The organism is uncultured Fibrobacter sp., assembly GCF_900316465.1.
In the GTDB taxonomy this organism is placed as follows: domain Bacteria; phylum Fibrobacterota; class Fibrobacteria; order Fibrobacterales; family Fibrobacteraceae; genus Fibrobacter.
In genome coordinates this window covers 1-90,414 of sequence record NZ_ONDD01000020.1, presented here as the reverse complement: position 1 = coordinate 90,414, position 90,414 = coordinate 1, and the positions used below count along the sequence as shown (strand labels likewise).

Below are 90,414 nucleotides of genomic sequence, written 5' to 3'. Positions count from 1 at the left end.
CAAATTCAGTCCGCTCATTATTTGTAGCTCCTAGTAGCGAGGTGGACGTTATCAAAGGTAAGAGGTTCCTTGGAAAGTTCCGGTGCGACACCGTCGCCCTTGTATTCCCAGGCACCCACGTAGCAGAAGTTCTCGTCGTCGCGCTTGGCTTCGCCTTCCGGAGTCTGGCTTTCTTCGCGGAAGTGGCCGCCGCAAGATTCCTTGCGGTGCAGGGCGTCGAGAGTGAGGACTTCGGCGAATTCGAGGAAGTCAGCCACGCGGCCGGCACGTTCGAGGTTCTGGTTGAAGGAACCTTCGGAACCGAGCACGTTGACGTTTTCCCAGAATTCGGCACGGAGGGCCGGAATCTTCTCGAGGGCGGTCTTCAGGCCGGCCTCGTTACGGGCCATGCCCACGTATTCCCACATGATGTTACCGAGTTCACGATGGATATCGTTAACAGTGCGGTGACCCTTGATGGAGAGGAGCTTGTGGATGCGTTCTTCGGTCTGCTTCTTGCAGTCTTCGAACGCGGCATCGGATTCGGAAACCTTCTCGAGCTTGGTGCCCGCGAAGTAGCCGCCGATGGTGAACGGAATGACGAAGTAACCGTCGGAGAGACCCTGCATCAAAGCAGAAGCGCCGAGGCGGTTTGCACCGTGGTCGGAGAAGTTGGCTTCACCGAGAACGAAGCAGCCCGGAATCGTGGACATCAGATCGTAGTCCACCCAGAGGCCGCCCATGGTATAGTGGATGGCCGGGAAGATACGCATCGGGACCTTGTACGGGTCTTCGTCGGTAATCTTTTCGTACATCTGGAAGAGGTTGCCGTACTTGGCAGAGACACCGGCAACGCCCATGCGCTGGATAGCGTCGGCGAAGTCGAGGTACACGGCCTGCTTGGTGTTACCCACGCCGAGACCTGCGTCGCAGACCTGCTTGGCGTTACGGGATGCCACGTCACGAGGCACCAGGTTACCGAAGCTCGGGTACTTTTCTTCGAGGTAGTAGTAACGGTCTTCTTCGGGGATCTGGTCCGGGCTGCGGGTGTCGCCAGCCTTGCGCGGAACCCAAATACGACCGTCGTTACGGAGAGATTCGCTCATCAAGGTGAGCTTGGACTGCAGGTCGCCGTGGCGAGGAATGCAGGTCGGGTGAATCTGAGTGTAGCAGGGGTTGGCGAACAGAGCGCCGCGCTTGTAAGCACGGAAAGCAGCCGTCACGTTAGAGCCCTGAGCGTTGGTAGAAAGGTAATAGACGTTACCGTAACCGCCGGTGCAAAGGCAGACTGCATCGGCCACGTGGCTTTCGAGTTCGCCCGTGATGAGGTTACGCACGATGATACCGCGAGCCTTGCCGTCGATCACGACCAGGTCCATCATTTCGCGGCGGGGGAACATCTTGACCTTACCGGCAGCAACCTGGCGCATGAGAGCCTGGTAGGCACCGAGCAAGAGCTGCTGACCCGTCTGACCACGAGCGTAGAACGTACGGGAAACCTGCGTACCACCGAAGGAACGGTTGTCGAGGAGGCCACCGTATTCACGACCGAACGGAACACCCTGGGCGACGCACTGGTCGATGATGAGGTTGGAGTTTTCGGCCAAGCGGTGCACGTTGGCTTCGCGAGCGCGGAAGTCACCGCCCTTCACGGTATCGTAGAACAAACGGTAAACGGAGTCGCCGTCGTTCTTGTAGTTCTTAGCAGCGTTGATACCACCCTGAGCAGCAATGGAGTGTGCACGGCGGGGGCTATCCTGGATGCAGAAAGACTTGACGTTGTAACCAAGTTCGGCAAGAGATGCAGCAGCGGAAGAACCGGCAAGGCCAGTACCCACCACAATCACCGTGAACTTACGCTTGTTGGCGGGGTTCACGAGCTTGAGTTCGAACTTATGCTTGGTCCACTTTTCTTCGATGGAACCACCGGGGATTTTAGAATCAAGAATCATTAGTGGGCTCCTTAAATTTCAGCGTTAAAAGAAACTTCAACTTCGCCAACAGACGGAATCACGAAGGCAGCCTTCTTGGCTTCCTTTTCCTGCTTCTGCTGTTCATACTGCGGCTGGAGGCTGCGGGACTTTTCGATCAGGGCCTGGGTTTCGGGCTGGTTGCCGAGGTAGAAGGCGGCGACAGCGGTGATACCGAAGCCAAGGGCGATAACGATGCTGTAGACGATGCCAGCGATATCGATGATCGGGGTCCACTTCTGGTGAGCGATACCCATGGTCTGGAAAGCAGAAGAAATAGCGTGGAAAAGGTGCATACCGATCACGAACATGCTGACCACGTAGAATGCAGCCCAAGCCGGGTTAGCAAACATCTGGATGGTGGTGAGCCACATGTCGCGGACGATTTCGCCCTTGTCGTTCATGTAAAGGTAGTGTTCGCCGAACTTGAGCATCATGAGGTGCTGCACGAGGAAGGCAACAATGAAGAGGCCAGACCAGATCATGGTGAAGGTTGCGAAGGTCTTCTTACCCTTGCGAGCGTTGACTTCGTAATCGATGCCACCGCGAGCCTTCTTGTTTTCAATCTTCAGCGTAACGGCGAGGAAGATATGAATAGCGAAGGCGGCCACCAGCACCAGTTCAATGAGGTAAATCATCTTCACCGGGAAGTGGAGCGGGTTGAATCCGGTCAGGAATTCGGTGTAGGCATTGTAGGATGCCTGAGCCGCAGCCTGGTCGAAATTCAGAAGCTGGAAGTTGCCACACATGTGGCCCAAGATGAACAGAGCCAAAAAGGCACCCGTGCATCCCATGATCTGCTTCTTACCGATGGAGGAGGTAAGATACTTGACGATCCATTGCATTGAGTTGTGTCTCCTTGAGGGGGGTTATTTTTTGAAACTTAGAGGACGCAGCAAGCCTTGAGGGAAGGCATTTCGTAAGCGTAGCGTTCGTCTTCCTTGAACCAGAAGTCCAGTTCACGCTTGGCAGATTCGGGGCTGTCGGAGCTGTGCACGACGTTTTCGGTCATGGAAGGGGCAAAGTCGTAGCGGAGGGTACCGGGTTCCGCCTTAGCCGGATTGGTTGCACCGTTGATAGCGCGAACCTTGGCAATGGCATTTTCGCCGCCGAGGGCGAGCATCACGGACGGGCCCTTGGTCATGTAGGCTTCGAGTTCCGGGAAGAACGGCTTTTCTACGTGTTCAGCGTAGAAACCGCGAGCATCAGCAGAAGTCATCTGGTGCATCTTCACGGCGCAGACAGAGAGGCCTGCAGCGATGTAACGGTCGATAATGCGGCCCATGAGACCGGATTTCACGGCATTGGGCTTGATCATTGCAAATGTCATTTCCATAGTTGGTACCTTTTGATTTAAGATGTGGGAAATATAGGTTTTTTACTCTTCGGCTTCGATCTTTTTCATCAAATCATCGGCAAGTTTGCCGTTACTCTTGATGTTGTCGACAAGCCACTGGGCAGATTCCTTCAGTTCGCTGTTCGGATACTTCTGGAGGAACGCTTCCAGCACTTCGAGAGCCTTATCGTTCATACCCAAGTTTTCGTTGAGCATAAAGCCGCGGCTGAACATGGCCTTTTCAGCATTCGGGCTATTCGGCCACATGTTGTAGAAAGCGTTATAGTCGCCTTCTGCATCCAGGAAATTTTCGTTTTCGCTCTCGATCTGAGCCATTTCGTAAGCGACATGTTCGAACAGGCTATCATTTTCGGCGTAGGCGTACATGACCTTGCGGTATTCATTGTAGGCAGCCGACTTCTTGCCGGCCTGGTACAGAGAATCGGCACGAGCCATCAAAATGCTAGCAATCATGGTCGGCTTATATTCAGTAACGCCCGTATCATAAAGGTGAACCGTCGCCTTGGAATAGGCTTCTGCAGCAAGCCTATCGGACAAGAGTTTCTGGAATTCTTCAGCACGGCGGAAGTAGATCTTGGGAATGCTTTGTTCGTACGTCAAGTCCTTATAAAGCAAGCGGTATCCCATGTAATATTCGTACTTATACATGTTTGCCGGGAATGCGGCCACCTTACGCAGGTCATCCTTGGCCTTTTCGTAGTCGTAACCTGCATGAATCGGGCTACCGACATGATCGTACAAAGCCTTAAGCGTATCTTCGGGGATATTTTCTCCGCTGATCTTTTTCTGAACATAATGTTCACTCAGGTAATCCCTGCGAGACTGACGCACCAAGGCCCTGTATTCCCAGCTATGGTTCAGATGGGCTTCCTTGGCAGCTTCGGCGTACGCAAAATTTTCGGCAAGCATCGACACGATTCGATCATGCAGAGAACGATTCATTACACGGCGAACAAACGTTTCATTAAAGCGAACCATGTCCGCTTCCGTGAACACGGGCTCCCCTGCCCTGGTAATCAACACGACAGAGGTATCAACATCAAAAAAAGAGCCATCCTTGAGTCCATTTGCGATCCCTACATCGACGCGATCATACGGCTTCAAGCGAGCTACATCAATTCCTGCCAAGTAGAAAATATGGCAGATATTATCCGTAGACTTGAGCACAGGCGTCACAAAGCCCGGTTCCTTGCCTTCAAGCGCCGAAGCCAAATCAGGAACAATTCCAATGCCATAAGGCAAAGCAAAATCCTTCTTGACGTGTCCTACGTAACCGCTATCCTTGGCCGTTTTGGCATTCTTGCTATTTGCAACAGCCATCGACTTGAACTGTTCAAGCGTCGGCGTTGTAGAAAGCAACGTTGCAAGTTTTGCAGAATCCGCTTGCACATGGTAAAGTTCATAACCAGGAGCCGTCATGAACTGGTCCTGATGCCTATTGTAATAAGCCTTCGGATCAACCTGAGGAATTTCCTGAATCCCAATCTTGTACTTCTCAAGAATTCCCGTAGAGAATTCCTCTTGCAGTGCCCCACGACGAATTGCGGCAAAAGATTTTTTCGCCTTCATGGAATCTTCTGCTGTCGGATTTTCGAGCTTGAGAGTATCCTTGAGATAAGACGCAAATGCTTCGGCATTCTTGGAAGCGTAGTAGCAACTTGCCACCAAAGGACGCACCATCAAGAAATCACCGGTAGAATCTTCGGGGAACATGCTACGGTTGGCATCGTAGAACTGACGGAGTTCTGCATCGCTATACGTCATATTTTCGGAGATATAGTAACGCTGGTAAACCATCGTAAGTACGCGGATATCAAGGTCTGCGTAAAAGGCTTTCCATTCGTCTTCTAATTGCGGATATTCCTCGACAGCCTTAGCCGAAAGCGCAGCCTTCGAATAAAGGTTGTCATAAAGGAACTGATTCTTGAAGGTATTAAGTTGTCCACCCTCATTTTTCAACAGCAAAGCGTAATCTTCTTGATAGACTTTTTCGCCATCGATGCGAGCCAGGAGCGTATCCTTGTCGCCGATACCGTTACAGCCGTTCAATACAAACAGCGAAGCTAATGTAACGAGAGCCAGGAGTTTTGCCTTCATAATTCCTCTGGTTAAGATTTCAAGACAGCAATTTCGACACTAAGCTACAAAAATTAGCCGACGAAGATACGACCGTTGCGGAACAACTGCATCCACGGACCGTCATCGCCCCATTCTGCCGGGTGCCAGGAGTACTGGCAGGTACGGAACACACGTTCCGGGTGCGGCATCATGACGAGAGCGCGACCGTCTTCGGAGCAGAGGCCGTTGATGCCGAACGGGGAACCGTTGGGGTTCAGCGGGTAGCGTTCAGTGTATTCGTGCTTGCCGTCCACGTAACGGAGCAGCAGCTTCGCGACTAGCGAATTCTGCGCGGCCTTCGCCGTGTGCGACCGCAATCGGGAGCACGGAGCCTGCCATGCCCTTGAGGAGCACAGCCGGAGTATCTTCGACCTTCAAAGAGCAGTAACGGGCTTCGAAGCGTTCAGAAAGGTTCTGCACAAAGCGCGGCCAGTGCTTGGCGCCCGGAATCAAATCCTTGAGGTTAGAAACCATCTGGCAGCCGTTGCAAACACCGAGCGTGAAGGTGTCTTTGCGGTTGAAGTAAGCTTCGAATTCAGCGCGAGCCTTCGGGTTGAAGAGAATGCTCTTGGCCCAGCCTTCACCGGCACCGAGAACGTCACCATAGCTGAAGCCACCACAAGCCACGAGACCGTTGAAGTCCTTGAGGCTTACGCGGCCTTCGAGAATGTCGGTCATGTGAACGTCGATGGATTCGAAGCCGGCCTTCTGGAAGGCGGCAGCCATTTCGAGTTCGCCGTTGACGCCCTGTTCACGGAGGATTGCCATCTTCGGACGGCTTGCGAAGTCCTTCACAATCTTGGCAGACGCCGCGACGTCGAAGGTGACCTTCGGCGTGATACCCGGATCGTCCTGTTCCAGCTTGAGTTTGTATTCGCTTTCGGCACAATCCGGGTTATCGCGGAGAGCCGCGATGCGGCGGGTCGTGTCGCTCCAGATGGCGCGGAGATCCGAGAGGCCTTCGGCGTAATCACCGATGATTAAGTTGTAAGTATCGTTGAGCGTACCGATTTCAGAAACGGTATCGCCGAGGCCGACATCAGCAAATGCTTCGAACACGGCCTTCAAATCAGCCTTCTTCACCTGAAGCACAGCACCGAGTTCTTCGTTGAACAAGGCGTCAATCAGGTTACCCTTGAGGGCACCGGCATTGAGCGTGACACCCACGTGGCCAGCGAATGCCATTTCGGCAACCGTCGTGTAGAGACCGCCATCGCTCTTGTCGTGGTAGGCCATAATCTTGCCGGCAGCATTGAGCTTCTGGATGGTTTCGAAGAAGGCGCGGAGTTCCTGAGCGGAATCAACATCCGGAGCCTTGTCGCCGAGGTTGTTGTAAACCTGAGCGGCAATAGATGCGCCCATGCGGTTCTGACCGCGGGCCAAGTCAACGAGCACGAGCGTAGAATCCTTATCCTGCAACAGCTGCGGGGTAAGCGTCTTGCGCACATCGGCGCACGGAGCAAAGGCACTGATGACCAGAGAAATCGGAGCGGTCACGCGGTGGCTACCCTTGTCGTCCTGCCACACGGTGCTCATGCTCATGGAATCCTTACCCACCGGAATCGTAATGCCGAGATCCGGGCAAAGTTCCATACCGATGGACTTCACGGCTTCGTAAAGGTCGGCGCCGTCGCCCTCGTAGTTCGGCGTAGCCATCCAGTTTGCGGACAAGTTCACGCGGCCCATATCAGGCACGCAAGCGGCAGCCATGTTGGTGAGGGATTCAGCCACCGTCATACGAGCGGCAGCGGCCGGAGAAATCAAGGCGATCGGGGCGCGTTCGCCCATGCTCATGACTTCACCTTCGTAAGTATCGAGAGTTGCGCTGGTCACGGCACAGTCAGCAACCGGAACCTGCCACGGACCAACCATCTGATCGCGGCAAATCATACCCGTCACAGAACGGTCACCGATAGAAATGAGGAACGTCTTGTCGGCGACGGTCGGGTTAGCAAGCACGCGGTGAGCCACATCCTTGATGGAGGCATCAGCCGGAACCACCGTGGAAGAAAGCGGACGCTTCTGGCTCTTTTCGTTACGGATCATGCGAGGCGGCTTGCCGAGAAGTACGCCGAGCGGCATGTCAATCGGAGTCGTACCGAAGTGCTTGTCGGTCAGGGTCAGGTGCTTTTCAGGAATAGCCTCGCCCACCACAGCGTACGGGCAGCGTTCACGCTTACAGATAGCGTCGAACACATCGAGCTTGTCGCCTGCAATAGCAATCACATAACGTTCCTGGGATTCGTTACTCCAGATTTCGAACGGGCTCATACCCGGTTCGTCGTTCGGCACATTACGCAGTTCAAACTTACCACCGAGACCGCCATCGTTCACCAGTTCCGGGAAGGCGTTGGAAAGTCCACCTGCACCCACGTCGTGAATGAAGGTAATCGGGTTTTCATCGTTCATCGCCCAGCAGCGGTCGATGACTTCCTGGCAGCGGCGTTCCATTTCCGGGTTTTCACGCTGCACAGAAGCAAAGTCGAGAGATTCATTACCGGCACCGTTAGCCACAGAGCTAGCTGCACCACCACCAAGACCAATAAGCATGGCCGGACCGCCGAGCACGATCAGGTGGTCACCCGGATCGATGTGGCCCTTTTCGATATGTTCATGCTTGATGTTACCGAGACCACCGGCCAACATAATCGGCTTATGGTAACCGCGGACTTCCTTGCCGTTCTGGGCATCGACTTCCTGTTCGAAAGTACGGAAGTAACCGAGGATGTTCGGACGGCCGTATTCGTTGTTGAATGCAGCGCCACCCAGCGGACCTTCGATCATAATGTCGAGAGCAGAAGCGATACGGGACGGGCTACCAAAGTCCTTTTCCCAAGGTTGGACTGCACCCGGCAGTTTCAAGTTCGAAACGCTAAAGCCCGTGAGGCCGGCCTTCGGCTTGGAACCCTTACCCGTGGCACCTTCGTCACGAATTTCGCCACCACTACCGGTAGCAGCACCCGGGAACGGAGAAATAGCCGTCGGGTGGTTGTGGGTTTCGACCTTCATCAAGATGTCGACTTCTTCGTGGTGGAAGTCGTACTTGTTGTTGCGCGGGTCAGCGTAATAGCGGCCAGCGACAGCGCCCTTCATCACGGCGGCGTTGTCCTTGTAGGCGCTAAAGATGTTCGAGTTGTGGAGCTGGTAGGTGTTCTTGATCATCTGGAACAGGGACTTGTCCTGCTTGACACCATCAATCGTCCATTCGGCACCGAACACCTTGTGGCGGCAGTGTTCCGAGTTGGCCTGCGCGAACATGTAGAGTTCCACGTCGGTCGGGTTGCGCTTGAGCTCGGTGAAGTTCTTGACCAAGTAGTCGATTTCATCCGGAGAGAGAGCGAGGCCCATTTCCTTGTCGGCCTTCACGAGGGCGTCGCGGCCTTCGGTAAGCACCGGAATCACGTTCAGCGGACGCGGTTCTTCCTTGCTGAAGAGGACTTCGAGCGAGGCGGTGTCGGCGAAAACGGCCTGGGTCATGCGGTCGTGAATCTTGGCCGAAATCTTTTCGCGGGCACCGGCGGGAACAGCACCTTCAAACTTCACGTAGTAAGCGATGGCACGTTCGATGCGCTTGATAGCCGGGAGGCCGCAGATGTGAGCGATATCAGTAGCCTTGGAGCTCCACGGGCTGATGGTACCCGGACGCGGGCACACCACAAAGAGTTCGCCTTCGAGAGCCTTGGGTTCGCGGGCCGGACCGTAATGCAGCACCTTCTTCAAAGTTTCGGTTTCTGCATCGGATAGGCCCTCGGACAGGTCCACCACATGCAGGAATTCAGCGTAAACGGTAGCGACAGAAAGGCCTGCGCTCTTGAAATCGGAAGAAAGTTTCTGGAGACGGAAATCCGACAGAGCCGGCGTACCACGTAAAATGAGCATTATTAACCTCTATTTGTTTTTTACGCGCAAAATTTAGAAAAAACATGCGGGAGGGGACCCAGCTCGGAGTTGCGAAGGCCGCACGGTCCCCTCCCTGCACCCTCCCCTTCCTTGGCCAACGCTTTATTATCTTCCATAAAAAATAACACGACCCTTTTTAGAGTCGTGTTTCATTTTTCCGTATCTTATTAAGTGTCAAGCGATTAGCGCTTTTTGCCCTTCTTGCCTTTTTTGCCCTTGGCACCCTTGGCAGGCTTTGCAGCCTTCTTCGGAGCCGGAGCTTCTTCGACAGCTTCTTCAGCGCCTTCTTCGCCTTCTTCCTCTTCGGCGATTTCTTCGCCCGGATTACCGACGAGAGCATTCACGTTCACAGAGACGAGGCCAGCAAGAGACTTGACTTCGGTCTTCTTGTCGACTTCGACCTTCGAGAACTTCGAAATGATGTAGTAGGCACCCGTAGCTTCAAAGCGGCGAGTCATGTTCGCAATGCTCATGGAGCCCTTGGTAGCCGGGAAATACTTGGCTTCCAGGCGAGCCTGATCCTGAGAAGTCTTTACAGACTGCACGGTTTCGCAAGCCAAGGACCATACGCCCTTGTTCACATCGATAGAGTTGTTCACGTATTCGATGATCTTGGAGGCGCCCTTGTAAGAGTTAGTGGTGGTCTTGGTGTAGTGTTCCGTAGCCTGAGACACGTAACTACCCTTCTGCATCAAAAGCGTAGCAAGGAGAGCGATAACCAGAACGGTGAGTGCAATAGAAATATTCTTTACGTTCATTTTCACAACTCCTTATTCGAAATGGTAGGCCGCAGGGGCTTCGAGCTTAAAGTGATCGGCCATATTGTAGTTGGCAAGAGCGCTGTAGTCGCTGGACTTCAGCTTGCCCTTCGCAAACGTGAACGAAATGACGCAGTTCTTACCGCATGCCACTTCCTTGACGCCACCTTCGTTCTTCAAGAGGAACTTGTCGGCAAGGCCGGCCTTTTCGTAAATGGAATTCTGAGCCTGAGGAGGAATGCCAGCAGCTTCGTACATGTAAGAAAGCTGCTTAAAACGAGCATCCTTGTCGCCTTCGATAGCCTTGACCGCAGCATCAAAAGCGGCTTCGGTCTTTGCAGTGGTCAGAGTTGCATAGACAAGGCGCCAAGCCATACCGTACTGGTCCACGGCCTTCCACTGGTCCTGAACAGCACCGTTGGAAAGTTCAAGGTAAGCATCCACCTGTTCCTTCACAGTCTTCTGTGCCTGGTCGTTGTACTGACCCTTCAGAACCATCATCAAGGCAAACAAGCCGATAATGAGCACAATATCGACAATCATCAAAATTTTGAATTTCTTTTTGTCCATAAGTATCCTTTTGCAAGTTTTTTGCATATAGAATTTACTTCCAAAATAAAAAAAAACAAGCAAACTTTCGGAAAATTACGGCAATTTTACAGAAAACACCCCCTTTTTTAGTATATTGCAGGCCATGAGCGAACAAGAAAACAAAGAAATGCTCCCGTCGCAGGTCATTTTTGAAAACCTGAAGGAACTTATCAGGGCCAAAAATACGGCCCACGAATCCATGTTCAAATTCCACTGGAAAAAGATGTGGCCGTTCAGCCTGTTCTGGCCGCAAGTGGATTTCGAACGAATTGTTCGACTCATGAGTGAAATCCGCAAGAACGCCATCAACCAGAAGAACCTGGTCTTACAGGCAAAGTCCAAGGCAAAGCCATTCGAAAAGACTTTCCTTGACGCTATCCCCGCCTACCTGGACGCTCTCGATGTTTCTTGCCAGAAACTCTCTGCCGCAGCCCAGTGGAAACAGGACATGCTCTTAAAGCGCATTCACAAAGATGTCAAGTTCCGCCGCGATGTGTCGGAATGGAGTCAAATTCTAAAAGACTACGAAGAAGCGCAGGGCAATCTGGTTCGCGCCGGCGCCATTGTGCAAATGGGCTGGGGCGAAGTTATTCAGGCCATCAAATAATTGCCTTCAGCAAGTTCACTCGCCATTTAATCTTTTGAAGTACACCTGCGGGAGAATTCCCGATATGCGTTGCATTGGTAGAATGTTGACGGTATTCCACCAGCGGTTCGTCAATTGACTTCACCTTGAAATATTTCTCGGCCACAAGACCAAGCCATTGATCGTGCATCGGGAGATTCTTCGGAAACGGAAGAGCCTTGCCTAGAACACTTCGACGCAAAGCGATGCAGCAACCTGTAAAGGTATTCTTCCACCAGTTGGTAACTACCCCACTCTTGTAGGCTCGAATATCGCTCAACTTGCCGGAGCGAGTCCAAGAAGATTCCGACGGACGAAGCATCCACGCATCGTGCGTCACAAGGTCGGCCTCATTCAAAGCTGCAAGGACTTTTTCCACCTTTCCCGGAAGCCAGATATCATCTTGGTCTGCAAGGAAAATGATTTCGCCCTTAGACGCTTGTAAGGCGCGCTCATAGTTGTAGATTACCCCCAGGTGCTTTTCGGCAGGCAACACGCGAATGCGAGATTCTTTCAAGGATTCAACTACCTGCATGGTATCGTCGGTAGAACCGTCGTCGGCGATGACGATTTCGGCATCAGTAGGCAACTGCGAAAGAATGCTTTCGAGCTGTTCGCGGATAAACTTGCCGCCATTATATGTTGCCATGCAGACAGAAATCATCTTTACCTTTAATACTTTAAGAACATTCTCGGGATGAACAACTTGGGCAATCGCTTGAAGAAAGCCGAGCTAAAGGTCGCAAGCTGCGGCAATCGTTTTAACGCCTCGCCTTTTTGTGCATAAGCTAGAGCCGAGAACCAATTCGCCTTCCAGTTCTTGACCGCCTGCGGGTATAGCTTATGGTCTTTATACAATTCTATAATGCGCAAGAACTCGGCATACATGCGATTGTGATTGGCATGCATATTATTACCATGATCACGGTAATGGCAGCACACAATATCGGGCAACACCGGCTGTGGGCCATATTCGTAAAGTACTTTCAGGTATAGCGGATAGTCCTCGAAAAAGAACCGTGTATCGTAGCCACCCAAGCGACGGACTTTCTCGGTCACGAACATTTCAGCGCAACCGTGCAGCGGTTTTAAGCCCAAGAAAAATTCTTCAAACTTAATTTCAGGGACAGACTTCAAAAATGCCGGATCCAGGTTTTCCGAAACAATTCCATTTTCGCTCATCGGCTTCACCTGCCCAAAGCAGCCTGCCGCCTCCGGGTGAGCCATCAGACAATCGGACTGTTTCTTTAAACGGTCCGGCGGCATGATGTCGTCAGAAGAAAAAGTACAGAAATACTTGCCGCGCGCAAGTTCGAGCATTTCGTTCAACGTGGCGACAACGCCCTTATTTTCTCGATGAATATAGCGGAACTTGAGTTCTGCAGAAAGTTTTTTGAGAATCTCGGGAGACTTGTCTTTACTGCCGTCGTCAAGGACGATCAGTTCAAAGGCGACACCCTTCTGTTCCATGACAGAACGAACGGCGGCTTCGACATATTTTTCATGATTATAACTAGCCAACAGCACCGAAACAACAGGCGGAAGTTCGCGTTGTTCCGTTTCTTCACCCTGCGCAAACGCCTTCACATAAACGTTTTCGGTCATTTTTTGCGCAAACATGTTCGTTACGGAGTATTCCATTTAAGCCTCCATACCAAAACGTAGAGCACCACAAAGTAGCAGAAATTTTCAAAAGCGTACGCCGCCATCGGACCGTTAAATTCAAGGAATTTGATTCCGACAAAGGTTCCTGCAGCCAGCAAGAATTCTGAACCGATTTCAACCGAAAGGAAAGCCTTGGTCTCGGCACGGGCAATCAGCACTAGCGCAAGCGCAAAGCCGCCCGCCCTAAAGAAATCGCCTACCAGCTGAAGCGGCAAGTAATCGACGGCACCCATGTACGCCTGCGAAAACAGCACCTGCACCAAGATGCTACGGCCAAAGTACAGGGCCGCAATCATCGCAAGCGAGATTCCCATAATGCGAAGCAGCAACGGATTAAACATCTTGAAAAACTCGCCGCGGCTCATACTTGCCGAAACTCGCGGCAAGATTATAACCGTCAAAATGGCCGACATCGCCATGAACAAGAAGTCCGAAACCTTCCAGACGCTTTGCCAAATGCCCGCGGCATCGTTTCCGAAATGAGAAGCCACCGTCGTACGCATGATAGTCAGCACCACCGGCGCCAACACCATCGGAACAAGCCCCATGAGCACATACGAGAACCAGGGATAACGCGTATCGAGAGCGGTCTTCCAGACTTTCTTTACACTAAAACCGGCACGGCTTGCAATTTGGGCTGCAAAAATGCCTGCCACAATGGACTGAGTCGCAATAATCGAAAGCACCGAAAGGCGCCCCGTGTAAAGGAAGAACGCAACCCAAAGCACTTGCCATATTGAAGTCACAATATTGATGAGAGCCCACTTGCGATTTTCGCCAAGTCCATTCATGACGGCGGCACAAATCGTAATGATGTTCATCGCAAATACACCCGGCAAGGCAAAGAGGATTGCCGCCTGCGCAAGGCGCGTCGGAACGCCCGGCAAAAGCGATTCAAGAGGCGCCATAAAACAGAACAGAAGCGCCACAATAAAGGTGAACAGGCTTGCAAAAGTTGTCAGGCGAAGTCCACCACGCCAAATGCCAAGCAATTTTTCTTGGTCATTCTTGTTCTGCGCCGTCAGAGCAGTCCAGCCGTTCTGTAACGCAAGCGAAGACGTTGCCGAACCGATACTCATGAAATTCAGGAACTGCCCTACGCACGCAAACGCTGCCGGCGGCAGGAATATGGCGAGCAACTTGTTGATTGCAAATGCACGAAGCGCATTGAACAGCGTGACCGCTCCGGAGCCGGCAAAAAGCTTTGTGTAATTCTGGTTAGCGGGCATAGGCATTGATTGATTCAATGACGTAAGAAACTTGGTCGTCGGTCATGGACGGGCCCATGGGAATGCTAAGTTCCGTCTTCGCCAGTTTTTCTGCGATCGGAAGCGAGCCATGGCGGAGTTCACCACGTGAAAGCGCCCCGTTAAAAGCCTCTTGCAAATGCGGCGGAATCGGATAATGGATCAGCGTTTCCACGCCGCGGTCTTTCAGGAACTTTTGCAAATCGTCACGGGTTTCGCAGAAAACCGGAAAAACATGCCACACATGCGACTTCGGATTCGCAGGAACAGGCGTTACACGCACCAGCGGATTCTTGATTTCGGCACAGCAGCGGGCCGCAATTTGCTGACGGCGCGCATTCCAGGAATCCAGATGCGGAAGTTTTGCAAGCAGTACCGCAGCCTGAACTTCATCGAGGCGGGAATTCACGCCCACATACTGGTTCACATATTTTTCGACGGAGCCGTAATTGCCTAGAGACCTTACCACTTGAGCAAGTTCCAAGTCATCGGTAACGACCGCACCCCCATCGCCCATGGCGCCGAGATTTTTCGTCGGGTAAAAGCTATAGGCCGCTGCATTAGACGAATAGGACACGCCACTAGCTCCGTGGGCCTGGGCCGCATCTTCGAACACGAGCAAGCCTTTCGCCTTCGCAAATTCACAAACGGCAGGCATATCGGTCAATCGGCCATACAAGTGGACCACCAAAATGGCACGAGTCTTTGCAGAGCAAGCATCAGCCAATCGGGACGTATCCAACACGCAAGTTTCAGGATTCGGCTCCACAAGCACCGGCACAAGTCCTGCCGCACGCACCGCCAAAACAGTCGCCACAAACGTATTCGCCGGAACAATCACCTCATCGCCCTGTTGCATGCGACCCAGTTGAATAGACGCCCTCAACATCAAGGTCAGCGCATCAAGGCCATTGCCCACACCGACACAAGCCTTTTTCCCACAATAGGAGGCAAACGCTTCTTCAAACTCACGGCAACGATTTCCGCGAATAAACCACTTTGAATCAAGAACATCAGAAAAAGATTCGCGCAGGGCATCACCCAAGGCACGATTCACATAATCCAGCGAATAAAACGGGACATTCATCATTGTTTGTGAAAATAGCAAATTAACATTTTCTATTTTAAAGAACATGTACGAAATTTTGCCCTACAGCCCCGAACTAGACCAACGATTCGACCATTTTGTAATGCAAGAATCGGCGAACGGGACATTCCTGCAAACAAGGCGTTTTCTAAACTACCATCCGGCTGGACGTTTTAACGAAGCCAGTTTTGCGCTTCAAAAGAGCGGAACCATCGTCGCCTATTTTCCGGGAGTTGAAAAAGAGCAGACTTTCGTGTCGCATGCAGGGTCAACCTTTGGCGGTCCCATTATCGCAAAGCCATACTATACCGGGGCAAGACTTTTTGAAGTTCTTCAAGAGGCGGACCAATACCTGACTGCAAATTTCAAGCACAGCGTTCTTAAAATCACGCCCGCACTTTTTGCAGAAGAAACGCCAGACATGCTTGAATATGTTCTTGAGCACCTGGGCTATACCCGTCATACGGAACTGAGCAGCCAGACGCCCCTATCTACAGGCGTCGACCCTCTAGAAAACTGCAACCGAAATCAAAGAAGGCTTTGGGTTGCTGCAAACAAGTTTATTGAAGAATTGCCCGAAAAAGACCGCTGGGAATACAGAGCTTTGGAGTCGGAAGAAGAAATTGCCACCTTCCACAAGTTTCTGACCATTTCAAAAGAAAAGCACCATGTCAAGCCGGTCCACACGCTAGAAGACTTACTGGACCTGAAAAAAAGAATTCCTGAAAATCTTCGTTTCAGAGGTTTATTCTTTGGCGGTCGATACGTATGCGGGATGCTTCAATTTGTTTTTGGAAAGACAAAAGTCCTGCACGACCAGAACATTTCGCCCGACGAAAGCTTTACTGAATTCCACCACACGACGCCCATGAACCTTTTCGCCTTGCGCGAAGCGGTCCAGGAAGGATTCAGGCATTTCTCTTGGGGCATTTCTACCGAAAACGGTGGAAACTTTTTGAACGAAAACTTATTCCACTACAAGGAATCGTTCGGGGCGCTCCCCTGCGTGAACGTTAGATACGAGAAGTAACTTCTTTCTTGAAGTCTTCGTAATCGTAGATGTAGTCGGACTCATCGTAATGTTCCGACGCAAGCACCATACACACCGCACCCGACGAGAAATTTTCGATTTCACGCCAATGCATGGTCGGAATATAAAGACCATGGTAGGAGCGATTCAAAGAATACTTGGAACGCTTTTTGCCGTCATCCAGAATCACATCGAAACTGCCACTGGCAGCAATAATCAGCTGGCGGAGGTTCCTATGGGCATGACCGCCACGGGTCGTTCCGCCGGGAACGTCATACAGGTAGTACACGCGCTTGATATCAAAAGGTACCAGTTCGCCCCCCTCGACCACGCTCAGGTTACCCCGCTGGTCGTGGGCAATAGGGATATCAATCAAACGCGGTTCTTTTAGCTGATTTTCGTTCCAATCCATGGCCCTAATATAATAAAGTGGCGACCTAAAGGGGTGGTTCGGGCTGTTTTTGGGGTGATTCAGTTGAAAATCGGCAGATTTATTTCTATATATGTCGCACCAATGAGTGCATGTCGCGCCAAGCTCTGCCAACATGCATGTTAACCAAAGAGCTTCCTTTAACGAGGTAAAAATGTCCTCTTTCCGTGGACCAAAAGGTAAGGTAGCCCGTTCTCTCGGACTCGCCGTCTCTCAGAAGACTCAGAAGGCTCTCGATCGCCGTAACTTTGCACCCGGCCAGCATGGCCAGACCCGCAAGAAGTCTTCTTCCGTGTACAAGCAGCAGCTCGTCGAAAAGCAGCGTCTGCGTTTCACCTACAACATTTCCGAAGCTCAGTTGGCCAAGGCTTATGACGAAGCCAACCGTCGCGCCGGTTCTGCTGGTGACAACCTGATGATTTTGCTCGAAACCCGTCTTGACGCCCTTGTCTACCGCATGGGTTTTGCTCGCACGATTTTTGCAGCTCGCCAGTATGTCGCTCACGGCCACTTCACCGTGAACGGTGTCCGCAGCTACTCTCCGTCTCGCCAGATCAAGGCCGGTGACGTGATTGCAGTTCGCGAAGGCTCTAAGGAACACGTGCAGATCAAGGAAGCCATTGCTAACGCTCCGGCTGTCCCTGAATACGTGACTGTCGACGCCGGCAAGATGGAAGGCACGCTCGTGAAGCTCCCGCTCCGCGAACAGATTCCGGTCAAGCTGGAAGAACAGCTCGTCGTGGAATACTACTCCAGGTAGTAACCACTCAAACCAAGAGTTTGGACACCCTGCTTCGGCAGGGTGTTTTTTTTGTCTTGTACTACTTTACAAATTCAACATTAACAATATCGTCGTTGTTAGAACTGCCTAGCAAGACAACATTCTGTTTAAGCTTTTGCACCGTCATTGTCGGCTTAGAATAGTTCTTTTTACGCTTAATTTCTTTTTTCATAGTAAACACCTTTAGCCTTTATTTTTCCATGCATGTTACGACCTTTTAAATCGTAGCTACGCGGCATTAGGTTATTGCCAATTACAGCCTTCGCCGGGCCGACAAATTTAGTGGTGCCAAATTCATTTTTAACAAATTCTGTTTCGATAGACTCGGGAATAAATTCCACACATATCTCCATATCTTAGCGAAGTTAAAATTAGGAAAAAACACGCATAATCTGGCATAAAAGGCCCTTCAAGAACCCTTGACGAAACATTTTTACATATATTTATCTTACAGAAGAGAGAAAATATAATGCGGTCGTTTAAATCCAGACAGAATATCATGGTAATCGAAGATAATCAAGATTGCCAGGAAATTTTGCAAAATGTTTTAGAGGAATCCTACAACATTACTGTTGTCAGCAACACACAAGAAGCGTTGCTTTTGTTAATGGATGCCCCCACGACTTATTCCCTTATTCTGCTGGAGCTGGACCTCCCCGACAGCGCCTGTATCAATTTTTTAAAGCAAAGAAATAACCAGACTTTCTTGCAGAGCATTCCCGTCATCGTCATTACTGGGGACGGCAATGACAACGGATGTTACAAACTGGGCGCAGACGAGTTCATACGAAAGCCCCTAAACACCCCCGACATCATTCTCGCCCGCTGCGTGCGCACCATGGCCCTGTTCGAAAACAAGAACCTGGTGCAACAGACCGAAAGGGACAAGCTCTCGGGGCTTTATACCATTGATTATTTCTTTGAATACCTGAAGCAGATTATCCCGCTAGACATGGGGTCTGACCGCGACGCTATCGTTATTGACATCGAGCATTTCCGCCTGATTAACGAAATTTACGGGCGCAGTGTCGGCGACCAGATTCTTGCAGATATCGGTAATTACCTACAACAGATTCTGACGACCCTGAATGCCATTGCCTGCCGTGCGGGCGCAGACGTTTTCTACGTCTACTGCATTCACCAGGAAAGCTACCAAGAACTTCAAGAGGATCTTCAAGACATTCTTGCCCACCATGTCAAGGTCAACAATATCCGAGCCCGAGTGGGCGTATGGCAATTCGTGGAACGAGGCGTAACCGACCCCGAAACATGGTTTGACCGAGCCAAGAGCGCTTGCGACCGCATTAGCGGAAACTTTACGGTTTCAGTAGCCACATACAACAGCGGCCTGCATACCAAGCACCTCCGCGAAGAACGTTTGATCAGGGATATTTACGAAGCCATCGAACACAAGGACCTGAAGGTCTACTACCAGCCCAAGTACGCCATTCAGGGCGACAAGCCGCACCTACGCAGCGCCGAAGCTCTTATCCGCTGGATTCACCCGACTCTTGGCTTTATCAGCCCGGCCGACTTTATTCCGCTGTTTGAATCAAACGGTCTGATTCAGATGGTAGACTACTACGTATGGAAAGAGGCTGCCGCCCAAATCCGCCGCTGGAAAGACGAATACGACTTTACCGTTCCCGTATCGGTAAACGTATCACGTATCGACATTTACGATCCGGATCTTGAAAACAAGTTCTGCAACATTTTGAAAGAGAACAACCTTTCGCCTAGCGAATACATGATCGAGATTACCGAAAGCGCCTACGCCGAAAACGCACAGGGCTTAATCGAAGTTCTCGAAAGCATGCGACAAAAAGGGTTCAAAATCGAAATGGACGACTTTGGCACCGGTTATTCTTCGCTCGGCATGCTGACCGAAATTCCTATCGACATTCTAAAGATCGATATGTCTTTTGTCCGCAGCATGGAAAAGCATGAAAAGAACAAGCGAATGGTGGAACTGATCATTGACATCGCCAAGTTCTTGAAGGTTCCTTGCGTTGCCGAAGGCGTTGAGACGGAATCCCAATTGCGAGCCCTCAGAAGAATGGGTTGTGACGTGATTCAGGGATATTTCTTCTCGAAGCCGGTATCCCCCGAAGATTTCGTGAAGTTTATTGAAAAAGAAAAGAGCCTGTGGACTAAGTAAGACTGAAGATTTTGTATCTTATGGATATGAAATCAATTGCTCTTAAAGTATTCGATTATCTCAAAAGTTATTTGAAGTCCCTGAACTGGATTGTTTTGCTCGGGATTGCTGTATTCTGCATTGCCCTTGCAGTCATCAACAACATTCGCGTTGAAGATTCCAAGTCGGTCGACTGGATCGGCAGCCAGGAAATTCTTGCCAAGCCGGACGAGGTGCTGTAATGAAGAAGACGATTATTTCTGCAGTACTGCTCGTTGTAGCCTCGATTCTTGTGGCCATCGGTGTCGCCGAGATTTCGTTCCCGGAATCTTTCTTGACTTTTACCGACCAAGATTGGCTGATTGACATTTGGCCCAAGGCTTACCGCTACAACATTCATGTGGGACTTGCCGCCATTATCATCGCCACGGGCATTTGTTTTCCGGCTTACCGCCTGCAAAAAGACTTCGCCATCCGTGCACTCGAAACCTTGTTCCGCGTGGGCATCGGCGGCATGTTCATTTTTGCTAGCATCTACAAGATTCAGGACCCGCACCAGTTTGCGGTTCTGGTGGCGCAGTACCAGTTCTTCCCCGCTTTGCACTTGGAAAGCGTGAACAATTTCTTTGCGCTGCTTTACCCGCAGTTTGAATTCTGGTTTGGCCTCGCCATGATTGTAACGCCATTCGTGCGTGAATCGGCCTTCGCCATTTTCTGGATGTTCGTGAGCTTCATCATCGCCCTCACTTGGGCCTTGGGCAACGACCTCGGAATCACTTGCGGCTGCTTTGAACTTGAAGACGGCGACGCCCACGACAAGGCCGAAGCCTGGACAAGCCTGATTCGCGACCTGATTTTGATTTGGCCCACACTCTGGCTTGCCACGCGCAAAAACCACAGCCTGATCAAGGTGTGGCGCAATAAATAAATTTCGAGATATGCTTCCTGAATTTAAACGATTGAATTCAGGAAGTCTACAACACGCTTCGAATAAGCTTCGATAGAAACACGGTCCAAAAGTTCTTGGGCCTTTTCTTCGTTTACGACCTTTTCGCCTGCGAGCACGCGGTCCAAAACCTTGGCGTAAGCCTCGGCATCAGTCGGCGGATCAATGAGCGGGCACACGCCATCCAAGTTTTCGAGAAGCGAAGTCGTACCACCGGCAACGGCAGGAGTACCGCAGCTGATTGCCTCGACAGGCGGAAGGCCAAAGCCTTCAAGAAGGCTCGGGTACACCATGAGTTCGGCATGGTAGTAGAATTCACGCAGTTCAGGGGCGTTAAATTCGGGGAAATGGAAAACGTTGTAAAGCTTTTTCGCGTTGATAATATCGCGATAATGCTGAGTCAACTTACCCACGCGGACAAATGCGACATCAGGGCGCAAGCGGGCCATTTCGTAGTACGTTTCCACATTCTTTCGCGGTTCGGCAAGCCCCACATGCACGCACATGGCCTTGTAGTTCTTGATACCGTAGCTGCGGCGGAAAGCTTCGCGTTCTTCGGCAGTCTTCGGCTTTTCAAGGCGTTTGAACACAGTTCCATCGATCGGGCAGCCAATGACCGCACCCGGAGCACTTGCCATGCGCGGACCAAAATGCTTGCACACGGCGTTCTTGGTCCATTCGGAATTGAACACGAAGCAATCGGCATTGATTGTCGGGTCGATATAGAACTTGTTCAGCAAGATAAACTTGATGCTGTGGGGGTACTGGGTTTCGGCAAAGTCGTCGTGCAGGTACAAGACAGACTTTGCATCAGGACCGCCTTCGCGCTTGTTCTTTTCAATCGCCTTCTTGGCAGACGAAATCAAAAAGCCGAGTTCAGGGCGAATAAAGAAAACCACATCGGGCTTGACTTTTCTGACGCAATCGTAAACGGGCTTGCGCAGGCTAAGAAAACCTGTATAAAGAGACTTCACCCAAACTTCGTGAGCCGTATACGTACTCGGGTCGGCCACAATCTTGCCGCCTTCGGCCGTATGTTCCGGATTCGGGAAAAACTTGGGAGTCTTCATCCACAGAACATGCGTATCAAAATCCTTGGCAACAGACCTCACAAGGTTCAACGTCAGGCGGCCAAAACTGGTACATTCGTTCTTATCGCAAATAAACAGGATTTTCTTCATAATCAAATTCCAGTAATGGCTTAAAATATAACATTATATTTATATATTGTGGGCTATGGCAAAACTCTGCATCGTAATGGCAACGTACAACGGCGAAAAATATCTTTCGCAAATGCTAGATTCGCTAGTCAACCAGACAAGACCTGCGGATTCTATCATTGTCGTTGACGACGGCTCTGCCGATTCGACCGTAACAATCCTCGAAAGCTACGCCGACAGGCTCCCCTTAAAGATTATCAAGTTTGAACACAACCAGGGGCACCGTGCCGCATTTTCAAGAGCCCTCGAAGAAGCTCAGAAGATTCTTGATGAAAACGATTACATTGCGCTTGCCGACCAAGACGACATTTGGCTTCCGCAAAAGCATGAGCTATTGATCAAGGAAATCGAAAGCCGCGACGTGGATCTTGTTTTTGGCGATGCCGAAGTCATCGATGCCGACGGAAAAAAGACCGCCGATTCTTGGCGCGCCCTCGGGCAGATTCCCGAGCACCTTTCTTTGCAGGCGATCATGACCGGCTTTACCGACGTGACCGGTTGCATGGTCCTCTTCCGCGCAAGCCTTCTCAAGGACATTCTCCCGATTCCCGTTGCAGTTCCTGTCCACGACCAATGGATTACATTCTGTGCGTCTGCAAGGAACGGCTACGCATCAATCAAGGCGCCCGTCATTCAATACCGCATTCATGGTTCTAACGCCATCGGGCTTGGTCACACGCACACTTGGACCGGAAACCTGAAGTTGAACCTGGGCTGGGCCAAGATGTTGCGCGAAACGCCGCATTACCAGAAGCTGAGCGCTACCGACCAGAAATTTTTGAACGTCTATATTTCCTATGTCGAAAGCAGACTCACAAAGTTTATTCTGCCCGGTTACCTTTTCTGGATTGTCAAGAATGCGAAGGCGCTTTACCCACACGTAACGTCGAAAACCGCAATACTCCCTCGAATCCTGTACGGAATCATCGGCGCTAAATTTGCAGCCAAGTTCATGGGAAGGTCGTAATGCAAACCTGCGCAGTCCTTGTCAACTATAAGAATGCGGCCTTGACGGTAAGGTGCCTACACGCCTTGGAACGTGGCACCGTCAAACCCGATCTTGTTTATGTAATAGACAACGCGACTTGCGAAGAGTCCCAAAAGATTTTTCAAGGCGAAACTTTTTCGATTCCCGTAAACTTCATTTGGAACAAGCACAATGTGGGTTTTGCCGCCGCAAACAACCAAGGCGTGCGCGCCGCACAGGCCGAAGGCTTTGACGGATACGTTTGGCTAATCAACAACGACACCGAGCCTAAGGAAACCGCCCTCGAAAAACTGCTGCAGAAAGCGAAAGAATCGGGTGCAGGCATTACGGGTTCCTTGATTGTAGACGAAAAAAGCAACTACATCGGTGGCGCAGGAACCACGCATGCAAAGCTCGCATCGGTTGGTCGCCCTCAAGCGCCCCATGGTTCGGACGTCCCCCATTTTGATTATATCGAAGGCGCTTCGTTCCTCATTTCGCCCGAATGCATTAAGAAAGTCGGTTTGTTGAGCGAAGATTTTTTCTTGTATTTTGAAGAAAGCGATTACTGCTATAGGGCAAAGAAAGCGGGATTCTCGCTTGCCTGGGCTACCGAAAGTATTGTCAGCCATAGAATCGGCTCAAGTACCGGAAGTGAAAACGCCAAGGGATGCGTTCCCTTCTTTATCGATTGCCTGATGATACGCAACCGCATTCACTTTGCCAAGCGCAACGGATTCCCCGCTGTCGGCATTTGGGCCGGATTCCTGATTTCGCTTGCCATACGTATCAAGCGTCGCCAGCTCAATCGCGTTCTGAAAATTATCGAAATTACCCTTTCTACGAAAAGACTTAAGAAATTCATTGAAAGCAATGGTGGCTACTATGAAATTCATGACTAAAAATCTTTATTGGGGATTGTTTTTTGCAGTCTCTGTGAATGCTGCAAACGCCACAAGTCCTTTCAACGAAAGCCCCGCCCACTTTACGTTCGCCGATTCCGCGCGCCACCACGAGGTGAATATTGGCGCACAGTTGCTTGACACCCTTGCGATTACGAACCTGACGAATGCCCCTACGCATTACGACAATTCCGCCTCGGTGCGCCTGTTTTTGAACGGACACTTTACCGAACGATTCTTGTTCAACGCCCGCGTCAAGGTGAGCACGGACCACACAAATAAAGAAATCTACGATAACTTTTACAACCCGAGCGAAGGCATCCCCTACAACAAGCAGAGCGACAACAAACGCACTTGGGATCTTTTTGCAGCTAATGCCAGCTATGACTTGAACGCCGTGAAGCTCCTTGCCGGATTCGATTACTTGAGCATGGGTCCCGCCCGCCGCAACCACGTGATTCTGCGTGGCGAACAGAGCAATTACCGCCCGTGGCAAGATTCAACAAGCCGCATTTACGAGCCCGCCCCCACGCCGTATTTCGGCTACCAGTTTGAATTAGGCCCGATTGTTTATTCGCAGTACGCCATGAAGCTTTTCGAGAAGAAAAACTTCGGCAAGTACATGCACGTACACCGTTTGGACTTGAGCCTGCCCAAGAACATTACACTGGGCCTTTCGGAAACCGCCCTCTACGGGAGCACAACCGAAGAGATCCCGAACCCGAATGAAGACGCCGATAGCACCGGTCGCGAATTTGAATGGGCCTATGTGATTCCGTTCATTCCTTACGTTTTCCAAGAACACCTGCAGGGCGACCAAGACAATATTTCGCTCGCGTTCGATTTGAGCGTGAAGACGATTCCTCATTGGGAATTTTACGGAGAACTCTTGTGGGACGACATGAAGTCCCCCACATCTATGTTCGATGACGGCTGGTGGGGCAACAAGTGGGCCACCTCTGTCGGCGTCGCCCGCGACAGCCTTAAGCTCGGCAGCACGCTTTGGAACTGGTACTTGGAATACACCCGCGTTGAACCTTGGGTCTACACGCACCACAAGGGCGGTGGCTACACGTACCGCAGTTATTCCCAGAGCCTCGGCACCGATCTCGGCCCGAACAGCCAGGAAGTTTACAGCGAAGTCAGCGGTTCTTATAAAGTTGAAAGCGGCCTGCTGAAAGACGCCTTGTTCAAGGGAACGCTGCATGCAAGCGCCGTCGCCAAAGACACCGCCTTCGGCGGCAACATTACCGACATGCACACGCCCGAAAGCGCCACCGACAAGAAGTTCTTGAACGACAAGACCACCTTGCACTACATAGAAGTTGGCGGTAAAATCGAAATCAAGCCGTGGGAATGGATGACATTCCGCGCGGGCTATGACCGTTACTTTGGCGATTACGAAGGCTTCCGCGCCATGGTAGGCGGAAGCGTGCAATACTAATTAATTACAGGAAGAACGTCATTGCGAGCATCATTGATGCGAAGCAATCATTCCTCGAACAGAGCATTCAACTGTTCGGGGGTTTTTGCATCCAGCGCTTGAGCTCGCCACTGCGGGTTCAGCAGTTTGCGCGCAATACCAGCGATAAACTGTGTATGACACGTTGCAGACTCCGCCGGAGAAAGCAGCAAGCAAATGTATTGCGGCACTTGTCCTTGCTTTACAGCGATGTCGGTAAAGCCCTTCGGACAAACCGCAAATGCAAACAGAGGCTGCGGAAGTCCCGGCACGCGCGTATGCGGCAAGAGCAGACCCTCGCCCATATAGATTCCCTGGGACACACGTTCCGACAAGGACTTCCATGTTACCATGGGATCGAACTTGACCGGACCATGCACCAAGGCATCGTAAGCAAAGCCCAAAGCCCGAGCAAAGGACTCGGGTTCTGCATAATGTTTTACGTATATCGGTTGCATTTATACCAGTGCGTTGTCCATGAAGTCGAAGGTCTTCGGCGAAGTCGCCTTGGCAATCTTCTTGAATTCATCAAAGACAACACGCAACTGACGCTTACCCGGTTCAATGTACTGTTCAAACTTCTGGATTCCCTTGACCTTGCTCAAGAAGCAATAGGCGCCCATGGCCTGCATCACGCGCTGCAAGCTGGCGTGAATAAAGGCTTCCCAAGCGTCATCCTTGGTGTAGGTCTTGGTTTCGCGATAAGAAACGCGCCAGTATTCAAAGAAGTCCTTGATTTCGGTCAGAGAAAGTTCTACGTACGGGTCCCACAAGAGAGAGGCCAAGTCATAGAACATGGCACCGCGGCGAGCGCCCTGGAAATCCACGAAAGCAATTTCGGAATTCGGTTTGACCATGATGTTCTGGCTCTGGAAATCGCGATGCATCAGTACCTTGTGCTGGGCTTCCACAGAAACTGCAATCAAGGAATAGAAGTTACGTACGTATTCAGGAATTTCCTGAATGCCTTTGAAATTCTTCAGGTAGTTTTCAGTAAAGTAGTCGGTTTCCCACTTGAGAGCGGCGAAATCGAAGCGACGCAGCCAGAGGTCGGAACGAGAGCTGAAAAGCGAGCGGGAAATGTTCTGCCACTTGATCAAAGAATCGATGACTTCGGGGTAGAGAATGCGAACGTTGCCCGTCTTCTTTTCGGAACCCGGAGAAACAATGTTGTCGAGCAAATTGTGTGCGCCCAGGTCTTCTTGAAGCACGGAGCAAGAGGCTTCGTCTACGCAATAAATCTTAGGAACCGGAAGTCCGAAAGAGTTGAATGCTTCGGCATAATCCACAAAACGCTTAAAATCATCATCCACCGAGGCAGAAACCTGCAACACGGCACTCTGCTTACCGGAGGCAATTCGGTAATACTTACGGCCCGAACCGGCACCGGCGATAGAGGTGACTTCGTAATCGGCATAGCCGCGGGACTTCAAATACTTTTCAATAACAGGCGAAACAATTTCGTTATTCATGCCTTCCAATATAAAAAAAATGATTCCACGTTAGTGGAACCGAATCCGTGTGGCAATAAAAAAGCTTTCTTATTACGAGAATTTAATACGCGGGTCTACGAGCGTGTAGAGGATATCGCTGAAAAGGCGGCCAATCATCGCCATCAAGCTGCTGAGGAAGATGACGCCCATGACCACGTTATAGTCGCGGTTCACCATGGAGTTGTAGTAAAGCAAGCCCATGCCGTCGATATCGAAGACCTTTTCAATAAGGAGCGCGCCCGCAAACATCAAGGTGCAAATTTCGGAAAGGCGCGTGGCAATGGGAATCAGGGCGTTACGGAGCGCGTGGCGAACGAGCGCCTGGTTAAAGCTCATGCCCTTCGCCAGAGCCGTACGCATGTAATCTTTGCCCAGTTCCTCCAGCGCGGAATTCTTCATGAGGAACGTGAGGAACGCGAATTCGCTAATCATGTAGCAGAAAATCGGCAGAATCAAATGGTGTCCTAGGTCCACAATCTTTTCGAAGAAGGTAAAGTCCTCGAAGTCATCGCTTGTGAGGCCGCCCAGCGGGAAAATGTCCAGGTACGAACCGCCTGCGAGGAAGATAATGAGCAAGATACCGAGTGCATAGCCCGGCATCACGTAGCCCGAGAAAATCACGCCCGAAGAAAGGGAATCCAGCTTGCTCCCGTGATGCACCGCCTTCCAGAGGCCAAGGGGAATGCAGACCAGGTAGCTCAGGAAAAACGAAGTAATACCAAAGAACAGCGAAATCGGGAAACGGCTCGTAATCACGTCCCACACAGGGAGGCCATAGGTATAGCTAGAGCCCAAGTCCAGGTGCAGAACGTTCCAGAGCCAAGTCAGGTAACGTTTCCAGGCGGGTTGGTCAAAACCGAAGTACGCCTGGATTTGCGCAATCTGGTCGGGCGAGAGCGCCTTGGAGGCATCTACCCCACCCTTCATGGCCGCAGCCTGCTGCGCACGCGAAATCATTTCCTCCACAGGTCCACCCGGCAACAGCTGGATAAGGATAAAGCATACCAGTGAAATCCCGATGAGAGTCGGGATCATCAAAAGTAAGCGGCGGAGGATATAAGAACGCATGACCTTACAATGCGATTAGCGCATCTTGCCGGAGCGGAGCACGTCCATCATGTTGAAGGGTCTTGCCGTTCCGTTTGCAATGTGGCAAGCGAGGAAATTCACGGCGTCCACAGTACCTTCGGCGTAAATCTTACGACCGCACACGTTATGCTGGAATTCAAAGTGAACCGTGCCATCAGCGCTGTCGAGGCTGTAGGTGTGGAAAGCGTGACCGCCGAGGTATTCTTCGGGCACGTGCATGCGTTCCATCTGTTCCTTTTCGTCACGAACCTTTTCGATATCGTCAACGGTGAAGTCAAAACCCATCTTCTGGAAGTCACCCACCACGGCGCGTGCGGTACCGCTGGTGTCAGCCTTGGTCTTCTGGTGGCTTTCCACCACGGAGAGCTTGTAACCGCTAAATGCCGTCGGAAATTCCTTGGCCAAGAATTCAATCATCGTCTGGAAAGCGACAATCTGCTTTGCCATGTTCGGAGCAATCACGCTGGGGTGATTTGCGTCGGCAACGAGCTTGGCGAGAGCTTCGCGGTCGCCGCCGGTGGTGCCCATCACGAACGGAATCTTGTGCTTGACGTAGAAAGCGGCGTTGTCATTCACGGCCGTCGGATGCGTATAGTCAATGCAAATGACGTTCGGGTACTTTTCAAGAACTTCGCCAATGCGAGCTTCGCGATTGCTCGGCTTCAAAAGTTGGATGGTCTTGCCGGCGACTTCGGCTTCGTTTTCAACGATAATTTCACCCGTCAGAGAATACGGGACGAGTTCGAGACCGCGGGCCACGCAGGTTTCGGCCACAATGCGGCCCATGTTGCCCGGAATACCATTTACCATCACTTGTACAGACATAATAACTCCTAGTTTTTGGGAGGAAAGATAGAAAAATGTGAAATGTGAGATGTAAAATGTGAGATGAGAAATCAATCATTACTCATTTCACATTATTAAAGGTTTCTCTCCAACGGTGTTCTTCGTAGTCATCTAGAACGAGCAAAGCGAGGTGCGCTCTTTGAATCTTTTTAAGAGGGGTTTGGTCCTCGGCGAGGTGTGAAAGCGCAATCCTGATACGAGCCGCAAATTTGCCGACAGTTTCGCCGGGCTCCCGTCTAAAGCCGGCGCGGGCTAAATCACGCTCGGCGCGGTTCAGCTTGTTTACCCATTCTAGAGACCGCGCCGAGACATAAGCGCGATTCTTGGAGCTTAATTTATACGCAATATAAATCTTGCGGCCCGCAAAGCCCGCTACAAGAATTACGAATACCGCATACAGAATCGGACTTTCCAAGAGGGCGGTCGATTGATTCTGCCAGCTATCGACAACGCGGCGCCACTCGCCTTCTTTAAGAGCATGCATCACGCGGGCGAAACGCCCGCGCACGCCCTCCCATTTAACGCTCCACCAGCTGGGCGCATCCGCAAACTGCGGCAAAATGGGAGGCGTCGGATCGAAGATCACCCAGCGATTATCCACATACGCTTCGACCCATGCATGCGAATGCTTGCGGCGGAAAATGCTATAAGGCAAGCCCTCGACAATTTCAGGATTCGCAAAGCCCGTCACGTACCGTGCCGGAATTCCCAATCGGCGAAGTACCAGCACCGAAAGCGTCGCATAATATTCGCAGAAACCTTGCTTTTCGCGCCAGAAAACCGCCAGCGGTTCATTCTTCGCGCCGCCCCAGCGAGATATTCCCGGTACCGTAAGCGAATACGTGAAATTCGTGAGGTAATAGGCAAGCATTTTCTGCAATACCAACGAATCCGCAGTCACAGAATCGGACACAGCGGTATCGCGCAAGTCCATCGCCACAATCACAGAGTCAATCAGCGGCAAGTAGCGCTCACCCACCATCAAGTCGCCTTCGCCCGGAGCCAGCAGAGAATCCGGCATTTTACAAGCCTCCGGCGCATTCTCCGCCGAGACAGGCCGACATTTAAAATAATGCCAGTCAGAGCGTTTTCCATTACCATTCAGGCCCTGCACCATACCGCCTGAATAATAAGTCAACGAGTCCACATCTTTTGCCGCAAAGCCCACGGCACCATAGGGCGCAAACACAAAGCCAAAATTATCCAGCGTCGATTGAACCCAGATTTGTTCCACCTCGCGCAAGGAATCGGCCTTCGTCAGCGAATCCGCAGTCTCAAACACAGCATAATCTACCTGGTAGTAGGCCGGATAAAGTCTAGTCGTAAATTGTGTAGGCAACTTCCAAATGCCCGCCACATACTTTTCGTAGCTGGCCGCCTTAAAGTATCTTGAGGGCTGTTTATCCCACACACGCAACACGACTTGGCTATTGTAGCGGGAATTGTAATTACTCCCAAAGCTACCCAGTGCCGCGACCGGATCAAAGCCCATCATTCGTTCGCGCTGGTAATAGTTTTCGGCCATTTGCACCCCATAGCGGTAACGCTGCGTTTTCCAGTATTGCCAACCACCGTAAGAGATTGCGCAGAGCACTGCAATCACGAGCAAAAAGAGCCCGTACTTGTAAGGTGCCGTACCGCGGCGGCTATAAGCACAAAGCGCAAGCAAAAATCCAACGAGTCCGACAAAGCCCCAGCCATGCGGCACCATATACATTCCAAAGAGTAACGCGCCCACGCCATCGAAGGCGACAAAAACCTCAAAACCGCCATTTCCGCGGCTCCGTTCCTGCAACGCCGCCAAATACAGCAAGTAAATTCCCGGCAAGAAAATCAAATAAGGCGACACGCCGTTTTCAACGGACGGCGTCATCACCCAGAAAAGCGCTAGCGGCACTATCGCGCCGTAAGCCAAAATCTTGTTGTAACGCGGACGTTTCGCAAATTCGCGGCGACGCGTCGCATTCAGCACACCGATGACCACAAAGTAGATTGCAAATAAAAGGCCAAGCCACAAGAAATCAAAGGTATGGCCCAGATTCACCGAAGCTAGGCAAAGGAACAACACCTTGAAGGCGTAGCGGATGTCTACTTTCTCGCTCGCCATCATAGCGTCACCCTCTCGCCATTCAAATCTTCAGGCGAAACAATCAGCAATTTGTCTTCGGTCGAGGCCGGCTGCGTTCCGACCACGACATGCTTGTTCACAAGCGGTTCATCGTTTTCGTAAAGCCCAATGCGGAGCACCGGATCCATCGGGCGCGCTGCAGGCGCCCAAGGTTCCGGCTGTTTTGCATGCGCAAGCGATGCAGGCGGAATTCTCGCCAAAGCATCCAGCAGATTCTTGCGGCTTTCGCTACCGCCATCCAAGGCAATTTCTTCACTATCGATAAAAAATCGCCCAAGAATTTCGCGGTCCAAGAGCCACTCACCCACCGCCGCCGTCATACGAATCGCATGTTCCAAGTACTGTCGCGACTTGAAATTCGGAGTGGCTGTGTCCAGGAGCAAAATAATGCCAGCGCCACGCTCAATTTCAAATTCTTTCGTGAAAGGCTTTCCGTAGCGGGCAAAAGCCTTATGGTGCAAGTCACGCAGAGAATCGCCTTCGCGGTAAGGCCGCACGCCGATAAAATTCATGCCGCGAGTAAGGCTTGGCATCAAGAAGGGCGCAAACGCCATGCCCGAAGCGCCCTGCGTCAGGAATGGGAATTCCTGCACCTTGAGCGCCCGCGGGTAAACCAGCAATTCTACCGAGCCGTTAAAGCCATAAGGCCAGCGCAAAAGTCCCATAATTTCAGGCACATTCGCCGAAACCTTATTCAGCATGAAGGAGCCGCGGCGCGTTGTGCGCACATGGCATTCCATTTTGCGCGGCGGCTCGCCCTTCTTAATCTTCTCGCGGTCCGATTCAAAGCCTGTCAGCGAGGGCGGCAAACGGTTCGCGCCCAAAGTCACGCAGTCAATCGTCGAGCGCACTGCCACATACGCCGTGACCGTAGCCGTTTCGCCTTCGCGCACACGATTCACCGACACGCTTTCAATCCAAATCTTACTCCGCTTTGCCGTCACGAACAGGCTAAAGACAAGCCCCAAGAAAAGCAGGAAATCAATGCCCGCAAAAATCCAGGCCGCCCAGAATCCAGGCACCGCCCCCGCAAACATCGCCAGCAAAAACAGAGACGCAAACGCGCGGCCCGCCGGAGTAAAGTAATCCAGCCACCAAAAGTAAACAGCCATCAAAATCCCCGATTTTTTCGGGGCCCGCGGAATCGCGTTCAACAGCCATTTAGCAAAGGAAGACATGCGCGTCCTTACTTAGGAATCGCCACCTGCTTTAATATTCCCTGCAGAATCTTTTTGCTGGCTTCAGGGTCACCGCTGTCCTTGGCGAACACGCGGTGTTCCATCACCGGGAAGAACACGCGCTGAATGTCATCGGGATTCACAAAATCGCGGCCATTCACATACGCACAAGCCTGCGCCATGCGCACCAGGTTCATGCCCGCTCGTGGACTTGCCGCGAGACGCACGCCGCCGTCGTTACGCGTTGCCTGCACCAAACTCACAATGTAGCGTTCCAGCGATTCATCAATATGAATATCGCGCACCTTAACGCGAGCCTCTAAAATTTTCTCGGGTGTCGTTACCGCCTTCAATGCATCAATCGGGCGACTGCTGCGATGCGCGCGCAAAATTTCAAGTTCGGTTTCTGCCGTCGGATACCCCACGGAAATGCGCACCATAAAGCGGTCCATCTGCGCTTCGGGCAACGGAAATACACCGTGGAATTCCACCGGGTTTTCGGTCGCAAGCACCATGAAAAGTTCAGGCAACTTGTAGCGTTCGCCTTCCAGCGAAACCTGGCGTTCTTCCATCGCCTCGAGCAAGGCACTCTGCGTACGCGGCGAGGCTCGGTTGATTTCATCGGCCAAAAGCACCTGCGTAAACACGGGGCCTTTCTTGATTTCAAAGTCGCCCGTATTCGCCTTGAATACCGCACCGCCCGTCACATCGGCAGGCAACAAATCCGGCGTAAACTGGATTCGCGCAAAGTTAGCCCCAATGGCAGCCGCAAGCGCCTTCGAAAGCGTCGTCTTGCCCGTGCCGGGAACATCTTCCACCAGCACGTGACCGTCCGCCAACAGCGCCATCACCAAAAGTTCCACCGTCTCGGACTTTCCGAGCAGCACCCCATTTAAAGCATGAATTAAGTCTTTAACCATGCTTTAAATATATATCTTTTATTTTGAGCGCTCACGCATCAAGGCAATTTCTTTAGCATAGCCGGGCAATTCATTCGGAGTTTCCAAGTAAAACGGCAAATTCTTGAGTGCCGCATGGTTCACCACCCGCGTCAGCGCATCCAAGCCGATATACCCCGCCCCTAAAACCTCATGACGGTCCTTGTGGCTACCCATGGGGTTCTTGCTATCGTTCAAGTGAATCGCCTTCAAACGCTTCAGGCCTATCACCTTGTCAAATTTTTCAAGGACACCATCCAGGTCGTCAATAATATCATAACCGCCATCGAACACATGGCAAGTATCCAGGCAAACTCCCAGTTTATCGCCCAGCTCTACGCGGTCAATAATGGCACGCAGTTCCTCAAAAGTACGGCCCACCTCGGAGCCCTTGCCCGCCATCGTTTCAAGCAGCACAAGCGTCTTTTGTTCCGGCTTTAAAATCTGGTTCAGCGCGCGAGAAATCAAGTCCACGCCCACTTCGACACCTTGCTTCACATGGCTGCCGGGGTGAAAATTGTACATCGCCCCCGGAAAGTGATCCATACGCCAGATGTCATCTATCATGACATCAACGGCATACTGTCGCAAGCCTTCGTCAGCGGCACAAGCATTCAGCGTATAAGGAGCATGCGCCAGAATCGGGGCAAAATGATTGTCTTCCAGCAGCTTGACAAGCGACTGGGCATCAGCGGCGTCAAAGGGCTTTGCCGACCCGCCGCGAGGATTCCGCGTAAAAAACTGAAAAGTATCAGCGCCAATCGAAAGCGCCGTCTGCCCCATGGCCAAAAAGCCCGCCGAAGATGATAAATGACAACCGATATGCATAGAATAAAATTTAGCTCTATACCAAAGAAAAAGGGGTTCGTTTTCGAACCCCAAGTCTTATTTATCGAATAATTCTGTACTTTGGCTTTACAACCTTATGTCCAAGCTTACCGCCAGCGCGCTCAGCTTCTTTCGAAAAATGTCCGAGTTTTTCTTTACCATAACCGGCTGTACGTTCGTATTTCGCTTCCGTTGCAAGTTCCACAGCCTTTGCCATCTGCTCATCCGGATCCGAAATTTCAAAGTCAGGGACAATACCTACATCTTGGAAAAGTCCCCAGTTTTTGTCATAGGAAACAATTGTTGTAATAATAGCCAGGCCTTCGGGAACCAAGAAGTCCGGCATAAGTCCTTCTTCGTTTCCAAAGACATAAAATTGTCCTATCTGCTTTCCATAAGACAATTCACCAACAATCGGAGCCTTTTTGCTGATACCTAGAGCAGAAAGAAGGACTTCCGAGCAGCTTGCAGACCAATCATTTTCAAGCATGACCAGGTAACGGTCTTTTGCACTTCCGTCTTTTTCAGCAACAACGGCTGTCGTATCAAAAATTTGAACGAGCTTTGTCTTACCATCCTTCTTGACAGAACCAACATCGGTCACCACGTCAATAACACTCGTGTCACCTTTTGCAAGGAACTCAGCAGTCATAGGGTAGCACTCTTCAATATCACCACCGCCATTTTCACGAAGGTCAATGATAAGGGACTTGTATTTTTCTGTTTGCTTCAGAGCTTTTTTAAATTCCTCATAGGTTCCAGCACCATCAATCGATTGGCTGGAAAATTCCGTAATTTGGATAACGGGAATAGAATCTCCCTTTTCATTTTTTTCGTAATGCAAATAGACGGTCGGTTTACTTACAAAACCGACAACTGCTTTGACTTCTGCGATTTCACCATCTCTGAGAACATACATAGAAATGGTATCGCTTTCGGCATCTTCCATGCCCTGATAGACATCCCCTAAGCCATAGACGTCCCCAACCCTAAGTCCAAGTTCCTTGGCTTCGTCACTCACGCTGGTAATAACGAAAAGTCCATCTTCAATTTCACTGGGTTCCGATTCAATTCCTACAAGGTCATAATCGCCAGAAGCCATCATTTGTTCAGCGATTATCGGAGCTACAGAGGGATCATAATAATGAGTATAGGCGTCAGCCATCTGGTTGTACATATAACACACATCGTAGTATTCCTTTGTACAAGCAGTCTGTCCAGCAGGATCCTTTGCATCTTTGGACGAGCCCTTGCCAAAATAGGCATCGACATCATCAGCAAGTTCATCACGAGAATGCCCATAAAAGTAAAGAAGGTCAAGCAATGTAAAATTGGTATTCAACTCTTTGTATGCCGGAGTCTCTTTTGCGGGATCCAGATTTTCAACATCTCCAGAATTCGTACTAGACGACGAGGATTCGTCAGAGCAGGACGACATAAAAGTTATTACGCAAGAAAGCGCAACCAAGCCTAAAAATTTCTTTTTCATATAATCTCCTTGAATTGAGGCCGAAAATATAAAAAAATAAACTTTTGGACAGCTTTTTGTAACATTAATTTCGTTAATATTTTACGCAAACAATCTTCTTGCGACTTGACTTAAAACTCTCAAGCCATAGGTAACCACATTCAAGTTCGATTTTTCATCGGCGTAACGCGTCGGAATCGGAAGTTCCGCAAGCTTGTAGCCCAAAGAATCCGCAATCGAAATAATCTCGAGATCGATATCGAACGAAGAACTCAATTTATCCAATTCAAGCGTCCTCAAAAACTCGGAATCGTACACGATAAATCCGCTGTGGCGGTCCGTGAGTTTCTGGTAAAAGGCAAAATTTTCAATCAAGGTCAAGAAGGTTCCGCCCAAACGCTTGTACAAGGGCATATTTCCGGCTTTAGCTCCGCCGCGGGTCAAATGGCGAGAGCCCTGCACCAAGGCAAACTTTCTTTCGTCTCCGTGGTCAACATGGTTGACCGTCCTGAGATAGTCAAAAAACTCATCCAGCTGTTCTGCCGGGTACTGTCCGTCGCCATGCAAACAGGCCACCAGTTCAGCACCGGAACGGAGCCCTTCAGCCAAGCCTTTCTTAACCACAGCGCCATAGCCCGAGTTCTGTTCAAAGCGCATGTAGCGCAATCTCGACTTTTTGCAATCATCAAGCGTCGCTACAAAATTTTCAAAAGCACCACGAGTATCATCAGTGGAACCATCATCAATCACCAAGATAAACGATGTTTTCCAAACCTCGTCGGAAATTTTTTGTAAAACCGAGACGAGTGTCCCCGCCACATTATAGGCGGGTATGAAAACGAAATAGTCGTTAGCCATCATTGCTCCCATAATGATTAGCAAACCAAGTTAAAGATTCTTGAAGCGCTTCTTTCAGCGGAATTTTCGCCTTAAAGCCAAGCAAGCGTTCCGCCTTTTCAACAGAAGGCAGGCGGCGCAGCGAATCATCGTAGCCCTTGCCGTAATACTCTTCGCCCGAAACGACCTCGACTCCGGGAACCTCGCTTTCAGGAATTCCCTTGACCGAAGCATACACCGAGCGCATCAATTGCGCAAGTTCCGCAATCGAGACCTCGTTTGCCGCATTGCCCACATTAAACGCCTGCGAAAGCACTCCGGCACGACGTTCCGGATTTTCGCCTGCAGCAAACACGCAGAACATAAAGTCCACCGCATCGTGCACCGAGGTAAAGCAACGTCTGGCCAAGCCGCCGTTTACAAGCTTAAGCGTTTCGCCACGAACAAGCGCCGTCGAAAAATTCGCAAGCACTCGCGGAATTCCTTCGCCATCGACACCCGGCATAAAGTCCATGAACGGGCCCACGAAATTAAACGGGCGGACTACCGTCCAATTCAAGCCCGCGAGCCCTGCCAAATAGCGTTCGGTCAAGAGTTTCGCTGTCGCATAGCTCCAGCGGCTCGCCGCTACCGGCCCAAGCACAATTTCGGACTCGTCTTCGAGAAGCGCACCCGAATCAGCCGCCGTCTTGCCGTAAATTTCAGAAGTCGAAAAATGGATCAACCAGCTACCGCTCTTGGCACAAGCATCGGCCAATACACGCGGATGGTCGTAATTGCTGCGAATTACCTCGGCCGCTTCGGCCATGTAGCGCCCAGGCGTACAGATGGCGGCCAAGTTCACCACGAGCGGGAACTGCGCAATGCGCGCCACCACCTCGGGGTCCGCAAGGTCTGCACTCAAGAATTCAAACCGTGGATTCGTCAAATGCTCTTGAATGCGGTACGAATCCAGGTCAACGCCAAAAACACGCCAATTCGTGCGTTCAAAAATGGCGCGCAAAAGGTGACTACCAATAAAACCACCGCAACCCACAAGGGCTACGGTGATAGAGGTGTCTTCAAATTTGAGAGTCGCGTTCAAGACTATTCAGTCACCTTGAAGGTGGCAGAATTTGCAGCCTTGGCGGTCTTTTCGTACGGAATCACGCGAATGATAGCCGTATTGGTCGGTTCAGCGACATCTTCAGTCAGCTTCACCTTCTGTTCATAGCAAGTCTTTCCGTCCGGCTTTTCAGGACCGGCAGATTCTTCGAGCATGTCAATACCGGCGTCTTCTTCAGACGTCTTGAAAACAAAGCGGAAACCAGAACCCTGAACGTCAGAACCGTAAACCACTGTGATGGTTTCACCCATCTTGAAGGAATCGCCCTTCTTGGGAGAAACAACCTTCACGCCGTCTTCAACAGAGCAATCGGCGGATTCGTCATTGGAACTTGCAGACGAAGAATCGTCACATGCAGCAAACATAAATGCAGCAGACACTGCGCACACAGATGTAATCAATTTAAAAAGCTTCATAAAGCCTCCGTTTTTCACTTAATATACAAAAGGTCGCAGCAGCAGGAGTCGTCCATTAAGCGAAACTCTTGCAAAATAACGACCTTTAGCAAGTTTTTCTCCATCAGAAAGCAGAGAAACCTCACCCGAAGCCACATTTCGGACCTCACGCTTTAAGGTTTTGCCCATGGCATCCATCAGTTGGACATCCATTAAGCCACCCGGAGTCGAAATGGTCAGATTGCGAGCGTCAAAGGAAACTCCCGAAGCAACCGGATTCGCAAAGGATGTCGTACTACTAGAAGATTCCACATCGTTTTCAACTTTCGCAGGCTTGCAACCGGTGCGGTACACACCCTTCATGTCAAAAGCAATCATGTCGATATTCGGGCCGCCGTCACTTGTCGTCGAGGCAATCTTCATCTTGAAATCGAGAGCGTCCACCCAGACTTCTTCAATGTAGGCGGTATCCCACTTGTCCCAGCTACCCGTCGAGGGGAATGCAACGTCGTAGGTTCCGTTATCGATTGTGAATTTCATGTCGCGATTGGAGGTTCCCTGGAATGAATAGCGGATCATGACGCGGGCATTGGCTGCCGACTGGTCAGAAGTCAGCTTGTAAGTCGCGGTACTGTAAGCGCTATTTTCAATATTGAAGAAGCCCTGGCCCGTATATCCTTCGTGGTTCGATTCCGTCAGGCCATCCGCAATTTCGGGGTTCGACATATCAATCGGAGAGGGCCAAGCTGCGTCAGCGGTACCGTCAAAGCAAAGTTTCTGGTCAATGGAACTCGAAGATTCCGGACCCTCGGAGCTAGAGGACGTGGGATTTTCGTTGTCAGTTTCTTCGTTATCGTGAGCAATCTTCTTGCATTCAGAACCGCCCTTGAACATCGCCGTATAGGTAATGTTGCGGGCCTTGGTCTTGAAGCCGTAATAAATCATGTTCTTCGAGATTTCGTTACAATCGTCATCGACCCATTTTTCAAAGGTTTGACCGTTCGGCGTCACACGAAGCGTCATCGGGGAACCCGCTGGGAAATACTGGGTCTGCGTAATGAGGCCGCTGTAGTTCGAAAGGTTGGTCTGCACCTTAATGGTATAGCGTTTCTTGATGGCAGAGACAAGCGTCGTGAGTGCGGCCTTGGCGTCGGCAGAAAGATTCGAATTGTTCTTGAGGTTATCTTCAAGTTCTTCGCAAATCATCTGCGCATGGCCCATGGAGCCCATTTCCTGGAAGTGCGTGGTACCATCGTTCACGCCATCCGGGTAATTCGGATATTCGCCCTTCTCCAGTTTCTTGTACAGGTAACGCGTCACGTAATCCGGCATGTTCTTGTAAGTCGTATTGTAGGTATTGTACGACTTCATGTTCAAATCCACAAACGGGACCTTGTTGTTCTTGGCCACCGTCTGCATCATGCCGCGAGCATCATAATTCTTGTCGCCCGTAGAGAACACGTTACGACTACCGTTCAGGTTCATCGGCGAAATCAAAATTACATTGGCGCCCTTTGCCTTAGCGGCATCCACATACTTCTGGATATATCCCGGGAAATCTGCGGGCGGAACATAGCGAGCTTCCTTGCTGTAGTCGCGATCGTTATGACCGAACTGCACGAAAAGGTAATCGCCCGTTTGGAGTTTGCCCTTGACTTCATCCAAGCGGCCTTCTTCAATAAAAGTTCTAGAACTGCGGCCACCAATGGCGTAGTTATTCACCTTCACGCGGGACGCATCGAAGAAATAGCCAAGAACCTGGCCCCAACCCGTTTGCGGGTAAGCATTGTCCTTGTAAGTGCAAACCGTAGAATCACCCACCACATAGATAGAGAAACTAGTAGAATCACTCACGGCAACGCCGGCAAAAATGGCGGCAGCAACGAAGAATTTTAAAATTCCCTTCATACACTACCTCACCTTTGCGTAATTGGCGACAAACTTGGCACTACCCTGACGAACCACAACGCGGTAGAGTCCGGCAGACTTCACCATCGTTGCAAGCGAAACTTCTGATGTGTTTTCGACAATTCGCTTTGCCACCAGACGACCACCCATATCGAACACATTCACATGAGCACGTTCCGTACCAACAAGGCGCAGCATTTCGCCATGCAAAGCAAAACCAGTCACATCGCGAACCTTATTCAAAATAGTCGTCGACGTATCTTCGGTGCAGCCTTCGCTTACGCGGCACACGCCGTCGATACTGAAACCAAAGGCATCCAGATTCGGGGCACCATCGCTTGTAAGCGACATAATCTTGAGTTCGGCTTCACCTTGCGGGGCATCCATCACCACGTAGGCGGTATCCCACTTGTCCCAACCTCCCGTCGGCGGTGCACTCACGAGGTAGTCATGGTCCAAATAGGCATTGAACATACGGTCCGACGATCCGCCGTTTGCATAGCGCACCGCAAGCGTCACGTAGCCTGCGCCTGGGAACTTAACCTTGTACGACGCAAAAGACTTTGTCGAATTTTCAAGATTGAAGAATCCGTCGCCAATAAAACCGGTCCAATTATTTTCTTTGTAACCGACGCCGGTATCGGGGCTGTACGCATCAAAGAACTTCTTGATATCCTTGTCAATTTTCACCGTATCCAGCGTGCTGCCCTCAATCGGAGTAAACGGAACAAAGGTCACATCGTCAAGGCTCTTCGGAGTCGTGGTCGGGAATGCGGTTAACGCAGCACCATCGCCGGTATATTTCTGCGCCGTTCCGCCCTCGTAAACCGCCGTGAACTGCGTCGAGGCGCTACCCATCACGAACGTATGAATGTACGGGGACTTCACGTTCGAACGGCTCGGTGCCCCCACCTTGTTACCGTTGCCATCATACCAGCCCAAGAACTTCTTGCCGCTCTTCGGGATGGTCTTGAGCATCACGGTCATACCCTTCGGGTAATAGGCGTTAATCGAAGTCGCTTCGGCAGCACCTTCGGGGCTCACCTTGACTTCGACCTGGTACATGGGCGCCATATAGTCGCCGAGTTTTTTCACAATCGGGTCACTGTGGGCGCGCATCTGCTCGGTAATGATACGTCCGAAAGCATTCGCACCATTCATCTGCAAATGCACGGCATCTGTCTGGTCACTTCCCAAGTTGCTGTATTCAGACTTGGTCGCATAATTGAAGACATACTGTTCCGCATAGCGTTCACCCACAGAAATCATGTAGTTCGCGACCATTTCGCTCATGTCGATAAACGGCACGTTGAGTTCTTCGGAAAGGCTCTTGTTCAGCGCCGGGTAGCCGCGGTAGCTGTTATGAATCTGCGTCGGAGAATCGTAATACTTACGACGAATCGGGCTCATGATAATCGGGTAAGCGCCCTTCGCGCGGACATCGCTTACCATCTTTTTCATGTTCGAAGCAAAGAAATCTTCGGTACTGTAGTTCACGTCGTTAATACCGAACTGGATCACGACGTAGTCACCGGCCTTGAGCTTTTCAGCAATGCAGTTGCCGGCAGAGCAGCCCTTCTTGAAGAACATGTCGTAATAGCCGACAGCGGTACCGCCGCTTTTGTCCTTGCCGCCGCCACCGAGCGACATACCGCCCTGGCCGCGGTTCACGACCGTAGCCTTGGTCGGATCAAACCAGAAATGGAAATCCTGACCCTGCCCCTGCTTGGGGTAGTAGCCCTCGGCCCAGTCCTGCATGGTGGAGTCGCCACACATGTAGATAGTCACCGCCGACCACGTAAGCGGAGCGACAACCATCGATGCGATTACGGCAGATTGCCAGATTTTATTAAACATCTTCATAACCAAAATCAAAAATCGCCTAGCCCCGGTCCAACATTCGAAAGACCAAGGCTAGGCAGTGAGGTGTTTACAGCTTCGAGAATTTCTTCGTCGAAACAGCCTTTCCGTCAAGCATTACCTTAACGAGATAAGTTCCCTTCGGGAGCAATTCGCGGTCAAGCGAAATCGTCGTAGAGCCTGCATTCACGTTCCGCGACACCCCCATGCGCATTGCGCCGGACATATCGTAGAAGTAGACTTCCGCAAAGCCAGCCTTGGGTGTAAAGAGCACGCCCGTAGAAGGATTGAAGGAGACTCCATTCTTGAAGGGAATTACCGCAAGTGCAGTCGGATTATCAATCTTCTGCGTACCATCATAGAGTTCTACACCGTCGATACCGAAAGTGAACATGTCAAAGTTCGGGCCGCCGTCACTTGTCATCGAGGTAAACGTAATCGTATTCACGCCAGCGACAATCTTCACGTCGATCTTCGCCTCGGAATAAGTCGTCCAGGAGGCATCTGTCGAGGGGAAGCTAATCGTGCCGGCAGAAGCACCGTTCACGGTAACCGCCATATTGCGGGAAGTACTCCCACCGTTCGTGAAGCGCACCGTAAGTGTGGTCTTTGCCTCGGTCTTCGAGAAGATTTCCCAAGTGCCGTAGCTCGAAAGCGCATTGTCAAAGTTATAGTAGCCGTTCTTGAGGAAGCCTTCGTTTTCGCTCTGAGTCCAGCCCTTGCCATCCTTCGGGGTAGAGGCATCCAGTTCGGACTTGCCGCTGTTCACCACCGGGGTCGTGTCGGCAGGAGTCGGGTCCTCGCCCACTACGAAGATGCTCGGCTGCTTGAGCGACTTTACCATGTCGGGCAAGTAGTAGCCCAGGTGCGACGGCTGGTTATAGGCCGTATTTTGAGACGCAACCGCCGTGCGGTAGGTGGCATCGTGCATCAGCGTGTAGACTCGAAGTTTGCTTTCTACCGGGGTCGAAACGATGTACAGCAACGTCGGATCCTTTTCGCTACGCACTACCATTTCTTCGCGCCAGTCGCCAAAGAGGTCGGCCACGAGGCTCGGGGTATTCTTGGTGCCATTGCAACCGGTAACACCGAGGGCAGAAGGACCATCGAAATAAGTTTCGGATTTTTTCGACGTAGAATTGAACTTGGTCACAAAAGCGCCGTCCAAGAGTTCATCATACTCATCGCCGTCAAAATAAATGCGGAAGTTCTGAGACACTGCAGGCGTTCCAATGAGTTTGCCCTTGGCGGTTTTCATTCCACCGCCCTTTGCAGACCACATTTCATAGCCACGATATTCAGAATCAACGTCCGCCGCCATGCCACGGCCATTATCGACACCTTCGGCAGATGGCTGCGGAGTGCCCCAAATAATCTTGCCATCATTGGCACGCATTTCTTCGGTGTACTGGGCATCCTTGTGTTCGTGCACGTCCCAGGATTCAAGCCCCGGAAGATCCGGATCCAGATCACCGATGTGATGGGCATCGCCATGACCGAGGCCCGTGCGGTAACGCAGCGTTCCATCGTGGTTCAAGGCCGCAGCCCCGAAAAAGATTTCGTCGTAGCCGTCACCGTCAAGGTCCACCGCCTGAAGGCTGTGGTTTCCTTCGCCGTACAGGCCCTGGCCCGGATATTCCGACTTGTGGAGCCAGCGGAGCTTCAAGTCCTTACCGTCAAAATCATAGGCCGCCACATAGGAGGAACTGTAGTAGCCGCGTGCAAAGATTGCACTCGGGTGCACTCCGTCCAGATAACCCGTTGCAGCCAAGTAGCGTTCACAGCGGTTGCCGTAGTTATCGCCCCAGTAGCCATGGGCATCCTTGCCCTTCACGTGCTGGTTAATATCACGGCTCGGTTCGTACGTAACGGTCGAAATCGCGGCACCGTCTACGCCACGGAAAACGGTCAAGTACTCAGGACCTTTAAGAATCGTACCACTCGCGTCGCGGTAATCCTTCGACTTGTCGCCAATCGCCTTGCCCGTACCGTCAATCGTACCGTCGGCAGTCTTCACGATCATCTCGGCCTTGCCGTCGCCATCGTAGTCAAAGACCTGGAACTGCGTGTAGTGTGCGCCCGCGCGAATATTCTTACCGAGGTCAATACGCCAAAGGCGCGTACCGTCGAGCTTGTAGGCATCGATGAATACCGTACCCGTATAGCCCGTCTGCGAGTTGTCGTGGGCATTGCTCGGATCCCACTTCAAAATCAGTTCGTATTCGCCGTCGCCGTCGAGGTCGGCCGTACTCACATCGTTCGGAGTGTATGTGCATTTTTCGCCGTCGGGCATCGTCTGTGCCGCGGGGACTTCCAGTTTAATCGTCTTATACGGGAAAGACTTTCCGCTGTTGGAGACCGTCTTGTCGAGCACCACGGAAACACCCTGCTTGGCACCTTCCTTGCCGCCAACTACTGCCGCGACCGTATATTTGGAAGTTGTCTTGCCGGCGGCGTCCAGGTAGTTCGTGCCACCCGTCTTACTAACGGAAGCAATTTTCTCGCCATCACGATAGAGATTGAACTCCACGTCCGGAGCGTCGGTACCCAAAAGGCGCCAACTCACGAGCATACCCTTGCCCGTGTTCGTGACAGCAAGACCGCGCGAAAGATTTTCCATCTGGCGGTTAGCAGAAAAAGCCGGAGATGCAAGCCCAAACGCCAGCACGGCTCCTGCAAAAATTGTCGATGTTTTTAAACCAATACCCATATAAACTCCATTTTCTATGGCCTTACTGCTAATCTATTTCTAAATGCTAAAAACAGAACGCAAATTATTCTTAGTTGTAGTCTTTAGACAACAGGACTCCACAGCAATTCCTTTTCTAAATATAATCAAAATTTTTATAAAAAGTCCACATTATTTTAAAAATTTTCTAGATAATTCGGCATTTTTAAAAATTGTAATAAAAATAAAAAGTCTACATTTCTTCATTAATGCCGTCAAGCGTGGACAATTACGGAATCGCCCGCAAGCTCGTCACAAGCAAAGCGCCTTGTTTCAAATTAAAACGCAAACTCCTTAAAGCCTTAAAAGCCGCCAAAAATGTTTCAAAACGATACTACGAATTGCCTAATAAGACCAAAACAGACACAAATCGCCCACCAATAGAACTTGGCACAGAAATTGCTTACTATAGGGCGAAACAAAAAAAATAGTCCAGCTTGGACTAAAAAGTTCAATCAGGGCGCAAAAGCCCACAAAAAAGGAAAAGTGAAAATGATTAAGCCTCTTGCAGATCGAATCGTCGTCAAGCCGGCAGAAGCCGAACAGAAGACCTCCTCGGGTCTCTTTATCCCGGACAACGCCAAGGAAAAGCCGATGCAGGGTAAGGTCGTAGCCGTGGGCCCGGGTCGCAAGAACGAAAAGGGCGACCTCGTTGCCATGGAAGTCAAGGTCGGCGACGTGGTGCTTTACGGCAAGTACAGCGGTACTGAAGTCACCGTTGATGGCGAAAACTACCTCATCGTGAAGGAATCCGACGTCATCGCTACTCTGTAATAGCGCAACAAAAGGTTTTAAATAAAAAAGGAAAAACAAAATGGCAAAGCAACTTAAGTTTGATGTAGCAGCTCGCGAATCCCTGATGAAGGGTGTGGACAAACTCGCCAACGCAGTTAAGGTTACCCTCGGTCCTAAAGGCCGTAACGTGATGATCGCAAAGGCCTTCGGCGCCCCGAACGTCACCAAGGACGGCGTGTCTGTCGCTAAGGAAGTGGAACTCGAAGACGCTTACGAAAACCTCGGCGCCCAGATGGCCAAGGAAGTCGCCAACAAGACTTCTGACGCTGCTGGTGACGGTACCACCACCGCTACCGTGCTCGCCCAGGCTATCACTCGCGAAGGCCTCAAGAACGTGGCTGCCGGCGCAAACCCGATGGACATCAAGCGCGGTATGGACGCTGCTGTCGAAGCCGTGATTAAGGAAATCGGCAAGATGGCCGTGAAGATCAACGGCAAGGAACACATTGCCCAGGTCGCAACGATTTCTGCTAACAACGACCCGGAAATTGGTGAACTCCTCGCCAACGCTATGGAAAAGGTCGGTAACGACGGTGTGATCACCATCGAAGAATCCAAGACCGCTGAAACCATCCTCGACGTTGTCGAAGGTATGCAGTTCGACCGCGGCTACCTCTCTCCGTACTTTGTCACTAACACCGACAGCATGGAAGTGGCCCTCGAAAATCCGTACATCTTGCTGTACGACAAGAAGATTTCTACCATGAAGGATTTGCTGCCGATGCTCGAACACGTGGCAAAGCAGGGCAAGTCCCTCCTCATCATCGCCGAAGACGTCGATGGCGAAGCTCTCGCAACGCTGGTTGTGAACAAGATGCGCGGCACCCTGAAGGTTGCCGCTGTCAAGGCTCCGGGCTTCGGCGACCGTCGTAAGGCCATGCTCGAAGACATCGCTATCCTCACTGGCGGTATGCTGGTTTCCGAAGACACTGGCGCCAAGCTCGAAGACGCTCCGGTGACCGTGCTCGGCCAGGCCAAGTCTATCACCATCACGAAGGACAACACCACAATCGTCGAAGGTGCTGGCGACGCCGCTTCTATCAAGGGCCGTATCGCCCAGATCAAGAAGCAGATCGAAGCTACCACCAGCGACTACGACCGCGAAAAGCTCCAGGAACGTTTGGCCAAGCTCGCTGGCGGCGTTGCTGTGATCAAGGTCGGTGCCGCTACCGAAGTCGAAATGAAGGAAAAGAAGGACCGCGTCGACGACGCTATGCACGCAACCCGCGCCGCCGTCGAAGAAGGTATCGTTCCGGGTGGTGGCGTTGCCCTCATCCGCGCCGAAAAGGCCATCGATTCCCTCAAGTTCGATAACGCCGACCAGAAGACTGGTGCAGCCATCATCCGCCGCGCTATCGAAGAACCTCTCCGCCAGATTGTCCAGAACGCTGGCCTCGAAGGCTCCGTTGTGGTGAACAAGGTGAAGGAAGGCAAGGACAGCTTCGGTTACAACGCCAAGACTGACACCTACGAAGACCTCATCAAGGCTGGCGTGATTGACCCGGCTAAGGTGACCCGTACAGCCCTCAAGAACGCCGCTTCTATCGCTTCGATGATCCTCACGACTGACTGCGTGATCGCCGAAAAGAAGGAACCGAAGCCGGCAGCTCCTGCCATGGATCCGTCCATGGGCATGGGCGGCATGATGTAATCGGCTAGCCGCTAAATTCTACTCCTTATGGACGTCCGGTTCAAGGAACCGGACGTTTTTTTTGTATAAAAATTATTTGGATTATGAAGGCGGGAGTCTGCTCGGCAAAGGCGCTTTCTCGCGGGATGCTTCTCAGCGGGAGTCTGCGAAGTTTATTTTCTCGGCGGGATGCTTCTCCGCCGAACCAAGGTTCGACTACACCCGCCAACGAGTATGAAAAAAGGTCCCCTTTTAGGGGGACCTTTTTTCATACTCGAGGCGGGATTCGAACCCACGACCCATTGCTTAGAAGGCAATTGCTCTATCCAACTGAGCTACTCGAGCGTTGTGGCGCAAATATAGAAAAAATTTTCAAGTTTTCATTGAATATTTCATAATTCCGGTTGCCGATTTCTGGAACTTTATCTATATTTATGCATATATTAAAATATTTGCATAGACTTAAGGTGCCGGTTCGACCCGCCCACGGAGAGATTATGAAGATTGTTGACATTCTGAAGCAAGACAAGATGAGCCTTTCGTTCGAAGTGTTCCCGCCTAAAAAAGAGACGAGCTTCGAAAGCGTGAAAGCTGCCACCGAATCTATCGCCGCGCTCGGTCCCTCCTTTATGAGCGTTACCTACGGCGCAGGCGGCGGCGTGAGCCACTTCACTCTTGATATTGCCAAGAACCTCAAGCAAAAGTTCGGCATCCCGATGCTCGCCCACCTTACCTGCGTTTCCAGCAGCAAGGAAACGGTGCACCAGCGCATTGAAGACATGAAGGCCGCAGGCATCAAGAACGTCATGGCTCTCCGCGGCGACTTGACCCCGGAACTCATCGAAAAGGGCCGCGACAACTGCGACTACCACTACGCCGTCGAACTTATCCGCGAACTCAAGGCCTCTGATGCCGACTTCTGCATTGGTGCCGCCTGCTACCCCGAAAAGCACCCCGAAAGCGCCAACCAGGCCGAAGACATCAAGCACCTTAAGGAAAAGGTCGATGCCGGTGCAGACTTTTTGACCACGCAGATGGTGTTCGACAACAACCTGTTCTTCAGCTTCCTCTACAAGCTGCGCGATGCAGGCGTCAACTGCCCGGTGCTCCCCGGTATTATGCCGATTACGAACGCCAACCAGGTGGAACGCGCCATCAAGCTTTCCGGTTCGTTCATGCCGCAGCGCTTTAAGTCGCTGGTCGACAAGTTCGGTAGCGATCCCGAAGCCATGAAGCAGGCCGGCATTATCTATGCAAGTGATCAGATCATTGACCTGTACGCCAACGGCATCACCAATGTTCACGTGTATTCAATGAACAAGCCCGACGTTGCAGAAGGCATTCTCAAAAATGTTTCTGCAATTCTCGGAAAGAATTTTGCCGGTTAATTTTTCGCGAGGTTAAAGAACAATCGTCTTTAACCATTCGCGCATTTCATAGACATCAACATTCGCCCGCAAAGACTTGTGGGCGATTCTTGCACCCGGAGCAGTCGCCATCTTTTTCGGATTGAGCGACATGCCCACACGACCCAGGTCTAGGCGGTCGGCGTCGTAGCAGGTGTTGATGGTCGGATCATCAGTCTGATGTTCCTTGGTGTGGTAGAAGCAGGCGTGGTACAGTTGGTCGAACTGTTCCTGCGTAATTTCGAGAAGGCCTTTTTCGAAGCATTCCTTGGCAAAGGCGGCTCCGCGTTCGCCATGTTCGCCATCGTAGCCGTCATCTTCGCGTTTGCAATCGTGAAAGAGAGCGAACAGTCGCACAACTGTCACGTCGGCTCCTGTAATGGGTGCTAGAAGCAAGCCGTTGAATTCCACCTGCCGCCAATGAGAAAGCCCATGAATCGTCGAATCCACGATTCGGTTGCTATAGACAAACTCTTGTAAGGCGGCAAAATCGATCATTTCCCGTAATGTTCCTTCAAGTCCATCAGGCATTGGAGCGCCTGGATCGGAGTCATTTCCTCGGGTTTCAGGCGGCGGATTTCTTCCTTAAGGAGCTGCGTGGATTCGTCGGGAGGCGCGAACAGGTCGACCTGCGGCTTTTCCATGAGCTTCTTGTGGGTGGCGCCATCGCTCGGGTCAATCTTCTGCTTTTCGAGGCGCAAAAGAATCTTGCGTGCACGGCGCAGCACATTGTTCGGGAGGCCCGCCATTTCGGCCACGTGAATACCGTAGCTAGAATCGCAAGCACCTTCAAGAATCTTGTGCAAGAAGATGAGCTTGTCGCCCTTTTCCTGAACACCCACCTGGAAGTTTCCGGCGTGTTCAAGGCTTTCCACAAGGCCAGTAAGTTCGTGGTAGTGCGTTGCAAACAGCGTGATGGCGGCGCGGGCAGGCTCATCGTGCAGCGTTTCCACAATCGCCCACGCAATCGAAAGGCCGTCAAAGGTACTGGTTCCGCGACCGATTTCGTCGAGAAGCACCAAGCTGTGCGAGGTCGCATTGCGCAAGATGTTCGCCGTTTCAATCATTTCGACCATGAACGTCGAAAGACCACGGCTCAAGCGGTCGCTTGCACCCACGCGCGTAAAGATGCGATCCACCACGCCGATGCGGGCACTTTCCGCCGGCACAAAGCAGCCGATTTGCGCCATGAGCACAATAAGCCCCGTCTGGCGCAGGTAAGTCGATTTACCGGCCATGTTCGGGCCCGTAATGAGCATCAAGCGGGTCGCTTCGGGCGAAAGATTCACATCGTTCGGGATAAAGTCAAGGTCCGAATTGACCGCGACAATCACCGGATGGAAACCACCCTTGATTTCGATACCCGAGCCTTCGAAGACTTCGGGACAAACGTAATTGTATTTGCGGGCGGCGCGGGCAAAGCTATAAAGCGTATCCACGTGCGCAATCGCATTTGCGATTTCCTGCAGTTCGGCACGCCAGCTGTTCACGCGTTCGCGAAGTTCGCAGAAAATCTTGTATTCCAGCGCGTGAATGTTGACTTCGGCATTGCTGATGATGGATTCGCATTCCTTCATCTCGGGCGTAATGTAGCGTTCGCCATTCACCGTCGTCTGCTTGCGAATGTATTCGTCGGGAATCGGGGCGGTCGCCTTCGCCATCTGCGCCTTGGTAATTTCGATGTAGTAACCGAAAACGCGGTTGTAGCCAACCTTAAGGCTCGGGATTCCGAGGCGTTCACGTTCACGGACTTCGAGCGAGGCAATCCATTCGCGGCGTTCCTTGATGTCTTCGTTCATGGCATCGAGTTCCGCGTTTGCGCCCGCGCGAATCATGCCGCCCTCGCGGACGGTCAGCGGCAAGTCATCGTTAAATTGCGAAAGGAGCTCTTCGCCACGGCCACGGGCGGCAATGAGGGCCGCTCGCATCGGTTCAAAAATCGGCGAATTCAAACCTTCAAGTACATCGGCCACCTTGGAAGCCTGCGAAAGCGAACGGCCCATGCCCGCCAAATCGCGGGCATTCGCGCGGCCAGAGCCTACACGGCCCATCAGGCGTTCCATATCGAGAATCGAAGTCAGCGATTCCTTCAGTTCATCGAGAGCGACCGGGTTGTTGACGAGTTCTTCGACGGCTTCTTCACGTTCCTTGATGCGGTCCACCGAAATCAGCGGATGGCTCACCCACTCCTTCAGATTGCGCCCGCCCATCGCGGTCACCGTAAAGTCGAGTACGTAGCAAAGCGTACTGCTGATATCGTCTGCATTCAGCGGACGCACCAGTTCCAAGTTACGCAGCGTACTCGGGTCAAGCGTCATGTAGTCGTCGAGATTCAGAATCTCGAGCGTCGTAAAATGCGAAAGTTCGGACTTCTTCTGGTCCATCAGGTACTGGAGAAGCGCTCCCGTCACCTGGGTTTCGACCACTCGCCCATCAAGGCCGAGACCGTCCAAAGCCTCGACCTTAAAATGCGTAAACAGCACATCCTTCGCGGAATCTTCGCCGAACAGGAATGCCGGAAGTTCTGTCACCAGAATGTTTTCGGAACGAATCAAGTCCATCACACCGCTAGGAATCACGGTTCCTTCGGGCACCACGACTTCCTTGGGCATACGGCGGCAGAATTCACATTCGAACGCCTGCACCGAACTCTTGCACGCGGCCAGATAGCCGGTCGTCACGTCGGCAATCGCAAACGAGACCGAGTCCTTTTCGGGAATGAACGCACAAAGGTAATTCGCCTCTTTCGCATTCAGGTTCGATTCGTCCATCGCGGTGCCGGCACTGATGATTTCCACAATATCGCGCTTGACGATACCCTTTGCAAGTTTCGGGTCTTCCACCTGTTCGCAAATGGCAATGCGGTAGCCCGCCGCCACCATTTTGGGCACGTAGCGGTCTGCGGCATGGTGCGGGAACCCGCACAGGGGCGTTGCTCCCGAGGCGCCGTTATTGCGGCTCGTGAGCGTGAGTCCTAAAATCTTCGAGGCAATTACGGCATCATCTTCGAAAAGTTCGAAGAAGTCGCCCATTCTAAAAAACAAGATGCAGCCGGGATTCTGTTTCTTGATCTCGTAATACTGCTGCATTAACGGGGTCACAGCCATTAGGCATCTCCCATCGACAATTCAACCTGGTCCGGATTTTCTTCGGGCTGCACCGGTTCTTCGGGACTCACCGATTCGGGTTTAGCGTACTGCGGCACCAAGGCGCCCGCTTCCAGAAGTTCACTGAATTCGCGGAGTCGCGGCAAGTCTTCGGGAATGCGGTTGATGCCGAAATACTTCATGAATTCCTGCGTCGTCACGTAGGTATAGGGGTTTCCAACCGTATCGGCGCGGCTACCCAATGCAATAAAGCCCTTGTCGAGCAAGTTACGGATCGGGCCATCCACCGACGACACGCCACGCACCTGCTCAATCGCCGCCTTGGTAATCGGCTGCTGGTAAGCAATGACCGCCAAGGTTTCAAGCGCCGCCTGGCTAAGCCTGCGAGCATTTGCTTCGGGGAACAGCTTGCGCACCCACGGGTAGTACTTGGCGCGGGTCCTAAAGCGGTAACCGCCCGCCTGTTCCACAATTTCAAACGGGGAATTAATCTTGTTCAGCGAATCGTTCGCCGCAATCAAAGCATCGGACACCAAGCGCGCATCCAGAAAATCACCCAGAATTTCACGCAGCTTCTTGAGCGTCACAATGTCAGGAGACGCAAACACGAGCGCCTGGATAATGCGGGCCAAATCCTCTTGGCTCTCGACTTTCGGGAGTTCCGCCGATTCTTCGGCCAAATCGTCCAAATTCTGATTTTCTTCCATACGCTTACCAAGATACAAATTTTAGACTAGAACACCACCAGGTCGTTCTTGTGAATCAGTTCGTCGGCGACATCCTTGCCCAAGAGCTCATGAACCTGGGCTGTCTTCTTGTGGAGCACAAGCTTCAGCGTTTCGCTGTCGAACTTTGCGACACCGCGTGCCACGGCTTCGCCGTCCTGGCTCAAGACTTCAATCAAGTCGCCCTTGTCAAAGTGTTTCTTAACGGCGCACACGCCCACGGGGAGCAAGCTAGAATGTTTTTCGCGCAAAGCCTTCACGCCGCCTTCGTCCACCACCACGGCACCGCGCGGAGTCGTCACGAAGCTGAGCCAGCGCTGACGGCTGTTGAGCTTCTTCTTGGAACCCACAAAGAGCGTGCCTTCAGCATTTTCAAAAATCACCTGGTGCGGCAACACCTTCATGCCACTGGCGAGGAAGGCGTTGCAACCGCTCTTTGTCACGTTACGGATGGCTTCGAGTTTGCTGCGCATACCGCCGGTACTCACGGCAGAACCCGTTTCACCGGGCTTACCCGCAAGGGCCAAAACAGCAGGCGTAATTTCCGGTACAAAGCGGAGCAAACGGGCGTTCGGATTCTTCTTCGGATTGTCATCAAAGAGTCCGTCTTCGTCCGTGAAAATCAAAAGCAAGTCGGCATCAAGGAAGAGTGCCACGTCGCTCGAAAGCTTGTCGTTATCGCCCACCTTGATTTCGGCAACGGCAAGCGAGTCATTTTCGTTGATAATCGGAACAATCTTACGGGCAAGCATCGCCTTAATGGTGTTCTGCAAATTCTTGTAGCGGTTGCGGTCGCGGAAGTCTTCGGCAGACAAAAGAATCTGACCCACGGAAAGCTGCATCCAGCGGAACATTTCGCGGTAGGCATACATCAAGTCAATCTGCCCCACGGCAGCACAGGCCTGCTTTTCAGCGAGAACCGTCGGCTTTTCCTTGTAACCGAGCTGGCTCATGCCGGTGCCCACGGCACCGCTAGTCACAATCACAACTTCCTTGCCGGATTCCATCAGGCGTGCCACGGAATCGGCTAGCTTCTGGATGTAGCGGGTGCGAACGCCGCCCTTTTCGGAGTCGACCAAAATGCGCGAACCGATCTTTACGACAATGCGACGGGATTCATCGAGAATATTCTTTCTTAATTCACTCATAGATTACCTACACACCAAAAGCCTGATTGCATCGAGGCGGAGTTGCGGGTTCGAAATTACTTTTTTCCATTCCTGGGCATTCTTGCGGAGCTGTTGCAGCTGGGTATTGTTGCCCGCCTTGCCACGCATGCTGAGCAAATGGTTCATACGCTGGTATTCCTGCTCGGCGCGGGCTTCGACAGCGGCAGCGGCCACTTCGGCAATTTCCTTTGCCTTGGCAGACACAATGCGGCGAGCGATGGCGAGGCCTTCTTTACCGAAATACTTGAGCGTCATGTTCACAGCGGCATTGCCCTGCGGAACAGGCACATCCTTGAAGTTTGCGTTCTTCAGTTCCGGCACCTTTTCGGTCAAGTCTTCGCCCGTCGGGTTCACGAGCACGCTAATGTAGCGCGGGCCCGCAAGGTCCGACACGCCCCATTCTTCGGCCACCGAGAAGTCCACCGCAAAGTTGTACTGCATCACAAGACCGCGCATTCCGGAATTCTGCCAGATGTTGCATGCCACAGCACCGTTGTCCAGCGAGGTTTCAAAGTCAATCACGCCCTGCGAAAGCGGGTGTTCCAAGCTCACAAAGTCCACTTCGTCATGCACCATGGCCACGTTGCGGTCAAAGGTCACAGTCAAGCTAGACGTATCGCAGAAGCGAGCATCTTCGTCGCCACCGCCCGAGCTTTCTTCAAAATTTCCGACAGCCTGCGTCACGCGGCCACCGCCACCGGCGCCCGCCATGCCAACGCTTTCCGGCATACCAGGAATCGAGCCCGATTCCACCTGCGTACCCATGCTAATGATGTAGCAGCCCTTAATCTTGCTCTTTTCGATTTCAAGACCGCGGTCCATCAGCGACGAGAACACCAGCGTTTCCAAATCCTTGTCAGCGTCAATCTTCAAGATGGCATCGGTGATTTCTTTAGCCTTCGCCGGATTGCGGGAGTTGAATTCCAGCAAGCGGTCGCGGCCCTTTTCAATATTCTTGCGCATGGTGTCGCAGTCTTTCTTGACCTGCGGAATCACCGTATCCACAAAGTTCTGGAGCAATGCCTGCGGTTCGGCCAAAGCGGCAATCAGTTCGTCGGTGTACTTGAGGAAGAGTTCGCCACCGCTCATCATCGGAGTGCCGAAAGCGTTCAAGCCGTTGTGGTACCAGCGGAACATGACTTCCTGACCGGAGCCCTTCACATACGGCACGTGAATAATGATGTTTTCGGTCTGACCGATACGGTCCAAGCGGCCAATACGCTGTTCCACCAAGGCGGCATCGAGCGGTAAGTCGAACAAAATCAAATGATGTGCAAACTGGAAGTTGCGGCCTTCGGAACCGATTTCAGAAGCAATCAACAGGTTCGCGCCGTTTTCTCTGCTGAAGTTTGCAGCAGCCTTGTCGCGGGCCATAATCGTCATGTTCTCATGGAACATCGAGAACGCGCCCTCGCCCATGTATTCGTTCAAAAGCGTTTCAAGAGCCTGAACCACCTGGATGGATTCACAAATCAGGAGCACCTTATCGTTGGCATGTTCCTTCAAGAATCCCTTAAGCCACACGTAGCGTTCGTCGAGCGCCCAGGCATCGGAATAGCTCGTGCAAAGCAGGCCGTTTTCCTGAATGTCGGTGGACATGTCCAAATCGTTTTCGGCAGCCACGTTCACCATGTCGCGGTAATTCTTGTTCGGTTCCAGCGGGATTTCATCGAGCACGCGTTTCGGGAATCCGCCCACGCCCTTACGGGTATTGCGGAACACCACCGAACCTGTACCTACAGCATCCACAATGCGGCGGATCCATTCGTCGGCAGGCATGCTCTTTGCGCTTTCTTGTTCAAGCCACGGGCGGATAATCGACTTCTTCGGCACACATTCGTTCAAGTCGTCCCAGCTCATGGTCTGGCCAGGGTCCGTCGGCAACTTCGAAAGTTCATTCACCAACTTGCGGTAAGCGTCCTGGTCCTTGATAAAGCTGTTGTAGTCCGCAAAGCGCACGGGGTCGAGCATCTTAAGGCGGTTGAACTGCGATTCCGGATGGAACTGCAGCGGTGTACCCGTCAAAAGGAGCACACCCTTCGAGCGCTGAATCACGGCGTTAGCCAACAAATATTCGTGGCTCGTGAATCCGTCTTCGCAAACCAGGTGATGCGCTTCGTCGATAATCACCATGTCCCAAGTCGTCTTGAGCAAGTCTTCGATCAGAGCGGGCTGCTTGATCAAGAAATCGATGGAACAAATAATATCGTTTGCAATCGTGAACGGATTCGGGCGGTCATCGTCGTCGTTCACGAACAAGCCCTTGATGTAGCCTTCGTCCACCAGCGTGAACAAGTGGTTAAAGCGGCGTTTCATTTCCACAAGCCACTGGTGCTTCAGCGTTTCGGGCACAATAATCAAAGTACGGGTCAAGCGGCCGCGGGCCTTGAGCGCATGCCAAATCATGCCCGCTTCAATCGTCTTGCCGAGGCCCACTTCGTCAGAGAGCATCAAGCGCGGGAGCGTAGAACTGTCGCAGGCGCGCTGGCACAAATAATACTGGTGCGGAATCATCGAGGTACGCGGGCCAATCATGCCACGCACCGGCGAAGAAATCCACTTACAAGAAAGTTCCATGGCAGATTCACGGCGACCGAACTGCACGCTATTCGACACGCGGTTTTCCATGAGGGCCTTGAACAGGTCCGCAGGGCGCGCAATCGAAATCTTGCCGCTCAGTTCAGATTCCTTCATCTGTCTGCCGGCACGGCCCGTATACACTAACAAGCCGTCCACCTCTTTCACCGATTCCACGGTAAAAGACATACCCTTTTCGCTCTTGGCGGTATCACCCACCGAAAGTTCAAAGCGGTCCACAGGGGCACCCATGGAACGGTAGCAACGGACATCACTTACAGCGGGGAAAGAAATCTTAACAATACGGTCTTGCACCTCGGTGACTATACCAAGCCCGAGAGTAGGTTCCGATTGACTTACATAGCGTTGGCCAATCTTGAAATTCATCATACCTCCAAAATGTAGCTTTTTTTCTAAATTATGGCTCATCATGATTTGGTACTACATAGATGAAACCGTAACAGACGGTGAACGACGCAAGGGTCCCTTTAATATCGACGAAATCAGGGACTTTGTAAAAGATGGCGTCATCAAAGACGAAACTTTAGTGTGGCATTCGGGCATGGAAGCCTGGGTCGCCTGGAAAGACACCGAAGAATCCAAGGAAGTTCCGCTCTCCGAAGAAGAACAGATCAAGCAGGCCCTGGAAGCCATTATTGCCGAGCACAATAAAGGCAAGCATTACGCCGGATTCTTTGTCCGTGCTATCGCCTACGTTGTCGACAACGTTATTTTGTCTGCAACGGGCGTTTTGATTTTGATGATCATGAGCGCCGTTCAGGCAATAGACTTGAACGTCCTTGGCGATGCCATGAACGCCTACATTAGCAATCCCACCTCCGAAGAGGCTTTGAACAATGTGATTGACGTTCCCGGCACGCACCTGTTCCTGATTATCTGGGGCATCGTGCAAGCCATTTACTTTATCGCATTTACAGCCATCAAGTCGGCGACTCCCGGCAAAATGCTCGTGAAGATCCATGTCGAAGTCGCCCACGGTGAGCCCATGAGCTGGGTGAGCGCCGCACTCCGCTTTATTGCAAGCCTGATTACGCAATGCACGCTCATGTTCTACGGCCTTGGCTACCTGATTGTCTTTATCGACCCCAAGCGCCGCGCCCTCCACGACCACATCGCCCGCACCCGCGTGGTGCACGACAAAATCGCGGCGAAGAAGAAGTAAGAAGGGAGAGGTTTCTCCCTCGTTCAAACCCCGGCTGCACACAGCCGGGTTTTTCTCTACCCTCTCTCCTAGGGGCACGCCCCTAAAACCCGGTACTTTTACTATCTTATAAATGCAAAAAATTTAAGTCTAATTTTACTATGTACCAGTTTATTGTACCTCAGGTTAAAAATCCGCTCGACGGCGAAGTTGAAATTTCCGGCGCCAAGAACGCAGTCCTTGCCGTAATGGCAGCAGCCCTCTTGGCCGACGGCGTCTCCGAAATCACGAACGTCCCGCACCTCAAAGACATGAAGACCATGTCCGATGTGCTGCGCGTGATTGGTTGCCACATCGGTGGCGAAGCCCACACCTTAAGAATCGACACCCGTGGTGCCGACCATCTGGAAGCCCCCTACGAACTCGTGAAAACCATGCGCGCAAGCTTCTATGTGCTCGGTCCTCTGGTAGCACGCTTTGGCCGCTGCCGCGTGTCTCTCCCGGGCGGTTGCGCTTGGGGCCCGCGCCCTGTGGACTTGCACCTGAAAGGCCTCGAAGCCTTGGGCGCCAAGATTACCGTGACTCACGGCTACGTAGAAGCCACTTGCGACGGACGCCTCCCCGGCGGTACATTCCATTTCCCGATTTCTAGCGTGGGCGCCACGGTGAACGTGCTGATGGCCGCAACGCTTGCCAAGGGCACCAGCGTGTTGCAGAATGCTGCCCTCGAACCTGAAATCGATAACCTCGTCGATTACCTCATCGGCATGGGCGCCAAGATTCAAGGTCGCGGCACGCGCACCCTTACGGTGCAGGGCGTAGAAGCTCTACGCCCGGGTAATGGCGTCACCATTCCCGACCGTATCGAAGCAGGCACCTACCTTTGTGGTGCCGCCATTACGCGTGGCCGCGTCAAGGTCACCAAGATTATTCCCGAACACATCGCCTCGACGCTCGATGCCTTCCGTGACATGAATTGCAAGGTGTCTGTCGGTCCCGACTGGGCCGAAGTCGATGCCCGCAATGTGGAACTCAAGCCGATTACAATTCAGACGCTTCCGTTCCCGGGCTACCCCACCGACATGCAGGCGCCGCTCATGGCAACGCTCCTCTCGGTTCCGGGCAACAGCGTGATTCAAGATACCGTCTACAATGACCGCTTTAAGCATGTGGCCGAAATGGAACGCCTGGGTGCAAACATTACGCTCAGCGGCAATACCGCAACCATCAAGGGCGGCCTCCCGCTGGAAGGCGCCGACGTGATGGGCTCCGACCTCCGCGCCTCCGCAGCACTTGTGCTCGCCGCGTTAATCGCCGAAGGCGAAACCAAGATTAGCCGCATTTACCACCTCGACCGCGGTTACGAAGATTTCGAAGCCAAGATGGCTAAGCTCGGCGCCGAAGTCAAGCGCGTCATCATCGACGCCGACGAACCGTAGAGTAGTAGGCAGTAGACAGTAGGCTGTAGACAGTTATAAAAAACTCCGGCGAAGCTATCGTCGGAGTTTTTTTTGAAAGATTATTTGAACTATTACAGCGCGGCTTCCGTAAATTCAGTCGTTGCGCTAGCTGTCGGTTCAGAAGCGTTATCGGTCGTCGACTTGCGGGAGGTCGGTTTGACCGGTTCGCGAACCACAGGCACACATCTTTCGACAGGTTCACCGGCAGATTTTTTGTCTTCTTTTTCCAAGATTTCCTGCAACATTTCGGCAGCCTGTTCAAATTCGGCAGACTTTTCGCAAGACTTGGTAGAAAGAATCTTCTGCAGGTACTGCTTCTGCATGTTGATGTCGCATTCTTCGCCATAAAGGCCCGAAAGCTTGAACAATGCGGGGCAGGTCTTCTGACCGTCGGGGAAGGCTTCCGACATGCGAGCAAAGACCTTTTTCGCCTTGTCAATCTGGGCCACATCAATCAGGCAGAGTGCCATCCAGTAAAGCGAATTCTCAGCGAGTTCGCCTTCTTTCATTTGTTCATAAACCTGTTTGAAACCACTGTAAGCCAGCTTGAATTCACCGCGATGGTAATCGGAGCGGGCCGTATTGAACATCGCTTCGGCTTCCACCAACTTTTCGGCTTCGCGTTCCAGACTATCCATGGAGACGGGTGCTGCAGGCGCACCGCTCACGACCACCTTCTTCGCCAAGATCTTGTCGGACTTGCCGAGCAACATATCCAAGCGGTAGATGATTTCTTCTTGCCTAGAATCGTTACGTTCAGACTCATCGGCCACGCGACGCGAAAGCATGGTGATTTCAGCCTGCATGCGCTTTTGCGCAAGCTCAGCCGCATCCAGCTCTGCACGCAGAGAATCGTTTTGAGCCTGAAGCCTTACCGCCACAGAATCGAGGTTGGCCTGAACTTCAGCGCCGACAGCCTTCATTTCCTGTGTACGGAGAACCGTCATCTGGCTACAACCCGTCAGGGCTGCGACCATAAGCAAGGGAAATACGATGTTCAATTTTTTGTTTTTCATATAACAAGTTCTTTTTAATTACCCGCAAAATTCCTCGCCTGCAGTAACAGGCAAGACGAGGACGAAATTTAAAGAATCTTATTCCTTGATGTTCACGCGGAAGTTGGCGCGACGGTTCTGGGAGTAGGCTTCTTCGGTTGCACCTTCAACCTTCGGAGCTTCCTTACCGTAGCTGACCGATTCCATGCGCTTGGCGTCAATGCCGTAAGCAACGAGGAATTCCTTCACCTTCATGGCACGCTTTGCACCGAGTGTGAAGTTGTAGTCTTCAGTACCGCGAGCATCGGTGTGGCCTTCGATCGTAATCGTGAAGCGTTCTTCCTTGATCAGGAGTTCGCCCACCTGAGCCAGGAGTTCCTTAGCCTTTTCGGTGAGTTCAGAACGGTCAAAGTCAAAGTACACGTCTTCGCTCATGATCTGGTTGATCAAGGCTTCGAGACGAGCGCGTTCGGCTTCGAGGCGGGCGCGTTCGGCAGCCAGGCGTTCAGCTTCGAGGCGAGCCTGTTCGGCAGCCAGGGAATCTGCATTGGGTTCTGCAGCCGGAGCGACAGCAGCAGGAGCCGGAGCAGCTTCCGGTTCGGTCTGGGGCTGCTGCTTCTTGGCGCAAGCGACAAGGCAGAGGGCTGCGGCAGATGCCACTACAGCGAGTTTAACGAAGTTCTTCATTTTTTACCTTCCTTTTTTGGTTGTTTAAAATCGTCATAGAAGAACGACCAAGTGGGCGAAGTGTTTTCACCGGAATTGGTGATTCGCGTAACATTGGAGCCGTCTTTTCTCATAATGTAAATCTGGTACGAACCGCTACGGTTGCTCGAGAAAGCAATCAACTTGCCATCGGGCGACCAAGTCGGGTGTTCGTTGTTACCGGCGTTGCTCGTGAGCTGCACAATATCAGAACCGTCGAGAGCACAGGTATAAATATTCATGTGGCCAGCATCCATAGAAGTATAGGCGATACGGTCACCTTCGGGCGACCAGGCGGCGCGTTCGTTGTAGCGGCCCATAAAGGTCACGCGGCGCAAATCGGAACCATCCTTGCCCATGGCAAAAATCTGCGGGCCACCGCCACGGTCACTCGTAAAGAGCACTTCAGAAGCATACGGGCTCCAAGCCGGGCTCGTCTGGTTCGACTTCAGGTAAGCAAACTTCTTGGCCTTGCCCGTTTCGGGGTTACCGATGTACAAATCCGTCTTGCCGTCCACCGTGCTAGAGAACAGGAGTTCGCCCGTCTTCGGGTTCACCGCCGGGCTATAAGTCTGGTCCAACTGCGGGAACACGGCGCGTTCAACACCACCAAAAGTCTTGGAATAGAGCTTCGGACGGTGCGTCTTGAAATTCACATAGTAAAGGCCTGCATTGCCACGCATCCACACGGGCATCATGCTAATGGTCGTGTCACGGGTAATCTGACTGCGATGGAATCCGTCGTAGTCAGACACCACCACCTGCTTAATGCCATCCATCTTGGACACATAGGCAAGCTTGGTCGATGCCACACCGCGTTCGCCCCACAGGCGGTAAATCACCTGGTCAAAGAACTGGTGCAAGGCACGGCGCATATCCTTCTGTTCCACCGTGTAGGATTCACCGAGCATCACATCCTTGGTCTGCGAAGCATACAAGAAGCATTCCACCTTCAGCATCTTGCCAACCGGCGTTACCTTACCTGTAATGTAATGCTTAGCATGAGCCTTGCTGAATTTCGGCAAGTCAAACTTGTCCGAGGAAATCACGTCGAATCGACCAGAAAGGTTTGCATCGCGAGTCACAATCAAATGCGGCTTTTCTTCGATCCAGTCAATGGACTTCTTTTCTGCAAAGGGAACAACGCCAATGGGCATCGTCTTAAAGACTGAAATACCCACGTCAACGGCAATCGTATCGATGGTCGCATGCGATGTCACCGGCAGCATGGCCAGTGCAAAGGCCGCAACGCTTACAAGAAATCTCATTTTTTCCATTCTAATCCACTCGTTTATTCAATATAATACAATTTTTCGCTACCCCAGACCACAACCGCCTTAATTTGGTGTAAAATTAAAGTGAAGCACCAACGAAGGGGCTCTAAAATTAGGCGGAAGCTCCGGGACCTTCGAAATTTGCACTGCTCGCACCGACAAGTGATCCCAGGTCTTGTTACCGGAACTGCGTTTGAGGGTAATTGCCGTAATGCCGCCAAAACGGTCCACCGTAAACTGCACCGTGGTCTTCACGTCGCGACGCACGTTCAAGTTCGAGGGCGGATTAAAATTGCTCATGATAATTTGTTTTAAACGTTCCAGATAAACTTGCATCAGCGGGTCCATATCCACAGACCCGACCGGGTTCAAGCTCGGGGCTTCGACAGCCGTCGGCAAATCCAAATCGTCTACTTCAAAATCATCCTGCGGTTCCGGCTCGGGCTCCGGTTCCGGCTTCGGTTCTTCCACCGGTTCCGGTTCGGGCGGTTTTTCTTCGACCTTAGGTTCGGGCGGCAACTGCTGATCGACCTTCGGCTTCGGTTCCGGCTTGGGTTTAGGTTCAATAGGCTTGGGTTCTTCGGGTTTCGGTTCAACCGGCTTCGGGCGCGGCGGTTTCGGACGCGGCTGCACCGCCGGCTGGTTCACCTGCACCATTTCGAATACCGGAATCGGTTCCGGTTCATGCTTAAAGTTCACGAAATGGAACGCGACACAAATACCAGCAACGAGCAAGTGGAACACCACCGCACACACGATGATCTTCGTCGTCATTCCATCGTCTTGCGACGAGAAATATTGGATGTTTCTTTCTCCGCTCACCTACTTCCCCGGTTTTTCCTTGGGATTCATCGTCAGGAATCCGAGCTTGGTCACCCCGAGTTTTTGCACCTGGGTCACCACTTTCATCACAAGGCCATAATTCACCGACTCGTCGGCATTGATGACCACCGCCATCTCGCCGTTCCAGAGCGACTTGAACACATTGTTGAAACTTGCAAAGTCGACCATCATGTCGGCAATGTAGAGTTCCTCGTTCTTAGTGATAGAAACTTTCAGGAGTTTCTCCTGTTCCATGGTCGGGGCTTCTGCCTTGGGCAGATCCACCTTGACACCCTGGCTCATGAGAGGCGCAGAAATAATGAACACAATCAGAATCGCGAACACGATATCGATCATGTTCGTGAGGTTCATTTCCTGCTTAAGTTCTTTACCGCGACTGCGCTTCACAAAGCCTCCTAGCCAGCCACTTCTTCAAGGGCGAGCAAGTCACCGCGCTTAAAGAGACTGAGCACCTGGGAGCCGAAATTGAAGTACGAAATTTCGTTCTGTCCGTTGCGGGAGGTAAAGTAGTTATAACCGGCAGAGGCAGGGATTGCGACCACAAGGCCTGCAACTGTCGTAATCAAAGCCATAGCAATACCCGGAGCGACCACGGTAAGGTCAGCCGAGCCATGCTGACCGATCTGGAAGAAGGCGACCATGATTCCCCACACCGTACCCAAAAGTCCGAAGAACGGGGCGAGGTTCGAGCACGTGGCCAAGAAGCCGAGGTAGCGGTCTTCAGTAAGGCGCAGGCCTTCGATCGAGCGCTGGATCGTGTCTTCCAGGAGAGAGGCGCGGTGCTGAATGGAGTCGTAGCTCACAAAGTTACTGAACTTGGAGGCTTCCTTGAGCACTTCGGAGGTCAAACTGCGGAGCGCACTGTCGTCGGCGGTTTCGCAGAGGCCCTGCAATTCCACGAACTGGCGCACGTTAATGAACTCGCGGAAGAACACGACGTTGGCACGCTGGTTCTTGCGATTCACGATGTACTTTACAATGATAATGCCCCACGAACCAAGCGACATGACCGCCAAGATGCCCAAAATCACGATGGTCGCGATATCGGACTGGGTAAGCATTTGGAGTAAAGGTACTGAATTGTTCAAAATCACCTCCCGTTAGCCGGAAAAAGACTCGTATCTTGTTGTTTGACAACAATATAGCAAAAGACCACGGAAAAAATTCCGCGGTCTTAGGTAAAATTTGCAACAATATCGTAAGAAACAAAAGTTTACAAAAATCGGCCTACAGATCCAGCTCTGTCTGTAAACTCTTGGGGTGAAAGCTTTTACGATGTTCAGGGGTCATGCCCTGGCGGCGGATGGCGTCAAGGTGAGCCTTGGTTCCGTAACCGGCATGCTTATCGAAGCCGTAGCCGGGAAATTTCTTTTCGAGGTCGTCCATGTAGCGGTCACGGAAGACTTTTGCCAAAATCGAGGCCGCCGAGATGCTTGCAATGCGGCCATCGCCCTTGACTACCGGAATCTGCATTTCTTCGGGAATTCCGTGAATTTTGAGGTTGCCATCGACGGCGATGAGCAACGAGCCCAGGGCCTTGAGCGGCGAGCCGAGAACATCAGCAAACGAGCCTTTCTGGAATACCGGGATTTGAGGGGCGGATTCATGCAAGCCGGGCATGCCCAGGGCCTGCAGGGCGCGGCGCATGGCCAGAAAGTCCGCTTCCAGAATGTTCATGCGGTCAATTTCTTCGACCGAGGCGCTTGCCACGGCAAAGCAGGCACAGGCATCTTGCACATCCTGGTACATGGCTTCGCGCTTGGGGCGAGTGAGTTTTTTGGAATCGTTGAGCGTCAGGAGCGCATCGGGCGCCTTCAGGACGGCTGCACACGCCACCACCGGGCCTGCTAGCGGGCCACGACCGACTTCGTCGATACCGACCACGATCGCGTTCACCCCCGCTTGCGCGGCGAACTTGCGCATGGCGATTTCGCCATCGACAGGGGCTTCAATGCCTTCGAGAAATGCCGGAACCTTGAATTTCATGGGTTACAAGCCTAATTGAGCGGCGTAATCCTTAATCGTCTTCCAGTAGAGGGCGTGTTCCTGCACCAGCACGCGAGCAGCGAGCGTTTCCGGCGTGTCAGCAGCTTCAACAGGCACGCGGGTCTGCGCCAAGATTCGACCCTGGTCGATTTCTTCGCTAACCAGGTGAACCGTTGGGCCCGATTCCGTATCGTGCGCGGCAATCACCGCCTCGTGCACATGAATTCCGAAAAAGCCCTTGCCACCGTACTTGGGCAAAAGCGAGGGGTGAATGTTCAGAATGCGGTCCGGGAGCCTTTTAATGAGGCTTACCGGCAAGGCTTTCATATAGCCCGCCAGAATCAGCAAATCAATGTCGTAGCGATCAATGACTTCTAGAAGAGCGGCTTCATAGGCAGCCGTATCGGGGTGCGTCTTGCCCGAAATATGGAAAACGGGAATCCCATAAGATTCCGCATGAGAAACAGCCCCGCAACCACCGTTGTTGGTAATCAGGAACTTGCATTGGGCTTCGAGGTCGCCCTCGCCAATGCGGTCAATGATTGCTTTAAAGTTGCTTCCGCCGCCGGAAGCCATGACGCCTATTTTAAACATGGCGCCAAAGATAGAAAAATAATCTAGGATTGTTTGATGCTAGCAGATATTGATCAGGATTAATCCAACCGCCCAGAAGGCAAGCAGATAGTTCACGATGAAGTGCCAAAAGATGTGCGTCCTTTCAGAACTCGTCATAGCATGTCTCTTAACCATGCCCCAAATTTAGATATAACATAACTAAAATTAAAGAGACGGAAATCACACTGCGATTCCCGTCACACTCAGACCGTTCGGCTCTATATCATATACAAGAATGTGATATCACCTCACTCTCGCAAAAGCGCGCAAGGCGAACGCAGCAAAATTAAACTTGTTTAATTTTATTACTGAGCCAAAGCCGCGGACGCCTAAGGCGTCAAAACGCCTCGTTAATACGAGGCGCTTGTTGCTCACAAACTTAAGAAAACCTTACAAAGATTACTTTGTTTTTTCTTCGATTTTTACGACCGGTTCGTCCATCATCTTTTCGGCGATAACTTCCGGCGTTTCTTCGGCAATTGCAGCGTTGGATTCTTCCGGCATCCACGGCTTGTCGAGGCTCTTTTCCCAAGAAACGGTAGGTGCCTGCGGCATTTCGTGCGAGGTATCCACAATCGGGAGGCCCAGGAGTTCGCGGGCACGGTTGAGGGCTGCATCGATATTACCAAGGGCGTTTTCTTCGCCGAGCTGTTTGAGCACACCGGCGCGAGTCAAGGCCACCACCGGCTGGGCATGCACGCCCGAGAGCAACAGCTGAGTGCCTTCGCGGTTGCAACGGTTGAGCAAGTCTTCGATCATCTGGATACCGGCGGCATCGATGCTAGACACGCTACGCATGCGCAGGATAAGGATCTTCGGCTTGTCCGAAATGCGAGCCATGGTATCCTTGAACTTGTCCACCGCACCAAAGAACAAAGAACCGGCCAGTTCGTAAACCACCACACCCTTCGGCACCTGACGGCTGAGGTCGTTGTGGGCGGCTTCTTCGTCATCTTCCTTGAGAGCTTCGGTCACCGTTTCCATTTCAGAAACATCGCTCATGCGCTTGATGAAGAGCACTGCAGCAAGCAGCACGCCGACTTCGATAGCGACCGTCAGGTCGATAATCACGGTCAGGAAGAAGGCCACGAGCATCACCGCAATGTCGCTCTTGGGAGCCTTGAACATCTTGATAAAGCTGCGGTAACCGCACATGTTGAATGCCACCTGGAAAAGCACAGCGGCAAGCGCTGCCATCGGGATCATTTCGGCATACTTACCGAGCACGAGCATAATGAGGAGCAAAACAACCGCGTGTACCAAGCCAGAAATCGGGCTCACGGCACCATTACGGATATTGGTTGCCGTACGGGCAATGGCACCCGTAGCCGGAATACCGCCAAACATCGGAGACAGCACGTTGGCAACGCCCTGACCGAAAAGTTCGGTATTCGAACGGTGCTTGGTCGAGGTCATACCGTCAGCCACCACAGCGCTCAAAAGGGATTCAATAGCACCCAAAATGGCAATCGTCAAAGCCGGCTGGAACACCTTCTGCATCATTTCGAGGCTAATGTTCGGCAGGTGCGGCACCGGGAATCCGCTCGGAATGTGGTTTTTCATGCCAATGGTCACCACGCCGTGGCCCGTAATCGGATCATCCCAACCGAGGACCTTCACCATAACAGTCGCCACGATAATGGCAATCAGGGAGCCCGGAACTTTCGTCGTAATCTTCGGCCACAGAATGCAAACGGCCAAAGCCACAAGCCCCACAATCACAGCATAAATATTAACAGTATCAAGCGAAGAGGCGTAAAGCTTGATTTTACCCACGGCATCGGCCGGGTCTTTGGAAAGGAAACGGAGCCCAAAAAAGTTCGGCACCTGGCCAAGAGCAATAATAATAGCGATACCGGCGGTAAAGCCCACGGTAACCGGATACGGAATAAACTTGATAATTGCGCCAAACTTGGCCAAGCCAAAGATAATCAGCAAGATACCGGCCAAAAGCGTTGCCGAGGCAAGGCCATCGTAACCGTACTGGCTCACGATGCCGTAAACAATCACAATGAAGGCGCCCGTCGGGCCGCCAATCTGGAATCGGGAACCGCCCAACAGCGAAATGGTAAAGCCAGCGATGATTGCCGTGTAAAGGCCCTGTTCCGGACCCACGCCCGAAGCGATTGCGAAAGCAATGGCAAGCGGCAGGGCCAAAATGCCCACGATAAGGCCCGACATCAGGTCGCTCACCAGGTTTTTCTTGGTGTAGCCCCTGCGTACCGTGCGGAGGAGTTCAGGGGTAACAGTTGTCTTGACGCCAGCAAGAAAATTCTTGACGGAATCTTTGGCGTGAATATTGGACATGGGGGTTCTCCAATCTTAGGAACGCGGCCAAATTTAGGAAAATTTACCCCCTTTGTTAAGGGTAAAAATGGGCTTTTATTATCTTTAATCGTACGAAAAATGTAAGTTTCTCCGTTTTTCGAGCAATCGGCATTCTCGCCGTACTATTCTGGCTTTTCCGCAACACCTACTACCTGACCATGTGTTTATTCCTTGGCTTGGGCCGCGACACCGATAGCGAAAACGTGAAGGTGGAGGCAGCCGACCGTACACCAACGTTACCGCAAAAACTTCGCCTGGGCGGAGGTCTCGTCGATAACCTATGGAATAATATAGGACACAGAATTGTGACCCGATAAATTTCTATCTTTTGTTATAAAAGAAAGGAGGAAAAAATGATCAAAAAATTATTCATTTGTTTTACATTCTTCGCATTTATCGCCTGTGGAGATGACGAATCCAGCACATCGCCTGCACAAGAACCTTCCGAATCTTCCAGCAGTGCAAAAGAATCCAACCTAAAGGAATCTTCGAGCTCTGTATCTGACAAAGCCGGCTCGGAACAAGGTAAAAGTTCCGCGACAGGCAATGAAAAAAGCTCCTCTTCAACGGACCTCAGCAGCTCCAGCACCATTCCCACGATGGAGGAATGCATCACGAGAGTCCGCTACAACGAAGTCATTTCCTCCTGGGAAGAGTATCAGTCATATAAAGGCAACAACTGCGATAAAGAAGGTTACGTCCTGCTGACGGAAGACGACAAGATACTTGTCACCTGTAAAGACGGAACCTGGTATCCCGAAATAATCAAGCCCTGCCCTGCAGGAACCGAGAAAAGCAGTTCTTCCTCGGAACCGCCTAAGTCTTCATCCTCAATTGCAATTTCGTCTTCAGCGGTGCAGATTTCCTGCCACCTTTACGACAAAGCCCCCACGGTTATCGGCTGCGAAGGGAAGTCGAAGCCCAGTTGGAAATTCTTGAACCCGGACGTTGAATACCACTGCCTGGAGGACGAACGCGACGGTCAGTTCTACGCCACCGTTAAAATCGGAGAACAGACCTGGATGGCGGAAAACCTGGCTTACGCCGACGAAGAAAAAACGCCCAACCTGGCAGGCAACCATTGGTGCGATGCGGATGCAGACAGTTGCGCCCTGTACGGGCAGCTCTATAATTTCATGGGCGTCATGAATTTCAATACCGACGAAATGATGGAAGCTGGTTTAATTAAGGACACCCTTTTCGGAAAATGGGAAAATCCCCAGCAGGGAATTTGTCCTAGCGGTTGGCATGTTCCCACGATTTCTGAATGGATGACTTTGGGCAAGGCCGTTGGCGCGGAATGCGATGACGAAACCAAGACAAGTTTCCCAGATTGCAGGGAAGGAATCGTAAAACTGAGATCCACTTGCGGATGGCAATACGACTCTGACGGAAACGAAGACATTGCGACAAACGAATTGGGATTTGCACTCCTCCCAGTCAGTAACACCTACGGTTCGGAACTTTTCCCCAACGGGAAGCGCGCATACGTTTGGACATCTACCGCCAAATATTGTAGCGAATGCGCTAACAATCGTGCATTAGCTTACCACATCGTTGCAACCACTGGCAAGGACGGATACGGAGTCGATGAAGGGACTCTGCTCGTTCGAGGTCGCAGTCTGCGTTGCGTAAAAGACTAAATCCTGTCTAATTTTTCTATCTTTACGCCCGATAATTCAACCTAAACCCCCAAGAGACTATGCTTTTCAATTTCGACATGATCCAGGGCGTCTACGCCCGCATTCCTGCCCGCGTTGAAGCTGCACGCAAGCAGCTGGGCCGTCCGCTCACCCTCGCCGAAAAGATTATCTACAGCCATCTGATCGATGGCGCCGAGAACAGGACCTACGAACGTGGCAAGGATTTTGCCGAATTCCACCCCGACCGCGTTGCCATGCAGGACGCAACCGCCCAGATGGCACTCCTCCAGTTCACCACCGCCGGCAAGTCCCGCGTGGCAGTACCCAGCTCCGTGCACTGCGACCACTTGATTATCGCTCGTGAAGGTGTTGAAAAGGACCTCCCGCGCGCTAAGGAAGAAAGTAAGGAAGTGTACGACTTCTTGCAGTCCGTCTCTGCCAAGTACGGCATTGACTGCTGGCTCCCGGGTGCAGGCATCATCCACCAGGTGGTGCTCGAAAACTACGCCTTCCCGGGCGGAATGATGATCGGTACCGATTCCCACACCGTGAACGCAGGCGGCCTCGGCATGCTCGCGATTGGCGTGGGCGGTGCAGACGCCGTGGACGCCATGGTAGGCCTCCCGTGGGAACTCAAGTACCCGAAGATGATCGGCGTGAAGCTCACCGGCAAGCTCCAGGGCTTCGCTACCGCCAAGGACATCATCCTCAAGCTCGCTGGCATCCTCACTGTTAAGGGTGGCACCAACGCCATTATCGAATACTTCGGCGAAGGCGCACGCAGCCTCTCCGCTACCGGCAAGGCAACGATTGCCAACATGGGTGCCGAAGTGGGCGCTACCTGCTCCACCTTCAGCTACGACGATTCCATGAGCCGCTACCTCAAGGTGACTGGCCGTGCCGACGTGGCCGCCGCTGCCGACAAGATTGCAGAACACCTCAAGGCCGATCCCGAAGTCGAAGCAAATCCGGAAAAGTATTTTGACCGCGTCGTGGAAATCGACCTGAGCACGCTCGTGCCGCACTTCAACGGCCCGTTCAGCCCGGACCGCGCCTACGCCGTGACCGACATGGCAGAAAGCCTCAAGGCCACCGAAACCAAGCCGGAATCTACTCCGGTCGTAAGTGCAGCCCTCATCGGTAGCTGCACGAACTCCAGCTACGAAGATTTGTTCATGGCAGCAAACATGATCAAGCAGGCCCTCGCGAAGGGTCTCAGCCCGAAGTGCCCGCTTCTCATCAACCCGGGCTCCGAACAGGTGCGCTACACCGCCGAGCGCGACGGCCTCATCGACTTGTTCAAGCAGTTCGGTGCAACGATTATGACGAACGCCTGCGGTCCTTGCATTGGCCGCTGGGACCGTGCCGGTGCCGACAAGAAGGAACTCAACACCATCGTCCACAGCTTTAACCGCAACTTCGCCAAGCGCGCCGACGGCAACCCGAACACGCACGCCTTTGTGGCAAGCCCGCTCATGGCCGTGATCGCCGCCCTCTCTGGCGACATCCGCTTCAACCCGATGACCGACACCCTCGTGAACAACGAAGGCAAGGCCGTCAAGCTCGACCCGCCGGAACAGTGCGAACTCCCGCCGAAGGGCTTCGAAGTCAAGGATGCCGGCTATCAGGCTCCCGCCGAAGACGGTTCCAAGATTACCGTTTCCATCAACCCCGAAAGCAAGCGCCTCCAGGCCCTCGCCCCGTTCGCGGCTTGGGACGGCAAGGACATCGCAGGCGCCCCGATCCTCATCAAGGCCAAGGGCAAGTGCACTACCGACCACATCTCCATGGCCGGTCCGTGGCTCAACTACCGCGGTCACCTCGAAAACATTTCGAACAACATGCTCATCGGCGCCGTGAACGCCTTCAACGGCGAAACCAACAAGGTTCTCTGCCAGTGCGGTGAATACAAGGAAGTTCCGGAACTTGCCAAGATTTACAAGGCCAAGGGCACGGGCTCCATCGTCATCGGTGACGAAAACTATGGTGAAGGTTCTAGCCGCGAACACGCCGCCATGGAACCGCGCTTCCTCGGCGTGAAGGCCGTGATCGTGAAGAGCTTCGCCCGCATCCACGAAACGAACCTCAAGAAGCAGGGCATGCTCGCCCTCACCTTCAAGAACGCTGCCGACTACGACAAGATCCAGGAACAGGACGTGTTCGACATCGTGGGCCTCACCAAGTTCGCTCCGGGTTCCGAGTTCACGCTCGTCGCCCACCACAAGGACGGCTCGGTGGACAACATCGCCCTGAGCCACACCTACAACGAACAGCAGTGGGCATGGTTCAAGGCAGGTTCCGCCCTCAACCTGATTCGTGCGAACAACAAATAAGAGCTTTATTCCGGCACCTAGCTCAAAAAACAACAAAAAAAGCTCACTTTTTGGATATTTGACAAAAACGTGACACTTTTACAAGATTTGTTTATATATATTGAGACTATGGTGCCGGTGTAGCACCCCAAAGTTTTTAAAAAGGATCATTATGCTTTCTTACGCTGAAGCCTACAAAATTGCAGCCGACGTCCACAAGAACCAGATGGACAAGGCCGGCGGCCCCTACATTGATTTTCTGCAGAATGTCGCAGATTACCTCAAAAACAAGGGTGAATCCGAAGAGGTTCAGACACTCGCCATTTTGCAGGACTTGATTACCGATACGACCAAGAAAACCCCTGAAGAAGTGATCGCCATGGGCGTTCCGGCCGACATGGTCGAAAAGATCCAGAAGATGACTTACCACAAGAACCAGGGCTGGATCGACGAATACAGCTGCAAGCTGATGGCCGAAGGCGTCCCCGCCGAAGAAGCTAACTACGAAGCCCGCGAAAAGGAATTCGTGAAGTTCATGGGCACCCTCAAGAACGACCCGCTGATGGCCAAGGCCAAGAGCGCCATTTTGAACGTGCTTTTGGAAGACAAGTACATCAAGCGTCAGGAACGCCGTGAACTCAAGACCAAGTTCCGCCTCAAGAAGTACCAGGCGGCAATCGAAGCCCTTGGCGTGTAACCCCATTCCGAATTCGGATTGCTGAGTTCAGAAACATTTTTTATGGCAGACGAAAGTCTGCCATTTTCTTTTTGCGTTCCATCGCATTCCCATTGCAGTTCATCATAAGAGTTTTATCTCACATCAAAAAACAGTAGCCGAAAAAGCCGTATTTTGCTATTTTTACGCGCGTAATTTAAGAGTCCCCGTAAACCATGCGGGGCAAAACAAAAAGGAACACAACCATGGCAAATAAAGTCTATAACTTTAGCGCAGGACCGTCTGTCCTGCCCGAACAGGCACTCAAGGAAGCATCTGCTGCATGCATCGACTTCGAAAACAGCGGCATCAGCATTCTCTCCATGAGTCACCGTTCAAAGCCGATTGAAAACATGTTCGCCCAGACGGAACAGTACCTCCGCGAATTGATGGGCATCCCTGAAGACTACGACATCGTTTTCCTCGGTGGTGGTTGCTCCCTTCTGTTCTGCATGCTCCCGATGAACTTCCTTGACCAGGACGCTACGGCAGACTACGCTCTGACTGGCGTTTGGGCAAACAAGGCTTACAAGGAAGCCAAGCAGTTCGGTAACGCTCTCGCCGCTTGCGACACCAAGTCCGAAACTTACAGCCGCATCGACAAGAACCTGAAGCTTTCCGACAACGCCACGTACCTCCACGTGACTGCCAACAACACCATCTACGGTACCGAATGGCACAACTTCCCGAAGCCGAAGTCCGGCTTCCTCATGGCTGACGTGAGCTCCGACTTCCTCGCTCGTAAGATCAACGTGTCTGACTTCGGCGTTGTGTACGGTGGCGCTCAGAAGAACATCAGCTGCGCTGGCGTGACTGTTACCATCATCAAGAAGGGCCTCCTCGGCAAGGTGAACCGCACCATCCCGACCATGCTCAACTTCCAGACTCACATTGACGCTGCCAACATGTTCAACACTCCTCCGGTATTCGCCGTGTACGTGATGAACCGCACCCTCAAGTGGCTCAAGGAATTCGGTGGTGTGGACGCTATCGAAAAGGTGAACCGCTCCAAGGCCGCTCTCCTTTACAGCGCCCTCGACAACTCCAAGGTGTTCGTCGGTACCGCTGCTAAGGAAGACCGCTCCATCATGAACGTTCCGTTCGTGTTCAACAAGGACGTGGTTGCCGCTGACAAGGCTGACGATCTCGCTAAGGAATTCCTTGAATTCGCTAAGGCTCGCGGTCTGCAGCAGCTCAAGGGTCACCGCTCTGTGGGTGGTTTCCGTGCTTCCATTTACAACGCTATGCCGGTCGAAGGCGTGCAGGCTCTCGTTGACTGCCTCGGCGACTTCGAAAAGAAGGTGCTCGGCTAATAGCCAGAATGCAAAAACCATTCAAAAAGCCTCGGTTTTCACCGAGGCTTTTTTGCAAACATGTCATTCCCGCGCAGGCGGGAATCTCCTATTTCAATTAATCGTCGCTCTTCTTGAACTTGTTCACCACGTCGGGCACAATGTCCATGACCTTGGAAACAAGCGAACTATCCTTGCTAATGGGCATCACGCGCACATCGTCGCCCTTGATGACGAGGAAGGCAACCGGTTCCACCGAGGCGCCACCGCCAGAGGCAGAAGTATCACCCTTGGACTGGTGACCGCCAAAACCGAAGCCCACCGACACGCGGCTCACGGGCACAACGGTAGATTCACCGGCCTGAATGGGGTTACCGATAACCGTTTCTGCCTTAGTGATGAAACGGAGCTTTTCCAAAAGAGTTTCTGCAAGTTTTTCAATAGCCATGGCTTTAATATAACAAATAAAAGTTAAAATCGCGCCTCAAAAATGCGGTCGCTGGCGGTAAAGAACGAGCGTTCCAAGTCCGGCCAAGACATATAGCCCCAGACAACGGCCACCCGCCCGCCAGACAAGCGGCTCGCGATTCCATAAGAGCCCTCGCCCGCTTCAAAGTAAACGCAGTCATTTGCGGGAACAATCTCGTTTGGAGTCACCTGCTTAAGGCCCGACACCCACTTTTCAAACGCATCCGATTCTACCTGATCCCAACTGCGCGCCACATTCCAGCGCAAATTGCCGTCGCGATAGCTTTGCACCAGCACCGGGAAGGTCGATTTGACGCCCAAGAAGAACCTGGTTTCGATCGAGGCACGGCCCTGTTCACGGTGTTCAAAAGGCAAGCTCAAGAATGCCTGCGGGAATCCGCCATGGTAGCCCGGGAACTTGCGCACGTAATCTTCGAGGTCGGCGCGCTCGTAACGGCGGTAACTGTCGTGCCTAAAGATAAAGATGCGCTTGTCGGCGCGGAAACTCTGTTCCAAGAAATTGCCCCTCAAAATCGGGATGCTACCTTGGAAGTGTCCACTGTTCATGTAATAGTCCAGCGCATACACGTCGCTTTCGAATTCAAGTACCGTCACACCGAGCGTATCGCCAAGCATAATGGCATAGCGGTAATCGTAGCGGCGTTCCAGCGAAGGAATTTCGGCATTCTTCGAAGAATCGGCCTTGAACGAAGCCGGGCTCAAACGCTTGTAAGTAATCGAGGAATAATCGATCGGTTTTTCGACTTTCTTTTGGCAGCCCGCCACAAGCGCGACAACGCTTGCAACCAAAGCCATCTTAAAGAATCGAGTAGAAAAACACATAGCCACAATTTAGTAAAAATCATTCCGCGTAGCTGCAATATTCCCGCAGGGGGCATTTGCGACAATGGTCCGTAGAATGTCGGCAAATAAAGCCGTCGGTTCCGTCTTCCAAGTAGAACTGCAGGCTGTGCGCAGCCACGTAGGCGGTCAAGGCGTCGACCTTCGACTTTTTCACCTCGGCATTTTCGGACTGTTCCATCAAATGCTGCACAAGTGCCACATACATGTCGGTTGCAAGTTTCTGCTTTTGTAGCGGTTCCAAGTCCGCAAAGCCGTCGCTTGCTGGCCCAAGAATGGAGAGGTAGCGGCGAGTGCCCATGGTCAGCGGCAAGGGCGGCCATTTTGGCGAAGGCGCACAGTCCAGCGAAAGCCCCACTGGCGCGGGCGCGAGCAAGCGGTAAATCGCGGCGCAAACTTTCGGGCGCGGGTTTCCCTTGCCCATAAAGTAAATCTCGCCCAAATCACGCCAGATTTCTTCGGGCGTGCGGGACTTGAGCCATTCCTGCAAATTCCCATGCCGGCGCACAAACAGCCCGACACTCCAGAAAATCCCCGCCACGTTTTCGAACATGGACCAGGTGCGGCAACCGAATGCAGATTCTACGCAAGCTTCAATATCCTGCGCCTTCGGCACCGGCAGCGTCCAGAGTTTTTCGCCAGGAAATTTTTCATTCAACGCCTGCAAAAGCGTCACAAATTCCGGGTAACTGACATCTTGAAAAAGCGCCGTGCCTAAAAGCGTCCACGCGATGCGTTCGTTTGCGCCCTTTTCTTGCTTTGCAACCGTAAGAACCGGGTCGTCGATTCGAGCAAACAATCGCACGAATTCCGCCGTCGCCTTGAACAACGCGGGTTCATCGTGAATAAATCGCTCGACCGAAACCATCGGCAAAACCTAAAATATTAGAGGGCCTCGCCCACCTTCACGGCTGTTCCCACACGGCTCTGGAAAAGCCCCGGATTCCTTTCGCGGATTTTCTTGTCGACCACGAGAATCACGGTGCTGCCCATTTCAAAGCGACCCAGTTCGCCGCCCTTTTCCACAGTGATTTTCTGAGCGGGTTTCCAGTCGTAACGTTTGCAGTTGCGCGGGAGTTTGCCCGCATTCACCAAGAGTTCGTCCGTGTAGGCAACACCGATGCGGCCCACGTTCGTAGCACCGACCTTGACCACCAGCATTTCAGAACCATCGTCCAAGCGGATATGGCTCGTAAGGCGTTCGTTGATGCAAAACAGGCCTTCCACACGTTCCACGCTACCGACATTCACCGGCCAGAGTGTACCCGGACAGTAGCTTGCGTCCACCACTTCGCCCTTCACGGGACTATGAATGCGGTGGTAGTTGAACGGAGCAAGGTAAATCGTCGCGAAGGCGCCACCTTCAAAGCGGGCAGCCATTTCTTCGTCGCGGAGCAGGTCCTTGAGCGTATAGGTCTTGCCCTTGGCCTGAATCAGTTCTTGCTTTTCGTCAAAAGTTGCCGTCTGCGAAAGCACGCCATCCACCGGCGACACGATTTCGGAATCAGCAATCGGGCGCATACCCGGCTTGAGCCTGCGGATAAAAAGTTCACCAATGTTTGCGTAATGATCAATCGGGAATTCCGATTCTTCCATATTCAGTTTGTAGTAACTTGCAAAAGCATTGCGCATTGCCTTCGAAATCACGGGCAACTTGAGGCGAGTCAAAGCACCGAAGGCACGGCTAGCGGCATTCTTCGGCAACAACTTCATAAAGACATAAAAAGCGGTATTCATACGGGCAAAGATAGAAATTCAACGACTGCAAAAGGAGTGATTTTCTTGAGTTCCAAGACAATTTCGTTTTTCTAGTTGCATTATCCCTAAAAAAGACTATATTTAATACCGAATTCAGTCTTACGCGAGGTTTTATGCCGACCTATAGAAATATCAAGCCTATTTCCTACATTAAAGCGAACGCAGCAAAAGTGCTAGACCATGTAAACGACACTCGCGCCCCTTACATCGTCACACAAAACGGAGAGGCCCGTGGTGTAATCCTCGACACAGAAACCTTCCAGATGATGCAGGACGGCTTAAAGTTGTTCAAACTTTTTGCTCAAAGCGAAGCCGAATTTTCGAAGGGAAAATCAATTAATCAAAAAGACCTCTTTGATTCCTTGGAGAAAGAACTGAATGCCCTCTAAGAAAATCACTGTAGAATGGTCCGAATCGGCATCTCTCGACTTAAAGTCCATCATCATGCATATTACAGCGAGTAATCCCAAAAACGCCAAAGACACTCTTGCTAGAATAAAAAAAGAATGTCTAGTTCTTGACAAGTTTCCTGATTTGGGCAAGATTCCTACGGAATTAGAATATTTGCAAATCAATGGATTCCGTGAACTCGTGGTAAGCCCATGGAGAATCTTTTACCGCAAAGAAGAAAATCGAGTCAAAGTTTTGGCAGTTGTTGATTCTAGACGCGATCTAGATGACGCCCTCTGGACACGCATGATGTTCCCAATTATATAGTAAAAAGACTTTTTACTGCACATTCGCACACCTGGCATATGCTTTTTGCTATATTGTGTCTGAAGCGATTTTGACACTCAGCTGTCAAAAAAAATGTTTATCTTTGTACCGACTTAAATTTTAACGAGAGTTTCTAATTACTATGGCAGCAGCAAAGTATACCGAAGACAGCATTAGAACACTAGAATGGAACGAACATATCCGCGAACGTCCGGGTATGTACATCGGCAAGCTCGGCGACGGCAACAGCCCCGACGACGGCATTTATGTGCTGGTTAAGGAAATTATCGACAACTCCATCGACGAATTCGTGATGGGTGCCGGCAAGCAGATTATCATTGACATCGAAGACCACAGCGCCCGCGTGCGTGACTTTGGCCGCGGTATTCCGCTCGGCAAGGTCATCGACTGCGTATCGAAGATTAACACCGGTGGTAAGTACGACTCCGAAGCCTTCCAGAAGTCCGTGGGCTTGAACGGTGTGGGTACCAAGGCGGTAAACGCCCTTTCGACCAAGTTTATCGTCAAGAGTTTCCGCGATGGCCGCGTGAAGGAAGCCGAATTCAGCAAGGGCAAGCTCGTCCGCGAAGAACGCGAAAAGAATACGACCGAAAAGAACGGTACCGAAATCTATTTCGAACCGGATGCAAGCATTTTCAAAAATTTCCGCTTCTTGCCGGGCTACATGGAAGAAAAGGTATGGAACTACGCCTACCTGAACAACGGCCTTTCGCTGGTGATGAACGGTAAGACCTACAACAGCCCGAACGGCCTTCTGGACCTTTTGCAGAACCACGTGGACGATTCTATCCGTTACCCGGTGGCCCATTTTAAGGCAAACGATATCGAAGTCGCCTTTACCCACGGCAACCAGTACGGCGAACACTACTACAGCTTTGTGAACGGCCAGCATACCACCCAGGGCGGTACGCACCAGCAGGCCTTCCGCGAAGGTATTGTGAAGGGTGCCCGCGACCACTTCAAGAAGGACTTGGATCCGGCCGACGTGCGTAACTGCATTATCGGCGCCATTTCCGTGCGCATTCAGGAACCGGTTTTCGAATCGCAGACCAAGACCAAGCTCGGCTCGACAACGGTCGCTCCGGGTGGCGCCCAGCTGCGTACCTGGATCGTGGATTACGTTGCCTCGCAGCTCGACAACTACCTGCACAAGAATCCGGAAACCGAAAAGGCCCTTTTAAACCGCATTACGCAGAACGAACGTGAACGCAAGGAAATCGCGGGCATCAAGAAGCTTGCGAACGACCGTGCGAAAAAGGCGAACCTGCACAATCGCAAACTCCGCGACTGCAAGATTCACCTGACTGACGTCAAGAACCAACTGAACCGCGAAACCATGATCTTCATTACCGAAGGTGACTCTGCTTCGGGCTCCATTACCAAGGCTCGTAACGTGCAGACGCAGGCCGTGTTCAGCTTGCGCGGTAAGCCGCTCAACAGCTTTGGCATGACCAAGAAGGTCGTGTACGAAAACGAGGAATTCAACCTGCTACAGCACGCTCTCGATATCGAAAACGGTCTCGAGAACCTCCGCTACGACAAGGTGATTATCGCGACCGATGCTGATGTGGACGGCATGCACATTCGTCTGCTTTTGATGACCTTCTTCTTGCAATTCTTCCCCGAACTCGTGGAACAGAAGCACCTGTTCATTCTGCAGACGCCGCTTTTCCGCGTGCGTAACAAGCAGGTGACCAAGTACTGCTACGACGAAACGGAACGCGACAGAGCCGCCAAGGAAATCGGCAAGACCGGTCTCGAAATCACTCGATTCAAAGGTCTCGGCGAAATTTCCCCGGAAGAATTCGGCCAGTTCATTGGCGAAGACATGCGTCTTGAAACGGTGGTGCTCCCGCCCGATGCCTCCTTCGGCAAGATGCTCGCCTACTACATGGGCAACAACACGCCGCAGCGTCAGGACCACATCGTGCAGAACCTCCGCGCCGAAGCCGTGGAAGAGCTGTAACAATTAATGATGTGGAATGAGAGATGTGTAATTATTCATTTCCTCATAGAGGATAACTCTACTAAGGTGCTAAAGCACCAAGTATCGTTTATCTCATTTGTCATTCCACATTACACATTGCATGAGTGTCACTTAGCAAAAAAAGCAGGATTGAAATGCTGCTTTTTTTAATCTTTAAGGGGCATACCCCCAAGCCCATGACTCAGTACTAAACCACCTTAAAAGCCTGTGTGCGGGGCACGGCCTTGATGTTCTTGGTCTTGCCCTTGCCGGGCTGAATCATGAGCACCTTTTCCATACGGGTGCCGTCCATTTTCAAGACACGGAAGGTGTAACCCTTGATGGTGACTTCGGCGCCAGGAGACGGAATAATGCCGAGCGTTGCCTGAATCAAGCCCGAAAGCGTTTCCACGTGGGAATTTTCTGGGGCTTCGAGTTCAACACCGAGCTTGTATTCCAAATCGGAAAGCGTCATGATCGGGTCGAGAATGAAGCGGCCGTCCTTAAGGCGCTGCACATCTTCATCTTCGTCCACGTCGTCTTCGTCCTTGATTTCGCCCACGATTTCTTCGAGAATGTCTTCGAGCGTAACAAGGCCTGCGGTTCCGCCATATTCATCCACCACGATAGCGAGCTGGTTACCCGTCTTACGCAGTTCGGTGAGCATGTCGTCAATCTTCTTGTGATACGGCACGAATACCGGCGGCATCACGAGCTTCATGATATCAAAGGGTTCGTCGCGGTGTTCGGTGTACCATTCCAAAAAGTCGCGGTTCGAAAGAATACCCACGATGTTATCGACCGTTTCCTTGTACACCGGCAAGCGGGAATGGCGTTCTGTATTCAACACCCTCACCAGTTCTTCAAGCGGTGTGCCAACTTCGACCGCGCACATGTCCACACGGGGCGTCATGATTTCGCGCACCGGAGTTTCCACGAAGTCGAAGATGTTCAAAATCATCTGGCGTTCTTCTTGTTCCAGGCCTTCGGCATCGGGGTCTGCCTCGTCGCTCAAGTCGGCCTGCGCCTGCACGGCGTCGCGGCGTTCTTCGGGCAAGAAGCTCAGCTTAGAGTCATAGCCCAAGACCTTCAGAATCTTGACGAACAGCAGGTGGCAAATCTTTGCCGGCAGTGCAAACGGGAGTCTAATGAACTTGAACAGCGGAATCAGCACGACAGCGAAAGTGTCCGGCTTCAAGTTTCCGAGCAGGTTCGCCAAGAACACCGTAATGGTGTAAATGCCGATGCAGGCGACCACCAGGTAAGCGGCAAAAGCCAGGAACCAGTAATCTTGCACCCAGTTCCAAGGAATCATCTGGAACAGGTAAAAGCCCAAAACGCCCGCACCCACGTTACAGAAGATGCGACCGATCGAAATCGTTTCGTTAAAGCCAGGCAGTTCCACCAAGGATGCAACCACCTCTTCGCGGCCTTCACGGTCACGGGCATCACGCTTGGCATAAATGGCGCTAAAAGCGGCCTTGATCAGCGAAAACGAAAACGATGTCAGGACAAATACGACAAGGAACGCGACGGCGTAACTTTCAGAAGATTCCATTAGGCACCTTCCTTGTACGGGTCTAGTCCCAGGAATTCGCATTCGCGCTTGCGCATGACCTTGCGGTCGGCGGCCTTGATGTGGTCGTAGCCCGAAAGGTGCAACAGCCCGTGTACAATCACGCGCTTCATTTCGGCGTAGAACGTGTTGCCGTATTCGGGAGCCTGGCGGCGCACCTGCTCGCGGGCGATATAGATTTCGCCGAGCATGGCCTCGTCTTCAGGGATTTCGACTCCGAGTTCGTTTTTCCATTCAAACGAAAGAACGTCGGTCACCTTGTCGAGACCGCGGTAGTCGCGGTTCATGGTGCGTACGAACTCATCGGTGCAAAGCACAATGTTCACGTCTTTTTCCTTGCCTTCTTCGGCAAGGAGCTTGCGAGCCATCTTTTCGAACTTGTCCTTATACGGAAAAGCCTCGATGTCCCCCTCGCAAAGGAACTCGATATTATACTTCTTCTTTCGACTAGCAGGGTCTGGCATTAAATGTTATACCACTTCTTGAGGACGTCTATGATAGCTTCGGCCTGAGCCTTGCCCGTGATCTTGAACTTGCCCTGGGGTTTGAAATTGCCCGCCATCTTGCGGTAGCGGCGCAGAGACACCTTGGGTTCGGTAAATTCACCGGTCTTCGGGTCACGTTCCTGGTAAAAGAACATCACGGTCGGCCATGCACCCTTCGAAAGGATTTCCTTGCCGATTTCCTTGATGACTTCTTCACCGGTATCTTCATCGCTATAGGCAACGGTCAGTTCTTCAACTTCCATATTTAGTCCTGTAGTTATAGGTTTTGACCTTCTTCCAAAAAACTTTGAAAAAAGTCTTTATTTCATTACTTAGGTGCATCACACACATTCTAAGTATGTAAAAAAAATACATATATTTACGACAGAATGTTACTATAAAGCGAGGCTTTATGTCTTTTTCACGTTTTTTTAGCCTTCAAGCCGCCCTTCTAGCCATTCTTGTCGGGGTTACATTTGCTGCAAAAACTGCTAAAATCCACTACGCTGTGGGTGAAGTATTCCTTTACCGCAATTCTGAAAAGCAGGTGGTAAAGTCTTCCGAACCGACTCCTGGCCTAAAAAAGGCGAAAAATGTCAAGGAAGGCGACAATATCGAGACCCTTCTGGAATCCGAGGCCATCATTGCCCTCCCCGACGGAGGCTCATTCGGCATCCAGGAAAACACCTTTGTCTCCATCACAAAGCTTTCCTTTGAAAACGGCGAAAACAATTTTGAAACCGTCGTCAAAAAAGGCAGCATGAAGTTCGACGTGCAAAAGCAGGCGAACAACAAGAGCAAATTCAAGTTCAAGACAGGGAACTCAACCGCCGCTATTCGAGGTACAGACGGTTTTGTGGGCACATCGAACAGCTGTTCCATTGCATCTCTTGCCACCGGAAATCTTGACTTTACCCCAGAAGAAAATCAAAACGCGACCGGTATTAAAGGTGGTCAGACTATTGTTTACTGTAAAAAGGGACTTCTCGTTCTCGACCTTGCCACGTCGGGAAATTCGCTACTCTTTAACGCCCTCGACACGCTCCTGAGCAACACATCGCTCTCCCTTGATTCGCTCAAAAAAGCAATTCAAGAAAAAGACAAGCAGCTTTCAAAACGCTTAAACGATAAAAAAAGCAAGGTTAAATGTTCCATTGTAGCACTCCCCGACACGGTCTACTCTCCGAAACAAACCATCAAGGCCACCTGCTCCAAAGGAACGCACGTCCGCATTTTTGACCAACCGATACGCTCCAACGGTTCCGAAATCAGTTTCAATGTCGACTGGGAACCCACCGAAGTCGGCCAAAAGAAATTCCCTTTCACCTGTTTCTTTGATGGAGATAATTCAACCTCATTCCAGTGCGGACTCGTAACAACCTATTACGCCCCAAATCCGAACGAATCTACTTCAAAAGCGCCCCTAACCATCACATCAGGAACTCCGCTAGAAGTTTGCGACCCAGCAATGGCCACAGTCGAAGGAACATTTGACACAACCGACCTGCAAGCAAATCTCACTGTTTCGCTAGGCAAATACACTTCGGCAAACCTTATACCACTGAGTGCAAAGGGGCAATTTACGCATTCGATTCCCGTGTCCGATAAAAATGGGAACTGGGATGAAAAAAACATCTATGTGAACTACACATCGTCTACCAACGGCAAACATAAAGAAACCATACCGCTTAAGGTTATCAAGAGTTGCAAGACCGTAAACCTGTTGCCTCCTAAATTAACGCTTTCTGTAAACAAGTGCAAAGCATCGCTTTCTCTTGAACAAAGCAAAGGAGACAAATCTATTTACACCTTCTTCGTTGACAATGTCATCCAAAAGGAATCTTACTTCGAAAACGACAGCAAGTTTACCCAAAATTTGACTCAGGGTGTACATCTTTATACATTCCAGGTTGAAGATCTTGCCGGAAACAAGGACAAAATCAGCAAGACTCTTGAATGCTTCCCGCCCATCAAGACAGCCAAAATCCGCTTCGACAATGGCGACATCGAATATCTTCCGCACGTGCCGCCTCCGCCAGACATACGAACCATTCCTAGATCTTTTGGCTTCTCGGTCACAGGGCTCCCGCAAAACGATCCGATTTACATCAAGCAAATCGTGATTTCGCAACCCGGTAAGCAGAACCAGATACTTCGCGGTACGGATTTACAGTCAAACCATATTGACCAACAAGTCAACATCCCCTACAGCACGACCAAAATCAAGGTAACAGTCACTTTAAAGAGCGGCGAAATTCTTGAAAAACCCAAAACATACAAGGGCCCGTAATGAAAAACAGCGTCTTTTTTTCAATTATCGCCCTAACGACCGTTTTGGCGTACGCCCAGGAACCGTCCGCTTTAGGACAAGGAACGCCGCTAAGCGGTTCTGTCCACGGATTTATCAAAGTTGACCAATCTCCATATACCGTCACCGGAGATATCACGGTTGAGCCAAACCAGGTTCTCGTTATAGAACCGGGCGTAAGACTTCAATTCGCGCCAGGAACTGGTCTTTACGTCAAGGGCCAGTTTGTTGCGGCCGGCTTAGACGACAACGAAATTGAATTCGTTTCGGCAGCAAGCAATCCCAAAAATGGAGATTGGAAAGGAATCTTTATTACCGGCAGCGAGCCCTCTGAAATTAGAGGTTCCGTTATCATCGGTGCAGAAAACGGCATCGCCATTGAAAACAGCGCTGCAAGCATTCTGTCTAGCAGAATTAAAGAGACGTCGAACCGCGGCGTATACGCCAAGAATTCAAAGGTGACTATCAGCGGGACGCAGTTCACCAAGAACAACGGTGCCGCAGTCCACATTGACAGCTACAGCGACGCCAACATTTTCGATGTCTATTTCCTTGAAAACAACGTTGCGCTTTACAACGCACCGCTCGCCATTACAGAAGTGACCTCGGCAAGTTTTGAAAAGAACTCGCATGCCGTTTTGAACATGGCCAACAACCAATTGACTTTCGCCAATACTCAAGTAAAAGGCAACAAGGTCGGGGCAAGCTCCGCGGACGTTTTGGAAAAAGGAGTCATTGAATGCATCGGAGGAAACGAAACCGAATTCAACAAGGACTATAACGGTGTCGCACAGGCTCTCCCTGCAAGTCCCGAAATTCCAGGTATCGAAAGCCGTCCGGTTAATGCAAACGACAAGATTGCAGACTTGATTGCACAAAAAGAGGCCAATGAAAACAAGGCGGATTCTACACAAAACCCCTGGAGCCTTATCGGAAGTGTTTCTCTCGACAACCACTACCATCACATAAAGACCCGAAAGGTGAAAGGAGAACGAACATCGAATAGTTTCCAGGTTCCCGGTTTTGGAACAGACGCAAGCATTTACCTGCTGATGCAATCGACCGACGGCAAGTCCATTGAACTCAACGCAGACATTTCCGCCAACTCCTGGAACTATTTCTCGCCAGATCCGATTACGCTGACCTACACCGACAACTACAACAAAGTTGTGTTAGGCGACTTTACTAAAGTCGGTGGAGACCTCTACATGGCATCGCTTCCGATCTTTGGCGTCGGCTACACGCTATCGCTCTTCAAGAATAACGCCAACCAGTCTGTATTAGAGCTGAACGGATTCTTTGGAGAAAACCGCAAGCCCTATTTGATTGGAGACCGCCACCCCGATATTTACAAGAACTATATCGATGATGGCGAAGCCCAGGCACAGCGACTTGCTTACGGAGGATCGGTCAAATGGGCCCCCATCCGCCAATTTGACGTTAGCCTAGGCGCCATATACGCCGACGACGAAATTCACGATCCGCTCCTGCGCGATGGCGGAAGCCGTACCTCCATTACAAGCGAGCCCTTACAGCAATCGCTCACTTTGTACGCCGATGGAAACTGGCTATTCCACCCCGGCGACATCGAACTGAACGGACAAATTGCAGTTGGCCGTGCCGACACTGCCGATGTTTTCAGGGAACGAGCAATCAACCAGGTGTTTACCCAAGCCGGAATCAGCACTTCATCTATGACAAAGCTCCGTCAATTGATGATAAACGAGAACAAAATCAATTCTCTTTCGGCAGAAGAACTTGAAGAAATCTTTGGCGGGAATACCACCTTGAGTCGCCCGCAAATGCGTGATTCCCTGCGCACTTTGATTCGTGAAGCAAAAGCGCTAAAAAAGAACTACGACAGCGACCGAGACGATGACCGCGTTATGGGTCTCAACTGGGGCAGTCAAAACATTGCATTCGGACTTTCGTTCTACGGGAGTTTTTACAAGACCTCGATTTCTAGCCACATCAAGTACATTGGCGAAGATTACTACAGCGCCGGATCTCCAGACCAGCTCTCGGACACGCGCGAATTTGGCGCCGACATCAAGCAGATTATCACTGGTTTCTGGACACTCCACTTTGGATACGCCATTAATATCGAGAATGCCGCAAAAGATGGCAAAAACAATCTCTTTGGCCTTGGCGAAGGAACCCAATGGGGACTTTACAGCAACAACAATTCCAAATGGTTCGACGAACACGAACTGGATTATGACCGAACCAAATACATCCAGAACTGGACTTTGGGAAACGATTTCAAAATTGGAAAAAACATCGACGTGAATGTCGGATACAATCTGGAATACCGCACCCAGTACCGTCCCTACCAACTCCGTGGCAACTATATTCTGGAAGACGGTATTTATAAAGATGATTGGTTTGCCGCACGTTCGGGCAACGCGACAACCGAAATCATTGACGACGGAACGGTTACCGAAGTGGACGCAGCACGCTGGGCTCAATACACGGGACTTTGGGGCGAAGAATATCTCGCTTCTAAATTCCAGGAAAGAATCTACAAGAACACATGGAACTTGGACCTTTCTGTCAAGGCTTTCAATACCACGTTCAGAGCCGGCGGACGTTGGACTCTCCGCACCGACGATTCCAAGTTCTATAAAGACGACTTGATTAAAGGCATGAATCTTTCGAATACAACTTGGGCTAAACTGGGTTACTATTTTGGCGGAGCAGACTACTTTGAACACGCCTACCCGCTTTCAGCGACAACCAATTTCAATAACATTCAGAATCACTTTGGTTTTACTCCCCGCTTTAAGAACTACGAACGTAACGACATGACCGAACGGGAATTCACGATCGACGATGAATTTGAAATTCCGTTCCGAAATCGATTCCTGGTTCTGGGTATTTCTGGCGAATTCCGTTACCTGACCACCAACTGGGAAGAAAACGGTGTTAGCGAAGACGAAACCGAAATGGATGTGCTGGGGAACTTGAATCTGCGTGTGAACCACACTAAGCGTCTGAGCACCGATTGGTACACGGGTTCAGCCCTTTACTACCGCCCGGATAACTTGAGCGACGAATACAAGGACATTTACGGCGGCGTCCGCGTGAACTACTTGTTCTAATTTTTAAATTTGGGGGTGATGTTCACCTACCGCTACAGAGAACTAAGCGTTGCACTTGCCAAGAAAGGCAAGTACCGCGAGGCTTTGGCCAAAGAACTCCGCTTGCATCCCGAAGAGATCTTCAATTTGCAGGTGGAGCGTTTTTCGTTGGATAGCCGTCGCAAAGGAGACCCCAAGTGGTCTTACAACGTGATTTTTGACTTAAAGCGCGAAGTCCGCGCCACAGGAAATCACGCCAAGGGTCTTGTAGCGGCAACACGTGACAAAGAAACTCTTGAAAGCGACCCGCAGAAAAACAGCGTCGCGATGCCCGGCCATGTGGATGTCATTGGCGCAGGTCCTAGCGGCCTTTGGGCGGCCCTGCATTTGTTGCGGAAAGGCTTTGCAGTCGATTTGTACGAACAGGGCAAATGCGTTGAAGAACGATTCCGCGATATTCGCCGGTTCTTTATCGACAGGAATTTTAACGCCTACAGCAATGTGCTTTTTGGCGAAGGCGGTGCGGGGGCATTCAGTGACGGAAAGCTTAATACCCGCACCCGGAACCTGTTCGTGGAACAGGTTCTACACGACATGGTCGACTTTGGAGTCGACGAATCGGTCGTGACCTTCGCCAAGCCGCATATCGGCACGGACCGTCTGGTTTTATTGCTGCGAGAGCTGCGCGCCGAAATTGCAAAGCTTGGTGGCAAGATTCATTTTAGCACCGCGCTTGAAGACATCGAGATTAAGGATGGCCGCATCGCGGCGATCCAGCTGCGAGACGTTTCAACGCCAAATTCTCAGGCGAATTGGAAACCCTGCGAAGCCTTGGTGCTCGCCGTCGGGCATTCTGCCCGGAGCATTTACGAAATGCTCCACGCCCGTGGCGTCGCGCTCGAAAGCAAGGCTTTTGCCATGGGCGTGCGCGTCGAGCACCCGCAGCAACTCATCAACATGCGCCAGCTGGGCCTAAATGTAGACACCAAACTCACGGGTTCCGCCGAATATTTTCTCGCCACCCCGACACTGAACAAATCAAGCAGCGCCTACAGTTTCTGCATGTGCCCGGGTGGCGTTCTGGTGCCTTGCGCCTCGGAGCCTGGGACCCTTGCCACCAACGGCATGAGCTACAGCCGCCGCAATGGCCCCTTTGCCAACGGCGCCATCGCCGTGCCCATTGCCGCAAGTGATAAGCTCTTTGGCGGTCTTGAATTCCAGCGCAAAATCGAAAGCGACGCCTACGCGGTCGGCGGCAAGAGTTACGCCGCTCCGGCCCAAACCATCAAGGCGTTCCTCGCCCACCGCGAAGACAAATCGCTCCCGAAATCCACCTACCCCTGCGGGCTTGTGCAAAGCAATCTGTGGGACTGGATGGACAAAACCATTTGCAAAAGCCTCGCCGAAGGATTCCAGAACTTTGACAAGAAGATTCCTGGATTCATCGAGGAAGGCCTGATTGTCGCCCCCGAAACCCGCACCAGCAGCCCCCTGCGCATGAGTCGCAACAACGAGACGCTTGAAAGCGTGAATACCAAGGGCCTGTTTGTGCTCGGCGAAGGCGCCGGATATTCCGGCGGAATCGTCACTAGCGCCGCTGACGGCGTGCGACTCGCCCACTACGCGAAAAAGGAAAGCTTATGATCACCCGAGTCATTGACCGCAATTTTGCCAACATGCGCCTCGACCGTTTTTTGCGCAAGGCATTCCCCGACGAATCGCTATCGGTCTTTTTCGCTGTCATCCGCAAAAAGAAAGTCCGTGTGAATGGCGTCGTAGGCAAGGCAAATCAGATGTTGCAGGAAGGCGACACCGTCTGCATCTATGAAAACTTTAAAAGCGTCGATGCGGATTCCCAGGGCGCAACCAATGTCATCCAGTTTCCCGCCAACCAAAACGAAGGCGATAAGCCCAGCACCGGTTTTGCAAAAGCAAAATCCACCTGGGGCAAGGCCACCTCGCCGTCGGAAAAACAATCCGGCTGGGGCGCAAACGAGCTCGACATTGTCATTCAGACCGAAGATTACGTGGTCATCAACAAGCCCTCGGGACTGGCAAGCCAACCGGGCTCCGGCACTCGCCCCGGCGAGAGCCTCGTAGAATACCTGTGGGAATGGGGCCGCCGCGAAGGGCTCGACTTCAAGCCCACTATCGCCCACCGCCTCGACCAAGAAACCTCGGGCATGATCATTGCCGCCCTTCACGGCGACACGCTCCGTGAGCTCACGCGCATGATCCGCGAACACGAAGTCGACAAATTCTATTTCGCCCTCGTCAAGGGGAATCTCAAAAAAGACAAGGGCACCATTAACGAGACGCTCACCCGCACCGATGCCGCCAAGGGTAGCAAAATGAAGGTCGGCGAAACCGGCAAGGACGCCCAGAAGGCCGTTACGCATTACCGCGTCAAGCAGCATTACGAAGGTTACGATCTGGTAAAAATCAAGCTCGAAACCGGCCGTATGCACCAGATTCGTGCCCATTTCGCAAGCATCGGGCACCCGCTCCTCGGCGACACCCGTTACGGCGATTTCGCGCTGAACCGCGATGTCAAAAAGCAACTCGGGCTACACCGCCTTTTCTTGCACAGCTGCCGCCTGGAATTCACCTGGCACGGCGATAAAATCGTACTCGATTGCCCGCTCCCTAAGGAACTGCAATCGGTCATCAACCAGCTAAAGCCTTTGCGCTTCGAGCGGAACCATTAAGCTCAACAAAAGAAGGAGAACATATGATCAGCAGCGCCAAAGCATTCGATTTAGCAAACGATGCGCTTAAAGGGAATCGCCTCAAAACAACGGGCATAACCCTTTTCGGCGGCATTCTCTTGTTTGCCACCATTTTCTTCATTAATTTCGCAAGCCTTCTTTTTTTCGGCACCGAAGAAGAATCCCCTAGGAACTACCCCGTCAGCTTTGTAGTTTCACTGATACAGTCCATTGTGCAAGATATTCTGGCCATCGGTTTTTACGCCTATTTTTTCCGTATTTTCAAACACAGGCAATCGAATCTCCGCGACATGTTTGCGGGTTTCAAGAATTTTTCCAGAAATGTCGTCGTTATACTTATCGGAGCCCTTGTAGCAGGATTCTTCTCGTCTCTCATCGAAGCACTCGCAGATTATCTCCCCTTAATCTTGCCTATCCACGAAAACATTCTCTTTTACATTCTTTTTATTCTCATTCTAGCAGCCTTATTCTGCTACATTTTATACAAGCTATACCCCACCTGGATCGGTCTTTTGATAAAAATGTCACAAGACGATTCCACGCCTGCTATTGACCTAATCAAGCAAACTTATTGTCAGGTCTCCGTATACAACTACAATTTTCTTTGCCTTTCTTTCCGCATCATGCTATGGTGTTTCCTCGGCGTTTTGACTTTAGGAATCGGACTTCTGTGGATAATTCCTCTCATCACCATGAGCACCGTCGTTTTCTTTGACGCCATCTTCAATCCTGAAGATTTTGCCGCCCCGGAATTCCCCGAAGCCCCCTCACAGGACGTACCTCCGGCAGACCCCGAAGAAAATACAACCCCCGAGCGCCCCGAAGAATAATCGGTAAGGCTGTTTTTTTCTAAATTTACCACCGAATTTTAAGCAGGCACGGGTACGACACCGTGTCATAAAGGATAATACGATGAAAGTTTCTTTGAATTGGCTCAGACGTCATGTGGATCTTCCGGAAAATGCGGAAGAAGTTGCAAAGGCATTGACCTCCATCGGCTTGGAAGTCGAAGGTACCGAAGAACCGGGCAAGGTTTATGAAAAGCTCGTTGTGGCAAAGGTTCTTACCTGCGAAGCCCACCCGGACAGCGACCACTTGCACATTACGACCGTCAATAACGGCAAAGAAACCATCCAGGTCGTTTGCGGCGCCCCGAACGTAGCCGCCGGCCAGACCGTGGTGCTCGCCCCGATCGGTGCAGAACTCCCGCTCCCCGATGGCGGCACCCTCAAGATGAAGAAATCCAAGATCCGCGGCGTCGAAAGCTTCGGCATGATTTGCGCCGAAGACGAAATCGGCCTCAGCGACGACCACGCCGGCATCATGGTTCTCGACGATTCTATTCCGGCAGGCACTCCGTTCGTAAGCCTCGGCCTCTATGACGTTTGCTTTGAACTGAACGTGACCCCGAACCGCCCGGACGCCCTCAGCCACCGTGGCGTGGCCCGCGAACTCGCCGCCAAGTTCGGCCGTCCGCTCAAGCCGCTCGCCTACGAACTCAAGGAAGATTCCGAAGCCGCTAGCTCTGCCATCAGCCTCGAAGTGGTTCCGGGTTGCGGTTGCTCCCGCTATGTGGGCCGCGTCATCAAGGACGTGAAGGTTGAAAAGTCTCCGGCTTGGCTCGCCAAGCTCCTGCATGCCGTTGGCATGAACAGCATCAACAACGTGGTCGACATCACGAACTTCATTCTGATGGACGTGGGCCAGCCGCTCCACAGCTTCGACATGGACCA

76 protein-coding genes, 1 tRNA gene and 1 pseudogene are annotated in these 90,414 nt (G+C 51.8%); 27 read left to right on the top strand and 51 right to left on the bottom strand.

Features of this window, described 5'->3' with window-relative positions; translation table 11 throughout:
* Positions 1-17 precede the first annotated feature (17 nt).
* The 7 genes and pseudogenes from QZN53_RS09370 to QZN53_RS09340 form a co-directional block, all read right to left on the bottom strand.
* A complete protein-coding gene (locus QZN53_RS09370) occupies positions 18-1,931 on the bottom strand; it encodes a fumarate reductase/succinate dehydrogenase flavoprotein subunit (RefSeq protein ID WP_163438729.1) in 1,914 nt (637 codons plus the stop codon).
* A gap of 11 nt (positions 1,932-1,942) precedes the next feature.
* Positions 1,943-2,794 carry a succinate dehydrogenase cytochrome b subunit gene (locus tag QZN53_RS09365; RefSeq protein ID WP_163438728.1) on the bottom strand — a complete coding sequence of 284 codons (852 nt, stop codon included), beginning with the start codon at positions 2,792-2,794 and terminating at the stop codon, positions 1,943-1,945.
* Between the two features lie 38 nt (positions 2,795-2,832).
* Positions 2,833-3,285 carry a nucleoside-diphosphate kinase gene (ndk, locus tag QZN53_RS09360; protein WP_163438727.1) on the bottom strand — a complete coding sequence of 151 codons (453 nt, stop codon included), beginning with the start codon at positions 3,283-3,285 and terminating at the stop codon, positions 2,833-2,835.
* A 42-nt stretch (positions 3,286-3,327) separates the two neighbouring features.
* A complete protein-coding gene (locus tag QZN53_RS09355) occupies positions 3,328-5,403 on the bottom strand; it encodes a peptidyl-prolyl cis-trans isomerase (RefSeq protein WP_163438726.1) in 2,076 nt (691 codons plus the stop codon).
* Between the two features lie 53 nt (positions 5,404-5,456).
* Positions 5,457-9,303: pseudogene (purL, locus tag QZN53_RS09350) on the bottom strand (phosphoribosylformylglycinamidine synthase).
* Between the two features lie 203 nt (positions 9,304-9,506).
* Positions 9,507-10,082, bottom strand: a complete 576-nt coding sequence (locus QZN53_RS09345) for a hypothetical protein (RefSeq protein WP_205428135.1) — start codon at positions 10,080-10,082, stop codon at positions 9,507-9,509.
* Between the two features lie 12 nt (positions 10,083-10,094).
* The gene (locus QZN53_RS09340) at positions 10,095-10,652 is read right to left on the bottom strand and encodes a hypothetical protein (protein ID WP_163438725.1); all 558 of its coding nucleotides are present in this window, start codon (positions 10,650-10,652) and stop codon (positions 10,095-10,097) included.
* A gap of 124 nt (positions 10,653-10,776) precedes the next feature.
* On the opposite strand from QZN53_RS09340, the gene QZN53_RS09335 reads away from it, so the two are divergent.
* A complete protein-coding gene (locus QZN53_RS09335) occupies positions 10,777-11,280 on the top strand; it encodes a hypothetical protein (RefSeq protein WP_163438724.1) in 504 nt (167 codons plus the stop codon).
* On the opposite strand, the gene QZN53_RS09330 is transcribed toward QZN53_RS09335, so the two are convergent.
* From QZN53_RS09330 to QZN53_RS09315, 4 genes are read right to left on the bottom strand one after another with little or no spacing between them, the layout of a single operon-like run.
* The gene (locus tag QZN53_RS09330) at positions 11,273-11,962 is read right to left on the bottom strand and encodes a glycosyltransferase family 2 protein (RefSeq protein ID WP_163438723.1); all 690 of its coding nucleotides are present in this window, start codon (positions 11,960-11,962) and stop codon (positions 11,273-11,275) included. The two genes, QZN53_RS09335 and QZN53_RS09330, sit on opposite strands and share 8 nt — an antisense overlap.
* An 8-nt stretch (positions 11,963-11,970) precedes the next feature.
* A complete protein-coding gene (locus QZN53_RS09325; protein WP_294652711.1) occupies positions 11,971-12,939 on the bottom strand; it encodes a glycosyltransferase in 969 nt (322 codons plus the stop codon).
* Entirely contained in the window at positions 12,924-14,198 is a 1,275-nt protein-coding gene (locus tag QZN53_RS09320; protein WP_294652708.1) for an O-antigen translocase, read from the bottom strand. Before QZN53_RS09320 ends, QZN53_RS09325 begins: the two co-directional genes overlap by 16 nt.
* Entirely contained in the window at positions 14,182-15,297 is a 1,116-nt protein-coding gene (locus QZN53_RS09315) for a DegT/DnrJ/EryC1/StrS family aminotransferase (protein ID WP_367269185.1), read from the bottom strand. Before QZN53_RS09315 ends, QZN53_RS09320 begins: the two co-directional genes overlap by 17 nt.
* 46 nt (positions 15,298-15,343) lie before the next feature.
* Here QZN53_RS09315 and QZN53_RS09310 point away from each other — a divergent pair, with 46 nt between their 5' ends.
* A complete protein-coding gene (locus QZN53_RS09310) occupies positions 15,344-16,327 on the top strand; it encodes a GNAT family N-acetyltransferase (RefSeq protein ID WP_163438721.1) in 984 nt (327 codons plus the stop codon).
* Here QZN53_RS09310 and QZN53_RS09305 read toward each other — a convergent pair.
* Positions 16,311-16,739, bottom strand: coding sequence for an FdtA/QdtA family cupin domain-containing protein (locus QZN53_RS09305; protein ID WP_163438720.1), 429 nt, complete (start codon positions 16,737-16,739; stop codon positions 16,311-16,313). The genes QZN53_RS09310 and QZN53_RS09305 overlap by 17 nt on opposite strands.
* A 172-nt stretch (positions 16,740-16,911) precedes the next feature.
* On the opposite strand from QZN53_RS09305, the gene rpsD reads away from it, so the two are divergent.
* Positions 16,912-17,517, top strand: a complete 606-nt coding sequence (rpsD, locus tag QZN53_RS09300; protein ID WP_073320591.1) for a 30S ribosomal protein S4 — start codon at positions 16,912-16,914, stop codon at positions 17,515-17,517.
* A gap of 176 nt (positions 17,518-17,693) precedes the next feature.
* Here rpsD and QZN53_RS09295 read toward each other — a convergent pair whose 3' ends face one another.
* Positions 17,694-17,879 carry a hypothetical protein gene (locus tag QZN53_RS09295; RefSeq protein WP_163438719.1) on the bottom strand — a complete coding sequence of 62 codons (186 nt, stop codon included), beginning with the start codon at positions 17,877-17,879 and terminating at the stop codon, positions 17,694-17,696.
* A 128-nt stretch (positions 17,880-18,007) separates the two neighbouring features.
* Between QZN53_RS09295 and QZN53_RS09290 the strand changes: the two genes are divergently transcribed.
* From QZN53_RS09290 to QZN53_RS09280, 3 genes are read left to right on the top strand one after another with little or no spacing between them, the layout of a single operon-like run.
* A complete protein-coding gene (locus tag QZN53_RS09290) occupies positions 18,008-19,696 on the top strand; it encodes an EAL domain-containing response regulator (RefSeq protein ID WP_163438718.1) in 1,689 nt (562 codons plus the stop codon).
* Positions 19,697-19,716: 20 nt separating this feature from the next.
* On the top strand, positions 19,717-19,917 hold the full coding sequence (locus QZN53_RS09285) for a hypothetical protein (protein ID WP_163438717.1): 201 nt from the start codon (positions 19,717-19,719) through the stop codon (positions 19,915-19,917).
* The gene (locus QZN53_RS09280) at positions 19,917-20,603 is read left to right on the top strand and encodes a MauE/DoxX family redox-associated membrane protein (protein ID WP_163438716.1); all 687 of its coding nucleotides are present in this window, start codon (positions 19,917-19,919) and stop codon (positions 20,601-20,603) included. Before QZN53_RS09285 ends, QZN53_RS09280 begins: the two co-directional genes overlap by 1 nt.
* Before the next feature lie 23 nt (positions 20,604-20,626).
* Here the strand turns inward: QZN53_RS09280 and QZN53_RS09275 are convergent, their stop codons facing one another.
* Complete coding sequence (locus QZN53_RS09275) at positions 20,627-21,802, bottom strand: glycosyltransferase (RefSeq protein WP_163438715.1); 1,176 nt, start codon at positions 21,800-21,802, stop codon at positions 20,627-20,629.
* A 55-nt stretch (positions 21,803-21,857) separates the two neighbouring features.
* Here QZN53_RS09275 and QZN53_RS09270 point away from each other — a divergent pair, with 55 nt between their 5' ends.
* From QZN53_RS09270 to QZN53_RS09260, 3 genes are read left to right on the top strand one after another with little or no spacing between them, the layout of a single operon-like run.
* Positions 21,858-22,808, top strand: coding sequence for a glycosyltransferase (locus QZN53_RS09270; RefSeq protein WP_163438714.1), 951 nt, complete (start codon positions 21,858-21,860; stop codon positions 22,806-22,808).
* A complete protein-coding gene (locus tag QZN53_RS09265) occupies positions 22,808-23,710 on the top strand; it encodes a glycosyltransferase family 2 protein (RefSeq protein WP_163438713.1) in 903 nt (300 codons plus the stop codon). The genes QZN53_RS09270 and QZN53_RS09265 overlap by 1 nt, the downstream gene beginning before the upstream one ends.
* Positions 23,694-25,154 carry a hypothetical protein gene (locus QZN53_RS09260; protein WP_205428134.1) on the top strand — a complete coding sequence of 487 codons (1,461 nt, stop codon included), beginning with the start codon at positions 23,694-23,696 and terminating at the stop codon, positions 25,152-25,154. Before QZN53_RS09265 ends, QZN53_RS09260 begins: the two co-directional genes overlap by 17 nt.
* Positions 25,155-25,201: 47 nt before the next feature.
* Here the strand turns inward: QZN53_RS09260 and QZN53_RS09255 are convergent, their stop codons facing one another.
* The 15 genes from QZN53_RS09255 to QZN53_RS09185 all read right to left on the bottom strand — a co-directional run bounded on the left by QZN53_RS09255 (position 25,202) and on the right by QZN53_RS09185 (position 43,955).
* A complete protein-coding gene (locus tag QZN53_RS09255; RefSeq protein ID WP_163438712.1) occupies positions 25,202-25,630 on the bottom strand; it encodes a PTS sugar transporter subunit IIA in 429 nt (142 codons plus the stop codon).
* A complete protein-coding gene (locus QZN53_RS09250; protein ID WP_163438711.1) occupies positions 25,631-26,644 on the bottom strand; it encodes a phosphotransferase in 1,014 nt (337 codons plus the stop codon). It lies immediately after the preceding gene.
* Between the two features lie 72 nt (positions 26,645-26,716).
* A complete protein-coding gene (locus tag QZN53_RS09245; RefSeq protein WP_072797323.1) occupies positions 26,717-27,733 on the bottom strand; it encodes an ABC transporter permease subunit in 1,017 nt (338 codons plus the stop codon).
* Between the two features lie 15 nt (positions 27,734-27,748).
* Positions 27,749-28,579 carry a dihydrodipicolinate reductase gene (gene dapB / locus QZN53_RS09240; protein ID WP_088627742.1) on the bottom strand — a complete coding sequence of 277 codons (831 nt, stop codon included), beginning with the start codon at positions 28,577-28,579 and terminating at the stop codon, positions 27,749-27,751.
* Positions 28,580-28,661: 82 nt separating this feature from the next.
* A complete protein-coding gene (locus tag QZN53_RS09235; protein ID WP_294652686.1) occupies positions 28,662-30,710 on the bottom strand; it encodes a transglutaminase domain-containing protein in 2,049 nt (682 codons plus the stop codon).
* Positions 30,707-31,840 (bottom strand): DUF58 domain-containing protein, encoded by a 1,134-nt coding sequence (locus tag QZN53_RS09230; protein ID WP_163438710.1) that lies wholly within the window; start codon positions 31,838-31,840, stop codon positions 30,707-30,709. The genes QZN53_RS09235 and QZN53_RS09230 overlap by 4 nt, the downstream gene beginning before the upstream one ends.
* Before the next feature lie 74 nt (positions 31,841-31,914).
* Entirely contained in the window at positions 31,915-32,826 is a 912-nt protein-coding gene (locus tag QZN53_RS09225) for a MoxR family ATPase (RefSeq protein ID WP_163438709.1), read from the bottom strand.
* Between the two features lie 18 nt (positions 32,827-32,844).
* Entirely contained in the window at positions 32,845-33,672 is an 828-nt protein-coding gene (locus QZN53_RS09220) for a deoxyribonuclease IV (protein WP_163438708.1), read from the bottom strand.
* 61 nt (positions 33,673-33,733) lie between these two features.
* Positions 33,734-35,161: a S41 family peptidase gene (locus QZN53_RS09215; RefSeq protein WP_163438707.1), complete on the bottom strand. Its 1,428-nt coding sequence runs from the start codon at positions 35,159-35,161 to the stop codon at positions 33,734-33,736.
* Between the two features lie 81 nt (positions 35,162-35,242).
* On the bottom strand, positions 35,243-35,998 hold the full coding sequence (locus tag QZN53_RS09210; protein WP_294652678.1) for a glycosyltransferase family 2 protein: 756 nt from the start codon (positions 35,996-35,998) through the stop codon (positions 35,243-35,245).
* Positions 35,991-37,061 (bottom strand): NAD-dependent epimerase/dehydratase family protein, encoded by a 1,071-nt coding sequence (locus QZN53_RS09205; RefSeq protein ID WP_163438706.1) that lies wholly within the window; start codon positions 37,059-37,061, stop codon positions 35,991-35,993. Before QZN53_RS09205 ends, QZN53_RS09210 begins: the two co-directional genes overlap by 8 nt.
* 2 nt (positions 37,062-37,063) lie before the next feature.
* Positions 37,064-37,498: a hypothetical protein gene (locus tag QZN53_RS09200; RefSeq protein WP_163438705.1), complete on the bottom strand. Its 435-nt coding sequence runs from the start codon at positions 37,496-37,498 to the stop codon at positions 37,064-37,066.
* An 18-nt stretch (positions 37,499-37,516) separates the two neighbouring features.
* Entirely contained in the window at positions 37,517-39,385 is a 1,869-nt protein-coding gene (locus QZN53_RS09195) for a GDSL-type esterase/lipase family protein (protein WP_294652675.1), read from the bottom strand.
* 3 nt (positions 39,386-39,388) lie between these two features.
* Positions 39,389-41,248, bottom strand: a complete 1,860-nt coding sequence (locus QZN53_RS09190; protein ID WP_163438704.1) for a GDSL-type esterase/lipase family protein — start codon at positions 41,246-41,248, stop codon at positions 39,389-39,391.
* A 67-nt stretch (positions 41,249-41,315) separates the two neighbouring features.
* The gene (locus QZN53_RS09185) at positions 41,316-43,955 is read right to left on the bottom strand and encodes a T9SS type A sorting domain-containing protein (RefSeq protein WP_163438703.1); all 2,640 of its coding nucleotides are present in this window, start codon (positions 43,953-43,955) and stop codon (positions 41,316-41,318) included.
* Between the two features lie 510 nt (positions 43,956-44,465).
* On the opposite strand from QZN53_RS09185, the gene groES reads away from it, so the two are divergent.
* Both groES and groL read left to right on the top strand, forming a co-directional pair.
* Positions 44,466-44,747 (top strand): co-chaperone GroES, encoded by a 282-nt coding sequence (gene groES, locus QZN53_RS09180; RefSeq protein ID WP_163438702.1) that lies wholly within the window; start codon positions 44,466-44,468, stop codon positions 44,745-44,747.
* A gap of 40 nt (positions 44,748-44,787) precedes the next feature.
* Positions 44,788-46,419: a chaperonin GroEL gene (gene groL / locus QZN53_RS09175; RefSeq protein WP_072797284.1), complete on the top strand. Its 1,632-nt coding sequence runs from the start codon at positions 44,788-44,790 to the stop codon at positions 46,417-46,419.
* Between the two features lie 250 nt (positions 46,420-46,669).
* On the opposite strand, the gene QZN53_RS09170 is transcribed toward groL, so the two are convergent.
* Positions 46,670-46,743 (bottom strand) — tRNA-Arg (locus QZN53_RS09170).
* 152 nt (positions 46,744-46,895) lie between these two features.
* Here QZN53_RS09170 and metF point away from each other — a divergent pair.
* A complete protein-coding gene (gene metF, locus QZN53_RS09165) occupies positions 46,896-47,786 on the top strand; it encodes a methylenetetrahydrofolate reductase [NAD(P)H] (RefSeq protein ID WP_163438701.1) in 891 nt (296 codons plus the stop codon).
* 12 nt (positions 47,787-47,798) lie between these two features.
* Here metF and QZN53_RS09160 read toward each other — a convergent pair whose 3' ends face one another.
* From QZN53_RS09160 to rapA, 5 genes are read right to left on the bottom strand one after another with little or no spacing between them, the layout of a single operon-like run.
* A complete protein-coding gene (locus QZN53_RS09160; protein ID WP_163438700.1) occupies positions 47,799-48,302 on the bottom strand; it encodes an HD domain-containing protein in 504 nt (167 codons plus the stop codon).
* Positions 48,299-50,911: a DNA mismatch repair protein MutS gene (gene mutS, locus QZN53_RS09155; protein ID WP_163438699.1), complete on the bottom strand. Its 2,613-nt coding sequence runs from the start codon at positions 50,909-50,911 to the stop codon at positions 48,299-48,301. The genes QZN53_RS09160 and mutS overlap by 4 nt, the downstream gene beginning before the upstream one ends.
* A complete protein-coding gene (gene scpB / locus QZN53_RS09150; protein ID WP_072797100.1) occupies positions 50,911-51,618 on the bottom strand; it encodes an SMC-Scp complex subunit ScpB in 708 nt (235 codons plus the stop codon). Before scpB ends, mutS begins: the two co-directional genes overlap by 1 nt.
* Before the next feature lie 26 nt (positions 51,619-51,644).
* Entirely contained in the window at positions 51,645-52,784 is a 1,140-nt protein-coding gene (gene proB / locus QZN53_RS09145; RefSeq protein WP_163438698.1) for a glutamate 5-kinase, read from the bottom strand.
* A 3-nt stretch (positions 52,785-52,787) separates the two neighbouring features.
* Positions 52,788-55,772 (bottom strand): RNA polymerase-associated protein RapA, encoded by a 2,985-nt coding sequence (rapA, locus tag QZN53_RS09140; RefSeq protein ID WP_294652664.1) that lies wholly within the window; start codon positions 55,770-55,772, stop codon positions 52,788-52,790.
* Between the two features lie 40 nt (positions 55,773-55,812).
* Between rapA and QZN53_RS09135 the strand changes: the two genes are divergently transcribed.
* Complete coding sequence (locus tag QZN53_RS09135) at positions 55,813-56,565, top strand: RDD family protein (protein ID WP_163438697.1); 753 nt, start codon at positions 55,813-55,815, stop codon at positions 56,563-56,565.
* A gap of 140 nt (positions 56,566-56,705) precedes the next feature.
* Complete coding sequence (gene murA / locus QZN53_RS09130) at positions 56,706-57,983, top strand: UDP-N-acetylglucosamine 1-carboxyvinyltransferase (protein ID WP_163438696.1); 1,278 nt, start codon at positions 56,706-56,708, stop codon at positions 57,981-57,983.
* 92 nt (positions 57,984-58,075) lie between these two features.
* Here murA and QZN53_RS09125 read toward each other — a convergent pair whose 3' ends face one another.
* From QZN53_RS09125 to QZN53_RS09085, 9 genes are all read right to left on the bottom strand, one after another.
* Positions 58,076-59,020 (bottom strand): tetratricopeptide repeat protein, encoded by a 945-nt coding sequence (locus QZN53_RS09125; RefSeq protein ID WP_163438695.1) that lies wholly within the window; start codon positions 59,018-59,020, stop codon positions 58,076-58,078.
* Positions 59,021-59,098: 78 nt separating this feature from the next.
* A complete protein-coding gene (locus QZN53_RS09120; RefSeq protein ID WP_088627719.1) occupies positions 59,099-59,686 on the bottom strand; it encodes an OmpA family protein in 588 nt (195 codons plus the stop codon).
* Positions 59,683-60,972: a translocation protein TolB gene (locus QZN53_RS09115; RefSeq protein ID WP_294652657.1), complete on the bottom strand. Its 1,290-nt coding sequence runs from the start codon at positions 60,970-60,972 to the stop codon at positions 59,683-59,685. The genes QZN53_RS09120 and QZN53_RS09115 overlap by 4 nt, the downstream gene beginning before the upstream one ends.
* A 69-nt stretch (positions 60,973-61,041) precedes the next feature.
* The gene (locus QZN53_RS09110) at positions 61,042-61,800 is read right to left on the bottom strand and encodes an energy transducer TonB (RefSeq protein ID WP_294652655.1); all 759 of its coding nucleotides are present in this window, start codon (positions 61,798-61,800) and stop codon (positions 61,042-61,044) included.
* Positions 61,801-62,208, bottom strand: coding sequence for a biopolymer transporter ExbD (locus tag QZN53_RS09105; RefSeq protein WP_088627717.1), 408 nt, complete (start codon positions 62,206-62,208; stop codon positions 61,801-61,803).
* Positions 62,209-62,216: 8 nt separating this feature from the next.
* Positions 62,217-62,909 carry a MotA/TolQ/ExbB proton channel family protein gene (locus QZN53_RS09100; protein WP_163438693.1) on the bottom strand — a complete coding sequence of 231 codons (693 nt, stop codon included), beginning with the start codon at positions 62,907-62,909 and terminating at the stop codon, positions 62,217-62,219.
* Positions 62,910-63,048: 139 nt separating this feature from the next.
* Complete coding sequence (locus tag QZN53_RS09095) at positions 63,049-63,807, bottom strand: ribonuclease HII (protein WP_163438692.1); 759 nt, start codon at positions 63,805-63,807, stop codon at positions 63,049-63,051.
* Between the two features lie 3 nt (positions 63,808-63,810).
* Positions 63,811-64,401, bottom strand: a complete 591-nt coding sequence (gene purN / locus QZN53_RS09090) for a phosphoribosylglycinamide formyltransferase (RefSeq protein WP_163438691.1) — start codon at positions 64,399-64,401, stop codon at positions 63,811-63,813.
* A gap of 420 nt (positions 64,402-64,821) precedes the next feature.
* Complete coding sequence (locus tag QZN53_RS09085; RefSeq protein ID WP_163438690.1) at positions 64,822-66,729, bottom strand: SulP family inorganic anion transporter; 1,908 nt, start codon at positions 66,727-66,729, stop codon at positions 64,822-64,824.
* Between the two features lie 374 nt (positions 66,730-67,103).
* Here QZN53_RS09085 and QZN53_RS09080 point away from each other — a divergent pair, with 374 nt between their 5' ends.
* The 4 genes from QZN53_RS09080 to serC all read left to right on the top strand — a co-directional run bounded on the left by QZN53_RS09080 (position 67,104) and on the right by serC (position 72,733).
* Entirely contained in the window at positions 67,104-68,393 is a 1,290-nt protein-coding gene (locus QZN53_RS09080; protein WP_163438689.1) for an FISUMP domain-containing protein, read from the top strand.
* A gap of 59 nt (positions 68,394-68,452) precedes the next feature.
* A complete protein-coding gene (locus QZN53_RS09075; RefSeq protein WP_163438688.1) occupies positions 68,453-70,726 on the top strand; it encodes an aconitate hydratase in 2,274 nt (757 codons plus the stop codon).
* A 151-nt stretch (positions 70,727-70,877) separates the two neighbouring features.
* On the top strand, positions 70,878-71,402 hold the full coding sequence (locus QZN53_RS09070) for a hypothetical protein (protein WP_072797055.1): 525 nt from the start codon (positions 70,878-70,880) through the stop codon (positions 71,400-71,402).
* 224 nt (positions 71,403-71,626) lie between these two features.
* Positions 71,627-72,733 carry a 3-phosphoserine/phosphohydroxythreonine transaminase gene (gene serC / locus QZN53_RS09065; protein ID WP_072978302.1) on the top strand — a complete coding sequence of 369 codons (1,107 nt, stop codon included), beginning with the start codon at positions 71,627-71,629 and terminating at the stop codon, positions 72,731-72,733.
* Between the two features lie 97 nt (positions 72,734-72,830).
* Here serC and QZN53_RS09060 read toward each other — a convergent pair whose 3' ends face one another.
* The 4 genes from QZN53_RS09060 to asd are packed head-to-tail and all read right to left on the bottom strand — an operon-like array spanning position 72,831 to position 75,778.
* Positions 72,831-73,160, bottom strand: coding sequence for a GerW family sporulation protein (locus tag QZN53_RS09060; RefSeq protein WP_163438687.1), 330 nt, complete (start codon positions 73,158-73,160; stop codon positions 72,831-72,833).
* Positions 73,161-73,183: 23 nt separating this feature from the next.
* Complete coding sequence (locus QZN53_RS09055) at positions 73,184-74,023, bottom strand: hypothetical protein (protein WP_163438686.1); 840 nt, start codon at positions 74,021-74,023, stop codon at positions 73,184-73,186.
* Between the two features lie 19 nt (positions 74,024-74,042).
* The gene (locus QZN53_RS09050; RefSeq protein WP_163438730.1) at positions 74,043-74,909 is read right to left on the bottom strand and encodes a hypothetical protein; all 867 of its coding nucleotides are present in this window, start codon (positions 74,907-74,909) and stop codon (positions 74,043-74,045) included.
* A gap of 17 nt (positions 74,910-74,926) precedes the next feature.
* Positions 74,927-75,778, bottom strand: a complete 852-nt coding sequence (gene asd, locus QZN53_RS09045; RefSeq protein ID WP_163438685.1) for an archaetidylserine decarboxylase — start codon at positions 75,776-75,778, stop codon at positions 74,927-74,929.
* 134 nt (positions 75,779-75,912) lie between these two features.
* Here asd and QZN53_RS09040 point away from each other — a divergent pair, with 134 nt between their 5' ends.
* From QZN53_RS09040 to QZN53_RS09030, 3 genes are all read left to right on the top strand, one after another.
* A complete protein-coding gene (locus QZN53_RS09040; RefSeq protein ID WP_163438684.1) occupies positions 75,913-76,188 on the top strand; it encodes a type II toxin-antitoxin system Phd/YefM family antitoxin in 276 nt (91 codons plus the stop codon).
* Positions 76,178-76,516 carry a type II toxin-antitoxin system RelE/ParE family toxin gene (locus tag QZN53_RS09035; RefSeq protein ID WP_163438683.1) on the top strand — a complete coding sequence of 113 codons (339 nt, stop codon included), beginning with the start codon at positions 76,178-76,180 and terminating at the stop codon, positions 76,514-76,516. Before QZN53_RS09040 ends, QZN53_RS09035 begins: the two co-directional genes overlap by 11 nt.
* A gap of 142 nt (positions 76,517-76,658) precedes the next feature.
* Positions 76,659-78,503, top strand: coding sequence for a DNA topoisomerase IV subunit B (locus tag QZN53_RS09030; protein ID WP_163438682.1), 1,845 nt, complete (start codon positions 76,659-76,661; stop codon positions 78,501-78,503).
* A gap of 208 nt (positions 78,504-78,711) precedes the next feature.
* Here the strand turns inward: QZN53_RS09030 and QZN53_RS09025 are convergent, their stop codons facing one another.
* Genes QZN53_RS09025 through QZN53_RS09015 form a run of 3 tightly spaced genes read right to left on the bottom strand, consistent with a single transcriptional unit; the run spans position 78,712 to position 80,827 of the window.
* A complete protein-coding gene (locus QZN53_RS09025; RefSeq protein WP_163438681.1) occupies positions 78,712-80,061 on the bottom strand; it encodes a hemolysin family protein in 1,350 nt (449 codons plus the stop codon).
* Entirely contained in the window at positions 80,061-80,543 is a 483-nt protein-coding gene (gene ybeY / locus QZN53_RS09020; RefSeq protein WP_083564456.1) for an rRNA maturation RNase YbeY, read from the bottom strand. Before ybeY ends, QZN53_RS09025 begins: the two co-directional genes overlap by 1 nt.
* Positions 80,543-80,827 carry a hypothetical protein gene (locus tag QZN53_RS09015; protein WP_163438680.1) on the bottom strand — a complete coding sequence of 95 codons (285 nt, stop codon included), beginning with the start codon at positions 80,825-80,827 and terminating at the stop codon, positions 80,543-80,545. Before QZN53_RS09015 ends, ybeY begins: the two co-directional genes overlap by 1 nt.
* A gap of 149 nt (positions 80,828-80,976) precedes the next feature.
* On the opposite strand from QZN53_RS09015, the gene QZN53_RS09010 reads away from it, so the two are divergent.
* From QZN53_RS09010 to ytpR, 6 genes are all read left to right on the top strand, one after another.
* A complete protein-coding gene (locus QZN53_RS09010) occupies positions 80,977-82,854 on the top strand; it encodes a FecR domain-containing protein (protein WP_163438679.1) in 1,878 nt (625 codons plus the stop codon).
* Complete coding sequence (locus QZN53_RS09005) at positions 82,854-85,973, top strand: right-handed parallel beta-helix repeat-containing protein (protein ID WP_163438678.1); 3,120 nt, start codon at positions 82,854-82,856, stop codon at positions 85,971-85,973. Before QZN53_RS09010 ends, QZN53_RS09005 begins: the two co-directional genes overlap by 1 nt.
* 18 nt (positions 85,974-85,991) lie before the next feature.
* A complete protein-coding gene (locus QZN53_RS09000; protein WP_163438677.1) occupies positions 85,992-87,596 on the top strand; it encodes an NAD(P)/FAD-dependent oxidoreductase in 1,605 nt (534 codons plus the stop codon).
* Positions 87,593-88,660 carry an RluA family pseudouridine synthase gene (locus tag QZN53_RS08995; protein WP_163438676.1) on the top strand — a complete coding sequence of 356 codons (1,068 nt, stop codon included), beginning with the start codon at positions 87,593-87,595 and terminating at the stop codon, positions 88,658-88,660. The genes QZN53_RS09000 and QZN53_RS08995 overlap by 4 nt, the downstream gene beginning before the upstream one ends.
* Positions 88,661-88,683: 23 nt before the next feature.
* Entirely contained in the window at positions 88,684-89,511 is an 828-nt protein-coding gene (locus QZN53_RS08990; protein ID WP_163438675.1) for a DUF975 family protein, read from the top strand.
* 82 nt (positions 89,512-89,593) lie between these two features.
* A partial coding sequence (gene ytpR, locus QZN53_RS08985) for a YtpR family tRNA-binding protein (RefSeq protein WP_163438674.1) occupies positions 89,594-90,414 on the top strand: 821 nt, incomplete at its 3' end.

Coding starts and splice junctions, on each gene's coding strand:
- QZN53_RS09370 (WP_163438729.1), bottom strand. CDS start 1,931: ATGATTCTTGATTCTAAAATCCCCGGTGGTTCCATCGAAGAAAAGTGG.
- QZN53_RS09365 (WP_163438728.1), bottom strand. CDS start 2,794: ATGCAATGGATCGTCAAGTATCTTACCTCCTCCATCGGTAAGAAGCAG.
- ndk (WP_163438727.1), bottom strand. CDS start 3,285: ATGGAAATGACATTTGCAATGATCAAGCCCAATGCCGTGAAATCCGGT.
- QZN53_RS09355 (WP_163438726.1), bottom strand. CDS start 5,403: ATGAAGGCAAAACTCCTGGCTCTCGTTACATTAGCTTCGCTGTTTGTA.
- QZN53_RS09345 (WP_205428135.1), bottom strand. CDS start 10,082: ATGAACGTAAAGAATATTTCTATTGCACTCACCGTTCTGGTTATCGCT.
- QZN53_RS09340 (WP_163438725.1), bottom strand. CDS start 10,652: ATGGACAAAAAGAAATTCAAAATTTTGATGATTGTCGATATTGTGCTC.
- QZN53_RS09335 (WP_163438724.1), top strand. CDS start 10,777: ATGAGCGAACAAGAAAACAAAGAAATGCTCCCGTCGCAGGTCATTTTT.
- QZN53_RS09330 (WP_163438723.1), bottom strand. CDS start 11,962: ATGATTTCTGTCTGCATGGCAACATATAATGGCGGCAAGTTTATCCGC.
- QZN53_RS09325 (WP_294652711.1), bottom strand. CDS start 12,939: ATGGAATACTCCGTAACGAACATGTTTGCGCAAAAAATGACCGAAAAC.
- QZN53_RS09320 (WP_294652708.1), bottom strand. CDS start 14,198: ATGCCTATGCCCGCTAACCAGAATTACACAAAGCTTTTTGCCGGCTCC.
- QZN53_RS09315 (WP_367269185.1), bottom strand. CDS start 15,297: ATGAATGTCCCGTTTTATTCGCTGGATTATGTGAATCGTGCCTTGGGT.
- QZN53_RS09310 (WP_163438721.1), top strand. CDS start 15,344: ATGTACGAAATTTTGCCCTACAGCCCCGAACTAGACCAACGATTCGAC.
- QZN53_RS09305 (WP_163438720.1), bottom strand. CDS start 16,739: ATGGATTGGAACGAAAATCAGCTAAAAGAACCGCGTTTGATTGATATC.
- rpsD (WP_073320591.1), top strand. CDS start 16,912: ATGTCCTCTTTCCGTGGACCAAAAGGTAAGGTAGCCCGTTCTCTCGGA.
- QZN53_RS09290 (WP_163438718.1), top strand. CDS start 18,008: ATGCGGTCGTTTAAATCCAGACAGAATATCATGGTAATCGAAGATAAT.
- QZN53_RS09285 (WP_163438717.1), top strand. CDS start 19,717: ATGGATATGAAATCAATTGCTCTTAAAGTATTCGATTATCTCAAAAGT.
- QZN53_RS09280 (WP_163438716.1), top strand. CDS start 19,917: ATGAAGAAGACGATTATTTCTGCAGTACTGCTCGTTGTAGCCTCGATT.
- QZN53_RS09275 (WP_163438715.1), bottom strand. CDS start 21,802: ATGAAGAAAATCCTGTTTATTTGCGATAAGAACGAATGTACCAGTTTT.
- QZN53_RS09270 (WP_163438714.1), top strand. CDS start 21,858: ATGGCAAAACTCTGCATCGTAATGGCAACGTACAACGGCGAAAAATAT.
- QZN53_RS09265 (WP_163438713.1), top strand. CDS start 22,808: ATGCAAACCTGCGCAGTCCTTGTCAACTATAAGAATGCGGCCTTGACG.
- QZN53_RS09260 (WP_205428134.1), top strand. CDS start 23,694: ATGAAATTCATGACTAAAAATCTTTATTGGGGATTGTTTTTTGCAGTC.
- QZN53_RS09255 (WP_163438712.1), bottom strand. CDS start 25,630: ATGCAACCGATATACGTAAAACATTATGCAGAACCCGAGTCCTTTGCT.
- QZN53_RS09250 (WP_163438711.1), bottom strand. CDS start 26,644: ATGAATAACGAAATTGTTTCGCCTGTTATTGAAAAGTATTTGAAGTCC.
- QZN53_RS09245 (WP_072797323.1), bottom strand. CDS start 27,733: ATGCGTTCTTATATCCTCCGCCGCTTACTTTTGATGATCCCGACTCTC.
- dapB (WP_088627742.1), bottom strand. CDS start 28,579: ATGTCTGTACAAGTGATGGTAAATGGTATTCCGGGCAACATGGGCCGC.
- QZN53_RS09235 (WP_294652686.1), bottom strand. CDS start 30,710: ATGATGGCGAGCGAGAAAGTAGACATCCGCTACGCCTTCAAGGTGTTG.
- QZN53_RS09230 (WP_163438710.1), bottom strand. CDS start 31,840: ATGGCTGTTTACTTTTGGTGGCTGGATTACTTTACTCCGGCGGGCCGC.
- QZN53_RS09225 (WP_163438709.1), bottom strand. CDS start 32,826: ATGGTTAAAGACTTAATTCATGCTTTAAATGGGGTGCTGCTCGGAAAG.
- QZN53_RS09220 (WP_163438708.1), bottom strand. CDS start 33,672: ATGCATATCGGTTGTCATTTATCATCTTCGGCGGGCTTTTTGGCCATG.
- QZN53_RS09215 (WP_163438707.1), bottom strand. CDS start 35,161: ATGAAAAAGAAATTTTTAGGCTTGGTTGCGCTTTCTTGCGTAATAACT.
- QZN53_RS09210 (WP_294652678.1), bottom strand. CDS start 35,998: ATGGCTAACGACTATTTCGTTTTCATACCCGCCTATAATGTGGCGGGG.
- QZN53_RS09200 (WP_163438705.1), bottom strand. CDS start 37,498: ATGAAGCTTTTTAAATTGATTACATCTGTGTGCGCAGTGTCTGCTGCA.
- QZN53_RS09195 (WP_294652675.1), bottom strand. CDS start 39,385: ATGAAGGGAATTTTAAAATTCTTCGTTGCTGCCGCCATTTTTGCCGGC.
- QZN53_RS09190 (WP_163438704.1), bottom strand. CDS start 41,248: ATGAAGATGTTTAATAAAATCTGGCAATCTGCCGTAATCGCATCGATG.
- QZN53_RS09185 (WP_163438703.1), bottom strand. CDS start 43,955: ATGGGTATTGGTTTAAAAACATCGACAATTTTTGCAGGAGCCGTGCTG.
- groES (WP_163438702.1), top strand. CDS start 44,466: ATGATTAAGCCTCTTGCAGATCGAATCGTCGTCAAGCCGGCAGAAGCC.
- groL (WP_072797284.1), top strand. CDS start 44,788: ATGGCAAAGCAACTTAAGTTTGATGTAGCAGCTCGCGAATCCCTGATG.
- metF (WP_163438701.1), top strand. CDS start 46,896: ATGAAGATTGTTGACATTCTGAAGCAAGACAAGATGAGCCTTTCGTTC.
- QZN53_RS09160 (WP_163438700.1), bottom strand. CDS start 48,302: ATGATCGATTTTGCCGCCTTACAAGAGTTTGTCTATAGCAACCGAATC.
- mutS (WP_163438699.1), bottom strand. CDS start 50,911: ATGGCTGTGACCCCGTTAATGCAGCAGTATTACGAGATCAAGAAACAG.
- scpB (WP_072797100.1), bottom strand. CDS start 51,618: ATGGAAGAAAATCAGAATTTGGACGATTTGGCCGAAGAATCGGCGGAA.
- proB (WP_163438698.1), bottom strand. CDS start 52,784: ATGAGTGAATTAAGAAAGAATATTCTCGATGAATCCCGTCGCATTGTC.
- rapA (WP_294652664.1), bottom strand. CDS start 55,772: ATGATGAATTTCAAGATTGGCCAACGCTATGTAAGTCAATCGGAACCT.
- QZN53_RS09135 (WP_163438697.1), top strand. CDS start 55,813: ATGATTTGGTACTACATAGATGAAACCGTAACAGACGGTGAACGACGC.
- murA (WP_163438696.1), top strand. CDS start 56,706: ATGTACCAGTTTATTGTACCTCAGGTTAAAAATCCGCTCGACGGCGAA.
- QZN53_RS09125 (WP_163438695.1), bottom strand. CDS start 59,020: ATGAAAAACAAAAAATTGAACATCGTATTTCCCTTGCTTATGGTCGCA.
- QZN53_RS09120 (WP_088627719.1), bottom strand. CDS start 59,686: ATGAAGAACTTCGTTAAACTCGCTGTAGTGGCATCTGCCGCAGCCCTC.
- QZN53_RS09115 (WP_294652657.1), bottom strand. CDS start 60,972: ATGAGATTTCTTGTAAGCGTTGCGGCCTTTGCACTGGCCATGCTGCCG.
- QZN53_RS09095 (WP_163438692.1), bottom strand. CDS start 63,807: ATGAAATTCAAGGTTCCGGCATTTCTCGAAGGCATTGAAGCCCCTGTC.
- purN (WP_163438691.1), bottom strand. CDS start 64,401: ATGTTTAAAATAGGCGTCATGGCTTCCGGCGGCGGAAGCAACTTTAAA.
- QZN53_RS09085 (WP_163438690.1), bottom strand. CDS start 66,729: ATGTCCAATATTCACGCCAAAGATTCCGTCAAGAATTTTCTTGCTGGC.
- QZN53_RS09080 (WP_163438689.1), top strand. CDS start 67,104: ATGATCAAAAAATTATTCATTTGTTTTACATTCTTCGCATTTATCGCC.
- QZN53_RS09075 (WP_163438688.1), top strand. CDS start 68,453: ATGCTTTTCAATTTCGACATGATCCAGGGCGTCTACGCCCGCATTCCT.
- QZN53_RS09070 (WP_072797055.1), top strand. CDS start 70,878: ATGCTTTCTTACGCTGAAGCCTACAAAATTGCAGCCGACGTCCACAAG.
- serC (WP_072978302.1), top strand. CDS start 71,627: ATGGCAAATAAAGTCTATAACTTTAGCGCAGGACCGTCTGTCCTGCCC.
- QZN53_RS09060 (WP_163438687.1), bottom strand. CDS start 73,160: ATGGCTATTGAAAAACTTGCAGAAACTCTTTTGGAAAAGCTCCGTTTC.
- QZN53_RS09055 (WP_163438686.1), bottom strand. CDS start 74,023: ATGTGTTTTTCTACTCGATTCTTTAAGATGGCTTTGGTTGCAAGCGTT.
- QZN53_RS09050 (WP_163438730.1), bottom strand. CDS start 74,909: ATGGTTTCGGTCGAGCGATTTATTCACGATGAACCCGCGTTGTTCAAG.
- asd (WP_163438685.1), bottom strand. CDS start 75,778: ATGAATACCGCTTTTTATGTCTTTATGAAGTTGTTGCCGAAGAATGCC.
- QZN53_RS09040 (WP_163438684.1), top strand. CDS start 75,913: ATGCCGACCTATAGAAATATCAAGCCTATTTCCTACATTAAAGCGAAC.
- QZN53_RS09035 (WP_163438683.1), top strand. CDS start 76,178: ATGCCCTCTAAGAAAATCACTGTAGAATGGTCCGAATCGGCATCTCTC.
- QZN53_RS09030 (WP_163438682.1), top strand. CDS start 76,659: ATGGCAGCAGCAAAGTATACCGAAGACAGCATTAGAACACTAGAATGG.
- QZN53_RS09025 (WP_163438681.1), bottom strand. CDS start 80,061: ATGGAATCTTCTGAAAGTTACGCCGTCGCGTTCCTTGTCGTATTTGTC.
- ybeY (WP_083564456.1), bottom strand. CDS start 80,543: ATGCCAGACCCTGCTAGTCGAAAGAAGAAGTATAATATCGAGTTCCTT.
- QZN53_RS09015 (WP_163438680.1), bottom strand. CDS start 80,827: ATGGAAGTTGAAGAACTGACCGTTGCCTATAGCGATGAAGATACCGGT.
- QZN53_RS09010 (WP_163438679.1), top strand. CDS start 80,977: ATGTCTTTTTCACGTTTTTTTAGCCTTCAAGCCGCCCTTCTAGCCATT.
- QZN53_RS09005 (WP_163438678.1), top strand. CDS start 82,854: ATGAAAAACAGCGTCTTTTTTTCAATTATCGCCCTAACGACCGTTTTG.
- QZN53_RS09000 (WP_163438677.1), top strand. CDS start 85,992: ATGTTCACCTACCGCTACAGAGAACTAAGCGTTGCACTTGCCAAGAAA.
- QZN53_RS08995 (WP_163438676.1), top strand. CDS start 87,593: ATGATCACCCGAGTCATTGACCGCAATTTTGCCAACATGCGCCTCGAC.
- QZN53_RS08990 (WP_163438675.1), top strand. CDS start 88,684: ATGATCAGCAGCGCCAAAGCATTCGATTTAGCAAACGATGCGCTTAAA.